Raw genomic sequence first — 103,987 nt, 5'->3', positions numbered from 1 at the left:
GTTACAACGGTGTGGCCACTGTTGATAAGAAACACCAGATCATTATCGACGCCCAGGCATTTGGTGAGGGCCAAGAACACCACACCCTACAGCCCGTGCTTGAAACCGTGAAGTCCCGGTTAACCAAATTAGGCATTCGCAAAAATATCTTCAAAGGTCGCTACAAACCAATCATCACCGCAGACACCGGCTTTGCCAATGAAGCCAATATGGAATATCTCCACAGCAACAAAGTGGATGCTTACATTCCCGACAACCAGTTCCGCTCGCGCGACCCTAAATTCCAAGACCAAAAAACCAAATACGGCAAACGTCATCAGAGCAAACCAGAAGGTCAAAAGCGCAAGGTGATTCCGGCAAGCGAATTCAATTTTGATCCAGTGAACATGATTTGTATTTGTCCTACGGGCAATAAGATCAGCTTCCGTGGTGAGCGACCCGACGAGAACGGCAATCCAAAAGCGTACTTTGAAGGAAAGCTTCTACAATGTAGAAATTGCGGAATAAAAGATAAATGCATGCAAAACCCTGCTGCGGCAGATCACCGCAAAGGTGCAGGTCGGCAAGTCTCTTTCTTGCAGGAGCATAAGAGAGAACCGAATTACACTGACTGGATGAAGCACCGAGTCGACAGCGACAAGGGCAAACAAATATACAGTCATCGCATGTCCGTGGTGGAGCCTGTATTTGGCAACATCACTACAAACAAAAAGCTGAATCGATTTAGTTTGCGTGGGAAGCAGAAAGTAGATGCTCAATGGAAACTGTTCTGTATGGTACATAACATCGAAAAGCTAATGAATTATGGCAATATCGCGGTAAGGTGAAGTAGATTAGATGAATTTCTGTGGGAATATGAAAAAACAAACGACCTGACGATGAAGAATTCGTATGCAAATTAAATCAAATAAAAATATCTGGCTGGAAGATTACGTGAGCTGCAAATACGTTTTCCGACAGCCTCGTTAGGGGTCAAGCCTGTGAATAAAATTCGAGCATGTAGGTGTATAGAGATGATAAGGGCATAAATTAATGACCAAGGTTAGCTTTTTTGATCGAAGAGTAGTTGAGTACTTTCTCAAAGCCACTGCTTTCATAAGTACTGCTTTGTCATTGATTGTAATTTTCGTTGATATACCAAAAGAGTGTAAGGAAGTATATGGAGGGATTTTCTTAATAAGCTTGTTGCTGGTCTATTTTGGGATATGGGTCTGGTCAAATAAACTTACAAAGATCAATGTCACTATAGAAGGAAGTGATGTGACAATTAAAGTAGGTGATATTTTTCAAGAGCCTGATTTTAAGGTCATTGCTTTCAATGAGTACTTCGATACACAGGTAGATAATAAAATAATTTCAGAAGGCTCGTTGAATGGAGTGTTTATTAAAGAGCATCTTGATATTGCTGTTGCCGATCTGGATGAATACATAGCTACTTATGATTTTGATGAAGCTGAAATATTGGATTCTAATGAGAATAGAAAGCAAGGCAAGAAACTTCGGCATCAAATTGGCTCTATTTGTATTTACAAAGACTATCTGCTGACGGCTTTTTCCAAGTTTGATGATTCAAACAAAGCATTAATTACAATGCCAGAGTATTTGGAGTTTTTGATTAACTTTTGGGACCGGGTAAATAGGGTTTATGCACAAAAAAATGTATCAACACCTATATTCGGCTCAGGCATAACACGAATTCAGGGGCATAAAAATATAAGTGATGAAGACCTTCTTAAAATCATGCTCTGGACCTTTAGGATTAGTGAAATGCGTTTTAAATATCCAGCCAGACTTACCATTATTGTCCACAAGGACAAGATTGATAAAATTAATCTTCTGGACATAAAGTCGGCTAGAAACGGCATTTAAATTTAGTGAGTAGAAGCTTTATAAGATTAGATTGAGCGTATTATTTGGAGCTAAAAATGGCATATCGTAACGGAACATATGTGGCCTTTCACGCAGGCGGAACCACTGACCCAACTAAGTCAGATATAAAGTATTACAATACAATGAAGATGTGGGATGCTAGCAAGCATATAGAATTTAGCCTATGTAATAGCCATGAAAAAACTTCATCAGTACGGGACTCGTCAAAAAAAGAAACCCTGAAAAGAAGCTTGATTACAAGGCTTAGAAATTCTAAGCAATTTCTATTGATACTCACAAAAACCACAAAAAATGATACAGATTGGGTTCCTTTCGAGATCGCCTATGCAGTCGACACTTGTGAGTTGCCATTAATACTTGCATATCCTGATTACGATTCAATCATGGCACCGGCGGAATTATCCGACTATTGGTCTCCGGCGCTAAAAACCAGAATCGAGAACGGCTCAGCAAGAGCTATTCATATACCTTTTAGAAAAGCAGCCGTTTTAGATGCCTTGAGTCAATTCGATATAACCAACAAAAATTATCCTACAAATGGGTATGGTTACTACACTCGCGAAGCTCATCAAGAATGGGGGCTGGTATAGCCCTAACAAGCGCATTTTGCCGGACAGTGATCTTGTCCCAATTTAACGGACACCAAAAACGCTGTGAACAACTGTCGTTGTTAAGCCTAGTTGGCATCGCGTTATTGTACTGAGTCTTCAGTATTATTATTCGGATGAAATCTTTGTCGGCACCGATTACCTCGGCGCAGACTATGACAATTTGGACGTGCCTGTCTAATAATCTGCTTGGGCAGATGTTGTTCTGGGGCGAGGGCTGGGTCGCTGCGGGAAATCATCGGTCAAGTTTTTCTAGTTAGGATGAATAGGCCTTAGCCCTTTTAAACTTCTACCGACGCCGCCGGAATTGGCGGCGATTATTTAGAGCGCGACCTCACGCTGACTTAAAACCGGAATCCCACTTCCAGCTCAAAGGTGGCCGCGGGGTAGGCGCCGCCAAAGTGAGTGCCCCGAAAGGCAGGCGCATCTTGGGCTCCGGCGAGATATTCTCGGTCGCTGACATTGTCGCCAAATAACATTACATGCCAGCGATCGTTCAGTGACTTGATCCCTAATTGAATACCAATCGTTGTGCCCGCTTCTCGTATATCGAGGGGGTCGAGGTCAGTCGCCAGTGCGACCTCAGTATTGTAGGTCGCGTTTATCCCTGCTGTTGTAATGAAGGGCAGGTCGAGGAGCTGGCCTTGATAGCCTGCGGTAATAGTCGTTTTAAAATCTGGAGCCAGACGCAGCGGTTTGCCGCTGAGGTCACAGGGTGGTTTGGTGGCGACTTCTGCGGCACAGGGCGCGCTTTTAAATTCATCGTATACGGCGTCTGTCAGTGCGCCATTGGCACTGAGTAGAATGCCGTGGCGCGTAATCAGCATGGCGTCAAACTCTAGGCCTTTGATGGTGGCTGCTGCGGCGTTGCCGACCACATAGCTTACGCCGTTGAAGGTCGCGACTTGCAGGCCATCGAAATCAGTCAAAAACGCGGACACATTCAGTCTAGCGGCGCCGCCCAGCCATTCAGATTTAAGGCCCAGTTCGTAGGTAAGCGCGTCTTCGTCGTCGAACTCCAGTTGTTGGTCGTTCACGGGCTGCGCGTTGTAACCGCCGGATTTAAAGCCTCGGGCAATGGTGAGGTAGCTCATGCTGTCATCGGAAAAGCTGTATTGCACAGACGCTTTAGGAATGATGCTGATATTGTCCCGTTCGCGGCGCGCCTCAAATGGGCTGTCACCGGCGATAATAAACGGGAAAATAATTGAGCCGCCGGGGGTGTCGCCAAGGCCGTAACCTAGAATAGGCAACCCAGCGATTCCGCTAGCCGTGCCAGCGCCTTCGATGCCCGTGCGATTATTAATCAGGCGATGGCTGACCTTTAGGGATTTTTCTTCGTAGTTCACTCGGCCACCGAGGGTCAGAGTCCAATCCTCCTCGAATTGCCAGCTGACTTGACCAAACAAGGCGCCGCTTCTGGTAAGTTGATCAAAACGGGTCAGCGAGGTTTCAACCGGGTTGGCATTACCTTCAAGGGTGATTCGAGTGCGGATTAACTGACCCGCTACCAAACCGGCGGTGGCATTATCCAGCGCGCTATCTTGGCAGGCTTTTGGATCGGGGCTGGCGTTTATGCAAGCAATGCGTTCACCTTCTCCGGTAACTGTGAGTATTTCCGTCAGCTCTAGGTAGTCAACAATGTCGTAGGTGGCAAAAAGATCGGTCTGCAGAAAGTAGGCACCGGCGACATATTCAAGTGTGCCTGGTGCCGAGGTGAAACGCAGTTCTTGGCTGAATTGGCGCAGGTCTTCGTCATTGTTTAAAACAAGAAAAGGTATTGGTGAGAAGTCCGCATCGAAGCTTAGGTCTTCATCCAGCCAGGAGTAGTTACTGATACTGGTGACGACACCGCCATTGTTCAGAGTCCAGTCTACTTTAACCGTAGTATCCCAGCTTTCGCGGCTGGAACTCGCGGCGTGGTCGAGTGACGTTTTTCCGTCGTAGACGTCATCGCTAACCTGCGGATCAAACACTTCCATGGCGGCGAGGTGGCGGGCTCTTGCGACAAAAAGTTGGGTGCCGCCGCCTTGCTGTTCGCCGACGCCACCATTGAGAGTGAAGCCAATGGAAAGGTCTGCACTTACATCCCACTGCAGGCGCAATCTGGCGGCTTGGTTGTCGCGGTCTTCTTCGTGAATGCCGGTAGTGGTGTTGTAAACGCCGCCGTCACGGGTTTCCTTCATCAAGGCAATCCGCCACGCGAGGCTGTTGTCGAGCAGAGGACCTGTTGCCGCGAAGCGGTAACGCTGTAGATTGAATTCCCCGAGCAATACATCGCCGTTCGTGCCGAAATCATACTCCGGGGCGGCGGTGCGGAAATGGATGGCCCCCGCCGAGGAGTTTTTGCCGAACAGGGTTCCCTGCGGCCCGCGTAAGACTTCTATCGCGCTCAGGTCCAGCAGACCTTGATTAATATATGAGGCGCGGCCGTAAAAGACTTCGTCTATCAATAGGGCTACGGATTGCTCAAAGCCGCGGTTATAGCTTGAGCCCAAACCGCGCATATAAATACTGGGAAAAGTGGGAACGGCGAGAATGTCGAGGTTGGGTACATAGTTGGAGACTTCGTTCATATCCCCCATGTTCTTGTCGACGATGTCATCGCCACTGAGAGCGGTGATCGAAAGCGGCACCGATTGCGCGTCTTCCTCGCGCTTCTGGGCCGTCACCACGATCTCCTCGAGTGTGCGCTTCGCCTTTGGTGTTTTGTCTTGCTCGGCCTCGTCGGCGAAGCCGATTGAGGAGGCGAGGAGGAGGCCTGCCATCAGGGCGTGGCCTTGCTTGCAAATTATAGGGTGTTTTAATTTTTTACGCATAATACCTGCCGGCGAATTATTATTATTTGTCGGACCGTCAATCCGGCCCGAATGGGTCTGTCGATTTAGGAAAACAGACCGTGAACATTATTGATTGTAGGCGAACGCTGAACTTCGTGGGGCTCTGGCGACGTTCCCAATACGGTGTCGGCCAACCCCATAGAAACTCCCCACCACATTTGCTCATGACGGAAGTGATGCAGTCTGTGTTGGCGTTGGCGGCGGCGATAGTACTCTAGCGGTGGTTGCCAATTCACGTGGGCTAAATAGTGGCTCCACTCGTAGTTGAAGGCGAGGGTGAAAAACGTCGCCAGCGCGCCTACGGCCAACTCGGGGCTGGGGTAAATCAGAAAATTCAGCGCAAATAACACCGGCACAACGATGGGGTAGACCTGCCACTTAATGGTGATGTCGCTAAGATCGTTGGGCGTTTTATGGTGCTGACGGTGTTTGTTCGCCAGCGGAAAATCCCGCACTTTGCCGAATATCTTGCGCGGTTTGTAATGCAGCAGGTGTACGTGGATTAGCCATTCCTGAAAAGGCCAGAAGCACAAAATAAGCAGCGGCCCGATCAAGTCGGCAGACGTCCAGTTACCCATAATAATTCGGGTAACGATAAGGCCTACTGCGAGACTGGCAAGTATTACCGTGCTGGCGTGGCTAAAAAGCCCGCGCAGGGTTTCACCGAGAGTGGTAGGGATCGGAATAGGGGTGTAGCTAAAGTCGCTGTCGATGGACATATTGCCCTCCGGTATTCGCATTGAATGCGTGTTGTCATTATTGTGTTTTTATCTAACTCAGGTACTGCCTTGCTCGTAGGCGTCGAGAAAGCAATAAATTGCTTCGCTGCTGGCATCGATATACGTTTTTGCGCAATCGAACGCTGCTTCGGTTTCACCACGACGAATGTGCCCGGCCAAGGCCTGAAACGCGCTAACATCCTGTACACTTTTCTCCAGAATAAATGTCATCAATTGCAGTACCGGCTGATAAGCTTTGCGCAGGGAATTCATCGCCAGTCGGTAGGCGATATTGCCAGTGCCATCGACAAGGCGTTCCCAGAATTCAAAGGTGAGGTATTGCAGGTGAACGGTTTCTTGGGTGTGTTGCATTTGCTCTACCAGCGCGTCGAGCTTGTCTGCCAATTCACTGCTTTGCCGAATGGCGGCATCCGCGGCAATCGCTGGCGACAGAACTTGGCGCATCCGCACGATGTCTCTGGCAACGGCAATCTGCACTTGGCCGTCTTGGCCTAGCAGCAGGTTGGCGAGTAGCTCCGGCCCTGCCTCGGCCTGAAAGTCCAATACCGTAGTGGCGCCACCATGCCGTACTTGTACCAGTCCAGCCTGCTGCAGGCGTTTCATGCCCTCCCGCACGGCACCGCGATTTACCTTCAGTAGCTCGCAAAGCACCCGCTCCGAAGGCAGCTCATCTCCGGCTTTGAGTTCTTGGCTGACAATGCGCTCACGCAACTGGCTGAACACTTCTTCCGACAGGGATTGTTTTTTAACGGCTTCAAACATAATGGCGCCACTTGATCTGGTCAACTGATCATACCAGTTGAATTTGCGTGGTCAAGCCCCCGGCCATAGGCGGCTTCAATTGGCGACTAAGCGGTCTCTTTTGAGAGTGTGACAAGCGTAATCAGTCGGAAAATTTACTCGCTAGCACTCCTAAATTCCCGCTGTTGCGGGCGTTAAATCTTCTGCACACTGACACTTGCACAATTTATTGTACAAGTTATACTTGCACGATATTCTGTACAAGTAGGTGTAACCCCAATGAAAGTAGTAAATTTCTCAGATGCTCGGAGCCGCCTGAAAAGCATTCTAGATCAAGTGGTTAGCGATGCAGATTACACAATAATCGCCCGGCGGGACGCCGATGATGCTGTTGTTATGTCTCTCGACCAATTCAATGGTCTCATGGAAACCGTCCATTTGCTTAAAAGCCCAGCAAACGCCGCTCATCTCAATAAGTCCATCAAACAGTATCGAGCGGGCAAAGTCCAAAAGCATAGTCTGACCGATGATTGAGCTATTAACTTGGACCAAGGAAGCTTGGTCAGATTATGTGTATTGGCAAAGCCAAGACAAAAAGACTCTCAAGCGCATAAACAAGCTAATAATCGACACCCAACGAAGTCCGTTTGAAGGTATTGGTAAACCTGAACCATTAAAAGAAAACCTTGCAGGTTTTTGGTCCCGCAGGATCGATGATACAAACCGGCTAGTTTACGTTATTGATAATAAGCAACTAACTATAATTTCCTGTCGGTATCACTATGAAAAATGATTTAACAAATCAAAGCAGCTGATGCAAAAAACGCACAGCTGTTTGAGGCGTTGAGGCAGTGAAAAAAATCCACCAACCTCCATCCGATTCGAGATTTCTGTTCGCCTGCCAATTACCTTAGCTGCAGTAGCCATCCCGTATTTTTACTATCAGTTTGTCAAAGCAAACTATTGATGGGCAAGTCGACACTCATCGTAACCTCAGCATTGCTTGGATAACTATGTCAGTGACGCTGTTGTGATATTGAGGAGTTCTAAAGTTTTTGGTTAATGCCTCGTAACGCGATACGATAGTTTAACGATAATAATAAACTGCGCAGTGAGGAAGAGTTATGGTCTCGAAGTCCCGTTTTGTCTACTACGGTATGTCGGTGTTGTCAGCGTTTGCTTTAGCGCCCCTAGCCAATGCGCAGGCGCTGAATGGCAAGCCAAAGGCCGTACTCGAGGAGGTGGTGGTCACGGCCCGGCGCAGGGAAGAGGGTTTGCAGGAGACTCCCTTGGCGATTACCGCCTTAAGTGCTGACTATCTCGATGCTATGGGGGTGAGTTCTATCGCCGACGTTGAGACCCTCAGCCCTAGTTTGCAGTTTTCTCAAACTAACTATAAAGCGCCAGCTATATTTATTCGCGGCATTGGTCAGCGTTCGGGTAACCCGGTTTTAGATCCCGGCGTTGGGGTGTATTTAAATGGGGTTTATGTCCCTCGCTCCGATGCGCAGTTGCTCGATGCGGTGGATGTGGCGAATATTCAGGTATTGAGGGGGCCGCAGGGCACCTTGTTTGGTAAGAACAATATTGGCGGCGCTTTATTGGTGGATTCTAAGCGGCCGAATGCCGATGCCGTGGAAGTTGAGTTGCGTGTCACCGCCGGAAGCTACGGGCGTAAAGACGGTAAATTAACTGCAAATATTCCCTGGGCGAATGACGCGATAAGCACGCGCTTTGCTGTGAACTCTAAACGCAGTGATGGCTATATCGATAATGTGAACTCCAGTCATAATTTATTCGACGAAGACAGACTGGCGCTGTCTCAGCGCACCATTTGGTACGCCACTGACACTATCGAAGTTGATGTGTTTAGTTTTCTAAGCCGGATCGATGAGCGCGGCACACCCTATAGTTGCCGCTTCCAAAACAGCGGTGCGATTTTAACCCAGGGGGTTTATCGGGGTAGCGGTGGCGAAAATCTACAGCAAGCCTGCGACGATAGCACGGCGCTGGCCGACCACTTTAAAGTGAGTCAAAACGATCAAGATGCGGTTTATGCAATAGATAATCAGATGCATGCATTAACGCTTCGTATGCCTGTGTTTGGCTTTGATATGGAGAGTGTGACGAGTATCGCCTTCCAAGATAATATCCGTATCAGTGGTGACTCTGACGGCTCCTCGGTTGAGGGTGTTGGGGTGGGTTCTAATGCGGGGAATTTTGTATTTCAGGCGGGCGGTATAAGTGCGCCGAGTGCAGATCGAAACCAGTTTACGCAAGAACTCAAGTTTAACGGTAGTTTGTTGGATGACACCCTTAATCTTACCTTTGGTGTTTTTTACGCCCGCGAAGAACTGAACAATACCCTTGATGGCACCGACGTGGGGGATAAGGGCTTGGTCGGTATTCCCGGCGGCGCTGCACTAGGTTTGCCGTTGCCGATTCCACCGGAGTTATTGCTGCCGGTGCAGGCGAATACTGCGTCGTTGGCAGATTATGAAAATGAAACGCGGGCCATTTTTGCCCAGGCTTCGTGGGATGTTAATCACTGGCTACAACTGACGTTGGGGCTGCGCTATACGGAAGAAGAGCGCAGCGCCGTTCACACCATGATCGTGCCTGATTACGATGAATATGCAAATCGCCTAAATGCGCAAATTGGGTCTAATCCGGCAATTTTGCTGCCAGTGGTACATTTAATGGACGGCATATATAGTCCTGTGAGTAGGGGGCAGTATTTCGCCTATGAGGCGCCAGATGTTCCCTTGGTGTTTTTGCCATCGATTAAAGGAAACACGACTTTCTCTGAGTTTACGCCGCTGTTTACCGCTAACTTTATAGCCCCGGAATCGCTTGCCGATACCCTTAATTTTGATAGCTTAATTGCTTACTTTACGTTGAGCGACGGCTTTAAATCCGGCGGGCTTGATGTGCGTTCTACGCAAACGGGCTCGGTGCTTCAACAGTTTGATCCCGAGCAAGTTCGCAACACTGAGTTTGGTATAAAAATAGACGCGCTTGATCAGCGTTTACGATTCAATGTGGCTGTGTATCAATTAGATTACACCGATTTGCAGGTCGCGCTTTATGAGCGTGGTAGTACTAATACAGAAGTTGTGCAATTTACCGGTAATGCGGGTAAGGCCGTGGTAGACGGTTTTGAAATTGAGCTTACTGCTTTGCTTGGCAATTGGACGATTAATGCCAATGCCGGTTATACCGATGGTGATTTTATCGAGTATGACTTGGGCACCAATACGGCAGACGGCTTTGCCGTGGTTGACCGAAGCGGCGAGGCATTTCCGCAAGTACCGCAAAACGTTAGGGGTATGGTGGTGCAATACGATTGGCAGAGTCCCATCGGCAGAATTGTACCCAGTCTTCAGTATTATTATTCGGATGAAATTTTTATTGGCACCGATTACCTCAGCGCTGACTACGACAGTTCGTTTATCGCTCAGTACGAAACCTTTAATGCGCGGGTTCTATGGGATGTCAGCGAGCAGCTGAGCTTTTCAGGCTATGTTAATAATCTTAAAGATGCATCTTACTTTGTTGGTGGTATTGCGGTGACCAGTGTTATCGGTGTGGCTAATCGTGTGCCGGGTTCTCCGCGACAGTTTGGTGTTGAAATGAACTACCGCTTTCAATAAGGCGTGATGAAATGAAGAAGTTATTTGCTAGTGTCGTCCTTGTGATCATTGCTGTGGTGGTGATTCGCGGTCTGTTGTTTGGTGTGGAGCAGCCCAACGTAGATGCGCTTGCGCCTATTACCTGGGATGAAGCTAGGGCGATGGAAAGTCTTGCTGGGGCGATACGGATACCGACAATATCAGAGGGCGATGGTCGCCCACTTAATACCGACGCATTTACCGCCTTTCATCAGTACTTGGCGACGCGTTATCCTCGTGTGTTTAGCGAGTTAGACGTAGAAGTTATAGCTGGACACTCTTTGTTGTTGCGCTGGGCTGGCACGGGTAGTCAATCACCTATTTTGTTTTTGGCGCACCAAGATGTGGTGCCAGTAATTCCTGGAAGTGAGTCGTCTTGGCGCTATCCGCCCTTTGCTGGCACGGTGGCCGACGGCTTTATTTGGGGGCGCGGTGCACTTGATGATAAGGGCAGCTTAATTAGCATCTTGGAGTCTGCCGAACGTTTGCTGTCGGAGGGTTTTGTCCCAGCGCGAACGATTTATTTAGCCTTTGGTCACGACGAGGAAATTGGCGGTGAGGGGGCAAAAGAGATTGCCGCCGCGCTGGCGCAACGCAATGAGCGTCTTGGCTTTTTATTAGACGAGGGGGGCTTTGTTACCAAGGGGTTAATGCCCGGTGTTGAAGGCCGTGTCGCGCTTGTCGGCCCCGCTGAAAAAGGCTATGTCAGTTTAAAAATCAGTGCGCAGGGAGAGGGCGGTCACGCCTCTATGCCCCCCACTCACACGGCCTTGGGGCGAGTGGCGAAAGCCATTGCTCGCCTTGAGGAGAACCCTTTTCCGGCGGATCTCAGTTTTACCCGCGACACCTTGCAGGCCTTGGGATCAAAAGCCCCTTTTATTCAGCGCCTCGTGTTTGCAAACCTCTGGCTCTTAGAACCTTTGGCAGAAAATATGATGTCGCAAATTCCGGCGGCCAATGCGGGGATCCGTACTACCACCGCTGCAACGATGATGAGCGCGAGTGTAAAAGACAATGTCTTGCCGCTCAGCGCTACCGCCGTGGTTAATTTTAGGATTTTACCCGGTGACACCGTCGAGTCGGTCACGGCCTATGTAAATCGCGTTATTGATGACCCGCAAATTACGGTGTCGCCGTACAGTGATTTTGCTAACAATCCGTCAAAGGTTGCGCCAGTGGATTCCGGTGGCTATCGCGTTTTGAGTGAAGTCATTCGCCAGCGACGCCCCGACACGGCGGTGGCACCTCGTTTAGTTGTAGGTGCAACTGACGCGCGTCATTTTGAAGCAATTGCGGATGCGAGTTACCGCTTTCTTGGTTTAGAAGTGGGGCCGGAGGAATTGGCGGGTATGCATGGCAGCAATGAGCGGGTTTCGGTGGAAAGCTTTATGGATGCGGTTCATATTTATTATCGTTTAATGCAGCGCGCAGAGGAGCTTTAAACCGTATTCAATGAAAGTCGTGAGACGCGCTGTTGATACTCATAAGGTGGTCGTAGCTTTCAATGCTAAATGCCACGATATGAATAACGGGGCTGGCATTGCCCGCCACTGCTTTTTGCACGCAGCCTTTAACCATAATAATACGGCCTTGCAGCAGCGCCTTTTTACAGCGCTCTTGCACTGCCGGCCACACAATAATATTGCTGTTGCCGGTTTCGTCTTCTAGGGTAAGAAACATCACGCCGGAGGCTGTGCCGGGTCGCTGCCGGCAACTCACCAAACCGTAAAGCCGAATAAATCTGCCGTCATCAATCTGTTTTAATTGATCTGCGGGAACACAGTTTTTAAATGCCTTATGCGCGCGTAGTAAGGCGGCGGGGTGGCGTCGCAGACTGAGACCAGTATGGCGATAATCACTGAGCACTTCTTCGGTTTCGACCGGCGCTGCGAGTTGAATATGGTCACTGTGCGCTGGCTGTAAATCACCCAGAGGAGTAGCGGTTTGCCATGCACTGATTTCCCAGAGACTTTGGTAGCGATGTAAATCAAAGCAGTGAAACGCATCAGCCTGCACTAATTGTTGCCAGTATTGTTTTGCCATATTGAGGCGGCTGCAGAAGTCGTCGATGCTATGAAATAAGGCCTTTTGTCGGGCTTGGCAGAGTTGATCGGCGCTGTGTTGGCTAAAGCCTTTAACTAGGCGCAAGCCAAGACGTAAGGCTGGGCTAGCGGGGTCGCCCTCAAGTGTGTGGTCCCAGTCGCTGTGGTTAATGCAGATGGGGCGCACATCTATACTGTGACGGCGGGCATCTTGTATGAGTTGCGAGGGGGCATAAAACCCCATGGGCTGGCTGTTTAATAAGCCACAGTAAAAGGCGGCGGGGTGATGGCATTTAAGCCAGGCCGAGGCGTAGGCAAGTAAGGCAAAGCTGGCGGAGTGGGATTCTGGAAACCCATAGGCACCAAAGCCCTTCATTTGGCTGAATAGGCGCTCGGCAAAGTCTTCGCTATAGCCCCGTTTACGCATACCGTTAACTAATTTATCGCGAAATTTTATTAAGTCGCCATTCTTACCCCAGCTTGCCATAGCGCGTCGCAGTTGATCGGCTTCGCCACCGCTAAAATCGGCGGCGACCATGGCCAGTTGAATCACTTGCTCTTGAAATACCGGTACGCCGAGGGTGCGTTTTAATACTCTTGCTATCGCGTCGTTTTCGTATTCCACGTTTTCTAAACCTTGCCGCCGCTGTAAAAAGGGGTGCACCATGCCGCCTTGGATTGGGCCGGGTCTGACAATAGCAATTTGTATCACTAGATCGTAAAAGGTGCGGGGCTGTAAGCGCGGCAGCATTGTCATCTGGGCGCGGGATTCAATTTGAAATACACCCACGCTGTCGGCGGTGCACAGCATTTGATAGGTGGCGGCATCTTCGGCGGGAATATCGCTGAGTTGCTTAACTGGCGATCCCGCCGCACGGAGATAGCCAAGACTTTTTCGCAAGGCGCTGAGCATACCCAGTGCCAGCACATCAATTTTCATTAAGCCCATGGCTTCTAAATCTTCTTTGTCCCATTGAATAATAGTGCGCTCGGGCATGGCGGCATTTTCTAAGGGCACTAAGCTGGCGATGGGGTCGCGGGTAATAACAAAGCCGCCAACGTGCTGGGATAGGTGACGGGGAAAACCCAGAATGTCATTGAGCAAACTCATAAATTGCTGAATGGCTATACTGCTAGTGTCGAACTGGGTTTCTTGCAAGCGCTGGGTGAAGCTGCTGCTGTCATCCCACCAGGCCATATTGCGAGAGAGCTTTTGCAGCAAGTAATCGTCGATACCCAGTGCTTTGCCAACATCGCGTACCGCGCTGCGTCGGCGGTAACTAATAATGGTGGCGGCGAGGGCGGCGTGTTGGCGGCCGTATTTTTTATAAATATATTGGATAACTTCTTCGCGGCGCTCGTGTTCAAAATCGACATCAATATCGGGTGGCTCGTCCCGCTCTCTAGAGATAAAGCGCTCAAATAATAATTGTCCACGGGAAGGGTCTACCTCGGTAATGAACAGACAGTAGCAGACGGCGGAATTGGCTGCCGAGCCTCGGCCCTGGCAGAGAATGCCGCGATTGCGGGCGAACTGAACAATATCGTAAACCGTTAAAAAATAATGCTCGTAGCTCAACTCGGCAATGAGGGTGAGTTCTTTTTCGAGCAAGCTTTTAACCAGTTCGGGTACACCGGTGGGCCAGCGCCGCTTGGCGCCATGCAAGGTGATTTCCCGCAGGAATTTGCTGGCGCTTTTATGCTTGGGGACAACTTCATTGGGATACTGATAGCACAGCTCGTCTAAGTTAAAGGTACAGCGCTCGGCAATGGCGACGCTTTCTTTGAGTAAGTCTGCGGGATAGTCCCGCTGCAATAGCGAAAGCGGTTTAAGGTAGCGCTCGCTGTTAATGTCTACTTGGCTGCCAAGATTTTGTAGCGGCGTGTTAAGACGAATAGCGCTGAGTACATCTTGCAGTGGTTTGCGCTGCCGGCAATGCATATGGATATTGCCGCAGGCAACCATGCTGATTTGATGGCGATTGGCTAATTGATACTGTTTAAAATAGTAAGACTCGGCTTGCTGTTGTTTGTGTAAGCTAATGGCCAGCCAAAGTCGATCAGTAAAATAGTGTTTGAGTTTGCTGACATGCTGCTCGGTTTCGCTGGGGTTAATCCAAATAGCTAAGCAGTACTGACTGTAGCGCCGTACATCATCCAGGTTTAATTGATAACTTCCCTTTTCGCTGTGCAGGCGGGCTCGACTGATGAGTGAGCAAAGTTCGGTATAGGCTTGCCTGCTAGGCGCGAGTAAGACTAGATGAATACCTTCGTCGAGGAAAAACTCTGCGCCGCAAATTAATTTAATGCCGTATTCTTTGCTGGCGCGATGGGCGCGCACAATGCCAGATAGCGAGCATTCATCGGTGATGGCAATAGCTTGGTAAGCTAATTCGGCTGCTTTTTGAACCAGTTCTTGAGGGTGAGATGCGCCGCGTAAAAAACTAAAATTACTTAGGCAGTGAAGCTCGGCATAAGACGCCGCTGTGGATTCTTTAGGCATCATAGCGCTAGCCAAAAAAGCCGTGTAAATACCAGCGCCGGTTCAGGCAGTCTTTAAATATCCAGCACAGTGCGCCGTGTTGATGACGAGCAATATAGTAGTCGCGGGTTTGGCGCTGCTGCCACCACTGACCATCAAAGCGCTCTGGGCCTTGTAGTAACTGCAATTCTCCCTGCCAATATAGTCCTGCGCTGGTTTCCTTAATCACTTCTGGTGGATGGCATAGCCAGTTGGGTCTAAGTAATTTGCTGTGCGTGCTTTCTCCATTTTCTTTTGCTGTATTTAAATTTGGTCTTTTTTGCTTGGGCGCGTAGGCGTCGCGGAGTACCCAGCTTAATTCGGGAAGGTGGGCGTCTTGCAAGCTAAATTGGTGGCAGCGATGGGGGCCTAATCTAAGCCGAAGTTTATCTAGGACATGGGCGGCTTTTTCTTGTTGTTTGCTGTTGCTGGCGGTGTCGAATAATTGTTCGTTTGCCTGCTCGTTGCTTATAAATTGCTCGCAGCAGAGGCTGAGAGTTTCTACTGCGCCTTGCAGGCTAAGGCGTTCAAGTCGCAGCATAACGAGTTCTATAAGACTGCGGCGATCAAAGTGGCGGTGGCTAAGATCTAAAGACCAGGGTTCTCTACTGCCGTCTAAATAATGAAATTCCCAGCCTAGGTCTCGATTCAAACACTGTCGTAAACGTAAATAGTGTTCTAGCTCGCTGAGTAGGGCAGAGATCGGAAAACGCAGTTGTTGTTTGCTGTGTAGACCACCGTCAAAGTGGCGCTGGGCGTGAAAGGTTTCGGGAGGAATAAACTTGGGCCGAATATCTGTCTGTTCGCCCTCTAGCTTAGCGAGCACGCTGCTAATGTCTTTGCCAAATCTGCGCTCAAGACCAGCGCGGGGAAGGGCTTTAATACTGCCGAGGGTGTGTAAGCCCATTTCTTGTAATGTGCTTAGGGTTTTTGCTGCTAGGGGTAATAGCGGGGTGGGCAAGCTGTGCAGTGCCTGTTGCAATGTGTCTTGCTGTAGCTGACCGGCGCCATTGACTAATTTAGCTGGGCTTAGATTTTGGTGGCTGAGTAATTCTGCGGCTAAGGGTGTGTGGGCAATACCCAGTTGCACATTGAAGCCTCGGCGGCGAAAAGCGCTTATAAATCGGCGATACAGTCGCGCCAGATTTTTAAACAAACGCAGCGACGCGCTGAGCTCTAGCAATATGGCATTGGGTGGGCAGAGGCAGACATCGCCGCTAAAGCGATAGGCCCAGAGCGCGATATTTTCTAATTGGCGTCGTTCACACTCCATATCGCGGCAGCGCAGTTCTAGCGTGCTGCATAAGCTCATTGCAGTGGCGACTGACATGTCGGTGGCAAGTCCTGCGTCTCGAGCTGCGGTATTTGCCATGACAATACGATTGTTGTGAGTCAGTGCCAGTGGCCCCGCGGCCTGGTTTTCCCCGATAGCATTTAACGGCAGCTCCGGTAGCCTTAAACATAACCACAACATTAGTGCGCCTGCTCTTTGCTGACGCTATCAAGCTGCTTGGCTGGCCGAGCTGGGGTATTAAGTATGGACGCGTTGAGCAAACTAATTTTGCCCTTAAGCTGGCGCTGAACCGGTAAATTAGAGGCGGGAGCGGTGGTATACACCGGCCAGTTACTTGCGGGACTCTGCTGCAAATACAGTGCGGCGGGGCGTGCTAATTGCAATTGCTGACCCGCATGGCCGCCTTGCTGCTTCATAATCTGAATGTCTAGCGCTTGTTTGGCGGTATGGAGCTGTAGGCGTAGCGGCGCAGGCGATATTTGCTGGGCCAGTGCCGCTGGCCGAAAATGAAGATGCCAACACTCTCCCTCCAGCGCGGCTATATGCAGACGCCGCAGCTGTCGGTCATTGAGATTAGTCTTGGCAAACCACGTTAATACCGCGGCATAAGCCCCGCTGCGCAGTAACTCCTCGGCGGCCCACAGTTGGTCATTCACGTTTTTGGGGCGAACTAAAAGTTGTCTGTTTGCGGCGATACCCTGTTGCGCTAAGGCTGGGGGGTATGGCAAATAGGGTGGGTTTAGCCAGCAGATTGGCCGCGCCGCACTGCGTTCACGTAAAGTTGGCATCAGCAGCCATAGCTCGCCAATACCATATTCTCCCAAGAGTTCAGTTGAGCCACTCCGCGGCCAGCCGCCGCTGTGCAGCGCTGCATCTAGGGCCTTAAAACCCGTACAGCAGCTATCACTCGCCGCCATTCTGGGGCGGAGTTGCTGGCCTCGCCAGAGCTTGCGCTCATCGAGTAATTGATTGAGGGAGTGGTTTTTCATATTGCCGTGTAAAATTGCTCAGCAGAATATTGCTGTATGTATATACAGTATATTAAGTGGTGAGAATGTCAATGTTGAAATTTGAGGAAGCACTAGATAGCGCCGTGCGTATGTGTCCGGTGTGCGGGATGCTGGCTAGTTATAAGGGCGCGTGAGTAGGGGGAGAGCCGGAATAGCAAGCTCGCTAAGGGTGGCGGCGAAAATGTCTTCCGAAGCTAAGCCCTGTTTAGCGTGCTGTGTAATAACTGCCTTATGGTCAGAAGAACGTATTAAGCAGTTAATATTATGAAAAATAATATTCTCTGATTACGATATAAAATATACCGCAATCACGTCAGCTGTATAATTTTGAAACTTAAAAAAATAATATTTTCCTGCCAAAAGTAATAGACCTCGGATTTTGACAGGAAAGCACCTTTAGCTGGGGTTGGCGGCTTTATAGGCGTGCAGAGCGTTGTTGAATTTCTTCGCTACTTGTTCTTCGTTGCTGACAGCTTGGTTGTAAGATTCTGTCCAGCGCTGATGGTTGGCCTTGGCTTCGTTTACGCTTTTCTCGTCGCTAGCAGATTTTACTGCATCTACCGCCTGGGCGATTTTCTCGCTCACGCAATCGCGGTATGTGGCATTTTCCCTCTGATAGTCCGTAATGGCAGATTTTCCCTTTAGCATCTCTTCCATGCTGGCTTTGTCACCGTCGGGCATGTTGGGCTGTGTTGGTGGATTACAGTCGGCCGCCCAGCTGGAAGATGAAGCAATGGTTAGATTAAAAAGTAATGTTATTAATAGTTGTTTCATGATCTTCTCCTGCGGAGTTGCGACAAAAACGCCGAGAGTAACAGCTCAGTATTTAGCTGCCAAGTCGCTTAATATTATGAGTAAAAAAGTAAATTGTTATTTTTTAGGTAGAAAAATGACGATTATCGCAAGTTATCGCGTGCAGCCTGTGTGTTGTTTCGTAGGGCGAGAAAAGCAAAGGAATTTGCTGCGCTTGGTCGTGGCCGAGTGCGGCGCTGGTTTTATTTGGGCGGTATGCGCGCTCTTAGCTGAGTCGATGGTGCGGGTTCCCGTTGTTGTTATCCTCGACCCCCGATCGCAGGGGAATGCCTTTAGGGTCTGATGCCAGACGTCTGACGTAATCCTCGCGCATTGTGAAGTATTACAAAGCCCGAGGTTTATGGATCCTCAATCGAGTTGAGGATGACGGTGGAGGAGTTGAGGATGACGGTGGGGCGTTGATAGGGGCTAACCGGGGGCATATTTGGGGCGGTGCTGCCTTGGGAGCCGTCGCGGCCTCAGGCATGTCGATGGTTGCCAATGCTCTGGTGAAGGACGTGACTTATATGCTGGTCTGCGATATTTCAATTAGAGAGCGGGTGGCTGATGGTGTTTATGTTCGACGCGATACACAACTTGGGGCCCAGGTCTCTGACGGTGGTTCTAGCCAGTCGCGGGTATCCGAAGTCACTGATCGCAAAGATTACCGAACTCGGGTTGTGACGACAGCCAATAAGGCTAATCTCGAATTGCCAGAGGCTCAGGATGCTATGTTCCAGAAAACAGCCTACGCGATGGCGGGCTTTTTCTAGAAAGTTGCTCGATTATTGTTTCTTGGTTCTTAGGCGGCGGAAAGGCTTTGTTGTCCGCCGCAGATTAGCTCAGGCAAGTGTTGGTCAGAATGTGTTGGCGAATTTGCCTGCGCGTATTTTGACCTCTATCCTAGGGTCTGTTGACGTTTCATTATTACCCCTGCTGGAGGCCATTTTTTCGAAATTATTCTTGCAATGCTCGCGCTAAACCGACATTTTTATGCGCCTGTGCACTGATGTTGGAGAGCATATGCAAGAACTGGAATTATATGGCACCTCGGCTTGTCATCTCTGCGAATTGGCCGAGGCGATGCTGGCAGAGATATTGGTAGACGAGACTGATTGGCAGATTGAGTTAATTGATATCGCGGATAACGACGATACCCTCGAACGCTATGCCTTAAAAATTCCCTTATTGAAATGCGTAGTCGATGGCCGGGAGTTATCTTGGCCCTTTGATAAATTACGTATTCGCCAATTTGTTGGAGAGGGGCAATAAAATGTCGCTTCACGTCTCATCGCTTTGGCAGTATCCGGTTAAATCCATGGCAGGTGTTTCGCTGTCGCAGATGAGGGTAAATAGCTGGGGACCAGATTTGGACCGGCGCTGGATGGTGGTCGATAGTAATAAACGCTTTCTCACCCAGCGGCAGTTGCCGAGCATGTGTCTGCTTGCCGCATCACATACCGCAAACGGTGTGCGTATCCAGTCTTTGAACGACAAAGCGATATCGATTGAGGTCGCTGAACCTGTCGCAGAAGCCACTTACCCTGTTTCGGTGTGGTCTGATGTGTGTGAGGCGACGGACGCGGGTGATCAGGCCGCGGCGTTTTTGAGCGAGATTCTCGGCCAGTCGGTGCGTTTGTGTTTTATGAGCGAAAACACTCATCGCCAAGTGGATCGCCAGTTTGCGGCCACAGGTACTCGGGTGAGCTTTGCCGATGGATTCCCTTTCTTACTGTGCAATGAATCCTCTTTGGCGGCGCTGGGTACGGCACTGGGCCGCAGCTTGGATATGCGGCGCTTCAGGCCCAATATTGTTGTATCTGGCGCTGAGGCATTCGCTGAGGACGCTTGGCGGCGTATTCGTATTGGCGCGCTTGAGTTTGAGTTAGTGAAGCCCTGTGCGCGCTGTGCCATTCCAACGATTAATCTGGCAAGTGCAGCGCGGGAAGCTGATGTTTTTAAAATGTTGCGGGCTGAGCGCAGTAAAAATGGAGAGGTGTATTTTGGTCAGAACCTCATACATCACGGCGAGGGTGAGATAGGTCTTGGGCAGACGGTAGCGCTTTTAGAATTTTAAGGTCTCAAGGCATTGGTCTTTGGGTGATGGCTCAGGGGCGCGTTGCCCCCGAGCTATTCACCTTAGTTTTTCTGCGCAGTCACCGCGTTGGCGGCGCTAATTTTGCGCTCGTGACTGGCCAGCAAAGGGCGATCTAGTTTTAGCTTTTCAGCATAAATAACGCTAAATGCCAGCACGTTCTTTATGTATTCGCGGGTTTCGCCATAGGGAAGATTTTCAATCCATATATCGGCGGGCAGCTCCTCAGTTTGGCGCAGCAACACCCGCTCTACACGCGTAGGGCCAGCATTATAGGCTGCGGTTGCGAGTATTCGGTTGCCGCCAAATTGCTCTAAAAGCTGGCCTAGATAAAACCCGCCCATCGCAATGTTCTTTTCAGGTGTGACTAAATCTTCAGTACGTGGCTGCGATATGCCCATTTGACGGGCAACAAGGCGTGCGGTGCCGGGCATTAATTGCATAATACCCCGCGCGCCAACGGGTGAGTTGGCGCTGGGTGCAAAGGCACTTTCTTGGCGGGCAATCGCGTAAAGCCATTTCAGTTCAATATTCTCGCGTTTGGCGATTGTCTTGAAGGTGGATTTATAAGGCGTGGGAAAGCGCAGGGTTAGGTCATTCCATTCACCCGCGCGTATCGCCGTCATAATGGATTGGTGCGACCAGCCCCAGTTTAGGGCGAGTTGTGCGGCAGCTACTTGCTCAGGTTTGTTGAGACTGCGCATGCCGTAATTCCACTCTAAGCTGGCAGTAAAATTCTCTCCTAGTAAATAGAGTTCGCGAGCGCGATTGATCGCCTCGTGCTGCTCAATTTCGCCTATGAGCGCTGGGTCTAAGGTTCGTACCGCTGTTAATTGGTATTCTTCGTTGAGAATGTCTGCCGCTAAAAAGCTGTAATAGCCGCGCTCTGCCGCAATTTGTTGAAGAATAAGCTGGGTGCTAACACTCAGCTCACCTTTTAACTCGATATCAGCTCTTGCCCACCAATAGCGCCAGTCGGCTTTTTCGCGCATTTCTGCCGGTAAAAATTGAACGGTTCTTTGTACTTCAGGCCAGTCCAGATCTTTTAAAGCGAGGCGAATACGCCACTCTGTTAGGTACGGGTCTTCGTAATTGGGGTCGTTTGCCGTTATCCAGTCGCGGGTATAGTCTGCATCACTGGCAATAATTTGCCGCGCCATACTATCGCGCAGTGCGTAATTCTGAGTTGCGCTAAAATTGAGGTGACGATCAAGTTGATGCCACAGGGTATTGGTGCGCTCAAAGTCGCCACGTGCAAGTTGTTTTAGTGCGTGAACAGCTACTTCGCGGCTATGTTCATTAACGGGCAGCTTCATACCTAGCTGGTAGAGGCGTTCTGGACGTTGAAGTAAGTCGACATAGGGTTCTGAGTTGGCAATTTTGCCCAGTAAATAGCGGGCCATATCGGTTTGCCCTTTTCTGAGCGCGAGTTCGGCGCGCAGCCAATATTGATCTTCTTTTTCACTGGTATTGAGGCGGGCCATCCACTGTTTAATGGGGGTGTCGCACTCCTTTGGCAGCGATGAGGGTGTTAACCATAACTCCGCAATGGCCTTGTCAGCTTTGTAATGATCGCCAATTTGCCGCAGGGCGTAGGCGTAATAGCAACTCGTGGCGACCGATGAGTTCCTTTGGTAGTAGCTAACAAACTGTGCCCAATCGCGGCTGCGCAGTAATTTATTGAGCCACGAGATACGAATTCGCTGCCCGACAATGGTATCGCCGTATTGTTGGAGATAGACGTCGATGGTTTGCGGCGAAATCTCATTGATCTGTGCTTTGATCAATTCCAGTTCAAGATAAGGTAGCAGTGGATAATTATTTAGCTTTGGAACCAGCTTTTCCGCATTGATAAGCCTCCCGCGGCTGATTTCGTTGAGGGCTTCGCGGTATAATCGCCGGCTTTCGTCTAGGCTAGGCTCGGCAAACACCTGAACTGCTGACGTTGTTAATAGTAAAACCAGTAATAAGAGGCGATTCATTTCCCTACAGCCTTGCAAAACATCGTGAATTTCCTAAGAAGTTAGCCAACATTGAGATTAACCAGCTTAAAGCTGGTTACACATTGGATCAAATATATGCCTTTGTTACGCGCCACACAATTACAGCACAGTATTGGACAACAGATTGTCTTGGATAATGCAGAATTACAATTAGAAGCTGGCGATCGTGTTTGTTTACTGGGGCGTAATGGCTGCGGAAAGTCGACCTTGCTGCGCATTGTCGACGGCAATACCACGGTAGACTCCGGGGACATTTGGCGCCAACCGGGAGTGAAAATTGCAAGGATGGAGCAAACCTTGGATTTTGCGTCGCCGGAAGAAACGATTTATGACGTCGTGGCGGATGGTTTGGCGGGGTTAGGCAAAATACTACGTCGCTATCATGAGCTGATTATCGGCGAAATGGGCGACGATGAATTAATTGAACTTGAAAAATTACAGCGTGAGATTGAGGTAAACGACGGTTGGCTATTTCAACAGCGCATCGAAAATATCCTCTCTCGACTTGAGTTAGATGCCGACGCGACGGTTTGCAGTCTGTCGGGTGGCTGGCGTCGCCGCGTTGCACTGGCGCGGGCGCTGGTTTGTGAGCCCGATATATTGCTGTTGGACGAACCTACCAACCATTTGGATTTAGACGGCATTTTGTGGCTGGAACAGTGCGTTATGTCGTTTCAGGGCTGTGTGTTGTTTGTGACTCACGACCGGGCGCTGATTGAAAAACTGGCGACCCGCATTATTGAATTAGATCGCGGCATTCTGACTAATTACGATACCAATTACGTCCGTTACTTGGAGCTGAGGGAGCACGCCTTAGAGGTTGAGGCCGAGCAAAATGCGCTGTTCGACAAGCGTTTGGCGCAGGAAGAGGTATGGATTCGGCAGGGAATTAAAGCGCGCCGCACCCGCAATGAGGGCCGTGTTCGCGCGCTGGAAAAGATGCGCAATGAGCGGTCGCAGCGCCGTAACCTCACCGGTTCGGCTAGTCTGAGCGTGAATCAGGGTGATAAAACCGGCAAGGTTGTCGCTGAGCTCACTGATGTTCGCTTTGAAGTACCGGGTAAATTACTGGTCGACAATCTTTCACTATTGATTTGTCGCGGTGACAAATTAGCACTTATCGGCCCAAACGGTGCTGGTAAAACAACCTTGCTGCGTTTGATTCTTGGCGAGCTCGAGCCCCAGAGCGGTACGGTGAAAGCGGGAACCAAGCTGCAAGTCGCTTACTTTGATCAGCTTCGCGATCGCTTGGACGAAGATAAACGGGTGGTGGATATTGTTGGCCAGGGCCGCGATGCGGTCACTATTAACGGCAAAGATCGCCATATCATGAGCTACCTTGGTGATTTCTTGTTCACTCCCGAGCGCGCCCGCAGTCATTTCGGGGTTTTGTCGGGGGGAGAGCGTGCGCGGGTGCAGCTGGCGTGCTTGTTTAGTCAGCCCGCGAACGTATTGGTAATGGATGAGCCAACCAACGACCTCGATATGGAAACCCTTGAACTACTAGAGAGTTTATTAGTTGAGTTCAGTGGCACGGTATTGCTGGTCAGTCACGATCGATCCTTTGTAGATAGTGTTGCCAGTAGTTGTTTGCTGTTTGAAGGTAACGGTCAAATCAGTGAGCACGTGGGGGGCTATACCGAGGTCTCGAATTACGTGGCGCGCAGCGCAGCTCAACAGAAAGCGGCGGCAGCCAGTAAAAATACGGCAGCGGCAGCAGCGGTGACTGAATCAAAGCCCGCCGCCAAAGTGAAAAAGCTCAGCTATAAGGATCAACGGGAGTTAGATGGGCTGCCCGCCAAGATTGAAACCTTAGAGGCAAAAATTGCTGACTTGGGTGAAATAACAGGTGATCCTGCTTTTTATCAACAGGATGCGGCAAAAGTCACCCAAGTTCTCGATCAATTAAGTCGTGTTCAGCTGGAGCTCGATGAGTGTATGGAGCGGTGGATGGAGTTGGCAGAGTAATTAGCCAACTCGCACCGCCAGCACATCGCATTTGGCGCCGTGTAATACGCCGTTGGCGGTTGAGCCAAGTAATAGCGCTAGACCTTTGCGGCCGTGACTGCCAACGATAATGAGATCCGCGTTCAAGCTATCGCAAAGTTCATGGACTTGGGAATCGGGTCGGCCACTTAAGAGGTGACATCGATTAGTGGGAATGTTGGCTCGCTTGGCGTATTGGTGGAGTGACTCCTCTGCTTGGGTTTGCAGTTGCTCCTGTACGCTGGAAAAATCCATGGGAATATCGCCGCCGTAGGCGAGGTTCAATGGTTCTACCACATGAACGAGGTGTAGTTCAGCGCCGTCGCTAGTCGCCATGGCTTTAGCGCGCGTCAACACTGCGTTGGTTTCATCTGATAAATCAATCGCTGCAAGGATGCGCTGATAATTTGGCATAGCATTCTCCTTTTGTGGTCGCAATGTACCTCGCTATTAAGGTATAAAGCCTGCCATCTGTCCAGTGAAGTCTCGGGAGCCGCCTAATGGCGTGGTTAATAGCAGTTGTGGTTATTGGGTTCATGCTGGCGCCTATCATGTGGATTCTGCCGTCTCGGCGCCAGACCCAGCAGGCGGAAATACGCGCGAGTGCTCGTACCTTGGGCTTGTCAGTAAAAGTAGTGGCAATGCCTAAGACGCGGCGCGCTAAAGTTCGTCGTGAGGAGGATGTGTTTGGCGTCTGTTACACCCGCTTTTTACACACTAAAAAGCCGCTAACGCCTTGGAAGTACTGGTTAATCGATGTGCCTGAGGGCGACGACGACCCGGTTTCTCTAGACCCCGCAATGCTAGCGTTGATTGAAAAACATAGTCCGTTACTGCCAAGAGATGCCAGCATGCTTGAATTAACGCCACTTGGTCTCAATATTTATTGGCGTGAAAACCATGCAGACTTAAATGTAGTGAAAAATATAGCGCAGGTGCTCAACGCCATTGTCGAAGAGGCGCATCTCGAAACCGGAGTGAGTTCAGAATGACTAGGCCAGATCAACAAAGTGTCTCGCCAGGCCGCTACCGACACTATAAAGGTGGCGAATATTATGTCTACGAGGTGGCTACCCACAGTGAGACGGAAGAATTAGTTGTCGTTTATCGACCTTTATATGGCGAGGCTGCACTTTGGGTTAGACCCCTCGCTATGTTCACTGAAGTTATTGAATTTGAAGGAAAACTGCAGCGTAGATTTGAGTTTCTTAGCCCCGCTGATGGATCGATTTTATAGCTTGATGGCAGGGCTGATGATGTTACGCCGCCCTTGACCCTGACGAAATGAACACTTATATATGTCGCCTCTCGCCGTTAAGGCGTCACACGTTTACGTAAATTGCAGAAGGATAATATGGGCAAATCTTTAGTTATTGTGGAGTCGCCGGCAAAAGCGAAGACCATTAACAAGTATTTGGGCAACGATTACATCGTGAAGTCCAGTATTGGCCATATCCGCGATTTACCAACTAGCGGCAGCAGCAAGGCGAGCCCGGTCGATGCCAAGCAGCGTGCCAAGGCGGCGGCGTTGACACGCAAAATGTCACCAGAAGAGAAAGAGATTCATAAGAAGACCAAGGCTCGTGAGCAATTGGTTGGACGTATGGGCATTGACCCTGATAACGATTGGAAGGCGCGCTACGAAATATTACCGGGCAAGGAAAAGGTTGTTAATGAACTGAAAAAATTGGCCGAGAATGCCGACACTATCTATCTCGCAACGGATTTGGATCGCGAGGGAGAGGCAATTGCGTGGCATTTACGCGAGTCAATTGGTGGCGATGATAGTCGCTACAAACGGGTGGTCTTTAACGAGATTACCAAGAAGGCGATTCAGGCCGCGTTTGAAAAACCAACCGAACTTGATATTGATCGTGTTAATGCGCAGCAGGCTAGGCGCTTCCTAGACCGCGTTGTTGGCTATATGGTGTCGCCATTGCTGTGGGCAAAAATTGCACGCGGCCTGTCTGCTGGTCGTGTTCAGTCAGTTGCGGTGCGCTTAATTGTGGATCGTGAAAAGGAAATCCGCGCGTTTATTCCGGATGAGTTTTGGCAGATTCACACTGACAACGCCGCGCCAGCGGGTAAATTGCGTCTGGAAGTTAAAAAACAGGCTGGTGAAGCGTTTAGACCAGACAATGAAACCGATGCCATGGCCGCAGCGGCGGCGCTAAAAAATGTTGAGTACAAGGTTAGCGCCCGCGAGGACAAACCAACCAAGAGCCACCCCGGCGCCCCATACATAACGTCGACGCTACAACAGGCTGCAAGTACCCGCCTGGGCTTCGGGGTTAAGAAGACCATGATGATGGCACAGCGTCTCTATGAGGCTGGTTACATCACCTATATGCGTACCGACTCGACCAATTTAAGTGCGGATGCCGTAACGGCGTGTCGCGATTATATTTCGTCCAATTTTGCTAAAGCGTATTTACCTGACGCGCCGCGGTCGTATTCTAGTAAAGAAGGTGCGCAGGAAGCGCATGAGGCGATTCGTCCGTCGGACGTTAACGTTGAACCGACCCAATTGGCGGGGATGGAACGTGATGCTGAACGCCTATACACCCTAATTTGGCGCCAGTTTGTGGCGTGCCAGATGGCTTCAGCCGACTTTACGAGCACGTCGATCACCGTGGCTGCTGGCGATTTTGAGCTTCGCACCCGCGGCCGAGTAGTGCGTTTTGACGGTTTTATGAAGGTGCAGCCGCCGGGCGTTGCAAAAAAAGAAGATGATCAAGAGTTGCCCGATGTGAAAGTGGGTGAAAAGCTCGAGCTTCTGAAGGTCGATCCGACGCAACACTTCACCAAGCCATCGCCGCGCTACTCTGAGGCTGCGCTGGTAAAAGAATTGGAAAAACGCGGCATCGGTCGCCCATCCACCTATGCGTCTATCATTTCGACTATCCAAGATCGCGGTTACGTAAAAGTTGAAAATCGGCGTTTTTATGCGGAAAAAATGGGTGATATCGTCACCGACCGCTTAGTCGAAAGCTTTAGTAATCTTCTCGATTACAGCTTCACTGCGCGTATGGAAGAGTTGCTGGATGCGGTAGCTTCTGGCGATAAGAACTGGAAATTGCTGCTCAATGAATTCTACGTCGATTTTCGCAAGACGCTTGAAGCCGCTGAGGCCAGTGACGCGGGAATGCGTCAAAACACGCCGACTGGCACTGATATTCCGTGCCCGAATTGCGGTCGCGATATGCAAATTCGCACCGCGAGTACCGGTGTGTTCTTAGGTTGTTCAGGTTATGCACTGCCCCCGAAGGAGCGATGCAAACAGACTATAAACTTAGTGTCTGGCGATGATTTTGTCAGTATCGACAACGATGACGACGAAGCGGAATCTAAATTACTGCGCAGTAAAAAACGCTGTAAATTGTGTAATACCGCGATGGATAGCTATGTCATTGACGCCTCGCGCAAGCTGCATATTTGCGGTAATAACCCCGATTGTTCAGGCCACGAAATTGAAGAGGGAAGCTTTAAAGTTAAGGGCTATGAGGGACCGCTGATCGAGTGCGATAAGTGCGGTGCCGATATGCAATTAAAAACCGGGCGCTTTGGGAAATATTTTGGCTGTACCGGCGAGGAGTGCAAAAACACGCGTAAATTGCTGCGCAGTGGCGAAGCAGCGCCACCGAAAATGGACCCTGTACCGATGCCGGACCTGAAGTGTGAGAAGGTTGACGACCACTATATTTTGCGCGATGGCGCGTCCGGTCTATTTCTTGCCGCCAGTGGTTTCCCGCGCAATCGTGAAACCCGTGCGCCGCTGGTAAAAGAGATTTTACCGGTTCGTGATCTTGTCGATGAGAAATACGCATTTCTTTTCGATGCGCCGGTGAAAGACAAACAAGGGAACGACACGGTTATTCGCTACAGCCGCAAAACTAAAGAGCAGTATGTGCAGACCGAAGTGGATGGCAAGCCATCTGGTTGGGCCGCTTTCTATGAAAATGGTAAGTGGGTTGTGCGTGAAAAAGCAGCTAAAAAAGCCAAGGCCGCTAAATAAAATGTTAGCGGCGATGCTTGGGCTCAACGGGCTGGAGTAATAATGAAAGAAAGTTTTCGCGGGCAGAGTAATCTACATATTTATTTTGCCGAACAATATCTCACGCAACTAGAGACGACAGACAAGTCAGAGTGGGGCGGCCATTTTCATCGCGCCACTGCTGAATCACTGATTTGGCAGCTTTTATTGGCCTACCAGTGCCACTTGGCGGACCTCCTTGAGCAACAGCCTAAGTTTGGCTTGCGCGTGCCAGCGGGGCATTTTAACGCTAGGTCATTTACTTTAGCGGAGCTTCCCCCAGAGATTTTGGAATTGGCTGATCGCGAAGTTCATTCCCCTTGGCTAAAGTCATTAGTCGATTATCCGTTCTTGCAAACCGTAGGTTCGTCACCATCGGGACTTATTGCCAGCGATGCAACTCGCTTGGAGCGCATTGAGTTAGATTTTGCAGAGTGCCTTGCTGAATTGAAATCGGTGATCGCACGGCACCGTGCCACCTTAATGGAATATTGATGCGGTTGGCGTCAGGCTGGGCGGATTTGCTACAATAGAGTGAACAAAAGCGCCGCGTTGGCGTGGTAATATCAAGGATATTTTAGTGCTGTCATATTTAGAACTCGTCGAGCTTGCCAATGGAGATATTGTCTTACAGCGATCAGAAGGTGATGAAAACCCCTTGGTGACGATCAAATTCTCAAAAGAGACCCGCGAGCATATTGTGGGCTCGGTGCTAGATGTTGCGCGCGCTATGGTACAAGCAGGCATCGAAGCTGCCGCGATGTCAGCGGGTGACGACGGCTTTGTGGACGAGGATGATATTGATGATGAAGACGATCTACAGTCAGATACTAAGATCGTCCATTAAAGGTTTCAGCAAAGGTCTCGGCTCTTAAGACTGCATAAAGATAACAAGGCACTCCGCAGATCCGGCGAGGGCAGCCGCTTCTAAGGCCTGTCTTTCATCATCTCTCAGCGGTCTCTCAAGCATAATGGCGACGGTGTGACTTTTACCGCGCTCCAGCGCTCTAACCCCAATTTCGCTTAAATCACGCTTGCTATTAGACACCACCTGTAGAATTTTTTGACCCTGTAGATGGCTGTCTGCGTTTAGCAGTGGCTTTAAAGGTCGGTCTGCAACCCAGCACAACCAGCGCTGATCAGCATTACTGCTTAATTCAATCATCATGGCCGCAAGCATGGGGCGAGATAAGTGTGCGTCGCTGCGCATAGTGATCTCGGTAACTTGGCCGCCGCTAGTTTCGGTAGCGGGGGTGTAATGTAGAGGCATTTGTTCTAGACAAGTCATAGTATTAACTCCCGCGCCGCAAAACACCGACACTTAAACCTTCGATCGCAAATTCCTGCTCTCGTAAATCTACGTCAATCGGTGCGTAATCTGGGTTTTCAGCAATCAGTGATATGTGGAACTTACTTTTTTGCTGTTGAAAGCGTTTAACTGTGACTTCGTCGCCAATCCGCGCAACCACGATTTGACCATTGCGCACATTCGTTGTGCGATGCACCGCGAGTAGGTCGTCGTCAAAGATGCCTGCATTGATCATGCTGTCGCCTTTTACACGGAGAAAGTAATCCGCACTGGGCGAGAAAATAGAGCCGGGCATGTCGCAGTAATCTTCAATATGGGCTTCGGCGAGAATGGGATTACCTGCTGCAACTCGGCCAATGATGGGCAAGCCTAAACTTTCTGGCAGGCGAATACCGCGCGAAGCACCGGCGATGATCTCTATTGCGCCCTTGCGTGCCAGCGCTTTGAGATGTTCTTCCGCAGCATTGGGTGACTTGAAACCAAGTTCTCTGGCGATGTCTGCCCGAGTCGGCGGGTAGCCAGTTTCGCCAATATGATCTTTAATCAATTGCAGAACTTCACTTTGTCTGGCGGTCAGCTTTTCCATAAATTTGGCATCTGGTTACTTATACAGTAACTGTCATTATATACAGTATTGTTTGGATGGCAATAGCTTTTGTGGAATTAGCAAATAGGAGGGTAGTTATAAGAAAAAAACCTGCAGCAGCAGGTTAAAAAAGGAGGATGTAAGCTGGAGGCATGGTCTGCGACGATCCCGGCGATACTAGTATTCGTCGGTGATGCCGTTAACGATATCTGATTCGATCTCAGACAAGGGATTCCAACTTTCCGGTACCATGGTGTCATCTAGAAAACGGTAATCATCGTCGCTTAGTTCAAAGGCGTTTCGCCAATCTTCCGGTTCTTCGACGATATCTAAATTGAGTTGATCCCAGCTGTCCAAATCGTATTGGCATAGTTCACCATCGATTAGTTGGGCTTCCACTGAGTCGCTATCGTCGTCGACAGCGACGACTTCAAATAATTGGCCGGACTCAATATCCTTGTACCAATAACCAACTTGGGGTCTTATAGTCGCCATGATTTTTGCCTCCGTTGATATACGATTCCCAAACTAACACTTAACAAATCGCTGTCTAGTAGGTATTTTTCACGGCTAGTTTGGTGTCGCGCTGGGGTTCTTTCTCAGTCTTCAATATAATTAGCTTTAGATTCAGGCGCATAGCTGAATTTTCTGATGCAATTTTGCAGTTTCTTATTTGATTTTTATGGTTCATTTGTCTAAGCGCGTGTTGTTTAGAAATGAAATTGTATAGCAGCGTAGTGAGGATGCCCCAATGCTGGAGCAGTGGTGGACAAGTTTTCAGCCAGAAGAATACCCCTGGCTGGGCGAAGTGTTTGTGCTGGTACTTATTTTATTGGCCCTAAACTTGATTTTGGGGCGATTAGTTGCGCATCTCGCTAAGAAGTTTGAAAAAACTCATAATCTTTGGGATGACGCTTTGCTAGAGGCCTCCAGGCGTCCTGCACTTCTTATGATCTGGGCTGTGGGCGGTAGCCACGTGCTGGAGGTCATTGGCGAATCCACTGACGCCGAGGTGTTTTCGGCCTTGGATTCCCTGCGTGCGGTGGGTGTCGTGGTGATTCTGGCGTGGTTCTTGGTGTCTTTGGTTAGACAGGTTGAGAGACGGTTGCTGTCTGATGAGTACACTACAAAGGACGAGCCGATCGATCAAACGACGGTAATGGCACTGGGTAAGCTGGTGCGATCTGCGGTTATTATTGTGGCGTCACTAATGGTGTTACAAAACCTCGGATATAGTATTTCCGGTGTGCTTGCGTTTGGTGGGATAGGCGGCATCGCGGTTGGTTTTGCTGCAAAAGATTTGCTGGCGAATTTTTTTGGCGGATTGATGGTGTATTTAGATCGCCCTTTTTCTGTGGGAGACTGGGTGCGTTCACCAGATAAGAATATAGAGGGCACGGTTGAGAATATCGGTTGGCGGCAAACGCGTATTCGTACCTTTGATCAGCGCCCGCTCTATGTGCCAAATGCTACCTTTTCGCAAATTTCAGTAGAAAACCCCTCGCGAATGTTGAATCGTCGAATTCATGAAACGATCGGCGTGCGCTATCAAGATGCGGCAGTGCTACCTGAAATTATTACCCAGGTGCGAGCCATGCTCGAGGATCACGCGGACATTGATTTAGGCCGGACGCTGATTGTTAATTTTAACCAATACAATGCCTCGTCTTTGGATTTCTTTATTTACACCTTTACCAAAACGACAAAATGGGTTGAATATCACGAGATCAAGCAAGATGTCTTGCTGAAGATTCTCGATATCATCCACGGTGTGGGTGCTGATGTGGCATTCCCAACGACCACCGTGAAGCTCGATCCTATTTCCATTGAACGCGCGCAAGAGCGCAACACGGAGCAAGTTAATGAGTAAAACAATTGCGGTAATCGGTGGCACAGGTTTGTGTGATTGGCCGGGTGCCGAAGTGCTTGACGAAACAGCGGTGGAGACGGAGTACGGCGCTCCTAGCGCTTTGCTGCAGCGTATTCGTTACGAGGGGGCGGAGTTTTTGTTTTTGGCTCGCCACGGCAAGGGTCACCAAATTCCACCGCACGCGATTAATTATCGTGCAAATATAGCGGCCTTAAAGCAAGCAGGAGTTGATGCCTTGGTATCAGTGAATGCAGTGGGTGGTATTAGCGAGCGATTCGTAACGGGAGTTATTGCCATTCCCAATCAAATCAATGATTACACATGGGGACGTGAGCACACCTTTTTCGACGGCAGTAATGGCAAGGTAGAGCACATCGATTTCAGTTATCCCTATAGTCAGGATTTGCGCTCGCGATTGGCCAACGCCGCAGTGGATGCGGATATCGCATTTGAAGATTATGGTGTGTACGCCGTGACCCAAGGGCCGCGTTTAGAGACCGCTGCCGAGATCAGTCGTTTGGCGCGCGATGGTAACGACATTGTGGGTATGACGGCGATGCCTGAGGCAAGTTTGGCGCGAGAGGCGGGCATCGAGTACGCTTCTGTGGCGCTGGTGGTAAATCCAGGTGCTGGCTTGAGCGATAACATCATTACCATGGAAGATATTCAGACTGTCATTGATACCGGCATGCTGCAGGTAAAATCCATTCTAGCGCATTGTATCGCGGCCTATTGAGCCGCGTTTTCCTCACCGCTAGCTTGCTCAGTACTTATCTTAGAGACTTTAATAATGACGCCAAAGCGCGGGTGATCGATAAAATGCAGCTCGTTGCTGCGCATCCGCCTTTCTTGCTTCATCACCACAATGCGGTCGATTGGCGAGTCGCCACTCTGGGCTTGCGTTTGACTCCTTTGTGGCGAGTAACCGGGATTCTGTTTTAAAAATTCCGCGTACTCAGGGCTCGATTCAAAACTTTCATCGACAAATCCGGACTCTTCTTCAGGTTCATCAAAGCTCAAGGGCTGGCGGGGTAGGTAATAGTTTCCTCCGCGATTGCCAAAGCTGCTCAGCCACAAGTTGGTATCCAGGTGTAGATAGCGTTCAACTGCGACGCGAATATAGCCCTCAAGCTCGTAGTGATTGCCGCTTTGTTTGCCGCCGTGGATGAGTATCGCAGGTGATTTTTTACGTGCGGTCAAATCTTGCTGCCAGCTTGTTTGCAGTAGCAGCTTGTAGCGGGAAGAGAGACGCAGCGACCGCAGAGTTTGGGCAAACTCTGGATCCATATAGTCGACTTTTTGCGGAGAGCTTGCGCTGCTGGAGATACGAGTCCAGTTGCGCGGGTAACGCAGGTGGAGATTGTCTGGCCAGTCTTCTTCGTAAAGGCTAGCTTGTTCATTATTGGCAAATACGACGAGGTCGATGTGGAAGCGATTGTCATTTTGACTTAGTGCGACGCCACTGAAGGTGAGCACAAAAACGGCCAGTAATGCGCGCAAAGGGCGGCAGTCAATGTGGCGTCGAGAAGGTGTGGTCATAATCGCAATGTCTCTGTTTTCTTGTCACTCGGTGACGATCTACTTTTTCAGGGAAGACTATCTCAGTTCTAGCGACTTGGTGCCAGTTTTGCCAATAAGGTTTCGATAAAATCGAAACGTTGCTGGGGCTCTTCCATAGCGTGTTTAAATTTAAGGGCGGTTGCGCCGTCGAGCTGATATGTCGCTGGTGCTGACTGTACCATTTTAACCAAACTTAGCGGTTCTACGCGGGTGTTTTCGGCAAACTCTATACGACCGCCACCGGCGGATGCTTCTATTTTACTTAGGCCTAGCTCAACCGCCTGCAGTCGCAGTTCGCCGCAGCGGAATAAGTTTTTCACCTGATTGGGCAGCAGGCCAAAACGGTCTATCATTTCTACTTGCAGCTCTCTAAGGGCGTTACTGCTGGTCGCGCCGGCAATACGTTTATACAGCATGAGTCGGCTTTGCACATCTGGCAGATAGTCGTCGGGTATCAGTGCGGGTAGTCGCAAGTTAACTTCTATATGGTCTTCGTCGCTATTTTCTAAGTTAATTTTCTTGCCGACTTTAATGGCTCGCACTGCGCGGTCGAGCATGTCCATGTATAAGGTAAAGCCAATGGTGTGTATCTGCCCGCTTTGGCCTTCACCCAGTAGCTCGCCGGCACCGCGGATTTCCATGTCTTGGGTGGCAAGTGTAAAGCCCGCACCAAGATCATCGGCTTCGCTAATTGCCGTTAAGCGCTTCTCGGCATCGCCAGTTAATTGTTTGGCGGGCGGGGTTAATAAGTAGGCATAGGCTTGGTGGTGAGAGCGACCGACTCGCCCGCGCAATTGATGCAGCTGTGCTAAGCCAAATTTGTCAGCGCGATCAATAATAATGGTGTTGGCATTGGGTACGTCGATGCCGGTTTCTATAATAGTCGAGCACACCAATACATTGTGGCGTTTGTGGTAAAAGTCGCTCATGACTTGTTCGAGTTCGCGCTCTCGCATTTGGCCGTGGCCAATGCCGATGCGTAGCTCGGGAATCATTTCTTGTAATTCCCGTGCGACTTTCTCAATGGTTTTGACTTCATTGTGCAGGTAATACACCTGACCGCCGCGCAATATTTCCCGCAGGATAGATTCCTTGATAAGGGCCGGATCTGACTCTCGCACAAAGGTTTTTACCGACAGCCGGCGTGCCGGTGGTGTGGCAATAATCGATAAGTCGCGAATGCCCGCCATCGACATATTCAGGGTGCGGGGAATGGGGGTGGCAGTGAGGGTAAGTACATCGACTTCTGCGCGAATATTTTTGAGCGCTTCTTTCTGACGAACACCAAAGCGATGTTCTTCATCGATGATCACTAGGCCGAGATTTTTGTAGACAATATCGTTGCCGAGCAACTTGTGGGTGCCAATCAATATATCGACTTTGCCTGCCGCAAGGTCGGCGATAACCGCTTTCTGTTCTGCGGCACTGCGAAACCGCGATAGCACTTCGATATTTACGGGCAGTTCGGCGAAGCGATCGCGGAATGATTCAAAGTGCTGCTGGGCCAGGAGGGTGGTAGGAACCAGAATGGCAACCTGGGTATTATTTTGCACGGCGACAAAGGCGGCCCGCACGGCGACTTCGGTTTTACCAAAGCCCACGTCGCCACACACCAATCTGTCCATGGGTTTGATCGATTTTAAATCAGCGATAACGGCTTCGATGGCGGTTTGTTGATCCGGCGTTTCTTCAAAGGGGAAGGCGTTGGCAAATTCGTAGTAGTCCTCGTCGCTCAGCTCGAACGAGCGCCCTTGGCGGGCCTCTCGGCGCGCGTAAATATCGAGCAGTTCGGCGGCCACGTCTCTAATTTTCTCGGCAGCTTTGCGCTTTGCTTTGCTCCATTGGTCGGTGCCTAAGCGATGTAGCGGGGCGAGCTCGTCATCAGCGCCGCTATAGCGACTAATCAGCTGTAGTGATGTCACTGGCACATATAATTTGGCGCCATCGGCGTATTCAAGGCTTAAAAACTCATTGGCTTGATTGTCGATATTTAAAGTTTGCAGGCCCAAATAGCGACCGACACCGTGGTCGGCGTGAACAACCGGTGCGCCAACTCGCAATTCCGCCAGATTTTTAACCACATTTTCTGCAGTGTTACTGGCCTTTTTGCGACGCCGACTTTGCGATACTCGCTTGCCGAATAGCTGGGATTCGGCAATCAGCGCAAAGGGGTTGGTGGCGCTGCCCGAAATGCCTTCGTCAAGTGGCGCGACAGTGATATTAATGCTGTCGCTACCCGTCGTAAATTCACGCCAACCGCTGACCGGCTTAGGTTTGAGCTTATGTCTGGTCAATAAGTCGATCAGTGCTTCGCGCCGGCCGGCTGATTCTGCGCAAAATAGAACGCGGCGGTCGCGGCAGTATTCTCTTAGCGCGGCGATTGGGTCGTCTTGTTTGCTGTCGATGTTGAGTGGCGGCGAGGAGTCGATGGCAAAATTATAGCTGCCTGCGGAATCCGGCAGTGTTGCCTCGCTAATGGTCACGCGTGGATAGTCTTTTAGTCTTGAAAAAATTTCAGGCACAGTTTGGAATACGGTGGCGGGTGGCAGTACCGGTCGCCGTATATCGCCTATGCGCTGCTCGTAGCGCTGCTGTATGTCTTGCCAATAATGTTCGGCAGCGCCTTCTATGCCCGCGCTGCTAAGCAGCCAGCTATTGGCGGGGAGATAGTCGAAGAGGGTGCCGGTTTGCTCAAAAAACAAGGGCAGGTAGTACTCGATGCCAGCTGGAGCAATACCGTCGCTGACATCTTGGTAGATAGGGCATTTGCGGTGGTCAACATTAAAACGCTCGTGCCAATTGCGGCGAAAGAGGGTGATGCCGTCTTCATCTAGTGGTAATTCTTTGCCTGGCAACAAGTTGATGTGCTTGACCGACTCAATGCCGCGTTGTGTTTCAGGGTCGAAGCTGCGCAGACTGTCGATTTCGTCGTCGAGCAAGTCTATGCGGTAAGGTGATTCGCTACCCATCGGGAAAATATCGATAATCGCACCGCGACTGGCGTACTCCCCGTGTTGGTAGACGGTGTCGACGTGGCGGTAGCCGCTTTTTTCTAATTGTTGGCGGAAGTTGTCAATGTCGAGGGTTTGACCGACATTGAGAATCAAGCTGTGCTTGCTGACGTAGTCCGGTGGAGCAATGCGTTGCATTAATGTGCTGATCGGCGCCACCAAAATGCCGCGTCGCATGGTAGTAAGTTCGCTTAGAGTCCGCAGGCGTTCCGAAACAATGTCTTCATGGGGAGAAAAATTATCGTAGGGCAGCGTTTCCCAGTCGGGCAGCAATTTTACCGGCAGCCCCTCTGCGAAAAATTGCATGTTTTGTTCTAGCTGGTAAGCCGAGGCGGTATCTGCTGTGAGTAGTAAAACCGGCGCATCGAGCGAGCTTGCTAGCTCTGCGGCCAGTAAGCCGTGGCTGGCAATGGGGATTTGGCCCCAGTGAAGGGCGCCACCTTTGGGTGGTTTTACGATGGATGGTAATTCGATCACAGGCAAAATTCGACTTCTTCAGCGGGTCAGCAGGGCATTGTAACCTGCAAATGGTAGTTATTACATTGCTTCGCGGCGCTTCGGCAGTTGAACTCAGGGGCAGTAATAAAGATAATACGCGCTCAATTTCTCCCCCCGTAAGCAAAGGGTATCTGCCGTGACTGAAAGAAGACGTGAGCGTCCTGATGATTACTTCGCCGACTGGAAAGAACGTGAAGCATTAGCAGAGGGGATGATTCCCCTGATTGGTAAGTTGTACCGCACCAATAACGTTAAGACCTACATCTATGGAAAGAATCTGGTTAACCTTTCGGTTCTAGATATTATGCAAGCGCACCGCTTTGTGCGTCAGGTAGAGCAAAACGAACTATCTGAATTTGAAACCTTTCCTGTCATTCAGGCATTGGCTACCTTGGACTTGGGTACAGCGCATATCGACGCTGGCCGTATCGCGGTTGCTTACGAAGAAACCGGTAAGCCAGCAGGTCAATCTGTAGAAGAGTTTGTTCGCAGCCAAGTCGCAGGCTTGATTGGCGGCGCTAAGGAGCCTGTTCGCCCGGCTCGCGATGTTGTCTTGTATGGTTTCGGTCGTATTGGTCGCCTAGTGGCGCGCCTCTTAATAGAGAAAGCGGGCGGTGGTGAAAACCTGCGCCTTAAGGCGGTTGTTGTTCGTCACGGTGGTGCTGAAAACGATCTAGTTAAGCGCGTTAGCTTGCTGCGCCGCGATTCGGTGCACGGCCCATTTAACGGGACTATTCGTGTTGACGAAGATCGTCAGTCGTTTGTTGCTAATGGTGTTGAGGTTAAGGTTATTTACTCTAACTCCCCGTCTGAGGTGGATTACACCCAATATGGCATCAACGATGCCATTCTCGTTGATAATACGGGTAAGTGGCGTGACTCAGAGGGTTTGTCAGTACACTTGGCCTGTCCTGGTATTTCAAAAGTTATTTTGACTGCGCCGGGTAAAGGTGATATGAAAAATATCGTTCACGGCGTAAATAGCCACGAGATACTTCCGACAGACACCATTATTTCTGCCGCGAGCTGCACAACTAACGCGATCGCGCCGCCGCTCAAAGTGTTGGATGATAAATTCGGTGTTGAGGGTGGTCATGTAGAGACCGTGCACTCTTATACCAACGACCAAAACTTGATCGACAATTACCACAAGGGTGATCGTCGTGGTCGGAGTGCACCATTGAATATGGTTATCTCTGAAACTGGTGCAGCGAAAGCAGTGGGTAAAGTGCTTCCGCAATTATTGGGCAAGCTCAGCGGTAATGCCATTCGCGTACCGACACCCAATGTTTCATTAGCTATTTTAAAACTGAACTTGAAAACTGAGACCACAACTGAAGAGTTGAACGAGTTTATGCGTCGTGTGGCACTGCATTCGCCGCTGCGTAAGCAAATTGATTACTCTAATTCTCCAGAAGTTGTATCTAGTGATTTTGTCGGTTCTCGCCATGCCTGCGTATTTGACAGTGAGGCGACGATCGTAAACGGCAAAAGCGCAGTGTTGTACTGCTGGTATGACAATGAGTTTGGTTACAGCTGTCAGGTACATCGAATTCTAGAGCAGATGGCCGGTGTGGAATACGCGGTATATCCTCAGGATTAACCGATACCATGCCAGTCTAAGCGAAAGCTCAAGCTGGCATGGCTGCAAATGTTTGCTAAGTTGGCCTTTATCGTAGGTCTCCCTGTAGCAAGCAGATCGGCGAGTCTTTATACTTGCGACAGTTTTTTAATGCGTTGCTAAAAATAGTATCCGCATATTTTCCAGAGCGCTTTCGCGCTCCGTTTACGCAAATTTGCAATTTCGCGTTTAACCATAAGAGTGTTAGGCAACCTTATGATCAAAATTACCAGGGGTCTTGATTTGCCCATATCGGGACTGCCCGATCAGCGTATTGAGCCTGGCTCAAAAGTGCGTTCTGTCGCGGTGGTTGGCTTCGATTACGTTGGTATGAAACCAACGATGGCGGTTAAAACCGGCGATCGAGTTAAAACCGGTCAGGTTTTATTTACTGACAAGAAAAACGAGGGCGTGCGATACACTTCGCCGGCAACAGGACTTGTTTCTGCAATTAATCGCGGCGAAAAAAGGGTGTTGCAGTCTGTTGTGATTGATGTGGAGGACGATGAGTACGAGAGTTTTGCCAAGTACGACACGTCAGCATTGCCCACGCTAACTGCTGAGCAGGTTACCGAGAATCTTGTTGAATCTGGTCTTTGGACCGCTTTCCGCACACGTCCGTTTAGTCGAATTCCGGCCATTGGTAGCAGTCCAGCAGCTATTTTTGTCACGGCCATCGATACTCATCCCCTAGCGGCAGACCCGGCGCCTATTATCGCGCAGTCGGAAGAAGCCTTTACTAATGGCCTTGAGCTTTTGTGCCGCCTAACCAGTGGCAAAGTCCATTTGTGTGTGGCACCAAACAGCAATATACCAAGCTTGGATAACGATCAGCTGCACGTGGCGGAATTTGGTGGCGTTCACCCCGCAGGTTTGGCTGGCACCCATATTCATTTCTTAGAGGGTGCTAGCGCGACTAAGATCGTTTGGTCTATTGGCTATCAAGATGTTATTGCTATCGGCAAATTATTTACTACTGGCAAATTAAACACCGATCGCGTGGTGTCACTGGCGGGACCACAAGTTGAAAAGCCGCGTTTGATTGCAACTCGTTTGGGGGTCAGTCTCGATGAGCTTTGTGCTGGCCAAATAGCGCCTGGCAATAATCGTGTTATCTCTGGCTCGGTACTTGGTGGTCGAACAGCGCGCGGCGCAACAGCGTTTTTGGGCCGCTACCACAACCAAGTAACGGTATTGGCAGAGGGCAACCAACGCGAATTCATGGGCTGGTTGTCACCTGGCGCGAATAAGCATTCATCTTTGCGGATTTACTTGTCTCAGTTTTTCAAAAAACGTATCCCTTATACGACCAATACCAATGGTAGTGAGCGGGCCATGGTGCCGATCGGGGTGTACGAGAGAGTAATGCCGTTGGATATATTGCCAACGCAGTTGCTGCGATCACTAATTGTTGGTGACACCCAAGCGTCGCAAACCTTGGGTTGTTTGGAATTGGACGAGGAAGACCTCGCGCTATGCACCTATGTTTGCCCCGGCAAATATGAGTTCGGGCCGATCCTTCGCGACAATTTAAGCCGCATAGAGAAAGAGGGTTAAATCATGGGGCTGAGAAAATTTCTCGATGATATCGAGCCGAATTTTGAGAAAGGCGGTCGTTTCGAAAAGTGGTATGCGCTCTACGAAGCAGCGGATACTATTTTTTATTCTCCATCGTCGGTAACTAAAACAAACGCCCATGTTCGTGACGGCGTTGATCTTAAGCGCGTTATGATCACCGTTTGGTTTTGCGCGTTTCCGGCTATGTTCTACGGAATGTGGAATATCGGCTTTCAAGCTAACCAAATCATGCTCGACATGGGGCTTTCAGCAGGGGAAGGCTGGCGCCATGTAATGATCTCTATGATGGCGGGTTACGACCCGACCAATATTTGGGACAACTTCTGGCATGGCTTCTGGTATTTCATCCCTGTTTACGCCGTCACATTTGTTGTTGGTGGCTTCTGGGAAGTTTTATTTGCAATGAAGCGTGGACACGAAGTCAACGAAGGTTTCTTTGTTACTTCTATATTGTTCGCGCTGATATGTCCGCCTAGCATTCCACTGTGGCAAGTCGCACTGGGTATTAGCTTTGGTGTCGTTATCGGCAAAGAAGTATTTGGCGGGACGGGCAAAAACTTCTTGAACCCCGCACTGGCCGGCCGCGCATTCTTATTCTTTGCCTACCCTGCAAGTATGTCTGGCGATGCGGTTTGGACAGCGGTTGACGGCTTTACCGGCGCGACGCCATTGTCGGTTGTTGCCAGCGATGGCTTAGCTGTGCTGGAACAGCAAATGTCTTGGATGGACGCGTTCATAGGTAATATGCACGGCTCAATGGGTGAGGTGTCTACCTTAGCGATCTTGATTGGTGGCGCAGTCTTACTTTGGACGCGTATCGCTTCATGGCGCATTGTGGCAGGCGTATTAATTGGTATGTTTGCACTGACGACGCTGTTTAATTCAATGGATGGCGGTAACAACCTGATGATGGCTATGCCGTGGCATTGGCACCTCGTCTTGGGTGGTTTTGCCTTCGGTATGATGTTTATGGCAACCGACCCTGTGTCGGCCTCGATGACGAATACCGGCAAGTGGGTTTATGGTGCGCTTATTGGCTCGATGGTGGTGTTGATTCGCGTTGTGAATCCGGCCTTCCCAGAAGGCATGATGCTGGCAATATTGTTTGCCAATTTATTCGCACCGTTAATTGATCATTTTGTGGTGCAGGCGAATATTAAGCGGAGGTTGGCACGTGGCTAATAACGACAGTACACAGAGAACGCTGCTGGTTGCCGTAGTCCTCTGTATTGTATGCGCGCTGGTGGTTGCCAGTGCTGCAGTAATGCTAAAACCTGCTCAGGTGGCGAACAAAGCGCTAGACCGTAAAGCTAATATTTTGGCGGCGGCTGGCTTGTTGGTGCCTGGCGAGAGTATTGAAGCTCAGTTTGAGCAAGTCACCACTAAAATCGTAGATTTACGTACCGGCAAATTCACCGATGAGCTTGCGCTTAAAGGCTTTGAACAAGCTAAAGTAGCTAAAGATACTGAAACATCAATTGCGCTAGGTGATGATGATTTGGCTAAGATACGGCGTCGTGAAAATTTTGCGATGGTATATCTGATCGGTAAAGACGGTAATTACGACAAGGTGATACTACCTGTGCGTGGTTACGGCCTGTGGTCGACACTGTACGGCTTTCTCGCTTTGGAGAATGACTTTAATACTGTCGCTGGTTTAGGTTTTTACGAGCACGGCGAAACCCCAGGTTTGGGCGGTGAAGTAGATAATCCTAAATGGAAAGCATTGTGGCCCGGTAAAGAAATTTACGACGACGGCGACGTAGCTATCCAATTGGTAAAGGGCAATGTTGATTCGTCTACACCTGGCGCTGCTAATAAAGTAGATGCTCTGTCAGGTGCAACATTAACCAGTCGCGGTGTCAGCAACCTATTGCAGTTTTGGATGGGTGAGCTGGGTTACCAAAAATTCTTAAGCAATTTGCGCTCAGGGGAGGCATAAGCCATGTCGACAATGAGAGAAGCTTTAACTAAGCCGATTATTCAAAATAACCCCATCGCATTGCAAATACTGGGTATCTGTTCAGCGCTGGCGGTGACGTCTAGCCTTAAAGTAACGCTAGTAATGTGTATCTCGGTGACCTTGGTTACCGCGTTTTCTAGCTTTGCAGTCTCGCTGATTCGTAATCAGATTCCGGGCAGCATCCGCATTATCGTGCAGATGGTTATCATTGCCTCGCTGGTAATAGTGGTAGATCAGCTACTAAAAGCTTATGCATTTGCAATCAGTAAGCAGCTGTCGGTGTTTGTTGGTTTGATTATTACCAACTGTATCGTGATGGGACGCGCCGAAGGTTTTGCGATGAAGAACCCGCCGCTGGCGAGCTTTGTCGATGGTATCGGTAATGGTTTGGGCTACAGCGTTGTACTGTTCAGTATTGCAGTGGTTCGTGAGCTGTTTGGTTCCGGTAAATTATTTGGCTATGAAATTCTTCCGGTCGTCACTGATGGCGGTTGGTATGTGCCTAATGGTTTACTGCTATTGCCACCGAGCGCATTCTTCCTGATTGGTATTTTCATCTGGGTTGTTCGCTCGGTGAAAAAGGAACAGGTTGAGAAGGCCGAATTCAAAATCACCAAGAATACCCGCAGTGTTAAGGAGGCCTTTTAATGGAACATTATATTAGCCTGTTCGTGCGTTCGGTATTTCTTGAAAATATGGCGCTGAGCTTCTTTCTCGGTATGTGTACGTTCATGGCCATCTCCAAAAAAATCCAAGCCGCTATCGGTTTGGGTATTGCGGTGATTGTGGTTATGGCCTTAACCGTGCCAGTAAACAGCCTTATTTATAACCACTTGTTGCGCGAAGGTGCCTTGGCATGGGCAGGTTTTCCGGATGTGGATTTAAGCTTCCTGGGCTTGTTGAGCTATATCGGTGTTATCGCGGCCATCGTTCAGATCATGGAAATGGTGTTAGATAAATACGTGCCTGCGTTGTACAACGCGCTGGGCGTATTCTTACCATTGATCACGGTAAACTGCGCGATCATGGGTGGCTCTCTCTTCATGGTAGAGCGCGATTACAATTTCTCTGAGTCGGTGGTGTATGGCGCCGGCGCGGGTACTGGCTGGGCGCTGGCGATTATGGCGCTGGCAGGTATTCGCGAAAAGTTAAAATACAGTGATGTACCCGAAGGCTTGCGTGGCCTGGGTATTACTTTTATTACTGTGGGTTTGATGTCCTTAGGCTTTATGTCCTTTGGCGGCATTGATCTTTAACCGAGACGAACTGGAGACCTTGTAATGAATACAGTAGTTATTCTCGGTGTGGGGATGTTTACGGCAATTGTATTATCGCTGGTGTGCATCATCTTATTTGCGCGCTCACGTTTAGTGAGCAGCGGCAATGTCACTATTGAGATCAATGGCGAGAAAACCATTACCGTACCAGCGGGCGATAAGCTGCTTAATACCCTGTCTGCTCAGGGCGTATTTTTAGCTTCTGCCTGTGGCGGCGGCGGCAGCTGCGCGCAGTGTAAATGTATTGTTAATGATGGTGGCGGCTCCATGCTCGCCACTGAAGAGGCACATTTTAGTCCTCGTGAAGCTCGTGAAGGCTGGCGTTTGTCTTGCCAGACACCGGTTAAGCAGGACATGAAAATTGAAGTGCCTGAAGACGTATTTGGCGTTAAACAGTGGGAGTGTACGGTTGAGTCTAATCCCAATGTGGCAACGTTTATCAAAGAATTAACGCTGAAGTTGCCGGAGGGAGAGAATGTTAACTTCCGCGCAGGTGGTTATGTTCAGTTAGAGTGTCCGCCACATCACGTGAAGTATTCTGACTTTGATATTCCAGCGGAATACAAAGGTGACTGGGAGCGTTTTGGCTTCTTGAACGTGGAGTCTAAAGTGGAAGAGACAGTAATCCGCGCTTATTCCATGGCCAACTACCCAGAAGAGCGCGGTATTGTTAAATTCAATATTCGTGCCGCGACGCCGCCACCAAACAATTTGTCGCTACCGGCTGGGCAAATGTCATCTTGGGTGTTCAGCCTTAAGCCCGGCGATAAAGTTAAAGTATATGGTCCTTTCGGTGAGTTTTTTGCCAAAGAAACCGATGCGGAAATGGTGTTTGTTGGCGGTGGCGCCGGTATGGCACCAATGCGTTCACACATTTTTGATCAGCTTAAGCGTCTTAGCTCCAAGCGTAAAATTAGCTTTTGGTACGGTGCACGTTCCATGCGCGAAGCGTTTTACGTTGAAGAGTACGACAAGCTGGCCGCTGAAAACGACAATTTTGAATGGCATTTGGCCTTGTCTGATCCGCAGCCGGAAGATAACTGGACTGGTAAAACGGGCTTCATCCATCAGGTACTTTATGAAAATTACTTGAAGGATCATGACGCGCCAGAAGACTGCGAGTTCTATATGTGCGGGCCGCCAATGATGAACTCAGCGGTGATTAAGATGCTGGAAGATTTGGGTGTTGAAGCTGACAATATTTTGCTCGATGATTTCGGTGGTTAATTTTACCCCGCGCCTAATAAAAGCAGCCCTCGTGCTGCTTTTATTCATTCTGAGCGCCTGTTCTCCGGCACCGCCTGAATACATGCGCCTCAGCGGCATGACCATGGGTACGAGCTACCATATCACCCTGCGCAACCCCGGTGACTGGACGGCCCAGTCTTTACAGCAAGCACTGGATGAGCGCCTAGCGGCATTTAATCAAATTGCCTCTACCTACATTCCAGATTCTGAACTTAGTCACCTAAATGCGATGCCTGCGGGCGAGTGGCGTACATTGACGCCAATGCTATTCGATATTTTAGTGGTGTCGATTGAAGTCAGTTGGTTGAGTAACGGTGCGTTTGATGTGACGGTGGGGCCGTTAGTCGATCTTTGGGGATTTGGGCCAGAGAAGCACGAGGGCACCCCAGACGATGTCGCGATTACAAAAGCACTTGCAGAGGTGGGCTTTGACCGTATTGAATTAGATATGGCCGAGCATAAGCTTAAGAAGAACGCAGAGCTGCGTATAGACCTTTCGGCTGTTGCGAAGGGCTACGGGGTTGATGCGGTCGCGCTGTGGCTAGAGTCTCTGGGAAGCATAGATTACTTGGTTGAGATCGGCGGAGAAATGCGGTCCGCAGGTTTAAGCCCGCGCGGTGATCAATGGCGTATAGGGGTTGAAAGCCCTGATTTAGAAGCCGATAAAACCACGCCAATTTTGCTCGGTAATATTGGTGTCGCCACCTCGGGTGATTATCGCAATTACTTTGAAGAGAATGGAGTGCGCTACTCGCACACCATAGACCCTCGCACAGGTAGGCCGATCACCCATAATTTGGCATCGGTAACAGTTCTCGATCCGTCCTGCGCCTTTGCCGACGCAATGGCGACGGCGTTTTCCGTACTTGGCGGCGATAAAACAATGGAATTGGCGGAACAATTAGGCATTGCCGTTTACCTAATAGAGAAGACTGAGAACGGCTTTAGCAGTCGCTATAGTTCGTCTTTTGCACCGTATTTGGAACAGGAGAAGTAATATGGCCACTATTTTTGCAGCGATTGTGGTGATGCTCTTAATTGTTGGGGCCATGTCGATTGGCGTATTGATGGGTCGCAAGCCCATTGCCGGTTCCTGCGGCGGAGTTGGTGCAGCGCTTAGCGACCCTGATTATGTTTGCGATCTCTGCGGCAATGATCCAAATAAGTGTGCGGAAGAAAACGACAAGTCTAAGCAGGTTGCGGCTAAAACGGAGTTTTACGACGCAGGTTAAACCGCTGGATGCTTGACGGGAGATGGTAGACGCAAAACTGAACTAAACTGTCTGTTACTTGCACGTTTTGGTTAAGTGAGCGGGTAACGCGAATAAAAGCATCTCTCGTCTCCCGTCAAGCGTTCTGCCACGCCGCCACTCGCGCCAAGTAGGCTTTCCTCGCTATCTCCATATCCTTCAAAAACACATCCAGCTCATTGAGCGTAAGCGCCTGTGGTCCATCGACCAATGCTTTTTCCGGCGCGGGATGAAAATCAACTAATACCATATTTGCGCCCGCCATGACGCCTTGTGCAGTTGCGTGGCAGAGTTCGAGTACGCCATCGGGCGCCACATCGCGACTGCCCACCGAGTGAGACGGATCTATACAAACCGGCATTCTGGTTAGGCGTTTTACAGTGGGAACTTGGGCGAAATCGACCATATTGCGGTGGGGGGCGCCGAACTCGCTTTTCATGCCGCGCAGGCAAAAAATGACTTGGCTATTTCCTTCGCTGGCGAGGTATTCCGCCGCGTTTAACGATTCACTTAGACTAATGCCAAAGCCGCGCTTGAGCAGGGCAGGGTATTCACTTTGTTTGCCAATGGCTTTAAGCAACTCGAAATTTTGGGTGTTTCGGGTGCCAATTTGCATAATTACGCCGCAGGGATTGCCCGCATCCTGCAAGGCCTGGTCAATCTCCGCCATATGACTTTCGTGAGTGACTTCCATGGCGATCACTTTGATGCCGTATTTTCCTGCTAAATCGAACACCCAAGGCAGGCAACTTTTACCGTGTCCTTGAAAGGCATAGGGATTGGTGCGAGGTTTGTAGGCGCCCATCCGCGTGCAGTCTAGACCGTTTGCCTTTAGCGCAATCATCATCTCTTCAACATGCTTGGGATTGTCTACAGCGCAGAGTCCCGCAAAGATATGAAGGGAGTCTTGGTCAAAATTAAGGCCTTTATAGTGGAAGCCGGTTTTGCGTTGCAAATCTTTGTGACGGCCTAGAATACGGTACTCTTCAGAGATTCTAATGACTTTTTCGACCGCGGGGAGGGTTTCAATCTCTTCGCTACTGAGTGCAAGCGTATTGCCGATTAGATAGATTTCATGGAGTTGCTGCTCCTGACCGCTAACTTGATGGTGTTTTATCGTCACACCAGATAATTGCTGGAGATGGGCGAGCGTTTTAATGTAGGCGGGGTCAGTATCTTTAGTATTAGGGTGGAGAATCAAAAGCATGTCACCGTCCTCTCAAAAATTGATGCTGTTCGGGCGCGCAGTTGCAGCTTAATAATTGTGATGGTCACTGCGCAATACCTTAGTACCTAGTGATAGTATAGGCGCAGTTTGCTAACTTGGAATTTCGTAATTACTACTATGGCCGTTCCGCTATTTTTACGCATTGGTCTTCGCTATTTTCATCGCGCCTCCGGCAGTGATCGATTTTTATCGTTGGTGTCTTGGTTTTCTCTATTGGGGATGTTGATCGGCACCGTGTCATTGATTGTGGTGATGTCGGTCATGAATGGTTTTGAGCGCGAGTTACAGCAGCGCGTGCTGTCTGTGGTTCCCCACGGCTATATCGAAGGTCCCCAGCAACGTCTCGCAGGCTGGCGCCAGTATATTCAGGAGATCAGCGCTAGCGAGGGCGTGAGTGGCGTCGCTCCTTATGTTGGCGGCAAAGCGATGCTGTCGGAGTCGAATCGACTGCGCGGAGTTGCCCTCTATGGCATAGAGCCTAGCCAGGAGCGGGCAGTGTCGGCGGTTGCCGAGCATATGGTGGCGGGGCAGTACCTCGCCGATGCTAGCGGCGAGTACAACATTATCCTTGGTGATATTTTGGCTCGCCAGCTCGGCGTGACGGTCGGTGATGATCTGACGGTTATTTTGCCCAAGGTGACGGTGACCCCGTTTGGTTTATTTCCCCGTGAAAAGCAGTTTCGGGTAAGCGGCGTCTTCAGCGTCGGTGCGCAGCTGGATGCAAGCAGTGCTTTTATTCACATTGCAGACGCACAGCGACTGTATCAACTGGGGGGTGACGTCGAAGGCTTGCGAATTCAGCTGACTGATATGTTTGCCGCGCCGACCATATTACCTAAGCTCGCTGCAAAACTACCTGAGGGCAGTGTGGCGGTGAGCTGGGGCGATAGTCAGGGCAGTCTTTTTCATGCGGTAAAGATGGAAAAGCAAATGGTGCGTTTACTGTTGTTATTCATAGTCCTGATTGCGGCGTTTAATATTGTTTCTATTCTGAGTATGGCGGTGTCCGGCAAGCGCGGTTCAATCGCGGTGCTTCGTACCATGGGTGCGACACCGGCGACGATCATGGCAACATTTGTGGTTTATGGTATGGCGACGGGTATTATCGGCTTGTGCTTGGGCTTGATTATTGGGGTGCCTTTAGCGATGAGCGTCGGTGATGTCGTGGCGTGGCTGGAAGGACTCAGCGGCATGCAAATTTTTAATCCTGATGTTTATTTTATTACGCATTTACCCTCGTATTTGCAGTGGTCCGATGTGGCTATTGTGAGCGGTTTTGCCTTGTTATTAAGTCTTTTGGCAACCTTGTATCCGGCGTGGCAGGCTTCCCGCGTGCAACCGGCCGAGGCTTTGCGATATGAATAAAGAGAGTGGTTTTATGTCTAATCCTGATGCGGCAGCTGAGCTGTCTGCCAGTGATGTTATTCCGGAAAACTCGGTGCTGGCGTGCCGGAATTTGCGTAAGTTTTATATCCAAGGTTCAGAAACTCTTACCATTTTGCACGATGTTAATTTGGATATTGGCAGTGGTGAGCGTATTTCGATTGTTGGCCCATCAGGTGCGGGGAAAACGACCCTGTTACATATGCTGGGTGGTTTGGACGTGCCGTCTCAGGGCCAGGTGCTTGTGCGCGGTCGTGATATTGCGGCGATGAACGATCGCGATCGCAGTCGTTTGCGAAATCGTGAATTAGGATTTGTGTATCAATTTCACCATTTGCTCAATGAGTTTTCCGCCCTTGAAAATACAGCGATGCCACTGCTGATTGCAGGAGAGAAAAAACTTAAAGCCTTTGAGCGCGCCGCGGCCTTATTAGATCGCGTGGGCTTGGGTCACCGTTTAAAACACCGCCCAGCGCAACTTTCCGGTGGCGAGCGTCAGCGCGTGGCGATAGCTCGCGCACTGGTTAACGAGCCAGCCTGTGTGTTGCTCGATGAACCAACCGGCAATTTAGATGGCGACAACGCCGAAGCGGTTCAAGCACTGTTACTGGAATTAAATAAAGAGTTGGCGATTAGTTTGGTCATCGTGACCCACGACTTAAGTTTAGCGGGACGTATGGACAGAGTGCTGAATTTACACGACGGCAATCTGCACGAGGCGACTGCCTAATGCGTTCATTGGCGACATATATTGGCTTTCGCTACAGTGCTGATCGCTCGGGAAATCAGCTGGTTTCGTTTTTATCCCGTCTATCGATGTTTGGCTTAATTCTCGGTGTGGCTTTGCTGGTTGTGGTGCTGTCGGTCATGAATGGATTTGACCGCGAGATGCGCAATCGTATTTTGGCGCTTGTTCCACATATTACCTTGCAGCCATGGTCTAGCGAAGAAATGGATTGGCAGCAATTGCAGCAGGATGTCGAGCGCCATCCTGAGGTAGTGGCGACTGCACCTTTTGTGCAGGGCAATGCCATGCTAATTAAGGGCGGAGAGGTTGAGCCTAGTCTGTTTTTTGGGATTGACCCAAGTGCAGAAAAAGCGGTTTCCCGTATTCACGAATACGTCGATTTGGATATGTTAAGGGCGGATTCAAAAGACCTGATTCTCGGTAAAGCCCTCGCTGAGCGCCTTGGCCTTAGCGCCGGCGACCGCGCCACATTAGGCGTACCGCAAACCGATGGTCGCCAAAATGTACGTTTTGTGCAGATGAACGTGGCGGCATTAGTGGCAACGGGTACGGAGTTAGATCAACAGCTTATGTTGATGCATATTGATGTCGGGCGTTCCTTATTTGCCAAGGCGCCGCCAATATCACTTAGGGTGTCGGTAGACGACGTATTTGCCTCGCCGCAAATCGCCTGGGAGTTGGCATCCGTGCACGGTCGAGACTATATGATGCGAGACTGGAGCCAGCAATTTGGCAATATGTATCACGCGATACAAATGTCTCGCAAGCTAGTCGTCATTATGTTGTTGGCAGTGGTTGCGGTGGCGGTATTCAACGTGGTTTCCACCCTTGTTATGGTCGTCAATGACAAGCGAGCAGATATCGGTATATTGCGAAGTCAGGGTGCCAGCCAAGGCGATATATTACGGATATTCTTAACCTATGGTGCCGTTATCGGTGCAGTGGGAGCCTCCGCCGGCGGTATTATCGGGGTGTTGATGGCGCTGGGGGTGAGCGATTTAGTCGCTGCAATAGAAAATTTGTTTGGCCTGAAATTATTACAGAGCGACGTATACCCCATAAACTATTTGCCGTCGGACGTGCGAATACCCGATGTTGTTATGGTCTGCGCGACGGCATATGTGATGAGTTTATTGGCAACAATTTATCCCGCGTGGCGGGCGTCGAGAATGGCACCGGCCGAGGCCTTGCGAAGTAGTTAAACGATTGCTTTACTGCTTTTTGAGACGGGATTCTTGGCGTTTTCGCCAGCGCCTTACAACGTTTACGCGCCAAAGAATGTGAATACTGGCAGCGCCTAGCAAGCCGGCAAGTAGTCCGGTGAGAAAACAGCCCAATACTAATGGCCGCCAGAGGTAGGTAAATTCTTCGGCCAACCACGCCCACGACAATTCAAAATGGAATGTATTGGGTGGAATCCCCATCGCTACTGCACCTAATTTGTAGGTGAAGTAAAATATGGCCGGCATCGTAATTGGGTTGGTAATCCAAACCAGCATGACAGATATGGGTAGATTTGCGCGAAAGACAATGGCCGCTAAAGCCGCGAGTAGCATTTGGGTTGGAATTGGCACAAAAGCGATAAACAGGCCAAGGAAAAACGCCACGGTGACCGAGCGTCTATTGAGGTGCCAGAGATTGGGGTCGTGCAGCAGACTGCCAAAAACACGAACCGAGCGGTGCTCGCGCATTTTTTCGGGCGTAGGAAGCCAGCGTTTAAAAAGTTTACGAGCCATCCGCTCAATTCTAATCTACGATTGTGACAGATAAAAACTACCGAGCCGCAGACCGGTAATATACGGGCGGCGCCATTATGCACGGTTCTACCGGGGTACTCCAGTATGTTGTCATGGATGACAGCAGCGATAGTCGGCTTTATAGCAATTGCCTTTGCGCCTGAGCTACCCAGCTACGCTGTGATTGCGACCACCGTATCGCTTATTGTAGGTCTTCATTTACGGCTGCGATCAGGTGTTAGTTTAGCGCTGCTGGCATTCACTTTAGCGGTGGCTTATGCCAGTAGCTATGGTCATTGGCGAATCGCTCAAATACCTGCCAGTGGCGAGGTTGGCGCGGTCATTCAAGTTGATTCAATGCCTGAGCGTCGTCTTGGATTTGCTCCCTATTACCGGTTTGATGCGCGTTTAGTTACCCTGACTTGCAGTGATCTGGAGGTACATAAAAAATGTGCCGCAACCGGGTCGTTTGCCAAGCCCTTTGTGCAGTTGAATTGGTATGCAGAGTCACCACCGCAGCTTGGCGATCTTATCAAAGCCGATGTGCTGTTACGGCAAGCCCACGGGTATCAATCGCCTGGGGCCTTTGATTATGGGCGGTGGATGTTCGCCAATGGCTATTCGGCAACGGGCTATATTCGCAAGCCTGAATCGGTGGAGTTCTTGGCGAAGCGAGGGGAGTTTAGCTATAGCACGTTGCGGCAGCGGCTCCTCGTCGCAGTGGCTGTATATTTAGATAAGTATCGGCATGGCAATATTATGAAAGCCCTGCTATTTGCAGACCGCAGCGATATTGATCGTGAGCAGTGGCAGATATTCTCCCGCACCGGCACTAGCCACCTTATGGCTATTTCCGGAATGCATATTGGCCTCGTGTTGGCGTGGGGGTTTTTCATAGGTCGCGGGCTGGGCGTTTTTCTGCCGCGTAGCAATTCACTCATATTCGGCGCGGGTATTGCCCTGTGCTTTGCGGCAAGCTACGCCGCCTTAGCGGGGTTTTCGGTACCCACTCAGCGCGCCTTGATTATGTCTGTGGTTGCCCTGTTGGCGCTGTGTTGGCGACGCAATATGTCGCTATGGCAGGGCTATTTGACTGCCATGTTGCTGGTGCTCATTCTCGATCCGCTCGCCCCGCATCGCGCTGGCTTTGGTTTGTCGTTTGCTGCGGTGGGGGTGTTATTGTTTGCCTTTCAGGGGCAGCGTCATCGCCGGCATCACCTTGTATTGAGTCTTGTGCGCTCTCAGTGGGTGGTTTTACTCGGCTTAATTCCATTGCTGATGATGTGGGGTTACGGCATAAATCCGGTCAGCTTTCCTGTCAATCTTTTCGCCATTCCTCTGCTTACACTATTGATTATGCCGCTGCTATTTTTAGGGCTAATTTCATTAAGTTTGTCGCCGTCGCTGGCGGATAAGAGTTGGCAGCTTGCTGATTATTTACTCGATGTTTTATTGCGCGGCCTCGCCTGGGCGGCGGAGCTTATTCCGCAGGTGAACATTGCGATTACACCGTTAAGTGGGGTGCTTTTAACCATCGCGGTTCTCGTACTATTGCTTCCGCGAGGTATGCCGGCGCGATGGCTTGCCATACTCCCATTGTTAATGAGTTTTTTAACACCGGCGCCGCGCCCCGCAATTGGCTCGGCGTGGGTAACGGTATTAGATGTGGGGCAGGGCTTGTCGGTGCTTGTGCAGACGGCTTCAAAAACAATGTTGTATGACCTGGGGCCGATGTTTAGCAGCGGTTTTAACACAGTAGATGCGGTGGTAGTGCCGGCTCTCTACCGTTTTGGCATAGACGAGGTAGATCTACTGGTGTTGAGTCATGCAGATAATGACCATGCCGGCGCGGCCCCGGCTCTACTCGATACAATGGACGTGAAAGACATGTATCTCGGTGAGCCGATTGACGGTCTTACCCAAGCAGTGTTGCGCTGCGGTGCATGGCAGCGTTGGCAGTGGGATGATGTGAATTTTGAATTTCTTAAGCACAGTGCGGGTAAAACACGGACTGGCAATAATGCCTCCTGTGTACTTCGTATCGATGCGGCTGGAGCTTCGCTGCTGCTTACTGGCGATATAGAGAAAGACCTTGAGCGTGAACTGCTTGGCAGTGGGCAGACGCTATCGGCCGATTTACTCATCGCTCCTCACCACGGCAGCAATACGTCTTCCAGTAATGAATTTATTCGCGCCGTATCGCCAGTCGAGGTGGTGTTTTCCGCGGGGCGTAATAATCATTACGGCCATCCAACCGCGGCGGTTACGCAGCGTTATCAGCGATTCGGCGCGCGCTGCTGGTCTACGGCCTATCACGGCAGTATGCGATTTAAATTGGCAAACAGTGCGGCGGCAATTGATCAGATTTGGGGTGGCAGTCGCTATTATTGGCAAGCGGCGCCGAATTCAACTGCTTCAATGGCGGAAATGTGCAGCAATTTGCAATCCGAGCGCTGATTCACTTCTTACGATGGCCTTCACTACGTATAATGCCTCGACATAAAAATTGAAGGGATTGAATGTGCTGGAATTGGTGAAAGCCGGCGGCTGGCTAATGCTGCCCATTATCGTGTCCTCTATTATTGCGATGGCAATCTGCGTAGATCGCTTTCTTAAATTGAATCCAGACAAAGTAGCGCCCCGTACCTTGCTAAATCAGGTGTGGGCTTGGCTGCAGAATAAGCAGCTGGATGCCGATAAATTGCGAGAGTTGCGGCGCGGTTCCCCATTGGCGCGGATTTTGGCGTCGGGGCTGGCGAATGCCAAACACGGCCGCGAAATCATGAAGGAAAGTATCGAAGACACCGCGTCGCATATTATTCATGACCTAGAGCGCTATTTGAATGCGCTAGGCACCATCGCTGCCGTTGCGCCACTGTTAGGCTTGTTAGGCACAGTATTGGGGATGATTCGGGTGTTTACCGAAATCATGGTTCAGGGTACCGGCAATGCTGGCGTACTTGCCGGCGGTATATCTGAGGCTCTTATTACGACTGCGTCGGGCTTGTGTGTTGCCATTCCCGCCTTAGTGATGCATCGCTATTTCCTGCGTCGTATAGACGAGATTGTGGTCACCATGGAGCAAGATGCGATTAAGCTAATCAATGCTATGCACGGTGAAGTGCAAATAAAAGATAGCTCGGCAGGTAAGTCGTCGTGAAATTTAAACGTCAGCGTACGGATGATGGCGGCGTAAATTTAACGCCGCTGATTGACGTCGTATTCCTGCTTTTAATATTTTTTATGGTGTCGACAACGTTTACTAAAGAAAGCCGTCTCAACCTCGAGCTGCCAAGTGCCAAGGGTGAGCCAGCGATTCACGACGACGTAGTCTTGGAGGTCGTGGTCGATGTGAGCGGGCAATACCGTGTCAATGAGCGCAGCTTGGCAGTGCATACGGTAGAGGCATTGATGGCGGCTATGCGCGATGCCGCAGCGGATAATAGCGATATTCCCGTTATCATTACGGCAGATGCTAAAAGCCCACACCAGTCAGTGATTACAGCAATGGATGCGGCCGGTAGACTCGGCTTTGCTAAACTTAGTCTCAGTACCCAAGATCCAGAAACAAATTCTGTTGATCAGTAATTACAAGTATTAGGAAACGCCTAGCACTATGAGCAAAGATCAATCAGATCTCGTCATTTACAGCCGCCTAATAAAATATATATTGCCAATGTGGGCGATGTTTTTATTGAGTGTATTGGGCTTCTCGCTTTTCTCCGGCGTGCAGGTATTACTCGCTGACATGATGCAGCTTATTGTCGATTATATCGGCGGCAATATGACACCTGGCGAAGGTGGTTTATCTGCCAAATTTATGTGGATGCTAGGCGGTGAAAACTTTGTGCTTACCGATGCGCGACTCTGGATCGTGTTGATGATGGTCGTGCTCGGGGTTGTTCGCGGACTAGGCTATTTTGCCGGGAACTACTTTATCTCAATTGTTTCGCACAGTTTAGTCCACAATTTGCGCTGTCAGCTTTTTCAAAAAATGCTTTATATGCCGAGTTCCTATTACGACCATAACTCCACCGGCATGATGATTTCTAAAATCACCTTTAACGTCGAGCAGGTCACCGGCGCCGCCGTGAACGCGACTAAGGTGGTGTTGCGCGAAGGGACTTTTGCTATCGGTCTTATCATGTTTTTGCTGTACAGCAATTGGAAACTCACCATGGTGTTTTTCCTTGCCATGCCAATCATTGCGGTGATTGTTTACTGGGTGGGAAAACGTTTTCGCAAGATCAGTAAAAGTATTCAAAACGCGATGGGTGACGTCAACCAAGTAACCAATGAGTCAATTGGTGCCTACCGTGAAATACGTTTATATGATGGTGTGAAATACGAACAGAAACGCTTCGAAGAAGCCAGCTCCCGCAACCGATCGCAAAATATTAAAATGGCGTACTACAATGCCATTAGCCCTTCAGTGATTCAGTTTCCTGTGGTACTGGCAACGGGCGTATTGGTATGGATTGCTTTGGGGCTCGGCGGCGAGATGTCGCCGGGGGCATTTGTAGCCTATTTATCTGCGGCACTTTTCTTACCAAAACCCATGCGTCAGTTGGCGGACGTTAGCAGTACCATTCAAAAAGGTTTGGCGGCGGCGCAGGATATTTTTGAATTCATCGATGCCGATCAAGAAAAAGATACCGGCACGTATGTGACCGATACCACAAATGGCAATATTGAAATTAAAGATTTGAGTTTTGCTTACGCCGAGGGCAGCGATAAAGTACTGCGCAATGTGAGTCTTAATGTAGGAGCTGGACAATCTTTGGCACTGGTGGGTTTGTCCGGTTCGGGTAAATCGACTTTGGTTAGCCTTATTTCACGGTTCTACGACCACAGCGAAGGCGAGATTTTGTTAGACGGCGTGGACGTTCGCGAATACACCTTAGAAAATTTGCGCGATAAAATGGCCCTGGTTACCCAGCAGGTCACGCTGTTTAACGACACCATATTTAATAATATTGCCTACGGAAAAATGGCGGGAGCGTCGCGGGAAAAAGTGCGCGCCGCAGCCGAAGCAGCACATGCGATAGAGTTCATTGACCAGTTGCCCAATGGTTTAGATACCATGATAGGCGAAGACGGCGTGATGTTGTCTGGTGGTCAACGCCAGCGTTTGGCGATTGCCAGAGCCTTTCTGAAAGATGCGCCGATATTGATTTTAGATGAGGCGACCTCTGCGCTGGATAATCGCGCAGAAAATCATATTCAGCAAGCCATGGAAGAGGTGATGAAAGGCCGCACAACCATAGTGATTGCCCATCGCCTTTCGACCATTGAAAGTGCCGATAAAATTGTTGTGATGGAAGCGGGACAAGTTATGGAGCAGGGCAGTCACGCCGAGTTAATCGCCCTCAATAAACGCTATGCCCAGCTGTACAATAAGAATTTTGAGGAGCAGTAATGTCCTTAGAACAGCGGATTAACGCCGCTTGGTATGGGCGTCCAGGTTGGCTGTTACTGCTACTACCCCTGACGTTTTTGTTTCGCTTCGTCGCGGCACTGCGTCGCAAACTGATTACGCCACAATCCTGCGGCGCGCCGGTGATTGTGGTCGGGAATATCAGTGTCGGCGGCAGTGGTAAAACGCCGGTGGTGTTGGCCTTGGCGAACTTTTGCCGCGATCGTGCTTATCGCGTTGGTATTGTTAGTCGTGGCTACGGCGGTCGCGCGCCGCATTACCCTTTTAAATTAGAGTCAAATACCGAGCCCGGTATTGCCGGCGACGAGCCGTGTTTGATTGCGCGCCGCAGTGGTTTGCCGGTGGTGGTAGCGCCTGATCGGGTTGCGGCGGCAAAATTATTGGTTGAACAGTACAACTGCAATTTAATTATTAGCGACGACGGCTTGCAGCATTATCGATTGGCGCGCGATATCGAAGTGCTATTGGTAGATGGCCAACGTGGTTTTGGCAATGGATACTGCCTCCCCGTTGGCCCTTTGCGAGAACCAGTCAGTAGAGCGAGCAGCGTTGATCTGACGGTAGTAAATGGCGGCAGTGCGTCGCTCTCCGGTCACACTATGTTGTTGGCGGGTGATACCGCGGTTAACATAAGTAGCGGTGAAAACAGCGGTGAATCTCGCTGCTTGACTGATTGGCCGCAGACCTCGCGCCGAGTTCACGCGGTGGCCGGTATTGGCAACCCCTCGCGTTTTTTTGACGCCCTGCGCAGCAAGGGCTTTGATGTTATCGAACATCCCTTTGCGGACCACCATATTTATAGCGAGTCGGACCTGCAATTCGCCGATGACTTTGCGGTGATCATGACCGAGAAGGACGCGGTAAAATGCGCGCGATTTACGCTGAAAAATACCTGGATGCTGCCGGTAGACGCTGATATTGACGACGCTTTTTACCTGGCGTTTTCTAGCTTGCTTGAGCGACTGCCTCGCTCATAATGAAAGCCAATGCTCTATAATTCTGCCTGTAATACCTTGTACCCTTAATAAATAGCACCCTGATTCCTTCGGAGTTTGTATGTCCTACACCGTCATTATTCCCGCTCGCTTTGCATCTAGCCGCTTACCTGGCAAGCCCTTAATGGATATTGCCGGTAAACCGATGATTCAACACGTTTGGGAGCGGGCGAGAGAGAGCGACGCTGCTCGGGTAGTGATAGCCACGGAAGATCAGCGCGTGTTTGATGCCTGCCAGGCTTTTGGTGCGGACGTGGTCATGACCTTGGCGAGCCATGAATCTGGCACCGATAGGCTGCAGGAAGTGGTGGCCAAGCTTGGCCTTGCAGACGATGAAATTGTCGTCAATGTGCAGGGTGATGAGCCGTTAATTCCCCGCGAGGCTATTGCGCAAGTGGCAAATAACCTCGCGCTAAATTCACAGGCGGGTATCGCCACGCTCGCCGAAGCCATTCACGATAAAGCCACAGTATTTAATCCCAATGCGGTGAAAGCAGTTAGCGATTTAGCCGGATTCGCGCTGTATTTTAGTCGTGCCCCCATGCCCTGGTGTCGCGATGAGTGGGCCAGTGCCGGTTTATTTCAGGAGGGCGAGCTGCCAGCGGGTGCGCCGTTCTTGCGCCACATTGGTATTTACGCCTATCGGGTAGGCTTTCTGCATCAATTTGTGACCTGGCCAATGGGGGTTTTGGAGCGAGTTGAAAAGCTAGAGCAATTGCGGGCGATGGAAAACGGCGTGCGCATTCATATCGAACTAGCCTGTGTAGATATTCCCGGCGGCGTCGATACCGAGGCAGACCTAAATGCGGTGCGTGCATTTTTAATGGGTAAAGGCGCATGACAGTAAAGGTTTTATTTGTATGCCTTGGCAATATATGTCGCTCGCCAACCGCCCATGGTGTATTTCAAAAGTTAGTGGCAGACGCCGGCCTGCAAGAGCAAATACAAATAGACTCCGCGGGCACCGGCGACTGGCATATTGGTCGCGGACCGGATGAACGCACCCAGCGCGCAGCGCAGTCACGGGGCTATGATTTATCGAGTTTGCGAGCGCGTCAGGTCACTAGTGCGGACTTTGACGATTTTGACTACGTCTTGGCTATGGATAAAAGTAATTTAAAAGACCTGCGCGCAATGGCGGGGGATAAAACCAACTGTCATGTATCGCTGTTTCTCGATTTTGCGGAATCCTCTTGGCAGCGGGAAGTGCCTGACCCGTATTACGGAGAGCAAGATGGTTTTGAAACCGTGTTAGAACTGGTTGAAGATGGTGCGCGGGGCTTGCTCGCGACAATCCGCGCGACCGGAGAGTTTAGTCAGTGAATATAATGCAGAATGTCGATCTCGCAGGTTTTAATACCTTGGCGGTGCCGGCGAGAGCAGCTTACTTTGTTGAAGTCACAACACTTGATGAGCTGCAGGAGGCCTTGGCGTTTTCCCGTCAGCGCAATAAGGCACCGGTGGTGTTGGGTGGTGGTAGCAATGTCGTGTTGACCGGCGATATTGATGGCTTAGTAGTCCGCTTGGCATTGCGCGGTGTCGAGTGCAGTGAGCGTGGTGACGAACGGCTAGTGACGGCCGCGGCGGGCGAAAACTGGCATGAATTGGTTTGCTATTGTATTGCGCAGGGCTACTACGGCCTAGAAAACCTGATTGCCATTCCGGGTTCTGTCGGCGCCGCGCCAATCCAGAACATTGGCGCCTACGGTGTTGAGTTGTCCAAGGTACTTGAGTCGGTCACGGGCTGGGATTGCGAACAATCGCAGCTGCGCACCTTGAGCGCCGAGCAATGCCAGCTCAGTTACCGCGACAGTATTTTTAAACACGAGCTTAAAGATCTTTTTATTATTACGTCGGTGTGCCTGCGCTTGAGCGCAATAGCGCATCCAGAGGTGTCGTACCCCGCGCTTCGCGCTGAGTTGAGCGATCCTGAACAAGTGTCTCCTCAGCAAATTGCTGAACACGTGGCTGCGATCCGCGCTGCAAAGTTGCCGGATTATCGACGCGAGCCCAATGCCGGAAGTTTTTTTAAAAACCCGCTTATCTCTGCAGAAAAAGCGACTGAGCTGCTTGGACAGTACCCAGGCTTGGCGCACTGGCCCATGTCTAACGGACAGGTCAAGCTTGCTGCCGCATGGTTGGTAGATCAGTCAGGATGGAAGGGGCGGCGCGAGGGCGGCGTGGGTATTCACCCTAAGCAGGCGATTGTTGTCGTCAATTACGACGCCTGCAGTGGCCGCGATATCCTCGGGTTTGCCGCCCGGATTCAAGCCGATGTGTTGCGTAAATACGGTGTGACACTGGACATTGAACCTCGGGTTTATTGAGGCGCAGCGGGAATGTTCACCGGCCTACAACATATTCCTTTGGTGGGCGGTGGTTTGGATTATTACGCCAACTACCTGTCTGACCCCCAGGGGCTTTTTCTTGAGTTGTGTGAACAGATTCCCTGGCAACAGCCCCTCGTAAAAGTCTATGGACGGGAGCACCTGACCCCGCGATTGGTGTATTTCGTGGGAGACCCCGGACTACGTTATCAATACAGCGGCGTGAGTCATGCGACGTCGCCGTGGCCGGCATCACTAAAAATAGTGCGAGATCAATTGCGCGTTGATACCGGTTTTGAATTCAATTGCGCTCTGCTTAATTACTATCGCGATGGCAACGACAGTATGGGCTATCACAGCGACGACGAAGTTGAGCTGGGGGAATCTCCGTGTATCGCGTCAATAAGTCTCGGTGCGGAGCGCGACTTTTGTTTAAAGCCCAAGGTCGGGCAGAGCAAAGTACAAAAGCTTTGCTTGGCCGACGGCTCTCTTTTACTGATGTTGCCGCCAACCCAGCAGCATTGGCAGCACGCGTTGCCGGTGCGCAAGGGCGTTCGCGGCGGCCGTATTAATTTAACGTTTCGAAAGCTTTTAAAATAAGCCACGGCAGGCTGGTTCGGCCTAGTTCAGAATGGTATCGTTTGCTCATTCTATGTGGGGAAGTACATGATCACAGTGTTAGTCGCCGATGACCACGCCATGGTGCGCACCGGAATAGTCCGTATGTTAGATGATGCCGAGGGTATTTCGGTTATCGCACAGGCGGCCAGTGGAGAAGAAGTGATTAGTAGCTGCCGCATCCTGAATCCCGATATTGTGTTAATGGATGTGCGCATGCCAGGTATTGGTGGTTTGGAAGCAACGCGCAAATTAAAACTTCTTTGCCCTGACACCCGGGTCATTGCGCTCAGTGCCTATGATCAAGAACCCATGCCCAGCTTGCTCCTCAAGGCGGGTGCGTCGGCTTATGTCACCAAGGGTGCCTCTGAAGAGGAGATGGTCTTGGCGGTGCGGCAAGTTGCCAGGGGCCAGCGTTATTTGAGCCCCGGCGTCGCCCAGACTATGGCATTTAAGCAATTGAACGGTGATGACGCCTCGCCCTTTGAATCTTTATCTGAGCGAGAAATGCAGATTAGTCTAATGATTGCCACCTGTCATAAGGTTCAAGACATCGCTGATAATTTGCATATCTCCGCTAAAACCGTAAATAGCTACCGTTACCGAGTATTCGAGAAACTCGATATTAGCGGCGATGTAGAGTTGACCTTATTGGCCATGCGCCACGGTCTGATCGACTCACCAGACGCGTAGCGGGCAGTTTGCAATTATTATGAGTAGTGAAAGTAAGACAGGTATGGGAGCTGACTCCGCGGCGCCAGCCGTCGCCGAGTTTGATTCCAAAACCTTCTTGAAAAACGTCACCGTTAAAGCCGGTGTTTACGTCATGCTCAATGCAGCGGCGGACGTGCTTTATGTGGGCAAAGCCAAAAATCTGCGCAATCGCCTGAGTAGTTATTTTCGGGCCAGCGGCCTCACCTCTAAAACTGTGGCCTTGGTGTCGCGAATTCATGAGATTGAGGTGACGGTCACCGCCAGTGAACGCGAGGCCTTGCTGCTTGAGCAAAACCTCATTAAACAGTACAAACCGCCTTACAATATTCTGCTGCGGGACGATAAGTCTTATCCCTATATTTATTTAAGTACCGACCACAAACACCCGCGTTTAAGTATCCATCGTGGCAGCAAGAAAGGTAAGGGCATGTATTTTGGTCCCTATCCCAGTGCCTCAGCGGTTCGTGAAAGCCTAAGCTGGTTGCAGAAAGTATTCCGCGTTCGGCAGTGCGAAGACAGTTATTATCGCGGCCGGAGTAGGCCCTGTCTGCAGTATCAAATTGGCCGCTGCTCAGCCCCCTGTGTTAGCGCAGTAAGCGACGAAGAATACGCCATTGATGTCAATCACACGCAAATGTTTTTGCAGGGCAAGAGCAGTGAGGTTAGTAGAGCCTTAGCAGATGACATGGAACGCCATGCCAGTGCTTTAGAGTTTGAGAAAGCGGCCGATCTGCGGGACCGGATTGCCTACTTGCAACAGGTTCAAGCGACCCAGTGTATTGAAGGCGAAACCGGTGATATCGATATTGTTGCCGGTGTGATGGATGCGGGAACGGTGTGTATACAGTTGCTTTGCGTTCGCGCTGGGCGGGTATTGGGTAGCCGCAGCTATTTTCCAAAAAGCCAGTTGGAAGAACCCTTGGTGTCGCAGCTAGAGGCCTTTGTTGCACAACATTATTTAATTGGCACCGGTGGCGCCGATATGCCACGCGAGATAATTACCAATATTGCCCTCGATGATGCAGCGCTGTTGGCGGGTGGCCTAAGCGAGCAGGCAGGGCGGCAGGTCAGTATCAGCCACAGCGTGCGCAGCCATCGCGCCAAGTGGTTGGGTTTAGCCTTGACCGCCGCAGAGCAAAATCTGGTTAATCGCCTCGCCTCGTCGGCGAGCACCTTGAAGCGCTTTAAAGCGCTGCAGGCGGTGTTGGAATTAGATGATAAGCCCGAGCGCATGGAATGTTTCGATATCAGTCACAGCAGCGGTGAGGCGACGGTGGCGTCCTGCGTCGTGTTCGACGGCAACGGCCCGCTTAAATCGGACTATCGCAAAATGAATATTGACGGTGTTGCCGCCGGAGACGATTACGCGGCAATGCATCAGGCTTTAAGTCGGCGCTACAAACGGATAAAAGCGGGAGAGATCGTCAAGCCCGATATTTTGTTTATTGACGGTGGTAAGGGGCAGCTAACGCAGGCCAAACAGGTCATGGCCGAACTGGGCATAGATGACCTGTTTATGGTTGGCGTCGCTAAGGGTTCAGATCGCCGCGCAGGGCTGGAAGTTCTTATCCGCGGTGACAATGGCCGCGAGATCAATTTGCCAGACAATAGCCCGGCACTGCATCTCATACAACATATTCGCGACGAGTCGCACCGCTTCGCGATTACCGGGCATAAAGCACGGCGCGATAAAGCCCGCAGGCAATCGACGCTGGAATCCATTCCCGGAGTTGGCGCAAAGCGCCGCCGCGACTTGCTGCGACATTTTGGCGGTCTGCAGGGCGTGCGGCAGGCGAGTGTTGAAGATTTGCGACGGGTGTCGGGTATTAGCGAGAAAATCGCTCAGCAGATACATGAAGGCCTGCGCAGCGCCTAGAAAACGAATAGAATAGGCGCTACGCCAGCGAATGAGAGCAATATGAATATACCCAACTCCCTAACCTTGTTCCGGATCGTACTGATTCCGGTTCTTGTGGCGTTGTTCTATTGGCCCGAAGCGCACACCTATTTTTTAACTGCGGCGGTGTTTGCGGTGGCGGCGGCGACTGATTGGCTAGACGGTTATTTGGCGAGAAAGCTTGGCCAAAGTACGCCGCTGGGCGCATTTCTCGATCCGGTTGCCGATAAGCTGATGGTTGCGGTTGCCTTGGCACTGCTTATTGAGCGCTACGAGGCCGCTTGGTTTACCGTTCCCGCTGTTATTATTATTGGTCGCGAGATAGTTATTTCGGCGCTGCGGGAGTGGATGGCAGAACTTGGTAAGCGCACCAGCGTAGCGGTATCGTATTTAGGTAAGGTAAAAACCTCTGCGCAGATGGTGGCAATATTTGGTTGGCTTCTGGTCTCACCTGACAGCGACGGCTATTTGTATTACGCCAATATAATTACCTTGTATACAGCCGCTGTGCTCACATTGTGGTCGATGGTGATTTATCTTCATGCCGCTTGGCCAGATTTGCGCGATACGGCCGGCAATTAGAAAAAAAACACGTTAAATCAGCGACTTTCCTTGACAGGAAATTATCTCTGACTAGAATAGGCGCCTTCCTGAAGCACAGCTCAATGTTGTAAATCGGGCTTGAGGGATCAAGCAAAAAATCCAGATATAGTGCGACGCGGGAATAGCTCAGTTGGTAGAGCGCAACCTTGCCAAGGTTGAGGTCGGGAGTTCGAGCCTCCTTTCCCGCTCCAATATATCGTTGCAAAGCAACATGTTTGCATTGCAAATTGGCTCAGTGGCAGAGTGGTCTTGTTGAGACAGTAACTCCAGCGCTTGCGGCGAAAAAAGAGGGCCGGTATCGACCGGCGTACACGGTAAAAGTGTAGAAAAAAACGATTTTAGGCGCGGTGGCAGAGTGGTCATGCAGCGGACTGCAACTCCGTGTACGCCGGTTCGATTCCGACCCGCGCCTCCATTTACACAGTTTTCTCCCTTCTGTATTCAGCTTATCTTCTCTCTCGTATCGTATTTCGGCCGTTGCGATATACATTCTAAAATCAAAGCAATTACTTCTCTAAGCTAAAACCGCCTTGTTGGCATTGCCAAAAGCTGATGCTGTATGCCGCAATACAACCGTTGAATTTACGCGCGGGGAAATCCTCTAGCAACACTGCTCCGCCTTTAAAGCGCAATTTCTTGCCGTTTAATTTAACTCGGCGGCTGATCAGGCTTTTGGCCGTGAGTTCGTAGCCATTGACTATCGAGGCGAGCAATCCCGGTTCTAGCGTGACCTCCACTGGCGTCGCCATTAAGTTGATCAGTAACAGTGTTTTTGAATCCTCGCCCTTGCCTGAGTGCAGATAGCAGCGCAAGTGGGGCGACTCGCTGCCGATGGCGAACACGGTGGTGCCCATTAGTTGCCCCCAGAGCCAGCTTACCCAAAAATCGGGACGGGGCTTTAGAGTGAGTCGCGCGATCATGCCGTAGTCGCCGCCTATTAGTGACTGGCGGACCATAAGCTTTTGTCCTAGCCTGGCTCCCATACCCAATTGATCAGCCCACCAGAAGCTGGATACCCACCGGTCAGAAAGATCAGGTTGGCCACCACACTGTGCCGATCCCGTCTCGCCGGTCCAGAGAGCGGCTTGTGGTTGATGAAAATCGCGGAGAATGCGCAGGCGATTACTGTACTTGCGGTAATACTCAAAAGACTTGGGATCTAGAAGGTGTTCAATGCGTGCTTTGCGGGTGCGAACAGGGCTGCGATCACTTTGAAAGGGATAATAGTGCCAATCCACAATGTCGAGCTTAACGTTTAATTCAGACAAGAACTTGGGCGTGATATTGCTGATGGGACGAATGGTTTCGCCTAGTTTTGGCCAAAACGCACTACCGGGGCCAGATATCAGCGCCGTGGGGAATTTTTCCCGCACGACTTGGTAAAACTTTTCGTAGTCGCGGGCTAGATGTATGGCCCGAGGCTGAGATAAGGGGCCGTGAAAAGCCCAATAAGCATTGAGTTCATTGCCCAGTTCGAAAACCTCAATAGAGTATTGTTGTTCTGCGCTGTAATCCAATAATGCCTGTAATTCCGCGCCCTGCCAGCGGCCGTGATCCTTGCGTTTAAAGAGTCCGTATTTGCAGGTGAAAATCAGTTTCAAGTCATTGCGCTGCAAAAAACCGTGTAGGTCATCCCATTGCGATTTTGTCAGAATCAAGGCGTCGGGTTCGCTATCAGGCTGTGTGAAGTAATGAACCTTGTCCGCCTCCGAACCCCCAATACGGAGGTAGGCCGGCCCCAACAGTTTTACTAAGCGATCGAGCTTGGGCGAATTTAGTTTTAAAGGTGGCACCCGCAATGTGCCCAGCCCGCGCCGCACATCCAGGGTGCCTTCCCACCAAAACCCTCCAGCTAATAATGAAATGTCTATTGAAAACGAGAGATAGCGCTTTTCGGTTTCGGCGACGGGGTCAGCGCCCTGCAGGGTGATAGCGACGCTTGTGTTGGCCTGCTGGCGGGACTTAAAAAATGGAAAGCGGATGTTGTGCTCCAGAAGATTTACAGCTCAAGACGGTCATGGGGCGTCAAATAACGTTTCCGCGCTGCCTTCTCTCATTAGACGCGCAATTGGTTACAAGTCGATGACTGCGGTCGAGGTATTGTTCCCGGTTATCGCGTTGCAGAGGGCGTTAGGGTCGGTTTTTTCTCCGATCCATCTTTGGTGGCAATAACTCAGTAAATGCTAATAAAATCATTGCCTTATGTGTGGTTCTTGTCATTTTTTTTTGCTATCCATGTGCGTTGCTACGTAAAGCCACTAGGTAAATCCCTTAGTTTGTTACTGCCCATTAGTCGTTAAGCTGGCAATAGGGTTGTATACGCCTATTCGATTACGAGGTGATATGAGCAGACTTAGGAGATATGTGATTGCGGTGGTAGATATTGCGCTGATTGCTGTTGCTTTCGGTGGGCTGCTATTTTCCTGTAGTAACCAAGAATCTGATCGCCAAGCTGGTCTGCAAAAGTCCGCAATGATTCAGCGTGCCATATTTCAAGCCCCCTTGGATGGATTCTTAAGTCTCGACGAGGGTTTGTGGCAGCAGCTTCTGCAAACTCCGAGTTATTATAGTGACGGTGCGAACGGGCTTTTAGTCGATGTTCGCTATTGGGAGGAAACCGCCGACGTCTTTGTCGAAAAAATCCTCAAAGCAGGCTATACCGTAGACTATGTAAACCCAGCTAACGAGCGTGTCTTTATTTGGGTGAAAAGCGCAGACCAGTTGGCTGGTTTAGCTACAATTCGCGGTGTGAGTGCAGTTTCGGTGAGTCGCACCCCGCCTAAAATGGACATGGCCATAAAGGTTTTTGATGATCTTCAAAAATAAGTTAGCAGTGTTTGTGTGTTCTACCGTGGTTTTCAGTTTTGCCAATCTAGGGTTGGCGTCAGAAAATATCAAACAATCGGCAAGGGCGGCCGGCGGAGCTGCTGCAAAATTAGATAGTCGTCTTCAACTGCTTCTCGCCGGAGATAAGAGGGCGAGCACTTCTGACGTGATGCAAACCCGCTTAAAAAGCAGCATTGCTGGCGCTGGTGTTCCCATTGAGTTATTTCTCAACAGCAGTGAAGGCTTGCGTCGATTCCTGGACGAAGTGGGTATTCCCCTTCGGTTTCTTTCTAAAGATGGCAGTCGTGCCACGGTATTGCTGCGCAATGAGCAGGACTTAATTCTTCTCTCAGCGCAGACGAATATTCGGGAAATACATTATTTGCTGCCGCCGGTGATGAGGGGCGGGGCGGTGACGAGTCGCGCTGGCAGGGCAATGCGCGCGGATATAGCGGCAAGTTCCTTAGGCGTGACGGGTAGCGGCCAAACCATTGGTATTGTGTCAGACAGCTTTGCGCAAACCTCTGCCGTTCGCGATGGCAATACTACGCCGGCTCGGTTCGCTGCAGGGCAGTTGCAGGGCAGCCGCCAGCAAGACAACGGTGACTTACCTAATACAGTGACCATATTGCGAGACGATGTTGCCGACGGCACCGATGAGGGCGCCGCGATGGCGGAGCTAATTCACGACGTGGCGCCAGGCGCACCACTCATGTTTCACGCTGCGGGGCAAAGCCGTGCCGAAATGGCCGAGGCGATTAGGCAATTATGTGCCCCAGGTCGGGCTGACATTGTGGTCGACGATATTCTGTTTCTTAATGAGAGCGTCTACCAAGACGATGTGCCGGCGATAGCCGCATCGGAGTGTGTTAGCGCCGGCAAACCGTTCTTATCTGCAGCGGGCAATGACGGTGATCAGGCCTATCGCTATGTCTATAAAGATCTGGTGACCGCGATTGATGAGCCGGGAATCAGCGCATTCCCCACTGGAAACGATCTGCATAATTGGAGCGCTAATGGAAACGATGCATTTTTGGCGGTGACAATCCCCGCAAACGCCACTGTCTTTGTGGTTTTAAGCTGGAATCAACCCTATAGCTCGGTAAACCCTAGCGCAGGGGCGCAAATCGATTTAGACCTCTACGCTACCACTGCAGCGACGTTGATGTCCCTCAATCCCGCGTCGGCCGATTTTTATGCGCGGGGTGCCAATCAGCAGGGGGTGACGGGAAGTCCGTTTGGAGACGCATCAGAAGTTGTGACATTGGAAACGGGCGCATTTGAACAGACATTTTATCTCGCCATTGAACATTTTGACGGCAGCCAGGCAGATATTCCGCAGCAGGCGGGGGTGCCATTGGAGTTCAGAATATTGCTAACAGGCGCTCAAGTTAGCAGCGCTGAATATGCGTATAACGCGCCGGTTGTCTGGGGGCATTCAATGGCGGCTGGTATTGCTGGCGTGGCGGCGGTGGCGTGGTGGGAGTCGCCAGAATTTAGACCAGAGGGCTACGACAGCATAGAGATTGATCCCGAAGGATTTACTTCGCGTGGTGGCCAGCAAATTCTGCAGTTTGATAGCAATGGCGAGTATTCGCCGCAGACCCGTAACTCTCCGCAATTTGCGGCGGTAGACGGCAATAACAACACGGTATTGGGCTCGCCAGTGGCGGCGCGGGAAGATGGCGAGCCAGATGATTTTCTAAATTTTTATGGCACGTCTGCAGCTGCACCAAATGCTGCCGCCGTATTTGCGCTTTTGAAGGAAGCCTATCCCAGCGCGAGCCCCGCGCAATTAATTAGCGCAGTGCAAAGCTCGGCTATTGACGTGAAAGGACTCCGTGCGAGTATAGGAGCCGATACAGTCACGGGTAGCGGACTTATCAATGCAGATGCCGCCGCCACAGCCTTGGCAACGGCGCTGGGTGAAGAGCCCGCAGCGCCGCCGCCAGCAGCATCGCGCTCAGGTGGCGGGGGTGGTGGAGCCTGCTTTATCGCCACTGCAGCCTATGGAAGCTACCTTGCCCCTGACGTAAAAATACTGCGAGATTTTCGAGACAAAGTTCTGCTTCCCTATAAATGGGGGCAGACTATTGTGGCCACGTATTACCGCTACTCACCACCTATTGCCGACCACATTGCCCAGTCTGAATCCCTGCGCTTAGTGACACGAGTCGCCCTAAGCCCCTTGGTCTATGGATTAAAATACCCCTTTGTCGCCTTGCTAATGCTGGTAGCTGCTCAGCTCGTTTTGCTGCGCAGACGTCATTTGCAGAACAGGGCTGTTACTGTGGTGCCAAGTTAAACTGCAATTAACTGCTCTAAGCCGTTGATTTTTTTGGGTAGTATAAGTAGACTGCGAACGCTTTTTTAGCACTACCGCATAAGCTGGATCGGAAAATAATTTCCTTTCTCGCCTATCACATTGGCTCACGCCAAACCCCTTAGCCCGGGTGGTGAAATCGGTAGACACAGGAGACTTAAAATCTCCCGACAGCAATGTCGTGCCGGTTCAAGTCCGGCCCCGGGCACCAATAAAAATCAATGACTTACGGTGTTTTAGTCATTTGAGTTCAAGTTCAAAATATTCCGATAGTAGACGTATAGTAGACAGCAGCTCTTCGAATGCCCGCTGCCGATTAATGGCGGAATACGCTAAGTTACCTAACGATCAACAGCTCATATTAATTAGAAAATTAACCATGCTGATGTTTGAATAGCGCAGGGAGCTATACGCACCAGTGAAAGTGCCAAAGTGTATCTGGCACTACTGGATAAAAAGTGGTTGAGTACATTGTACTTAGCCCACTCCTTCTCCGGAAATTAATTCGAATTTATCCTTAGTTAATCATTTCATTGGGGGGAAGCATAAAGATCGAGTCAATCTTGATTCTCATGCGGCGGGGAGGAGTCTGGCTCAATGTGTTGCTTAGTCTTTGGCCTGCGTACCAAAGGAAGTGCGGTCAGCAATGAGACCATCTTTATAGAAAACGACATTTCTTTGGGGGCACTTTGAAACAAGATTGAGAGCCTTTGGAGCATTTTATCCTTAAGTAGATCCATAAGTTTGAAGTGGAAGCTTAGGAGATACTCACTTGGTATCGAATGTGTACTTAGTTGGATGTGATCAGTCGAACGCACGTTATTTATAGTGGTTGAACTTGTCGACATACCAACAACGTCACCTTCGTTCATTGAAGGTAGATTTATATACATTGGGATTGTAAAAATTTGAAAATGCTTAAATTTTGCGCTGTAGGTTGTTAAGCCGTTTAGTGAAGTAATGTTGACGTCAAAATCACAATTAGAAACGAACACACTATAGACGAGGTTCGCTTTGGCAAACTCGTAATCTCCTATGAAAATCACTTTATCTCCAGATCGTCTCGACAGCTTGCGTGAATTTTCTAGGAGAATTGGGACGCGACGTGCATAAATCGGCCAGAGTAAATGCTTTTTGGTGTTTGGAATAAACGAGACATTCGAATGTGACATGCCATCAGCGAGTTTTGTTTTCTGAGTTATTGTGGTGTCGATACCGCCGTTACTTATATGAATTGAGTAGTGCTGTTCGGTGAATCTTACTATTGAGCTGTCAGAGTTTTCCCAAAAAATTGGATAAGCAGAAACTAGGAGCAGGCTATTGTCCGGTCTTTCCTTAATTGAGAATAATTCGCGTTCGACTCCATCAATTCGCGCTGCGAAGCGAACTTTTGATTTACGCGACATGATTTCCTACTGTGGAATATTCAAATACTGTATGCGAGCGTATATGCTTTGGGGCGTCGAACATCATATTTAGATCCATACGATTCGTTATATTAGTTACATAGATACCACGCGGGAAGTATCGAATAAAAAGAATAAATCCTAGGTGTGGTGAAATATACAGTAAGTGGGATAAATCTGTCTTTTTTCTGAGCATTAATGTATGAGCCTTATTGGTTCAATAATGTATTCTCTTTTTATTTGTTTTTTTTGAAATTCATTTGAAGATAGCCAAAAGTCGTTAATCGGGTGAGAAGTAAAAAGACAAATGTAACAGTCAGCTATGCCGACAATGATTGCCGGCAAAACTTAAGTGCCTAAATAACCTCGGCATCAAACCAAGAGAGCTTTTCCTCGTCCTCATTTGATTCGTGAGTACCTAGAACTTCCGCAATCAGCGAACTCGCATACTGGCCGATGGTTTCGGCATCGCGGTATCGCATTGGGTGACAACATTCGATAACAGTGTCATGGCCCCGCAGCTGTCGCAGAATGCTATCCTGTAAAGCCGTTAAACAAAGCAGTTTGAATGTGCTTTTTTGGGCTTTCTCTCGACTCAGGCCCATTAGGAAGCTTTTCGGTGCGAGGGCATTTCCCAGTGCTTCAATTTGAAATCTATTTTCATAATAGCTGTTGAGTAGCTCTTCGACCTGGCTATCGTCTAATTCGGCGGAGATATGGAACCCGTCGCGCATCCGAATAGTATCAACGGTATTTGAGGTTTCTGTGGGCGAGGCTTCCTCAGGACTCCAGCCCTGATCCTGATAGTAGTCGTTCAAGGCGTTAAGCCAGCGATCCTCAAGAATCATTTTTCCACTTTCAAATTGAGATAGGTATGCTCGGCTAAGGCCGATATCTTTGGCTACTTTTGCCTGTGACAAACTTAAGGCGGAGCGCGCAGCCACGGCCTGTGTGTTACTTAGAATATTCATAATAAATCCTCATTGGTTTAAGTCCCATCAGTGACCGGTATTGGTCTCTGACTTCGATCTGATTGGGGCTATGCCCAAGTTCAAATTCGTCATTGTTTGGATCTCGTGTCTCTGTCCGTACAGTTATTGACACAAGTCCAAGTCGCGCCGTCAGGGGGCGCTCTAAAATCAAGTTCGGTGTTGTCTTCGGTTTCGTCGGTGAGGCGCTGAATCTTCCAGCTGTGAATGCGGGTGATAAGGTGGCCAGCTCCTCGCATGATCACGCCCATTAGCTGCGTACACAGCTCGCCATACTGGTTCTCGGCCTTTTGGTGATCGGCGGGGTGTAAATGGAGTGGCCGAACCTTGACGTTTTCTCGATCTACTAACGGCCCGCCCATAAGATCCACAAACAAGGCCCAGTCTCCGGCGTCACACGCTTTCCGTATTTGCTCAAGATCTTCTAGGCTTTTGTTTTCTAGCGGTTCCCGGATACGGCGCAATTCCCGCCATACCGTTACGGAAGCCGTACCAATCTGTTGAAACTGTCTAATTCCCCAAGTAGAAGCCCACGCCTCAACGCGCTGGGCCGTTTGGTGTGTGAATTTTCCGGTCTCGTCGTCGATGGCGCTTTCCATTCCATAGCCATCAATATTCTTGCTGACATATTTGGCGATGTAGCCGGAAGCGGTTCCTTTCGCGGGATCTATAGGGATTATTTCGCATCGATACTTCATTGCACCGGGTTCGTGGGTGTCTTGCTTTAAGGCATATTCACGGAATATGTCGCCCGCTTGCTCGGCGATATCAGGTGCAAAAAAAAGCAACAAATGCCAGTGCGGTGTACCGTCGTGATGGGGTTCGGCAATGCGAAATCCAAAGCAACGAATACCCTGACGCTGCCACTTTGCTCTAATTCTTGCCCACAGCTCGCATAAATACGCTTGGGCCTCAGTTGGTGTTGCACCGGCATATTTCGGATTTTTAACACCACTGTGTAAAGTCGCGTGATAGGAGCTTGGGCAGGTGAGGGTAAAAAAGCGCGCCGTAAAACCAATGGCGGTAGCGCATTCCTCAAAGCCGCGCATTCTCACCATTAGCTCATTTCTTCGATTAACAGGATTTGATACCGTTTTTTCGCTGATCTCAGCGAGACTTGCTTTGTAGCCGGTATCGCAGTTCTCAGCCTCAAGGCTTTCTAAAAGCATAGTATTTCGGCGCTTCTGGTCATATCTGCGACGAAGTGTGTAGTCCGAAACATACGGTGCCTTAGTTTTAGAGACCATGCCTAGCTCTCGGCATACCTGTTCTAGCTCGCGCGCGGCAATGACCCTTAATTGTCGGCGCCACCATGTGGGGTTACATACACGCGCAAGCGCAGCGATAGCCTCGTCACAGGTGTAATCCGTTGTGGTATCTAAAGGAAATGTTAGGCCTACTCGCTGAACCTCATTAACAGCGTGTTTGATAACTTTTTTGTAGTGTCCCGGCCCGTATGTGGCAGAGTAACCAGCAACTAATCCGTGTATTTTTTTGGGCTTTAAATCGCTGTAAGTCACGATTTCCGAGTCGTGACAGTCGACAAACAGACCTGTTCTACCAAGCTTTAGTCGTTGTTCAATGCTTGTTAACCACCGATTAGCGGGAACATGATTGCTTTCTGAATCGGCAATACGGCGATATTCATTTGCCATTGCACGTGAAAACCAAGGATGACGCGCAAATATCTGAGTGCGCCACTTGCTACACTGAAAAGTACCGATCCCCTCAACGATAGAAACTGGGGTCTTTTGCTGTGTTGGTAGGTTAGTAATAGCCTGAAACGCCGTCATGATCTGTGCTCCCAATTTTTTTGGGAGGTTTCAGGTGTGGTGCCTGCTTTTGGGCTGGGCTGCATGCTGTAAAACCCTTGTTTTACAGGGTTTAAGATGCGTTTCTCAGTGTGTAACAACCCGTTGGTATTCCAGTTTTTCGGGTGATTAACATCTGTTCGCCTCGGTTTCTTAGCGGTTTTATGCGGTATTACGCATTGTTGTAAGCGCGGCATTTCGCTATTATTCCTATGTTGATTGAAAGCAATACCAAAAGGCCCGCAGAGCTATCCCCATAGCTGCGGGCCTTTTTTATGCGCCCACTGCGTGAGGCATTTGGTAACTTGATGTTGAATGGTGAATTCTGGATGTAACGAAGTTATCCAGATCTTCTTGGCGGTAGCGGATAGCTCGTTTACCTAGGCGAACGAACGGAACACGCGCACCGGCCCAGCGATCACGCTCAAGATAGGCGGCACTTACGCCTAGGTGGTTGGCGGCTTCTTTGGTTGTCAGTAATTTGGGGGTCATCTCATGCTCCTTCACTCTTGCGATGGCTCAAGACTGACACTCAAAATGAGGAGCAAATAGACGCATGCACTGCATACGTAATACAGAAGGCTGCATTCGTACTACATATGCGTCGCATACGTAGTACGCCAATGGGGCTAATATTTAAGCGGGTGGTGCAGTTTTGCGGGTTCGTGCAAGATAGCTGAGGAGATTTCTTTCTGGGTTCGCACCAAGTAATTTCAGTTCTTTAGGTTGTAGTTCGTCAAGAAAACGCTTTGCCCATTGAGCCTGACTAGGATGACGCTGCGGATTATTGTTATAAGCACTTACAAACTGTTTTTTTATTTTTGTTGATGGCTCCCACCTGGCTCTGGCGCTTTTCCTTCCCCGCATAGACCCCTCAAGCTTTGTAAGGGTACTTGCTAATGTGTAATCTGGAGAATTTGGCATATATGAAAGCGTCATGTTGATTTCACAGCATGCTACGGCGTATTCCCCCATATATTCGCCTTTATCATAGTAGTATCCAGATTTGGTTTCGTCTTCACTAAATAATAGTGAATTGTCAAAATGATTGTCGTCGTGAACGGCAAATATTATGTGGCCTATCAATGCTGCTGCTAGTGTTTCCTCCCAGCTTGCCTCTTTCAAATAGGCGCCAAATATTATGGACGGTGATTCCTTGGCCTTGATTAGGCGCGCTATTAAAATTAAATGGAATCGGCATGGATGAATTTCTTTTGAATACTTATCTAGCGCAATATCAGGTGTTAATACTTCCCCGTTATATCCGACCATTTCTCCTGAGTGCTCTATAACATACTTGTCCAGCAACCAAACCATCGTCATTATTTCATCGTCGCTACGGTTTTTAAGAGTGTCATAGCAGTTGTCGGCATACCCATGAAAGTCAGGCTCAAAATGGCCCGGTAACTCGTGTTCTTGTATTGGGCATTTATCAAAAATATACATATGTTAGGATCTCGAATTTTTAATGATAAACAATGATATTTGGCTCATAGGCCCTCGGAGTCGATTTACATCAGCGACTATATAGCCCGCCGTCACATCATTTGGGTTTCGGTGGTTAAGTAGCTGTTTAAGGGCGTAAGCCGGTATGTCCAAGCTCTCAGCAATAGTGATAAACGTTCGTCGTAGATCATGAAAAGTGACGTGTTTGCCCATCCCTTCACCGACTTGTGCCATTGCTTGTTTTGGGTCTCTAAGTGGGCCTTCGAGCATCGGACTAGGGAAAACCCATACAGAGTCGCTGCCCTCGTCTTTTCTTTGCTTTAGTAAGTCAAATAGGTAATTTGATAAGGGGAGGGTGTGCGGTTCTCGGTTCTTGGTGTCCGGGATAGTAAAGGTGCGATCTTCTAGGCTTACATTTGACCATTTTAGGCTGGCACCCTCAGATTTCCGTAGCCCGGTAAATAATAAAAAGTGGATGTAGTCTCGTGTTACATCATAGGCGAGTTCTTGTGTAGCTTTGAAGAATGCGGGCAGCTCATGCGGTTTTATCAGTGTTCGGCGGCGCTCTATTGGATACCACGCCCGTGTGCGGCTGATTCGCTCCACTGGGTTAATGGTTATTACCGGTTTTCCCGCGGCGTCTTCATATTTTGCAAGCGCGTGATTAAAAACGGCGCGCAGTACTCGCATTGTGTTATTGGCGCGGGCAGGTGCTGTTTTGCCAATATCTGAATGGCGTTTTTGCACCATATCCTTGGTGATGTCGATTAGGCGGATTTGCAGCCAGTCAGACAGACACCCATCAACACATTTGCGATAATTTTTAATAGTGCCCGGTTTTAAATCCTTTCGAGTCACTAGGTAGTCTTCAAAAGCGGCGCCTAACGTAGTTGCCTTTGCTGCCACAGCTTGCTTCTCAGCTGAGGGGTCATTACCTAGTACGATCGAGCCTAAAAGTTCCTGTGCCTTAATTCTTGCTTGAACAGGGGTGAGGTGTCCATATTTGCCGATACTTACCCGGCGAACCTTGCCACTTATTCGAGTTTCTACAAAAAATGACTTGGTACCGCCACTACCTACCAATAAACCGAAACCGGGTAGGGCGCCATCCCTATAAATTGATTGGCATGGCTTCCCATTTGAACCCACTTTGGGGAGTGGTAGTCGATCAATATATGATTTTGTGAGCTTGCTCAATTGTTGCCCTTTCTGCTGTTATACAACTTGGTAGACGCTAGATTTTGCACTCACATGATGACTGCAAAAAATCTCCCGCCTCGAAATAGTAGACGTATAGTAGACAGAATTATTCGAAATAAGGCAAACTTAGGTTGGCTTTTTCAAAGGGTGGATAGCTAAATAGTGGTTTAACTTACTGAAAATATGGAGTATTTCATGATTATTCAAAAACCTTCAAAGAACCTAGGAAAAGACTTAAAATCTCCCGACAGCAATGTCGTGCCGGTTCAAGTCCGGCCCCGGGCACCACTTATACTTCGTAGTCAATACCGCTGCCATCCCCAAATTAGAACATTGAGCTCGCCGGGAACTTGAACCGGAAAGGTTCACAAATTGCGTATGCAATTTGAACGAGGAGTGAAGCGACTAAGCCCCGAAGGGGTCAAATACAGCCCAAAGGCTGTATTTGATTAACCCGGCCCCGGGCACCACTTATACTTCGTAGTCAATACCGCTGCCATTCCCAAATTAGAACATTGAGCTCGCCGGGGACTTGAACCGGAAAGATGGCGGATGCTAAAGAGCGGGGATTAACCCTGCTTGAAGGCGGGGCGGTGCCAGAAAAGGGGTACTTCTTGCCACTGACGCTGGTAGATAATCCGGCTGATAGCGAGCGATTTGTTGTGGAGGAGGCGTTTGGGCCAATTTTACCTCTGCTGCGTTATAGTGATTTAGACGAGGTGATAGCGCGGGCCAATGACAGTGAGTACGGCTTAGCCGGCGCGGTGTGGTCTAAGGATATCGAGAAAGCCCTGGACGTCGCAAAACGCCTAGAAACTGGGACTGTTTGGATAAATCAGAATCTACAAACCACACCTAATACTCCAATGGATGGCCATAAACATTCCGGTATTGGTGTGGAGAATGGCCTTGATGGCTTAATAGAATTTACCCAGGCCAAAACTATTTTCATTCCTAAATCGAAACCTGCGGCCTGATCTGCTGGAGTAGGTGATCGCAATGCAGCCTGAGATTCGGCCGTTTCTCGGCACCGAATCTCACGCTCTTTCAGTTTCTCTGGCAGCTTTGCCCTGGATAGTTACTTTACCCAAATCTGCTTGGTGTTCACGAATTCCTTAATGCCGTGGGGGCCAAGCTCACGACCGTAACCGGAGCCTTTCACCCCGCCGCTGGGTAGGCGTGAGTCGGTTTTTACGATGCCGTTAATTGCCACTTGGCCGGTTTCCAGGCGATTGGCAATACTGGTGGCCAACTCCGCATTTTTGGTCCAGACAGCGGCGCCCAAACCGTAGGGTGTTTCGTTAGCCAACTGTACGGCTTCTTCGACATCGGCCGCTCGAATAACCACCATCACCGGGCCGAAAGTTTCCTCTTTAAACGCGCACATATTTTCTGTGACATCGATCAATAAGGTGGGCGGGTAAAAGAAGCCCAGACCATCAGTTAACTCGCCGCCCAATAAGCATTTGGCACCCGCGTTGATGGTGTCTGTCACTTGGCGATGCAGGTTTTGACGCAGGTCTTCACGGGCGATTGGGCCAACGTCGGTATCGGCAAGTAGCGGGTCGCCGGATTTAAATTTGGCCATGCGGCTCTGCAATTTTTCTACAAAGGTATCGTATACCGTGTCTTCCACAATAATGCGTTTTGCGGCGATACAGGATTGTCCAGCGTTTATCATGCGGGACAGGGTTGCGACATCTGCAGCGGTCTCTAATTCGGCGTCGGCAAGAACAATACAGGGGTCTGAGCCGCCCAACTCGAGTACGGTGGGCTTGATTTCTGAACCGGCAATGGCGGCAACAATTCGACCGGCATTACCTGAGCCGGTAAAGGATACGGCGGCGATACGTGGATCGCGGATCGCGGTTTCAATAGCGTCATTGTCGATGCCGAGGTTTACCACAATGTTGGCAGGCGCGCCGGCGTCGGCAAAAATTTTAGCAATGGCGATCGCGCAGGCAGGGACATTGGGATCGTGTTTCATCACACAGGTGTTGCCAGCCATTAGCGCGGGGGCAAGATAGCGAAACGCTAACCAAAGCGGCGCATTCCAAGGCAGTATGCCAAGTAAGGTGCCAAGGGGCGGGTGGCAAACATAGCTAATACTGGCGTCTGAGGGCAGGGTTTGTGGTGCCAAATGTTCTGCGGCATGGTCTGCATAATATTCCGCGCAGCCTGCGGCTTTTTCTACTTCGGGGCCACCTTCTTTGACGGGTTTTCCCATTTCCAGCGCCATTAACTCGGCTAGGTAATTCTTTTGTTTGCGCAGTTCGGCTGCCACTGCCCGTAAGGTTGTTGCGCGCTCATCATAGCTGCAGGCCTGCCATTGATCGGCGGCGCGGAAAGCGTCGCCGATGCGCTCGTGTAGCTCGCTGTTATTTAGGCTAGGGTATTCGGCAATAATTTTACCGCTACAAGGGTTCGTCGCTATTAGCATGGTTACCTCGTTGATGTCGGTGTTGTCAGAAGCGTCTTAAGCAAGGTTATTCATTACTCGCTGCTTTTTGCTTTGGCCTTCTCATCGTTTGTGTTGGCTTCGGCTTTTTCCCGCTTGTTTTTACGTGCTTCATCAAATTCTAAAAGTGCCGGTTCCGCCTGTTCTGGTTTGACGGTGAAGTCTCTGTTCATGCTGAAAAATGATTCACAGCCGGTGTCAGTGATATAAATTGTGTCTGAAATGCCACAGGTTTTATCGCCGTCTACTCCCCACATCCATGGAATAATATGGAAGGTCATGCCGGGCTGTAGCACGGTGGATTCCCCTTGCTTAAGGCTGACGATATAACCTTCGTCCCAGCTGGGTGGAAAGGCAATGCCGATTGAGTAGCCTGAGCGGGTAATCAGTCGCGCGCCAACGTCGTTTTCAGAAATAATATTTCGCACCAGATTATCGGCGTCAGAGACGGTCATGCCGGGTTGTACTTTTTCGTGAACGGCGTGCAAGGCATGCTTCATTCGCTCTTGGGCGTGATACATGGAGTCGCTGAGTTTGCCGAGTACAACGGTGCGCATCATCGCGGTGTGGTAGCGGCGGAAGCAGCCGCCAACTTCCAAGAATACATGTTCGCCGGGTAATACCGATCGCCCCTCCCAGGTGGCGTGACCAATCATGGTTCGGGGTCCAGACGTTACGTATGGCATTACTGCGGGCGGTTCACCGCCAGCACGGAACATGGCGGCACTAATGGCGGCGCCAATTTCATTTTCGGTGACACCGGCTTTGCACGCATCTATGCCCGCTTGCATACCTGCTTCGGTGGCCAGCGCGGCTTTGCGCATAAGTTGTATTTCAGCTGGCGATTTGCAAATTCGGCCTTGCTCAACAATACCGAAGCAGTCGAGTAACTTAGCGTCGGTCAGTGTGGTGTGGATGCGATCTTGTTGGTAGGCAGGGAAAAAATAGCTGTTTCGCTCGTAGCCAATACGTTTATTGGCCAGCCCAAATTCTCGCAGCGCATCGACCAGCATCTGGATGGCATCGCCGGTGTCGGGGTAGGGGCGGGTACGCTCTACCCAGGTGCGGGCGATGATATTGGATTCTTCTAGTGCGCGGGTAATCATAAAGGGCTCGTCGTCTACGGGCACCACTAGCGCTTGGAAGAAGGAGTAACCGGTGGTTTGGTAATCGGTCAGATACATGATGTTTTCTGGATCAGAAATCACCACTGCATCTAAGCGCCTATCTGCAATACGCAGTCGCAACTCACTAAGGCGACGCTGGTATTCTTCAAAGGGGAAGGTCATATCATCGCGTTCAATCATGCGACACCCTCCATCACTTTAGTGGTGTTGCGTACCAGCACGTCTAGCCCCTGTTGCAGGTCGTCGTCGGGGATAGTGAGGGGCGGAATTAATTTAACAACGCGCCCGCCTGTGCCGCAGCTGGCAATGAGCAAGCCATCGGCAAAACAGCTGTCGACGATGGCTTTGGCATGCTCGCCACCGCCCACATCCAAGCCCAGAATCATGCCTTTGCCGCGTACAGTTACGGCTTTAAAATTTTTCTCCAGTGGTGCTAGTGCCCGCGCCATGACCTCGGCTTTACCGCCGACCTCAGTCATCAGTTCATCATCTTCGAAATAACTTAGTGCTTCAGAACCCGCCACAAAACTCAGCGACTGGCCGCGAAAGGTGCCGGTGTGTTCGCCGGGCGACCAGTGTTTGTCGATCTCGGGTTTGACGAGGTTGAGTGCCATGGGCGTACCCATGCCGCCAACGCCTTTGGCAAGGCAAACAACGTCGGGGTCGAGATCCATATTGTCAAAGCTAAAGTAGCTTCCGGTGCGGCCGCAGCCGACTTGGATGTCATCAACAATAAATAGCGCGCCCACATCTTTGGCGAGTTTCGCTAGGCCTTGCAACCATTCCTTGCTGGCGACGTTAACACCACCTTCCGCTTGTATGGTTTCGACTAAAAATGCAGCGGGCGGTGTAATGCCGCTAGAGGCGTCCGCGTAATAGCTGGCTAGCTGATCAAGGTATTCCATACAGCCAAATTTATGATGCGAAACGTGGTTGAGCGGCACGCCCGCGGCGCCGCGGAAATAGGCGTTGGCGGTGCAGGCGAGTGACCCTAAGGTCATGCCGTGAAAGCCGTGGGTAAAGGCGGCTATTTCCTGTCTGCCGGTTGCGCGTCTGGAAATTTTTAATGCAGCTTCAACGGCATTGGTGCCGGTGGGGCCCATAAACTGCATTTTGTGATCCATATTGCGGGGTTCAAGTATGGTTTTTACAAAGCGTTCCATAAATGCTCGCTTGGCGGTGGAATGCATGTCTAGGGTATGGGTAACGCCGTCTGATTCTAAATACTGAATCATGGCTTTTTTCATGCGCGGGTTGTTGTGACCAAAATTCAATACGCCGGCGCCGGCAAAAAAGTCGATGTACTGCTTACCGTTTTCGTCGGTTTGGCGCGCATTGCTGGCCTTGTCGAACACCACAGGGTAAACACGGCAATAGGCGCGGATGTCAGATTCACGTTGCTCAAAAATACTCATGCGAACTCCTTCATGTAAATAAAGTCCGTCGATATGCCGACGGGATGCTATTTTCAGATGGTTTGTTGTGCAGGTTTTTCTGGCGTCGTCACGCCGCAAAGGCGAGAGAACAAAGTGCTTACTAGCGGAATTAAGTTGTCGTTAAAGTCGTAATGTGGGCTGTGGCAGGGCACTTGATGATGCGCGTCACCGTCGTTGGCGCCAATGAGAGCAAATGCGCCCGGGATCTCCCGCAGGTAATAACTAAAATCTTCAGATGCCATAATCGGCGTGCGGGTATTCAAATCAATTGAATCGACACCGTAGCTGGCTTGCCATAGTTGGCGAACGTGTTGTGCCTGTGCGGCATGGTTGATAGTGGGGTTATAACGCGGTGTTATTTCCACTTGGCATTCCACCCCATAACTGTGCGCGGTCTGCTGGCTAACGTCAGTAATAAGGGCGTTAATTTGTTCGCGGGTGGCGTCATCGGGAACGCGAATGCTTCCTCCCAGTACCGCTTGCTGCGGAATAATAGTGGGGCCGCTGTCGGCCATAAAGGAGGTGATGCTAATCACCGCTGCTTGCTGTGGCGCCAGGCGACGACTCACAATTTGTTGTAGAGCTAGGGTAATCGCACTGGCCGCAAGCACAGGGTCGCGGCAGAGTTCGGGTTGGCTGGCGTGCCCGCCCTTGCCAGTCACTGTAATGCTAAATGTACCGTTACCACACATAATAATATCGTCGGGGCAGACAAGCTTGCCGAAGGGTATTGCTGGCCAGTTGTGCCAGCCATAAATTTCGTCGATATCGTCTATTGCGCCTTCGTTAATCATTTCGCGCGCGCCGTGTCCGCCTTCTTCTGCCGGTTGGAATAATAGTGTGACCGGCCCAGACAAGCTTTGTTCATTGTGTTTTAGCCATTGCGCGCTGGCCAATAGCGTTGCGGTGTGGCCGTCGTGGCCACAGGCGTGCATACAACCCGATTTGGTAGATGACCACGCTTTGCCGGTTTGCTCAACGATGGGGAGGGCGTCTATATCACCACGCAGAGCGATATGTTTAGCGCCGTCTCGTGGGGTTGCCGGCTGTAATGTGGCAATGGTGCCTGTGCCGGCGCATTTGCGCCACGGTATAGCCAATTTATCGAGGGTATTACGCACGGTTTCAGCGGTGCGAACCTCTTGCCAGCCAGGCTCGGGGTGGGCGTGCAGGTCGCGGCGCAGGGTTTGCGCGGCGGCCATTGTGGTCAGCCAGAAATCAGTCATTGCGTTTTTACTGTGGCACAGCTTTTGCGTTGGGGCAAACTAACTTTCAATAAATTCTAACATTCTTAAGCGTGGTCGACTTTGGTGCGCTTTTTCATTTGTTAATGCACTGAGATTTTTAAAAATGCGAATATTATATTTTTTGATAAAAATTCGATTTTCTTAAAATTCGTCGAGAAGCGCGTGTGCTGGCATTTTTAGCGGTATTTTCAGTATTTAATGATTTTTGGTCGGCACAAAATCTGCATGATTTCGTTTGCACAATTCTTATGCAGCTAAAATTATTTAGATATATATGTGGTGGCGCTGTGTAGTATGTTGGTGTTATGAATTTTTATAACAGCACCCGGAGTCTGGTGGGAGCTGGGCTCTGCGTTCAAACGCAGGTATTAAAATGCTATTAGCAACAGATTTAGACGGCACATTTCTCGCGGGCGATAACGATCAGCGCCTTAAGCTCTATCAATTGATTGTGGCGCACCCCGAAATCAAATTGGCCTTTGTCACTGGCCGCGGGCTAGAGTCGGTGCTGCCTTTACTGGCTGATCCGACAATTCCCGAACCCGATTACATTATTTGCGATGTGGGCTGTACCGTCGTTGATGGACATACTCAACAAGCCATTCAACCACTGCAGGGCGATATTGATAAGCGCTGGCCTGGCGAGCATGTGGTCGAGCAGACGGTGGCACATATTCCTGATTTACAGCGTCAAGATGTGCCTCAGGAGCGGCGTTTCTCTTTCTTCTGCGGCGCCGACGCTATCAGTGCTGAGCTTGAAGATGCGGTGCGAGATTTGGATTGCGATCTATTGTACTCGGCTGGCTTGTATCTCGATATTCTGCCGAAAGGTGTCAATAAAGGATCAACCCTACGGGGTTTGGTGGAGTTACTTGGCATAAGCGACGAAGAGGTGCTGGTCGCAGGTGATACCCTCAATGATCTGTCTATGTACGAGCATGGCTTTATCGGTGTTTGCGTGGGCGAGTCGGAGTCGGCTTTGTTGCAGGGAACCGAAAACCGCGCACGGGTGTATCACGCTGACGAGCCAGGTTGTGGCGGTATATTGCAAGCCTTTGCGCATTTTGGATTTTTAGGTGCGGCGGGAATGGAGGCAGAGCAGCGCGATGTGGCGGTGCCGGGAAAGTCTGATCTGGTGATCGTGTATCACCGGCTTCCCTATGAAGAATTTCGTGAAAATGGCCAGACTATTCGCCGTAAACCCACCTCGCCCAATGGCATTATCCCGACTTTAATGAGCTTTTTTGCCGATGGGCGCGCGGGCTCGTGGGTGGCGTGGTCTGTTCACGAGCCTAGCGATGGCAAGTTTGAAACGCATACCGAGGTGGATACCGAGCAGTATCCCAATCTTGTTGCGTCGCGGGTGGCCCTGAGTAAAAGCGATGTTGATGTGTTTTATAAAAAATTCTCGAAAGAAGCCTTTTGGCCTACCTTGCATACCTTCTGGGAGCGCGCAACGTTTAGAGAGGATCACTGGCAGGTCTTTCTCGATGTGAATCGCCGCTTTGCAGAGGCAGCGGCAGCAGAGGCGGCTGAAGGCGCCACCATATGGATACATGATTATAATTTATGGATGGTACCGGCGTTTTTGCGGGAATTGCGCCCAGACGTTGTTATCGCCTTTTTTCATCATACTTATTTTCCTTCCGCAGACGTGTTTAACGTTATCCCATGGCGCCGGGATATTATCGGCAGCCTGCTGCAGTGTGACTATATCGGCTTTCATATTCCCCGCCAGTCTGAGAATTTTGTCGACGTGGCGCGGGGGGTAACTCCCTTGGAGGTGACCGAAAAAGTGAATTGCGCGCCGCGCTTTTTCACCTATGGCTGCGCCGTTGGGCTAGACGAAATGAGTACCGAGATTAAGGTTAATGATCGCCGAATTCGTTTGGGCGCTCATCCTGTCGGCTTGGACTTAAAGCGGGTAGAAAACGCGCTGAAAGAGGTCAAAGTTCAGCAGCGAATGGAGGAGCTACGACACGAGCTACAGGGTACCCGGATGATTTTGTCGGTGGGAAGATTAGACTACACCAAAGGCATAATTGAACAGTTAGAAGCGTATGAGCGTTTACTTGATGAGTACCCCGACCTGCACGACAAAGTGACGCTGATGATGGTCTGTGTGCCGGCTGCTAGCGAAATGACAATATATCGCGACTTACAAAGTCAGATAGAACAAGCCGTGGGACGCATTAATGGCCGCTTTGCCAAAGTAGGTTGGACTCCCCTGCAGTTCTTCTTCCGCAGTTTGCCGTTTGCGGAATTAGTCGCGTATTACAGCATGGCGGATGTCATGTGGATTACCCCGCTGCGGGATGGCCTGAATTTGGTGGCCAAGGAATATATCGCCACCCAAGGGATGACGGACGGCTCGGGTGTGTTGGTATTGTCGGAATTTGCAGGCGCCGCGGCGGAGCTGAGAGGTCCCATATTGGCAAACCCCCATGACCGAACTGAATTGGTGAAAACCTGTTATTTAGCGCTCACTTTAAAACGCGATGAGGCTCGCAGCCGAATGCGTGAGGCTTATGATGTGGTTAAGCACAACGATATAACCGTGTGGGGCGATGAATTTATGAGCGCGGTGGACGCCTGTCGCGATAGTGGTAAGTCACCCTTAAATACGCTGGCTTGCAAAGTCGCATAGTAAATCGCCGCTTGATAAATGCCGGTCTCGTGCGATCGGCGTTACCGGCCTTGCTGAACGATTCGCTCTAAATAGGCGATCATCGCAACGGCGCATTCCTGTCGATAGGCTGGCGTGATTTCGCCATGCAGAAAATACGATAGTCGCAAGCACGCGGTGCCCAGTTCTACCACGAGCGCTTTGGCGTCGGGGTTTTCACTCGGTAATATCACGCCTATCGCTCGCATCAGAGTATCTACATGACGACCAATGTGCGAAATCGTCAGGTGCAGTGCCTGGTGGCTTTCGTGGCTGGCGACGCTGCCTAGAATGAGTATACGGGCGGCATGGTGCTGGTTGTAATAATCGGCCACGATATCGGCGACCTCGGTAATCACCTCCTGCCACGCTTTTCCTTCAATGGTATAGCTCAACTTTTCTACTTTTTCTTCCAGTGTCATTAAGTGACGTCGCGTTAGCTCATTGAGAATGGCGTAGGGCGTTGGGAAAAAGTGATAGATGCTGGTTCGTGTGCATTTCAGTGACGAGGCTAATTCTGGGATTGAGAAATCACTTAAGCCGCGCTGTATGAGTTGCTCCTCAGCAGCTTCTAGTATCCGCTCAAAACGCTGGTGACCGCGGGCTTGTTGCGGTGACCTAGCGGCAGGGACAGCGGCTGGAGTGGCGTAATTGTTAGCAGTATTTTCAGTCATGGTCGAATCATAGCACTTGACATAAATAACATACAAATGTACAAATTGTTAAAACATACAAAAGTACAGTAATGCTGTTTATGCAAAGATAACAATAAAAATGTGTGAGGCAGACTAGAAATGCAAAAATTGCTATTCGTTGTAACGACGTGTTCTGTGTTGTTGCTGAGCGCATGTGGTGGCTCATCGAGCAACCCCTCGTCGCAGCCCGTGACCGATGGCGGCGGTAGTGAAGGTGGCGGCACAGGTGGCGCGGATTCTGGTTCAAACCCCGCCTCGCAAGAGCTGCTGGTGAGTCGCCGCGGCGGTCATTACTGGCATGATTACTGTGAAGGTAAACCTGATAGCACAGTGGTTCCCGCTGATCCTCGCGAAATGGTCGTACCGGGCGTAAACGAAAATAAAGCCGTGTTAATGAATGCGTGGTGGCAAACCTGTCAAGACGATAATCAGCCCGCAAATTGCGGCGAACTTCGCCAGCGTCGAGAGCATGGTTTGGCCTTGGTTGCTGCAGAAGGCCGACCCGGTGCGGCGAGTTTCTTTGCTGGTGATGCCAGTGAGTCCAGTTACTCTTTTCCCGCAGGTGCCTATGCAGAGATGTGGAAGTCTGTTTGGGGCTTGAGTGAGCGCCCCGCGCAATATGACGAGTTAGTGGCTCAGCGCTGGGGTATGCCGCTGTCGGTGGTGCGCAACCCTTATCCTTTACCGGGCGAAGATCCAAATGCCAATGGCGGCGGCAGCGGTCAGCTGCCAATGGGAATTACCCAGCTTCGTGAGGCGGATGGCACGTGGACGGGTCAGCTCAATGTGACCTGCAGTATCTGTCATGGTGGCGCGGTAGGCCTGGCTGATGAGGCCGAGGGGATGGGGCCGAGGTATGGTACCAATAGTCTTAGTGATATCACCGTCATGTTTTCGGAGCTTGCGCGTTTGGCCCCTCAGCAAGCTGCCTTGGCAATCATTTCTCAAAACAAGGTACGTGGGACTGGCAATATAACGAACTTCCAGCTCTTTGGTGTGCTGACGATTGCCGATTACGAGACGATTCCATCTTACCTAACAATACAAGCTGAACCGTCAACCGGAACCGAAGATCCGCCGGTGTGGTGGAATGTGGGAAGTCGCAGCGCCAAATTTTATGACGGCGGCCAAGTTACCGACGCCAAGCGTATAGAGTTGTCATTCCATTTCCCCGATTTCTTCAACGATATTGAAGCGGCAAAGCAGTGGGTGTTGGATAATCAACAAGATAGTGATGCGTGGATAAGCTCATTAAAAGCACCGGTATGGCCTGAATCCGCGCTGGGCGAGATAGATGAAAACCTAGCAGAGGCGGGAGCAATATTGTTTCACGCCAAAGATCTTTGGGCGCCAAGTTTGAATAATCCGGTAGCGCGCCCCGAGGGTGGCAATGGTTCTTGTGCTAGTTGCCACGGTGCGTATTCACCGCGTTATGTAAACGACAAGACCTATCTTGATTCACCACTACTGGACGGTATTGCCGCGTACATTACGCCTATCGATATTATCAATACCGATCCTGCGCGCTTAAACGGTAACTCTCAGCGGGTAGCAGATTATTCGAGAAACAATTGGTTTGCCTATTCAGATGGTCCATTTAATGACGATGGCGTATCACTATGTGGAGACTGGGCCGATGAGTCGCTGCGTGGCGATCGAGAATTGGGTTATTTAGCGCCGCCGCTCTACGGTGTGTGGGCAACTGCGCCGTATTTCCATAATGGCTCGGTGCCTGATATTGACGGTGTGTTAAATCCTGATGCGCGGCCTGCTATCTGGCGTCGCCGTTCAATTGACGCCCCGACGGATTTAGCTGACAAGGTTGTGATGGGTTTTGACTACAGTTTTAAGACGGGATACGACGCTGAAAAAATTGGCTGGCGTTACGACAAAATAGAATGCGGATCAGGGCTACCCATACCCCTTATTGGTGTGGTTACGCCTGGGGTGGATTGCAATCCGCTGGATCCAAATGGCGCCAGTCTACAAGACGCGCTATCGCTGTTGTGGGGCAATGGTGGCTTGGCATGGAATTTAATCAATGTGCCAATATTAACTCCGCAGCAGATTGAAGAGCGGAAAATATACAATACTAAGCTTTATAGCCAAGGTAATGGTGGTCACGAATTTACCAGCGTGTTGACCGTCACCGAGCGGCGCGCGATAAAAGAATATTTAAAAACACTTTAAGTGTTGGGTGAAATACCGCTGCAAAATTAAGTACTGGTATTTATATTAACTCTAAGAGACCGACGCAGGTTTGTGCTAGTCGTAGCTAATATTGCTTGGGTCTCGCTCAGTTTGGGGAAATAAAAAATGTCTAATCTCAGTGATTCAATTCTCAGCGACGCCATGTCGTATACACGGCCTGCAGACATTAGCGCCAAACTGGCAGAGTTGAGAGAGCACAGGCCAATCTGCTTAATTGAACCGGATGATATTAGGCCCTACTGGGCGGTCACTCGTTATGAGGATATTCGCTATATTGAGTCTACGCCGGAGTTATTCAGTGCCGAGCCCCGTGCTGTTTTAATTTTACAAGCATTGGAAGAAATGAATCAGGCCCGATTCGGCGACATTATGGGTGTTAAAACCCTTGTTCACATGGATGGTGAACAGCACATGGCGCTGCGTAAAATCACCCGAGATTGGTTTATGCCAGCCAATATCGTCAAAATGCGCGGCCATGTTGCGGAGCTCGCAGAGAGCTTTATTGCGCGCATGAAAGACAAGGGCGGTGAGTGCGATTTTGCCAGTGATATCGCATTTTGGTATCCATTGCGGGTGATCTTGCAGTTGATTGGTATACCGGAAAAAGACGAAGCGAATATACTGACCTTAACCCAGCAGTTGTTTGCGCCAGAAGGCTTTGCTACTGAAGAAAAGGACGCGATGACGGTCTTTATGGAATGCGTGCAGGCGATGGCAGAATATTTTACGGCCTTGGCTGAGGATCGCAGGGCTGCACCCAAAGATGATATAGCGAGCGTATTAGCGAATGCGAAACTCAATGGCGAGCCGATTGATCCTTTCACCCTCACTTCGTATTTTGTGCTGCTTGCAACCGCAGGTCACGACACCACGAGCGCCAGTATTGCCGGCGGCTTACAAGCGCTCATTCAACATCCTGAACAGCGCCAAGCATTGCTTGATGATCCAAGCCTTTACAGCAAGGCGGCGGACGAATGTATTCGCTGGGTCACGCCGGTAAAACATTTTGCCCGCACTGTGTTGGCTGATACCGAATTAAGCGGAGTGAGTCTTAAAAAGGGCGATACCGTGACGATGTTTTTTGAATCTGCCAATCGTGATGCCTCGGCAATTGATCGACCAGAGAACTTTGATGTATCTCGCAAGGGCAGCAAACATTTGGCCTTTGGTCATGGGCGCCACAATTGCTTGGGTATGCACTTGGCGAGAATGGAAATCGAAACGTTTTTGCGTCTGTTATTGCCACAGTTGGAAAGCCTCGAATTTAACGGCGAGCCGACTTATATCCCCAGCCACTTTGTGAGTGGTTTAAATTCCTTGCCGATTAGATATAAGTTTATAAATCCTTAATGGGTGGTTTTTTCAGAGCACTTTTTGAGGAGCTTGGCTGAATTTAGTATTTATGAAGGTAAATGTTAATGATCCAGTGCCGCAACTTCTAAAGTAGTTCGGATGTTTACAATCTCCCGCCAAGGGTCCCCGGCTTCGTAACCGGAAATTCTTAGCCAGCGGTAGTGTGGTAACAATGTGTTGGCGACCACGTCATTTTGGCGCAAATCCAGAATCCAGCCCTGGACCTCTACAACCAAGTGGCCGCTGCTTCCTAGCTCGCAGTAGACGAGCCTGCTGGGAATATCCATATTTCTTAGCAGTGCGCGGCAGGCCAAACAGAAGCCATCACAATCGTCTCGCAACCACTGGTGGCCGGTGTAGCCGTCTGGTGGCATGTCCCAGCGTTCTCCGATGTCGCTGTTTTGCACGAAGTGCTCGCTCACGATGCGGTGGATATATTGCAATTCTCTCTTTAGTTCGCTCATGTCAGCAGTCCCCACGTTTGTCTCGGGCTAATAGTTCTTGGCAGCCCAACGGTGCTTTAACAACCCGGCCTATCTGGAATGGCTCTGGCGTTATGGTGCTGCATCCGCTCAGGCTCAACGCTGTGCCTGTTAGCCCTATCCCAAGGTGGATTAAGAAGCGTCTTCTCGTTTGTGTTTTCACTTTTGAATCCTCCTGTTGTTTTATGTGGCAAGTTTAGGGCGGCGTCTAGTTCATCAAAAGTGTCTTATATGACATTAAAAGTGCTATATACGCCAAAATCTGAATATTGGCTTGATCTAGTCGCTTTTTAAGGTATTGTTGGCGTATATGGCATTTAACAAGTTAAATAAGTCGATTGGTGGCGGGTATGAGTAGGCGGATCTTTATTCTTGCGGTTGACGGCGCGATGGCGAGCAGTTTGGTAGGTAACCGGGACTTGTTTATGGTTGCGAACATGATTGCCAAGAATACGGCGAAGAGTGCGGCCGCCTTATTTGATGTGCACTTCGTGTCGATGGATGGCCGCTCGGTTGAGTGCGTGAATGGATGCCGGATGGACGTGGATGGCAGTATTGATGATATTCGTGCCGGCGATACCTTGTTTAGTCCTGCGTTTATGATTCCTAATCCGGCCAGCGTGGTCGATAACCTGCCGCAGTGGCAAGATCTGATTGAGTGGTTGCGTGAGCATGGCGCGGGTTTAGACCTCATTGCCACCAATTGCAGCGGTAGCTATGCCTTGGCAGAGGCCGGTTTGTTAGATGGTGGTCGTGTAACCACTGCGTGGTGGTTGCAGAGCGAAATGCAGCGTCGCTATCCCGCTATTCAGGTCGATAGAGACGCAATATGTGTTTATTCGGGCAATCTGCTGACTGGCGCTGGGTCTAGCTCGTATTTAGATGTTGGTTTGAGTGTAATAGAGAAGTACGCCGGCAAGCCGTTCGCTCGCTTGCTGGCAAAATATATGATGCTAGATAGTCAGCGAATTACCCAGGCGCCGTATGCGATTTTGTCTTTGTTCGACAGCAGCGACGAGGTGGTGAATAAATCTGAACAGTGGATTAGGGCAAATTTGGCCCGCGATTTTAAAATTGAAGACTTAGCGGCGAATGTGGCAGTAAGCCCGCGCACCCTAATTCGTCGTTTTAATAACGCGATTGGCGAGTCACCCCAAGGCTTAACGCAAAAGCTGAGAATTGAGCGCAGTAAGATATTGCTGGAAACCACCCAGCTAAGATTTTCGGAAATAGTTCAGCGCTGCGGCTACCAAGATGAGAGTGCATTTCGGCGCTTGTTTAAACGCTATTGTCAGATGACGCCTCGGGAATATCGGCAGCGTTTTGTGCGAGAGCCTGCGCTAAACATTGAAAATGAAGTGCGACATTGATCACGGTGGTATTACCTTGCCAGTGATTTTAAGCAGAGTTGCGCTGGCTAATTTGCAGGAGTTTGTGACTTAAGGCAGAAAATATCACTTAATCACACGTCATTCGGCCTATCTGTTTGCATGCTTGCTAAGCAGTGTTTATGGTTAAGCATCACTCACAGACCGGAGCCGTCGAATGGCCTTGCGCAATGCTGTGCAGATGATTTGTTATCCCAATCGTCTTGGTAACAACCTCAAAGATTTACACACCGTCATCGAACGGCATTTTTCGGATGCTATTGGCGGCGTGCACATACTGCCGTTTTTTCCATCTAATGCCGACGCAGGCTTTTCGCCTTTGACTCACAAAGAAGTCGATCCTGAATACGGCGACTGGGATGATATTGAGCGTATCTCGTCGAAATACGATCTGTGTTGTGACGTCACGGTAAACCATATTTCCGACGAGTCTGCCGAGTTTTTAGATTTCGTCGCAAAAGGTTACGAGTCTGAATACGCCGACCTGTTTGTCCACGTCGATCAATTTGGTGATATCACACCAGATGATTTAGCCAAAATTCATATCCGTAAAGAGAAGGAGCCGTTTCGGCGGGTGGACTTTGCCGATGGCAGCACAGGGCGGGTTTGGTGCACATTTACCGAGCATCAAATTGATTTAAATTATGAGTCTGAGCTGACCTACCAGCTGATGGAGAATTACATCGGCTTTTTAGCCCAGCGCGGCGTAAAGCTATTCCGCTTAGACGCCTTTGGTTACACGACCAAACGCATTGGCACTAGCTGTTTTTTAGTTGAGCCCGATGTATATCGCAACTTGGATTGGATCAACGGCGTGGCGCACATACATGGCGCCGAGGTCTTGCCTGAAGTGCATGACCATAGCAGCTATCAGTACGCCATTAGTCGGCGCAATATGCATCCCTATGGTTTTGCATTGCCGCCGCTATTGTTGTTTTCGCTGTTAGATGCCAATAGCGTGTACTTGAAAAACTGGCTGCGGATGTGCCCGCGCAACATGGTGACAGTACTGGATACCCATGACGGCATATGCATTCCCGATGTGGAAGGGGTACTGCCTGAAGAAAAGATTCGCGCTCTTATCGACAATATTTCCAGCCGCAGTGCCGATCCAATTTTGCGCCGCTCGGCTGCCAATATTCACAGCGTCGGCGCAATATACCAATTAACCTGTACTTTTTATGACGCATTAATGCGTAACGACGACGCCTATCTGGCGGCGCGGGCTATTCAGTTCTTTTCACCGGGTATCCCCCAGGTTTATTACGTGGGCTTGTTGGCCGGCTGCAATGACAATGAGTTAATGGAGGCCACTGGCGAGTTGCGAGATATCAATCGTCATTACTACAGTTTGGAAGAAATTGATGAGGCGGTAGAGCAGCCCGTTGTGAAGCGTTTGCTGGCTTTAATGCGCTTTCGGAGCAATTATCCTGCCTTTGATGGCCACTTTGAGCTGGGTTATTCCAACGACTCCAGTGTGGCAATGGCGTGGCGCCACGGTGATTATTACTGCCACCTTTTTGTCGATCTTAATTTTAATACAGCCACGATAACTTACTTAGACGAAGAGTCATTGGCGGAATGTCGTCTGCAGTGTTAATGCCCATGTCCAAATTCCTGCGTAAGTCCGTTATTTATAAGCGTATTCCGCAGGGATTTGGTAGTGTTAAGGGGTAGACAAGCACGTAAATGTCTATATACTCATGGCAGCTAGAAAGTTCGACCTATATTTATGTACACCATTTCGAAGTCCTGTCTGTAGTTTTCGTCCTGTACTTCATAAGTAATAGAATCACTTCCAGCCTAACCGATCTGATTTCAGATCAAAATTACCTTTGAAATATTTCAGGATTAAAATTATGTCTACTACTACTGGCACAGTAAAATGGTTCAACGAATCTAAAGGCTTTGGCTTCATCGAGCAAGAATCTGGCCCAGACGTTTTCGCTCACTTCAGCGCTATCTCTGGTTCAGGCTTCAAAACTTTGGTTGAAGGCCAGCGCGTACAGTTCACTGTTACTCAAGGACAAAAAGGTCCTCAAGCAGAGAACATCGTAGCACTGTAATTTGCTATGGGCTGGGCCTTCGGGTTCCAGCCAGCTTCAAACCCTTGTGGATTGAATGCTAAAAGGGGCAGGACCTACGGGTCTTGCCCTTTTTTTCTTTTCAGCATTACTATTTATCTCTGCGTACATTGCGCCACCGCCGCGTATTTATTCTGGCGGTACTACAGGAAAAACACCGTGAGTCAGCTAGAATTTTCTACCCTTCCCTTAAATCCGGCTTTATTAGATAACCTGAATTCATTGGGTTACACCGAAATGACCGCGATTCAGGCCAAGGCCTTGCCGCACACCTTGCACGGCAAAGACGTGATTGCGCAGGGTAAAACCGGCTCCGGCAAAACCGCGGTATTTGGTTTAACGCAGTTGCAAAAACTCGATGTTAAACGCTTCTGTGTTCAGTCTTTGGTGCTGTGCCCGACACGGGAGTTGGCGGATCAAGTCGCTAAGGAGTTACGCAAACTAGCGCGTACCATCCACAATATTAAAGTTTTAACCTTGTGTGGCGGCATGCCGTTTGGTCCGCAAATTGGCTCGCTGGAACACGGCGCGCACATTGTGGTGGGTACGCCGGGACGTATTGAAGAACATGTGCGCAAAGGTACTTTAAAGTTAGAGAATGTGAATACCTTGGTATTAGATGAAGCCGATCGTATGTTGGAGATGGGTTTCCAAGATTCGCTGGACACCATTATTGGCTATATTCCGAATGAGCGACAAAGTCTGCTTTTTAGTGCCACGTATCCCGACGAGATTCAGGATATTGCCACCCGCATTATGCAGCGCCCCTTGCTGGTGAAAGTGGAATCTACCCACGACAACGACAGCATCGCCCAGCACTTTTTTAAAGTCGCCGATAATACTCAGCGCATCGTTGCGGTGAAGTTGTTGTTACTCAGATACCGACCAGACTCGACGGTTATCTTTTGTAATACCCGTCATGAAACTCAGCAGGTTTGTGATGACTTGCGCGAGGCCGGTTTTAGCGTTCAAGCATTGCACGGCGATCTCGATCAAAAAATGCGTGACCAGACCTTGGTGCGTTTTGCCAATAAAAGCGTCTCGGTTTTGGTGGCCACTGACGTGGCCGCTCGAGGCTTGGATATCGACGCCTTAGATGCGGTGATTAATTACCATATTGCCCGCGACGCAGAAGTGCATATTCACCGTATTGGCCGTACCGGCCGTGCCGGTGGCAAGGGTATTGCCTGCAGTCTGTATACCGATCGCGAGAGCGCTAAAATTGCCCGTATTGAAGAAATGCGCGGTAATAAGGTGGTTCCAGAGGCCTTGCCGGATATTAATCACCTCGACAAACCAACTTTCAAACCACCAATGGCTTGCTTGCAAATCGACGGTGGTAAAAAGCAGAAAATTCGCCCTGGCGATATTGTTGGTGCGCTTACTGGCGAAGACGGTATCGCGGGAACTGATGTCGGTAAAATCCACGTTTTTGACAATACCGCCTATGTAGCGGTGCGAAATGATGTGGCGGCAGATGGTTTACGCAAGCTTACCGAAGGTAAATTGAAGGGGCGTAACTTTCGCGTTCGACGGATTCGCGGCTAAGCTTTTGATTGAATTGAGGGCTAGACACTAGGAGGGGTTGTTGGATATGCCTTGCCCGCTGATATTAATTTTTGGCAACTCAGGATCGGGTAAGTCGACTCTGGCGAAGGCATTAGCTATTCGCCACGATCTCGATCATTTAGACCTTGATACGCTGGCCTGGCGGCCGACTGAGCCGCCGCAGCGGTCTGAACTATCTCAGGTTAACGCCTTGCTGGATGCATTTGTTGAGCGCAACGCAGAGCAAAATCGCGGCTGGGTAATTGAGGGTTGTTATACCGATTTACTAGAATTACTTAGCGATAAAGCAGAGCATATAGTATTCATGAATCTGGCTGTTACGGCGTGTATTGCTAACGCAAAGGCCAGACCTTGGGAGCCGCACAAATATGCGTCTAAGGCTGCCCAGGATGCAAATGTCGAGATGCTACTTGAGTGGATAGGCCAGTATTCCAGTCGCGAAGACGAGTTTTCTTATGCTGCGCATCTTGGGTTTTACGACCGATTTCAAGGTCGTAAAACCATCCTGACAGCAAATACCGACGTCGCAGACGTTGTAATTTAAATCTATTATGACTTAATCGTGCCGGGTGAGTTTGTCTAACATGCCCATTGCAAAAGCCGATACCACAAAGGTCAGATGGATGATGACATACCACATCAATTTTCCCTCATCGATGTTATCTGTGTTCATAAATACTTTTAGTAAGTGAATAGAGGATATCGCTACAATCGAGGCAGCTACCTTATTTTTAAGGCTTCCGGTATCGAGTTTTCCCAACCAATTAAGTTTGTGATCGCCATCCTCTAAGTCTATTTGTGAGACGAAGTTTTCGTAGCCGGAAAACATCACCATCACCAGCAGGCCGCCGACCAGTGATATGTCGATAAGCGACAATACCACCAATACCAGATCCATTTCGCTAGTTTCGAAGATATGCGGTAAGACGTGAAAAATTTCTTGAAAGAATTTAATCGCCAGCGCTAAAAGCGCGAAACTTAGGCCAAGATAAATGGGGGCAAGCACCCAGCGGGCCGAATACAAAATACGTTCAAAAACTTTTTCAAGCATGTGAATCACCTTAATTGGCAGCGTAATGATTTCCTGCTCGGCATTTTAGTGGTGCTGACAGGGAAGGCAATGTATTTGAGTGATTTTTCTATGTGGTCGAATTACAGCGTTCTGTTTGAGCCGAGAAAGTAATAGCGCGCGAGTAATACAAGTGAACCCGCGCTAGAGTTTAGATTAGGCTTTCGGTGCACTGCGCCCAGTATTGCCACTTCGGTTGCCATTCGGGCGGCTGCTTCTGCTGCTTCTATTGGCGGGGTTGCCTGCGGGGCGCTGGCCGTCGCGGTGCTCACTGCGGTTTTTGGGTCTCGGTTTGCGGGCAGGGCGCTGGTTTAGACGCGAATCCGGCAAGGCGTGGCTTGGCTCAAAGCCCACTAAAATCTCACGCGGTAGTACTTCTTGGATCAGGCGTTCAATGTCAGCTAATAACTTGAAATCGTCCGAACACACCAGCGATACGGCGTTGCCTGTCGCGCCAGCGCGACCGGTACGGCCAATACGGTGTACATAGTCTTCCGGCACATTTGGCAGGTCAAAATTGACAACCTGGGGAAGTTGGTCAATATCCAAGCCGCGGGCAGCAATATCGGTCGCAACTAAAGCGCGTACCGAACCACTTTTAAAATCAGCTAGCGCCTTGGTTCGTGCGCCCTGGCTTTTATTGCCGTGAATGGCTGCGGCACCAATGCCTGCCTTTTCCAAGTGAGCGGCTAGACGGTTCGCACCGTGCTTGGTTTTAGAGAAGATAAGCACTTGCTGCCAGTCGTTGCTGTGAATCAAATGTGTTAACAAGCCAGGCTTCTGGCTTTTGTCTACGGGATAGATGCACTGGGTGACGCTTTTGGCTGTGGTGTTTTCGGGGCTAACAGAAATTTCTACCGGGTTATTTACAATGCCTTTTGCCAGCTCGCGAATATCGCCAGAAAAAGTCGCCGAAAACATCAGGTTTTGGCGCTGCTTGGGGAGTACCGCCAGAATTTTGCGGATATCGTGAATAAAGCCCATATCCAACATGCGGTCGGCTTCGTCCAGTACCAAAATTTCTAACTGCTTAAATTTCACCGCATTTTGATTATACAAATCTAACAAGCGGCCCGGCGTGGCAACGAGTACATCGACACCACGGCGAAGCTTAATCATTTGCGGGTTAATTTTTACACCACCAAACACCACAGCCGAGCGAAGCGGCAGGTGCTTGCCATAGGTCGCTACACTTTCGCCAACCTGGGCGGCTAATTCACGGGTGGGGGTAAGAATCAATACGCGGGCCTGGTTCGCTTGCGCGCGTTCGCCGCGGGATAGTAATTCCAGGATCGGCAGGGTAAAGCCGGCTGTTTTGCCGGTGCCAGTTTGGGCGGCGGCCATAACGTCGCGGCCTTCTAATACTGCGGGTATGGCCTGCGCTTGAATGGGGGATGGGGTGTCGTAACCTTGCTCGGCAACGGCCGCCAAAATCGGGGCAGATAAGCCCAGGGAGGTAAAACTCATAAATAGATCTTCTCAAAAAATGTCGCGTGTCGCGGCGTGATGGTCGCAGCCAAGGTGACAGCGGCGTGCAGCTTACTGGAAAAGCCGGTTTTTCGCTATAGCACTTACCGTTAGTGCGACGGAATACCGGAGTTGATAGCTGGCATAGGAATAGTAAAGTTAATGGCCGTACCCGATGTGATATTCATAAAATCACCATGCTCGTGCACGACTATTTCCGTAATGGGCTAGTTTCAGAAAAACTGGCTTAGGTCGCTGGCGCCACTGCGGCTCGTGTACAACATAAATTTATTATCCCCAAGCGTAAGGATACGGCCAATTCCAGAACTCTTTTTGTCTAGCGGTAGGGCAGGGACTTGCTCTTCGCTAAGCACTACAAATTCAGTGTGTTCACAATAGACAGGGGTGTTGTTGACATTTTTCACATTTGTCACTGATGAAAAGCCGCTTTTACCGTTGAAGGCGACGAAGAGTCTTGTTTCCACGCAGAACGACCGGAAAATGCCGGTACTGCCTTTGTCTAAAACACTTGCCGGTATTGCGAAGTGCGTTTCCACTTGAGCTTGAGCGCTTAAAGAAATTAGCAAAGCGAGCAATGTATGTTTTGGCTTCATAAATATATTCATCCTATTTTGGTTACCAATACCATCCGAGTCCAATTTCTGATTCATAGGCTATGTTCTTTCGGAATTCAGTCCGAAATTCTATATTTTTATCAATTTGGTAGCGAGCACTTATCGCGTAGACTTGTTCTGATTTGAGTTGATTGTTGTGATGTAACCTTTGTTCAAATGCTATTCTGGCTGAAAATCTATTAAGAATTAGCGTGTCAGTTATGCTCGCGCGAACAAACGAGTGGCCTTGTCCATTCTTATTTTCATGGATCGCCCCGCCGATATACCCGTTTATAAAATGATAGCTATTTATTTTGTAGCTTTGTCCGATATCTCCTTGAGCTCTAGCGACGCTGCAATTATCACATGTAAAGTTTTGCCGTTCGGAGCCTGCCTTTAATTTCCAAGAAAGCCCACCATCTCCTGGTAGGTTTGTTTCTGTTTCGACGTTACTTTCGATAGAGAATAAATCAATGGAGTTCAAAATTAGCCGATTTTTAGTAAGTCTTGCATTGATTTCGAGCATACTGAGGCCACCGTTTTGACGATGACCTGTGTCAGCATCTAACGTGTCATAGTAGGCTGGGCGTATGTTCATTCCTAATCCATCGAAATTAACTGAAGATGATACTGCGCTAATTCTGATAGAACTTGGTTTGCGACCGGATTCTGGCCCAAGCTTGCCCCTCGGATCGTCAGTCGCAGTTACTGGGGGCTCATTTAGGCTAGCTGCAAGAGCGTCATAGTAAACAGTAGGTAAAGTCGTATTGTGATTTTTTAATTTCAGAAATTGGTAATAATTAATCGTCGTATCAATTAAGTTGCGACGTTCATCCGTGTTGAGTTGAGAGTATGTAAAGCTTCCTAGTGTATCTGGATTCGCACTAGATTTCTTTAGTAATAGTTTTTCCTTGGTGCTGAGTTTGCTGTATGTGCTATAGAATCTTGACTGTCGTGATGGGTGATATTTGACTTTTTGTACAAGACCAAGTTCGTTTAATTTTTGGGGCAATACTTGGGGTATGGCATAAATAGAGTATAGAGCAGGGATTTCTACCTTATCCGATAGTGTCAATAGATCAGCCATTTGGTATGCACAGTTTTTATTTATAAAATAGTACTGGAAGTTAATTCCTAGTAATTCCCATGCGTGTGCTGAAATCAGTTTCACATCCTTTTGCGGAAGTTTAAGTTCGTACTCCCAGAGATCACGAAGTTCATTTTCTCCATATTGGTGATTATGGAAATAATATTGAATATTGGTGAAGCTTCCTTGAAAACCGCCAAATAGACCTTTTAATACATAGGGTATTGGCGTGATTTTTCTCGGTAACACTGCACCATAGTTAATGGATTGCTCAATAAGGCTGTTCTGTGAGCTATCCTCATTCGTGTTTAGTTTTATTAGAAGGTGGCCATAGTATGAGGCCGGATTTCCGAGATACCCTGTAGCAAGTATTAAGCTAAGAGACTTTATGCCTTCGTTGCTTGTAAATTTTAAATAATCTGAGCAGTGTATTTTTGGTTCACTATTGAGATTGTATTTGTTTTTCAGCCATAAATACCGTGCTCTAAATCGACATTGCGCGTGCAAGTTTGGATTGTCATCTGCGGGCAAGTAGATCGCCTGTAATGTGGCTAATAGCTCATCTTTTGGGCTAACCCTACCTTTCTCCGATAAGAAAAACTGTGTTGAGGTGATTGTGCTTTTATATTCATCAGCCATTCCAGCATGGCGTTGGTAGTGAAGTAGCTTTAACCATGTTTTGTCGTTAAATATGCTTTCTGATGAAGTTTCAATGGGTGTTGCCGTGGTTCCAAGACTAAATGAAGGCAGCCAAAGCAATACAAAGGCAATTGCAAATGCCAAGTTAGAATTCATAGCTCAGGCTTTTTTGGTTGTAGAGCCAGTCACTAGTTACAGCAGTACCTAGTGACTGATTTCGTGATGTGTTTTTAGTATTTGTATTTAGCTGCTGCAGTTTGCTGTCACGGCGCTATTCATCGCGTCGTAGTATGCTGAAGATTTCTCTTGCGCGGTTTTTAATTGGTAATTTGGATTTGTGATTTCAGTGGATAACTTGATACGAATATCACTGGTTGCAGCTGCATGGCTGCTATTTTCGCATCCCATCATGTTTAACATCGCGGTTAGGTGTGAGCCGTTTCCACGTGCCGTCTCTTCGAGTAATTCACCGTATGTTCTGTGAATTAATTGAGCCGTTTCTATAGTCTTACCGCTACACGTCTCTGGGCTAGCTGTTGCTGAAGTAACTGCCGTAGTTCCTATATCCCAGATGATGTTAGAGCTCACTGCAGCCCATTTGGTCTTGGTAAAAAGAGCGGCACCAATACCACAATCAGAAAATGGATTTGGGCCAGAACCAGCTACTTTGTCTTGAGCGACTGTGAGTGAGGACGAAATTAGTAAGATAGATGTTAGTGCAGAGCTTAGGATAGTCTTATTCACGTTGTTCCCTTATGTTTTGATTTTTTAGTTAATTCCGTTTTACCTGATGGATTAAAGCGTAATATTTTATCGGTGGTCAAGCATTTATTCGCTAAAGTTGATGTGTTAGACGCCGCTAATTCTTCCAAATCGAATCAGTGCAATAGTGGTGTTGTGGGGCTCCAATTTTTTTATTGTTCAATAATGAGGGGTAGATATCACTCTCTTTTTAAGCTTGGCGCCGGCCGTATGACATGGCTATTTTGATGATGCTTCCAGTCATTTATCAGTGAATACTAGCGCTTTGAGGTGTTCAAATGTTGATTATTGATTTTCGGCTGTATTTACTCGCTTTCCACCGTACGGTAGTGCAAGCACCGCCCAACTCCTTTAAACTCACGCCTCGTATAGTTGCGGCCATCTTGTTGCTGCATAAATTAGCTCAGTTAGAAGACCCACATCAATGTCTATTTCGCCTCTAAAGCAGGAAATCGCCAAGCGCAGAACCTTTGCGATTATCTCCCACCCCGACGCGGGTAAAACCACGATTACTGAGAAGTTGATTCTGCTGGGGCAGTTGATTCAGGTGGCGGGTACGGTGAAAGGGAAGAAAAACGACCGCGCGGCGACGTCTGACTGGATGAGCTTGGAGAAAGAGCGCGGTATCTCTGTCACGTCGTCGGTGATGCAGTTTCCCTACAAAGACCGGATAGTTAATCTGCTGGATACGCCGGGTCACGAAGATTTCTCGGAAGATACCTACCGAACGTTGACGGCGGTGGATTCGGCTTTAATGATTATCGACGGTGCCAAGGGTGTCGAAGACCGCACAATTAAGTTAATGAACGTGTGCCGTTTGCGCGATACGCCGATTTTAACCTTTGTGAATAAAATGGATCGTGATATCCGCGACCCCATCGAATTGCTCGATGAAGTAGAGAGTGTGTTGGGCATTGCCGGTGCACCAATCAATTGGCCAATTGGGATGGGGCGTGATTTTAAGGGTGTCTATAATTTGTACACCGATGTGATTCATGTATTCCAATGGGGCAAAGGCTCGGTGGTTGCCGAAGATATTCAGATTCAAGGTTTAGAGAGCGACGAAGCGAAAGCCTTGCTGGATGATGAGTACGATAGCTATTTAGAAGAGATAGAGTTGGTGCGTGGCGCCAGCCATGAATTTAATCTTGAGGACTATCTGAACGGCAAGATGACTCCTGTCTATTTTGGCACGGCACTCTCTAATTTCGGTGTTCGGGAAATGTTGGATGGCTTTGTTGAGTGGGCGCCGGCGCCGTTAAATAGAGCGACAGATCAGCGCGAAGTGGATGCCAGGGAAGACGCGTTTGCGGGCTTCATCTTTAAGATTCAAGCCAATATGGACCCCAAGCACCGCGACCGAATTGCGTTTATGCGGGTGTGTTCAGGCACCTATCGCAAGGGCATGAAAATGCGCCACGTGCGTATTGGTAAGGATATTAAAATTGCCGATGCGGTGAGTTTTCTTGCCGGTGATCGCGAGCTATTAGACGAGGCGGTATCTGGCGACATTATTGGATTACATAACCACGGTACCATCCAGATTGGGGATACCTTTACCGAGGGCGAAGATCTTAAGTTCACTGGTATTCCGCATTTTGCGCCGGAGCTGTTTCGTCGGATTCGTTTGCGCGACCCATTAAAATCTAAACAATTGCAAAAGGGCTTGCAGCAGTTGTCTGAAGAGGGGTCGACACAGGTATTTATGCCGCAGCGCAATAGCGACCTTATTGTGGGTGCGGTGGGAACCCTGCAGTTTGATGTGGTTGCCTATCGATTAAAGGATGAATACAAGGTAGAAGCTCTGTATGAGCCGATTAATGTATACACAGCGCGCTGGGTAGATTGTGATGACCCTAAGAAGTTTGAAGAATTCAAGCGCAAGTGCGCTGAGAATTTGGCCTTGGATGGTGGTGGACATTTAACCTATCTGGCGCCTACTAGGGTAAATTTGGCATTAACCGAAGAGCGTCACCCCGAGGTGCGCTTTAGAGCGACAAGAGAACACTAGGGATAAAAGCTGACTCCGAGCTGAACGCGGCTGTTATATTTTAAAAAAGTTGCGGTGAAAATTACGTCAATGAGTGCTTGTCACAGAAGAATGCTTCCCTAGAATGGATAGCACATAACAAGCACGACAAATCAAACGGGGAAGAAACTAGTATGAAAATGAAAGATATCGTAATTGCAGCGACATTAGTGGGTCTAAGCGGCAGTGTTATGGCTGCTGAAGGCAGCTTTTTAAGCCGTATCGGTTTGGGCGGCGGCGACTCTAAGTCAGAAGCAAAGGCCGAAGCTAATGTGAGTGTCGATACCAATATCGACGAGAAAGCAGCGGAAGCCAAAGCCAATGCAGAAGCCAAGAGCGCTGCAATGAAGGCAGAAGCTGAGCAGAAGAAAGCGGAAGCTAAAGCTAAGCGCGACGAGATGAAAGCGAAAGCAGAAGCTGAAAAGGCGGAGCGCGAAGCCGCTAAAGCAGAGCGTGATGCTCAGGCTAAAGCCGATGCAGAGGCTCGTGCTGAAGAGCGTGCAGCTGCCAAGGCAGAAGCAAAGGCTAAGATTGATGAGAAAAAAGCTGCATTGCGTAGCTTGACCAACGTCAAGGTAAACGCAAATGTTGAAGCGAGTGCTGACGCTCAGTAAACCGAATACCGAGCTTGGTATTACAAAGGGCCTTTATGGCCCTTTTTTATTGTCTGCTTGAAGCGATTGAGTTGTTCCCCGACAATACCGGCATTATGTAAGAGTGCTCTGATTTGTGACTATCTCCAGTAAGCCGATACGATTGGATCGATATTTAGCCAGCGTGACCGATTATTCCCGCAACGACGCCAAAAAACTGATTAAGTTAGGCGATATATACGTGGATGGTCGTGTGGTCTGTGATCCAAAACAGCTTATAGCGGCTGATGCAGACGTGACATTAATGGGTAATCCGCTGCGGCCACTTGGCCCACGTTACTTAATGTTGAATAAGCCCCAGGGTATCATTTGTGCTGCTCGTGACCGGCGGCATTCAACGGTACTTGATCTTTTAGATGAAGATAATCCTGAGCGATTACATGTGGTGGGGCGGTTGGACATCGACACCACTGGGCTTGTGTTGTTGACCGACGACGGGGGCTGGTCACATGCCATTACCTCTCCCCAGCGCAGGTGTTGGAAAACCTATTACGTCGAAACGGCGGAAGTGATTCCTGAACGGTGCATTGAACATTTTGCCCGCGGCGTGTTTCTGAAAGACGACAAAGCGCGGACTTTACCCGCCGAGCTCACGATAATTGAAGATCGTAGTGCGAGATTGAAAATCTGTGAGGGGCGCTATCATCAAGTAAAACGTATGTTTGGTGCCGAGGGTAATGCTGTCACCCGTTTACATCGCGAGGCCATCGGATATATCCACTTAGATACAGATTTGGCAGAGGGTGAATATCGAGCTCTATCAACAGATGAGGTCGCCAGTGTATTTGAATAATAGTCTCGCGGTGCTTGCCCGTAAGCACTGGGCATAAGGAATAAATGGAATATGGCTAAATTGCGTCATACTGCCTCCGGGCATGAGGTACAAACCGATACCGCATTGGCTGCGCTATATCAGCAGTTTCCCGCCTTTGAGACACCCGTGTGGTGGTTTGCAGATGAGCATATTGCCGATATGCCCGTGCCGGCTGCACTGCCAAACTGGCAGTGCTTTACTAATCGCTGCGATATTGCTGATCAGTTGCGTGCTGGGAACTATCAAACAGACCTGGGCGATTTTGATATCGCTGCGGATTTCGACCAAGTGCAAACAGTGTGCTATCGCGTCTCGAAGGAAAAGGCACTCGTACACTACCTAATTAACCAAGCTCTTAGTCGATTGCCCATTGCCGGTAAGTTAGTGCTGAGTGGGCATAAAAATGATGGCTTA

91 protein-coding genes, 3 tRNA genes and 1 pseudogene (1 of these 95 running past the window's edge) are annotated in these 103,987 nt (G+C 49.7%); 61 read left to right on the top strand and 34 right to left on the bottom strand.

Going from position 1 to position 103,987, the window contains the following annotated elements:
- From KXJ70_RS14470 to KXJ70_RS14460, 3 genes are all read left to right on the top strand, one after another.
- Nucleotides 1-827, top strand: an 827-nt coding sequence (locus KXJ70_RS14470) for a transposase (protein ID WP_219044211.1), incomplete at its 5' end; no start/stop codon positions are given.
- Nucleotides 828-1,032: 205 nt separating this feature from the next.
- The gene (locus KXJ70_RS14465) at nucleotides 1,033-1,869 is read left to right on the top strand and encodes a macro domain-containing protein (protein ID WP_219044210.1); all 837 of its coding nucleotides are present in this window, start codon (nucleotides 1,033-1,035) and stop codon (nucleotides 1,867-1,869) included.
- A gap of 56 nt (nucleotides 1,870-1,925) precedes the next feature.
- Complete coding sequence (locus tag KXJ70_RS14460) at nucleotides 1,926-2,480, top strand: TIR domain-containing protein (RefSeq protein ID WP_219044209.1); 555 nt, start codon at nucleotides 1,926-1,928, stop codon at nucleotides 2,478-2,480.
- A gap of 362 nt (nucleotides 2,481-2,842) precedes the next feature.
- Here KXJ70_RS14460 and KXJ70_RS14455 read toward each other — a convergent pair whose 3' ends face one another.
- The 3 genes from KXJ70_RS14455 to KXJ70_RS14445 form a co-directional block, all read right to left on the bottom strand.
- The gene (locus KXJ70_RS14455) at nucleotides 2,843-5,266 is read right to left on the bottom strand and encodes a TonB-dependent receptor (RefSeq protein WP_219044208.1); all 2,424 of its coding nucleotides are present in this window, start codon (nucleotides 5,264-5,266) and stop codon (nucleotides 2,843-2,845) included.
- A 116-nt stretch (nucleotides 5,267-5,382) separates the two neighbouring features.
- Nucleotides 5,383-6,057 carry a sterol desaturase family protein gene (locus KXJ70_RS14450; protein WP_219044207.1) on the bottom strand — a complete coding sequence of 225 codons (675 nt, stop codon included), beginning with the start codon at nucleotides 6,055-6,057 and terminating at the stop codon, nucleotides 5,383-5,385.
- 57 nt (nucleotides 6,058-6,114) lie between these two features.
- Nucleotides 6,115-6,864: a FadR/GntR family transcriptional regulator gene (locus KXJ70_RS14445; protein ID WP_219044206.1), complete on the bottom strand. Its 750-nt coding sequence runs from the start codon at nucleotides 6,862-6,864 to the stop codon at nucleotides 6,115-6,117.
- Between the two features lie 234 nt (nucleotides 6,865-7,098).
- On the opposite strand from KXJ70_RS14445, the gene KXJ70_RS14440 reads away from it, so the two are divergent.
- The 4 genes from KXJ70_RS14440 to KXJ70_RS14425 all read left to right on the top strand — a co-directional run bounded on the left by KXJ70_RS14440 (nucleotide 7,099) and on the right by KXJ70_RS14425 (nucleotide 11,932).
- Nucleotides 7,099-7,353 (top strand): type II toxin-antitoxin system Phd/YefM family antitoxin, encoded by a 255-nt coding sequence (locus KXJ70_RS14440; protein ID WP_219044205.1) that lies wholly within the window; start codon nucleotides 7,099-7,101, stop codon nucleotides 7,351-7,353.
- On the top strand, nucleotides 7,346-7,612 hold the full coding sequence (locus KXJ70_RS14435) for a Txe/YoeB family addiction module toxin (RefSeq protein WP_219044204.1): 267 nt from the start codon (nucleotides 7,346-7,348) through the stop codon (nucleotides 7,610-7,612). Before KXJ70_RS14440 ends, KXJ70_RS14435 begins: the two co-directional genes overlap by 8 nt.
- A gap of 331 nt (nucleotides 7,613-7,943) precedes the next feature.
- The gene (locus tag KXJ70_RS14430; protein ID WP_219044203.1) at nucleotides 7,944-10,472 is read left to right on the top strand and encodes a TonB-dependent receptor; all 2,529 of its coding nucleotides are present in this window, start codon (nucleotides 7,944-7,946) and stop codon (nucleotides 10,470-10,472) included.
- Between the two features lie 11 nt (nucleotides 10,473-10,483).
- Nucleotides 10,484-11,932 (top strand): M20 family peptidase, encoded by a 1,449-nt coding sequence (locus KXJ70_RS14425; protein WP_219044202.1) that lies wholly within the window; start codon nucleotides 10,484-10,486, stop codon nucleotides 11,930-11,932.
- A 7-nt stretch (nucleotides 11,933-11,939) separates the two neighbouring features.
- On the opposite strand, the gene KXJ70_RS14420 is transcribed toward KXJ70_RS14425, so the two are convergent.
- The 4 genes from KXJ70_RS14420 to KXJ70_RS14405 form a co-directional block, all read right to left on the bottom strand.
- On the bottom strand, nucleotides 11,940-15,035 hold the full coding sequence (locus KXJ70_RS14420; RefSeq protein WP_219044246.1) for an error-prone DNA polymerase: 3,096 nt from the start codon (nucleotides 15,033-15,035) through the stop codon (nucleotides 11,940-11,942).
- A 7-nt stretch (nucleotides 15,036-15,042) separates the two neighbouring features.
- A complete protein-coding gene (locus KXJ70_RS14415) occupies nucleotides 15,043-16,527 on the bottom strand; it encodes a Y-family DNA polymerase (protein ID WP_219044201.1) in 1,485 nt (494 codons plus the stop codon).
- Nucleotides 16,527-17,336, bottom strand: coding sequence for a translesion DNA synthesis-associated protein ImuA (gene imuA, locus KXJ70_RS14410; protein ID WP_219044200.1), 810 nt, complete (start codon nucleotides 17,334-17,336; stop codon nucleotides 16,527-16,529). The genes KXJ70_RS14415 and imuA overlap by 1 nt, the downstream gene beginning before the upstream one ends.
- Before the next feature lie 417 nt (nucleotides 17,337-17,753).
- Complete coding sequence (locus KXJ70_RS14405) at nucleotides 17,754-18,131, bottom strand: hypothetical protein (protein WP_219044199.1); 378 nt, start codon at nucleotides 18,129-18,131, stop codon at nucleotides 17,754-17,756.
- A 115-nt stretch (nucleotides 18,132-18,246) separates the two neighbouring features.
- On the opposite strand from KXJ70_RS14405, the gene KXJ70_RS14400 reads away from it, so the two are divergent.
- The 4 genes from KXJ70_RS14400 (at nucleotide 18,247) to KXJ70_RS14385 (ending at nucleotide 20,226) form a co-directional block, all read left to right on the top strand.
- On the top strand, nucleotides 18,247-18,453 hold the full coding sequence (locus KXJ70_RS14400) for a hypothetical protein (protein ID WP_219044198.1): 207 nt from the start codon (nucleotides 18,247-18,249) through the stop codon (nucleotides 18,451-18,453).
- Between the two features lie 31 nt (nucleotides 18,454-18,484).
- The gene (traT, locus tag KXJ70_RS14395; protein ID WP_219044197.1) at nucleotides 18,485-18,922 is read left to right on the top strand and encodes a complement resistance protein TraT; all 438 of its coding nucleotides are present in this window, start codon (nucleotides 18,485-18,487) and stop codon (nucleotides 18,920-18,922) included.
- A gap of 250 nt (nucleotides 18,923-19,172) precedes the next feature.
- Complete coding sequence (locus KXJ70_RS14390; protein ID WP_219044196.1) at nucleotides 19,173-19,421, top strand: glutaredoxin family protein; 249 nt, start codon at nucleotides 19,173-19,175, stop codon at nucleotides 19,419-19,421.
- A 1-nt stretch (nucleotide 19,422) separates the two neighbouring features.
- Nucleotides 19,423-20,226 (top strand): MOSC domain-containing protein, encoded by an 804-nt coding sequence (locus KXJ70_RS14385; protein ID WP_219044195.1) that lies wholly within the window; start codon nucleotides 19,423-19,425, stop codon nucleotides 20,224-20,226.
- Nucleotides 20,227-20,288: 62 nt separating this feature from the next.
- Here the strand turns inward: KXJ70_RS14385 and KXJ70_RS14380 are convergent, their stop codons facing one another.
- The gene (locus tag KXJ70_RS14380) at nucleotides 20,289-22,226 is read right to left on the bottom strand and encodes a transglycosylase SLT domain-containing protein (protein ID WP_219044194.1); all 1,938 of its coding nucleotides are present in this window, start codon (nucleotides 22,224-22,226) and stop codon (nucleotides 20,289-20,291) included.
- Nucleotides 22,227-22,322: 96 nt separating this feature from the next.
- Between KXJ70_RS14380 and KXJ70_RS14375 the strand changes: the two genes are divergently transcribed.
- Nucleotides 22,323-24,215 (top strand): ATP-binding cassette domain-containing protein, encoded by a 1,893-nt coding sequence (locus KXJ70_RS14375; protein ID WP_219044193.1) that lies wholly within the window; start codon nucleotides 22,323-22,325, stop codon nucleotides 24,213-24,215.
- Here KXJ70_RS14375 and KXJ70_RS14370 read toward each other — a convergent pair whose 3' ends face one another.
- Nucleotides 24,216-24,647 carry a universal stress protein gene (locus KXJ70_RS14370; RefSeq protein ID WP_219044192.1) on the bottom strand — a complete coding sequence of 144 codons (432 nt, stop codon included), beginning with the start codon at nucleotides 24,645-24,647 and terminating at the stop codon, nucleotides 24,216-24,218.
- 86 nt (nucleotides 24,648-24,733) lie between these two features.
- Between KXJ70_RS14370 and KXJ70_RS14365 the strand changes: the two genes are divergently transcribed.
- From KXJ70_RS14365 to KXJ70_RS14345, 5 genes are all read left to right on the top strand, one after another.
- On the top strand, nucleotides 24,734-25,225 hold the full coding sequence (locus KXJ70_RS14365) for a hypothetical protein (protein WP_219044191.1): 492 nt from the start codon (nucleotides 24,734-24,736) through the stop codon (nucleotides 25,223-25,225).
- Complete coding sequence (locus tag KXJ70_RS14360) at nucleotides 25,222-25,470, top strand: DUF1653 domain-containing protein (protein WP_219044190.1); 249 nt, start codon at nucleotides 25,222-25,224, stop codon at nucleotides 25,468-25,470. Before KXJ70_RS14365 ends, KXJ70_RS14360 begins: the two co-directional genes overlap by 4 nt.
- 117 nt (nucleotides 25,471-25,587) lie before the next feature.
- On the top strand, nucleotides 25,588-28,248 hold the full coding sequence (gene topA / locus KXJ70_RS14355) for a type I DNA topoisomerase (protein ID WP_219044189.1): 2,661 nt from the start codon (nucleotides 25,588-25,590) through the stop codon (nucleotides 28,246-28,248).
- Between the two features lie 42 nt (nucleotides 28,249-28,290).
- A complete protein-coding gene (locus KXJ70_RS14350) occupies nucleotides 28,291-28,761 on the top strand; it encodes a hypothetical protein (RefSeq protein WP_219044188.1) in 471 nt (156 codons plus the stop codon).
- Nucleotides 28,762-28,846: 85 nt separating this feature from the next.
- The gene (locus KXJ70_RS14345) at nucleotides 28,847-29,113 is read left to right on the top strand and encodes a hypothetical protein (RefSeq protein WP_219044187.1); all 267 of its coding nucleotides are present in this window, start codon (nucleotides 28,847-28,849) and stop codon (nucleotides 29,111-29,113) included.
- A 24-nt stretch (nucleotides 29,114-29,137) separates the two neighbouring features.
- On the opposite strand, the gene KXJ70_RS14340 is transcribed toward KXJ70_RS14345, so the two are convergent.
- From KXJ70_RS14340 to KXJ70_RS14330, 3 genes are all read right to left on the bottom strand, one after another.
- Nucleotides 29,138-29,554 (bottom strand): SulA-like leucine-rich domain-containing protein, encoded by a 417-nt coding sequence (locus KXJ70_RS14340; protein WP_219044186.1) that lies wholly within the window; start codon nucleotides 29,552-29,554, stop codon nucleotides 29,138-29,140.
- 4 nt (nucleotides 29,555-29,558) lie between these two features.
- Nucleotides 29,559-30,161 (bottom strand): transcriptional repressor LexA, encoded by a 603-nt coding sequence (gene lexA / locus KXJ70_RS14335; RefSeq protein ID WP_219044185.1) that lies wholly within the window; start codon nucleotides 30,159-30,161, stop codon nucleotides 29,559-29,561.
- A 177-nt stretch (nucleotides 30,162-30,338) separates the two neighbouring features.
- Nucleotides 30,339-30,656, bottom strand: coding sequence for a DUF6763 family protein (locus KXJ70_RS14330; protein WP_255558468.1), 318 nt, complete (start codon nucleotides 30,654-30,656; stop codon nucleotides 30,339-30,341).
- 256 nt (nucleotides 30,657-30,912) lie between these two features.
- On the opposite strand from KXJ70_RS14330, the gene KXJ70_RS14325 reads away from it, so the two are divergent.
- Nucleotides 30,913-32,031 (top strand): mechanosensitive ion channel family protein, encoded by a 1,119-nt coding sequence (locus tag KXJ70_RS14325; protein WP_219044184.1) that lies wholly within the window; start codon nucleotides 30,913-30,915, stop codon nucleotides 32,029-32,031.
- Nucleotides 32,024-32,767: an S-methyl-5'-thioinosine phosphorylase gene (locus KXJ70_RS14320; protein WP_219044183.1), complete on the top strand. Its 744-nt coding sequence runs from the start codon at nucleotides 32,024-32,026 to the stop codon at nucleotides 32,765-32,767. Before KXJ70_RS14325 ends, KXJ70_RS14320 begins: the two co-directional genes overlap by 8 nt.
- On the opposite strand, the gene KXJ70_RS14315 is transcribed toward KXJ70_RS14320, so the two are convergent.
- Both KXJ70_RS14315 and mfd read right to left on the bottom strand, forming a co-directional pair.
- Nucleotides 32,761-33,570 (bottom strand): CsiV family protein, encoded by an 810-nt coding sequence (locus KXJ70_RS14315; RefSeq protein ID WP_219044182.1) that lies wholly within the window; start codon nucleotides 33,568-33,570, stop codon nucleotides 32,761-32,763. The genes KXJ70_RS14320 and KXJ70_RS14315 overlap by 7 nt on opposite strands.
- A gap of 68 nt (nucleotides 33,571-33,638) precedes the next feature.
- The gene (mfd, locus tag KXJ70_RS14310) at nucleotides 33,639-37,079 is read right to left on the bottom strand and encodes a transcription-repair coupling factor (protein ID WP_219044181.1); all 3,441 of its coding nucleotides are present in this window, start codon (nucleotides 37,077-37,079) and stop codon (nucleotides 33,639-33,641) included.
- 157 nt (nucleotides 37,080-37,236) lie between these two features.
- Here mfd and KXJ70_RS14305 point away from each other — a divergent pair, with 157 nt between their 5' ends.
- The 9 genes from KXJ70_RS14305 to nqrM all read left to right on the top strand — a co-directional run bounded on the left by KXJ70_RS14305 (nucleotide 37,237) and on the right by nqrM (nucleotide 46,019).
- A complete protein-coding gene (locus KXJ70_RS14305; protein ID WP_219044180.1) occupies nucleotides 37,237-38,703 on the top strand; it encodes a glyceraldehyde-3-phosphate dehydrogenase in 1,467 nt (488 codons plus the stop codon).
- Between the two features lie 234 nt (nucleotides 38,704-38,937).
- On the top strand, nucleotides 38,938-40,278 hold the full coding sequence (locus tag KXJ70_RS14300) for a Na(+)-translocating NADH-quinone reductase subunit A (RefSeq protein ID WP_219044179.1): 1,341 nt from the start codon (nucleotides 38,938-38,940) through the stop codon (nucleotides 40,276-40,278).
- Nucleotides 40,279-40,281: 3 nt separating this feature from the next.
- Nucleotides 40,282-41,481 (top strand): NADH:ubiquinone reductase (Na(+)-transporting) subunit B, encoded by a 1,200-nt coding sequence (locus tag KXJ70_RS14295; RefSeq protein ID WP_219044178.1) that lies wholly within the window; start codon nucleotides 40,282-40,284, stop codon nucleotides 41,479-41,481.
- A complete protein-coding gene (locus KXJ70_RS14290) occupies nucleotides 41,474-42,241 on the top strand; it encodes a Na(+)-translocating NADH-quinone reductase subunit C (RefSeq protein ID WP_219044177.1) in 768 nt (255 codons plus the stop codon). Before KXJ70_RS14295 ends, KXJ70_RS14290 begins: the two co-directional genes overlap by 8 nt.
- Nucleotides 42,242-42,244: 3 nt before the next feature.
- Nucleotides 42,245-42,910, top strand: a complete 666-nt coding sequence (locus KXJ70_RS14285; protein ID WP_219044176.1) for an NADH:ubiquinone reductase (Na(+)-transporting) subunit D — start codon at nucleotides 42,245-42,247, stop codon at nucleotides 42,908-42,910.
- Nucleotides 42,910-43,518 carry an NADH:ubiquinone reductase (Na(+)-transporting) subunit E gene (gene nqrE / locus KXJ70_RS14280; protein WP_219044175.1) on the top strand — a complete coding sequence of 203 codons (609 nt, stop codon included), beginning with the start codon at nucleotides 42,910-42,912 and terminating at the stop codon, nucleotides 43,516-43,518. The genes KXJ70_RS14285 and nqrE overlap by 1 nt, the downstream gene beginning before the upstream one ends.
- Before the next feature lie 24 nt (nucleotides 43,519-43,542).
- Nucleotides 43,543-44,766: an NADH:ubiquinone reductase (Na(+)-transporting) subunit F gene (gene nqrF / locus KXJ70_RS14275; RefSeq protein WP_219044174.1), complete on the top strand. Its 1,224-nt coding sequence runs from the start codon at nucleotides 43,543-43,545 to the stop codon at nucleotides 44,764-44,766.
- On the top strand, nucleotides 44,723-45,784 hold the full coding sequence (locus tag KXJ70_RS14270) for an FAD:protein FMN transferase (protein ID WP_369409792.1): 1,062 nt from the start codon (nucleotides 44,723-44,725) through the stop codon (nucleotides 45,782-45,784). Before nqrF ends, KXJ70_RS14270 begins: the two co-directional genes overlap by 44 nt.
- Before the next feature lies 1 nt (nucleotide 45,785).
- Nucleotides 45,786-46,019, top strand: coding sequence for a (Na+)-NQR maturation NqrM (gene nqrM, locus KXJ70_RS14265; protein ID WP_219044173.1), 234 nt, complete (start codon nucleotides 45,786-45,788; stop codon nucleotides 46,017-46,019).
- A 115-nt stretch (nucleotides 46,020-46,134) separates the two neighbouring features.
- Here the strand turns inward: nqrM and KXJ70_RS14260 are convergent, their stop codons facing one another.
- Nucleotides 46,135-47,244, bottom strand: a complete 1,110-nt coding sequence (locus KXJ70_RS14260; RefSeq protein WP_219044172.1) for a 3-deoxy-7-phosphoheptulonate synthase — start codon at nucleotides 47,242-47,244, stop codon at nucleotides 46,135-46,137.
- A 138-nt stretch (nucleotides 47,245-47,382) separates the two neighbouring features.
- Between KXJ70_RS14260 and KXJ70_RS14255 the strand changes: the two genes are divergently transcribed.
- Genes KXJ70_RS14255 through KXJ70_RS14245 form a run of 3 tightly spaced genes read left to right on the top strand, consistent with a single transcriptional unit; the run spans nucleotide 47,383 to nucleotide 50,598 of the window.
- Nucleotides 47,383-48,630: a lipoprotein-releasing ABC transporter permease subunit gene (locus KXJ70_RS14255; protein ID WP_219044171.1), complete on the top strand. Its 1,248-nt coding sequence runs from the start codon at nucleotides 47,383-47,385 to the stop codon at nucleotides 48,628-48,630.
- Between the two features lie 13 nt (nucleotides 48,631-48,643).
- Complete coding sequence (lolD, locus tag KXJ70_RS14250) at nucleotides 48,644-49,378, top strand: lipoprotein-releasing ABC transporter ATP-binding protein LolD (RefSeq protein ID WP_219044243.1); 735 nt, start codon at nucleotides 48,644-48,646, stop codon at nucleotides 49,376-49,378.
- Complete coding sequence (locus KXJ70_RS14245) at nucleotides 49,378-50,598, top strand: lipoprotein-releasing ABC transporter permease subunit (RefSeq protein ID WP_219044170.1); 1,221 nt, start codon at nucleotides 49,378-49,380, stop codon at nucleotides 50,596-50,598. The genes lolD and KXJ70_RS14245 overlap by 1 nt, the downstream gene beginning before the upstream one ends.
- Before the next feature lie 9 nt (nucleotides 50,599-50,607).
- Here KXJ70_RS14245 and KXJ70_RS14240 read toward each other — a convergent pair whose 3' ends face one another.
- The gene (locus KXJ70_RS14240) at nucleotides 50,608-51,132 is read right to left on the bottom strand and encodes a DUF2062 domain-containing protein (protein WP_219044169.1); all 525 of its coding nucleotides are present in this window, start codon (nucleotides 51,130-51,132) and stop codon (nucleotides 50,608-50,610) included.
- 105 nt (nucleotides 51,133-51,237) lie between these two features.
- Here KXJ70_RS14240 and KXJ70_RS14235 point away from each other — a divergent pair, with 105 nt between their 5' ends.
- The 14 genes and pseudogenes from KXJ70_RS14235 (at nucleotide 51,238) to KXJ70_RS14170 (ending at nucleotide 64,138) form a co-directional block, all read left to right on the top strand.
- On the top strand, nucleotides 51,238-53,589 hold the full coding sequence (locus tag KXJ70_RS14235) for a DNA internalization-related competence protein ComEC/Rec2 (protein WP_219044168.1): 2,352 nt from the start codon (nucleotides 51,238-51,240) through the stop codon (nucleotides 53,587-53,589).
- 64 nt (nucleotides 53,590-53,653) lie between these two features.
- Nucleotides 53,654-54,292: a MotA/TolQ/ExbB proton channel family protein gene (locus tag KXJ70_RS14230; RefSeq protein ID WP_219044167.1), complete on the top strand. Its 639-nt coding sequence runs from the start codon at nucleotides 53,654-53,656 to the stop codon at nucleotides 54,290-54,292.
- Entirely contained in the window at nucleotides 54,289-54,720 is a 432-nt protein-coding gene (locus tag KXJ70_RS14225; protein WP_219044166.1) for an ExbD/TolR family protein, read from the top strand. The genes KXJ70_RS14230 and KXJ70_RS14225 overlap by 4 nt, the downstream gene beginning before the upstream one ends.
- Nucleotides 54,721-54,748: 28 nt before the next feature.
- The gene (msbA, locus tag KXJ70_RS14220; protein WP_219044165.1) at nucleotides 54,749-56,551 is read left to right on the top strand and encodes a lipid A export permease/ATP-binding protein MsbA; all 1,803 of its coding nucleotides are present in this window, start codon (nucleotides 54,749-54,751) and stop codon (nucleotides 56,549-56,551) included.
- Nucleotides 56,551-57,546: a tetraacyldisaccharide 4'-kinase gene (gene lpxK, locus KXJ70_RS14215; RefSeq protein WP_219044164.1), complete on the top strand. Its 996-nt coding sequence runs from the start codon at nucleotides 56,551-56,553 to the stop codon at nucleotides 57,544-57,546. Before msbA ends, lpxK begins: the two co-directional genes overlap by 1 nt.
- A 79-nt stretch (nucleotides 57,547-57,625) precedes the next feature.
- Nucleotides 57,626-58,405, top strand: coding sequence for a 3-deoxy-manno-octulosonate cytidylyltransferase (gene kdsB / locus KXJ70_RS14210; RefSeq protein ID WP_219044163.1), 780 nt, complete (start codon nucleotides 57,626-57,628; stop codon nucleotides 58,403-58,405).
- Nucleotides 58,402-58,887: a low molecular weight protein-tyrosine-phosphatase gene (locus tag KXJ70_RS14205; RefSeq protein ID WP_219044162.1), complete on the top strand. Its 486-nt coding sequence runs from the start codon at nucleotides 58,402-58,404 to the stop codon at nucleotides 58,885-58,887. Before kdsB ends, KXJ70_RS14205 begins: the two co-directional genes overlap by 4 nt.
- A gap of 5 nt (nucleotides 58,888-58,892) precedes the next feature.
- Nucleotides 58,893-59,891: a UDP-N-acetylmuramate dehydrogenase gene (gene murB, locus KXJ70_RS14200; protein ID WP_255558493.1), complete on the top strand. Its 999-nt coding sequence runs from the start codon at nucleotides 58,893-58,895 to the stop codon at nucleotides 59,889-59,891.
- 12 nt (nucleotides 59,892-59,903) lie between these two features.
- A pseudogene (locus tag KXJ70_RS14195) lies at nucleotides 59,904-60,416 on the top strand (alpha-ketoglutarate-dependent dioxygenase AlkB family protein); the annotation flags it as partial.
- 141 nt (nucleotides 60,417-60,557) lie between these two features.
- Nucleotides 60,558-61,202 carry a UvrY/SirA/GacA family response regulator transcription factor gene (gene uvrY / locus KXJ70_RS14190; RefSeq protein WP_219044159.1) on the top strand — a complete coding sequence of 215 codons (645 nt, stop codon included), beginning with the start codon at nucleotides 60,558-60,560 and terminating at the stop codon, nucleotides 61,200-61,202.
- 19 nt (nucleotides 61,203-61,221) lie between these two features.
- A complete protein-coding gene (gene uvrC, locus KXJ70_RS14185; RefSeq protein ID WP_219044158.1) occupies nucleotides 61,222-63,099 on the top strand; it encodes an excinuclease ABC subunit UvrC in 1,878 nt (625 codons plus the stop codon).
- 42 nt (nucleotides 63,100-63,141) lie between these two features.
- Nucleotides 63,142-63,702 (top strand): CDP-diacylglycerol--glycerol-3-phosphate 3-phosphatidyltransferase, encoded by a 561-nt coding sequence (gene pgsA, locus KXJ70_RS14180; protein WP_219044157.1) that lies wholly within the window; start codon nucleotides 63,142-63,144, stop codon nucleotides 63,700-63,702.
- A 136-nt stretch (nucleotides 63,703-63,838) separates the two neighbouring features.
- Nucleotides 63,839-63,914, top strand: a tRNA-Gly gene (locus tag KXJ70_RS14175).
- Between the two features lie 150 nt (nucleotides 63,915-64,064).
- A tRNA-Cys gene (locus KXJ70_RS14170) sits at nucleotides 64,065-64,138 on the top strand.
- 91 nt (nucleotides 64,139-64,229) lie between these two features.
- Here the strand turns inward: KXJ70_RS14170 and KXJ70_RS14165 are convergent.
- Nucleotides 64,230-65,543 (bottom strand): glycosyl hydrolase family 79 N-terminal domain-containing protein, encoded by a 1,314-nt coding sequence (locus KXJ70_RS14165; protein ID WP_369409791.1) that lies wholly within the window; start codon nucleotides 65,541-65,543, stop codon nucleotides 64,230-64,232.
- Between the two features lie 523 nt (nucleotides 65,544-66,066).
- Here KXJ70_RS14165 and KXJ70_RS14160 point away from each other — a divergent pair.
- The 3 genes from KXJ70_RS14160 to KXJ70_RS14150 all read left to right on the top strand — a co-directional run bounded on the left by KXJ70_RS14160 (nucleotide 66,067) and on the right by KXJ70_RS14150 (nucleotide 69,083).
- On the top strand, nucleotides 66,067-66,549 hold the full coding sequence (locus tag KXJ70_RS14160) for a hypothetical protein (protein WP_219044156.1): 483 nt from the start codon (nucleotides 66,067-66,069) through the stop codon (nucleotides 66,547-66,549).
- Entirely contained in the window at nucleotides 66,533-68,854 is a 2,322-nt protein-coding gene (locus KXJ70_RS14155) for a CFI-box-CTERM domain-containing protein (RefSeq protein ID WP_219044155.1), read from the top strand. The genes KXJ70_RS14160 and KXJ70_RS14155 overlap by 17 nt, the downstream gene beginning before the upstream one ends.
- A 142-nt stretch (nucleotides 68,855-68,996) precedes the next feature.
- Nucleotides 68,997-69,083 (top strand) — tRNA-Leu (locus tag KXJ70_RS14150).
- Between the two features lie 346 nt (nucleotides 69,084-69,429).
- Here KXJ70_RS14150 and KXJ70_RS14145 read toward each other — a convergent pair.
- The 6 genes from KXJ70_RS14145 to KXJ70_RS14120 form a co-directional block, all read right to left on the bottom strand.
- Nucleotides 69,430-70,278, bottom strand: coding sequence for a hypothetical protein (locus tag KXJ70_RS14145; protein ID WP_219044154.1), 849 nt, complete (start codon nucleotides 70,276-70,278; stop codon nucleotides 69,430-69,432).
- Nucleotides 70,279-70,634: 356 nt separating this feature from the next.
- Nucleotides 70,635-71,249: a helix-turn-helix domain-containing protein gene (locus KXJ70_RS14140; protein WP_219044153.1), complete on the bottom strand. Its 615-nt coding sequence runs from the start codon at nucleotides 71,247-71,249 to the stop codon at nucleotides 70,635-70,637.
- A gap of 89 nt (nucleotides 71,250-71,338) precedes the next feature.
- The gene (locus KXJ70_RS14135; protein WP_219044152.1) at nucleotides 71,339-73,060 is read right to left on the bottom strand and encodes a replication endonuclease; all 1,722 of its coding nucleotides are present in this window, start codon (nucleotides 73,058-73,060) and stop codon (nucleotides 71,339-71,341) included.
- 291 nt (nucleotides 73,061-73,351) lie between these two features.
- The gene (locus KXJ70_RS14130; protein ID WP_219044151.1) at nucleotides 73,352-73,570 is read right to left on the bottom strand and encodes a helix-turn-helix transcriptional regulator; all 219 of its coding nucleotides are present in this window, start codon (nucleotides 73,568-73,570) and stop codon (nucleotides 73,352-73,354) included.
- Nucleotides 73,571-73,714: 144 nt separating this feature from the next.
- A complete protein-coding gene (locus KXJ70_RS14125; RefSeq protein WP_219044150.1) occupies nucleotides 73,715-74,524 on the bottom strand; it encodes a hypothetical protein in 810 nt (269 codons plus the stop codon).
- Between the two features lie 3 nt (nucleotides 74,525-74,527).
- Complete coding sequence (locus KXJ70_RS14120) at nucleotides 74,528-75,721, bottom strand: tyrosine-type recombinase/integrase (RefSeq protein ID WP_219044149.1); 1,194 nt, start codon at nucleotides 75,719-75,721, stop codon at nucleotides 74,528-74,530.
- Nucleotides 75,722-76,269: 548 nt separating this feature from the next.
- Here KXJ70_RS14120 and KXJ70_RS14115 point away from each other — a divergent pair.
- Complete coding sequence (locus KXJ70_RS14115) at nucleotides 76,270-76,701, top strand: aldehyde dehydrogenase family protein (RefSeq protein ID WP_219044148.1); 432 nt, start codon at nucleotides 76,270-76,272, stop codon at nucleotides 76,699-76,701.
- Between the two features lie 101 nt (nucleotides 76,702-76,802).
- Here the strand turns inward: KXJ70_RS14115 and KXJ70_RS14110 are convergent, their stop codons facing one another.
- Genes KXJ70_RS14110 through doeB2 form a run of 4 tightly spaced genes read right to left on the bottom strand, consistent with a single transcriptional unit; the run spans nucleotide 76,803 to nucleotide 81,971 of the window.
- The gene (locus KXJ70_RS14110) at nucleotides 76,803-78,164 is read right to left on the bottom strand and encodes an NAD-dependent succinate-semialdehyde dehydrogenase (protein ID WP_219044147.1); all 1,362 of its coding nucleotides are present in this window, start codon (nucleotides 78,162-78,164) and stop codon (nucleotides 76,803-76,805) included.
- Between the two features lie 53 nt (nucleotides 78,165-78,217).
- The gene (gene doeA, locus KXJ70_RS14105; RefSeq protein ID WP_219044146.1) at nucleotides 78,218-79,489 is read right to left on the bottom strand and encodes an ectoine hydrolase; all 1,272 of its coding nucleotides are present in this window, start codon (nucleotides 79,487-79,489) and stop codon (nucleotides 78,218-78,220) included.
- Nucleotides 79,486-80,724 carry an aspartate aminotransferase family protein gene (locus KXJ70_RS14100; RefSeq protein ID WP_219044145.1) on the bottom strand — a complete coding sequence of 413 codons (1,239 nt, stop codon included), beginning with the start codon at nucleotides 80,722-80,724 and terminating at the stop codon, nucleotides 79,486-79,488. The genes doeA and KXJ70_RS14100 overlap by 4 nt, the downstream gene beginning before the upstream one ends.
- Before the next feature lie 53 nt (nucleotides 80,725-80,777).
- The gene (doeB2, locus tag KXJ70_RS14095; RefSeq protein ID WP_219044144.1) at nucleotides 80,778-81,971 is read right to left on the bottom strand and encodes a N(2)-acetyl-L-2,4-diaminobutanoate deacetylase DoeB2; all 1,194 of its coding nucleotides are present in this window, start codon (nucleotides 81,969-81,971) and stop codon (nucleotides 80,778-80,780) included.
- Nucleotides 81,972-82,365: 394 nt separating this feature from the next.
- Here doeB2 and ggpS point away from each other — a divergent pair, with 394 nt between their 5' ends.
- Nucleotides 82,366-84,639: a glucosylglycerol-phosphate synthase gene (gene ggpS / locus KXJ70_RS14090; protein WP_219044143.1), complete on the top strand. Its 2,274-nt coding sequence runs from the start codon at nucleotides 82,366-82,368 to the stop codon at nucleotides 84,637-84,639.
- 41 nt (nucleotides 84,640-84,680) lie between these two features.
- On the opposite strand, the gene KXJ70_RS14085 is transcribed toward ggpS, so the two are convergent.
- Nucleotides 84,681-85,331 (bottom strand): TetR/AcrR family transcriptional regulator, encoded by a 651-nt coding sequence (locus KXJ70_RS14085; RefSeq protein WP_219044142.1) that lies wholly within the window; start codon nucleotides 85,329-85,331, stop codon nucleotides 84,681-84,683.
- Between the two features lie 120 nt (nucleotides 85,332-85,451).
- Here KXJ70_RS14085 and roxB point away from each other — a divergent pair, with 120 nt between their 5' ends.
- Both roxB and KXJ70_RS14075 read left to right on the top strand, forming a co-directional pair.
- Nucleotides 85,452-87,542: a rubber dioxygenase RoxB gene (gene roxB / locus KXJ70_RS14080; RefSeq protein WP_219044141.1), complete on the top strand. Its 2,091-nt coding sequence runs from the start codon at nucleotides 85,452-85,454 to the stop codon at nucleotides 87,540-87,542.
- A gap of 126 nt (nucleotides 87,543-87,668) precedes the next feature.
- Complete coding sequence (locus KXJ70_RS14075) at nucleotides 87,669-88,913, top strand: cytochrome P450 (protein WP_219044140.1); 1,245 nt, start codon at nucleotides 87,669-87,671, stop codon at nucleotides 88,911-88,913.
- Nucleotides 88,914-88,978: 65 nt separating this feature from the next.
- Here KXJ70_RS14075 and KXJ70_RS14070 read toward each other — a convergent pair whose 3' ends face one another.
- On the bottom strand, nucleotides 88,979-89,380 hold the full coding sequence (locus tag KXJ70_RS14070; protein WP_219044139.1) for a hypothetical protein: 402 nt from the start codon (nucleotides 89,378-89,380) through the stop codon (nucleotides 88,979-88,981).
- 368 nt (nucleotides 89,381-89,748) lie between these two features.
- Between KXJ70_RS14070 and KXJ70_RS14065 the strand changes: the two genes are divergently transcribed.
- The 5 genes from KXJ70_RS14065 (at nucleotide 89,749) to KXJ70_RS14045 (ending at nucleotide 94,983) form a co-directional block, all read left to right on the top strand.
- A complete protein-coding gene (locus tag KXJ70_RS14065; RefSeq protein WP_219044138.1) occupies nucleotides 89,749-90,768 on the top strand; it encodes a GlxA family transcriptional regulator in 1,020 nt (339 codons plus the stop codon).
- A 175-nt stretch (nucleotides 90,769-90,943) separates the two neighbouring features.
- Nucleotides 90,944-92,386: a sucrose phosphorylase gene (gene gtfA / locus KXJ70_RS14060; RefSeq protein ID WP_219044137.1), complete on the top strand. Its 1,443-nt coding sequence runs from the start codon at nucleotides 90,944-90,946 to the stop codon at nucleotides 92,384-92,386.
- Between the two features lie 259 nt (nucleotides 92,387-92,645).
- Nucleotides 92,646-92,852, top strand: a complete 207-nt coding sequence (locus KXJ70_RS14055) for a cold-shock protein (RefSeq protein WP_008251819.1) — start codon at nucleotides 92,646-92,648, stop codon at nucleotides 92,850-92,852.
- A gap of 177 nt (nucleotides 92,853-93,029) precedes the next feature.
- A complete protein-coding gene (dbpA, locus tag KXJ70_RS14050) occupies nucleotides 93,030-94,418 on the top strand; it encodes an ATP-dependent RNA helicase DbpA (RefSeq protein ID WP_219044136.1) in 1,389 nt (462 codons plus the stop codon).
- 46 nt (nucleotides 94,419-94,464) lie between these two features.
- Nucleotides 94,465-94,983 (top strand): AAA family ATPase, encoded by a 519-nt coding sequence (locus KXJ70_RS14045; RefSeq protein ID WP_219044241.1) that lies wholly within the window; start codon nucleotides 94,465-94,467, stop codon nucleotides 94,981-94,983.
- 12 nt (nucleotides 94,984-94,995) lie between these two features.
- Here the strand turns inward: KXJ70_RS14045 and KXJ70_RS14040 are convergent, their stop codons facing one another.
- The 5 genes from KXJ70_RS14040 to KXJ70_RS14020 form a co-directional block, all read right to left on the bottom strand.
- Complete coding sequence (locus KXJ70_RS14040) at nucleotides 94,996-95,490, bottom strand: TIGR00645 family protein (RefSeq protein WP_219044135.1); 495 nt, start codon at nucleotides 95,488-95,490, stop codon at nucleotides 94,996-94,998.
- A gap of 174 nt (nucleotides 95,491-95,664) precedes the next feature.
- Entirely contained in the window at nucleotides 95,665-96,975 is a 1,311-nt protein-coding gene (locus tag KXJ70_RS14035) for a DEAD/DEAH box helicase (protein ID WP_219044134.1), read from the bottom strand.
- A gap of 233 nt (nucleotides 96,976-97,208) precedes the next feature.
- Nucleotides 97,209-97,589 (bottom strand): hypothetical protein, encoded by a 381-nt coding sequence (locus KXJ70_RS14030; RefSeq protein ID WP_219044133.1) that lies wholly within the window; start codon nucleotides 97,587-97,589, stop codon nucleotides 97,209-97,211.
- A 22-nt stretch (nucleotides 97,590-97,611) separates the two neighbouring features.
- The gene (locus KXJ70_RS14025) at nucleotides 97,612-99,471 is read right to left on the bottom strand and encodes an Lnb N-terminal periplasmic domain-containing protein (protein WP_219044132.1); all 1,860 of its coding nucleotides are present in this window, start codon (nucleotides 99,469-99,471) and stop codon (nucleotides 97,612-97,614) included.
- Nucleotides 99,472-99,558: 87 nt separating this feature from the next.
- The gene (locus KXJ70_RS14020) at nucleotides 99,559-100,059 is read right to left on the bottom strand and encodes a DUF3015 family protein (protein ID WP_219044131.1); all 501 of its coding nucleotides are present in this window, start codon (nucleotides 100,057-100,059) and stop codon (nucleotides 99,559-99,561) included.
- Nucleotides 100,060-100,501: 442 nt separating this feature from the next.
- Between KXJ70_RS14020 and KXJ70_RS14015 the strand changes: the two genes are divergently transcribed.
- The 4 genes from KXJ70_RS14015 to KXJ70_RS14000 all read left to right on the top strand — a co-directional run.
- A complete protein-coding gene (locus KXJ70_RS14015; protein WP_219044130.1) occupies nucleotides 100,502-102,088 on the top strand; it encodes a peptide chain release factor 3 in 1,587 nt (528 codons plus the stop codon).
- Between the two features lie 152 nt (nucleotides 102,089-102,240).
- Nucleotides 102,241-102,720 (top strand): hypothetical protein, encoded by a 480-nt coding sequence (locus tag KXJ70_RS14010; protein ID WP_219044129.1) that lies wholly within the window; start codon nucleotides 102,241-102,243, stop codon nucleotides 102,718-102,720.
- Nucleotides 102,721-102,835: 115 nt separating this feature from the next.
- Nucleotides 102,836-103,552, top strand: a complete 717-nt coding sequence (locus KXJ70_RS14005) for a pseudouridine synthase (RefSeq protein ID WP_369409790.1) — start codon at nucleotides 102,836-102,838, stop codon at nucleotides 103,550-103,552.
- A 51-nt stretch (nucleotides 103,553-103,603) separates the two neighbouring features.
- On the top strand, nucleotides 103,604-103,987 hold the 5' portion of the coding sequence (locus KXJ70_RS14000; protein WP_219044128.1) for a class I SAM-dependent methyltransferase. It continues 690 nt past the right edge of the window; the window shows 384 of its 1,074 coding nt (coding positions 1-384); its start codon is at nucleotides 103,604-103,606; its stop codon lies beyond the right edge, outside the window.

Origin of the sequence: Zhongshania aquimaris, assembly GCF_019312595.1 — a bacterium.
Taxonomy (GTDB): Bacteria; Pseudomonadota; Gammaproteobacteria; order Pseudomonadales; family Spongiibacteraceae; genus Spongiibacter; species Spongiibacter aquimaris.
This window is presented reverse-complemented; position numbering and strand designations above follow the sequence as displayed.

What these genes read in the sequence shown, in the direction of transcription:
- KXJ70_RS14155 (WP_219044155.1), top strand. Translation starts at nt 66,533, where the DNA reads ATGATCTTCAAAAATAAGTTAGCAGTGTTTGTGTGTTCTACCGTGGTT.
- KXJ70_RS14465 (WP_219044210.1), top strand. Translation starts at nt 1,033, where the DNA reads ATGACCAAGGTTAGCTTTTTTGATCGAAGAGTAGTTGAGTACTTTCTC.
- nqrM (WP_219044173.1), top strand. Translation starts at nt 45,786, where the DNA reads ATGGCCACTATTTTTGCAGCGATTGTGGTGATGCTCTTAATTGTTGGG.
- KXJ70_RS14425 (WP_219044202.1), top strand. Translation starts at nt 10,484, where the DNA reads ATGAAGAAGTTATTTGCTAGTGTCGTCCTTGTGATCATTGCTGTGGTG.
- KXJ70_RS14375 (WP_219044193.1), top strand. Translation starts at nt 22,323, where the DNA reads ATGCCTTTGTTACGCGCCACACAATTACAGCACAGTATTGGACAACAG.
- KXJ70_RS14245 (WP_219044170.1), top strand. Translation starts at nt 49,378, where the DNA reads ATGCGTTCATTGGCGACATATATTGGCTTTCGCTACAGTGCTGATCGC.
- KXJ70_RS14255 (WP_219044171.1), top strand. Translation starts at nt 47,383, where the DNA reads ATGGCCGTTCCGCTATTTTTACGCATTGGTCTTCGCTATTTTCATCGC.
- KXJ70_RS14045 (WP_219044241.1), top strand. Translation starts at nt 94,465, where the DNA reads ATGCCTTGCCCGCTGATATTAATTTTTGGCAACTCAGGATCGGGTAAG.
- lolD (WP_219044243.1), top strand. Translation starts at nt 48,644, where the DNA reads ATGTCTAATCCTGATGCGGCAGCTGAGCTGTCTGCCAGTGATGTTATT.
- KXJ70_RS14285 (WP_219044176.1), top strand. Translation starts at nt 42,245, where the DNA reads ATGTCGACAATGAGAGAAGCTTTAACTAAGCCGATTATTCAAAATAAC.
- KXJ70_RS14010 (WP_219044129.1), top strand. Translation starts at nt 102,241, where the DNA reads ATGAAAATGAAAGATATCGTAATTGCAGCGACATTAGTGGGTCTAAGC.
- pgsA (WP_219044157.1), top strand. Translation starts at nt 63,142, where the DNA reads ATGAATATACCCAACTCCCTAACCTTGTTCCGGATCGTACTGATTCCG.
- KXJ70_RS14260 (WP_219044172.1), bottom strand. Translation starts at nt 47,244, where the DNA reads ATGCTTTTGATTCTCCACCCTAATACTAAAGATACTGACCCCGCCTAC.
- KXJ70_RS14440 (WP_219044205.1), top strand. Translation starts at nt 7,099, where the DNA reads ATGAAAGTAGTAAATTTCTCAGATGCTCGGAGCCGCCTGAAAAGCATT.
- KXJ70_RS14115 (WP_219044148.1), top strand. Translation starts at nt 76,270, where the DNA reads ATGGCGGATGCTAAAGAGCGGGGATTAACCCTGCTTGAAGGCGGGGCG.
- KXJ70_RS14300 (WP_219044179.1), top strand. Translation starts at nt 38,938, where the DNA reads ATGATCAAAATTACCAGGGGTCTTGATTTGCCCATATCGGGACTGCCC.
- doeB2 (WP_219044144.1), bottom strand. Translation starts at nt 81,971, where the DNA reads ATGACTGATTTCTGGCTGACCACAATGGCCGCCGCGCAAACCCTGCGC.
- KXJ70_RS14070 (WP_219044139.1), bottom strand. Translation starts at nt 89,380, where the DNA reads ATGAGCGAACTAAAGAGAGAATTGCAATATATCCACCGCATCGTGAGC.
- KXJ70_RS14085 (WP_219044142.1), bottom strand. Translation starts at nt 85,331, where the DNA reads ATGACTGAAAATACTGCTAACAATTACGCCACTCCAGCCGCTGTCCCT.
- KXJ70_RS14240 (WP_219044169.1), bottom strand. Translation starts at nt 51,132, where the DNA reads ATGGCTCGTAAACTTTTTAAACGCTGGCTTCCTACGCCCGAAAAAATG.
- KXJ70_RS14390 (WP_219044196.1), top strand. Translation starts at nt 19,173, where the DNA reads ATGCAAGAACTGGAATTATATGGCACCTCGGCTTGTCATCTCTGCGAA.
- KXJ70_RS14325 (WP_219044184.1), top strand. Translation starts at nt 30,913, where the DNA reads ATGCTGGAGCAGTGGTGGACAAGTTTTCAGCCAGAAGAATACCCCTGG.
- KXJ70_RS14455 (WP_219044208.1), bottom strand. Translation starts at nt 5,266, where the DNA reads ATGGCAGGCCTCCTCCTCGCCTCCTCAATCGGCTTCGCCGACGAGGCC.
- topA (WP_219044189.1), top strand. Translation starts at nt 25,588, where the DNA reads ATGGGCAAATCTTTAGTTATTGTGGAGTCGCCGGCAAAAGCGAAGACC.
- KXJ70_RS14460 (WP_219044209.1), top strand. Translation starts at nt 1,926, where the DNA reads ATGGCATATCGTAACGGAACATATGTGGCCTTTCACGCAGGCGGAACC.
- gtfA (WP_219044137.1), top strand. Translation starts at nt 90,944, where the DNA reads ATGGCCTTGCGCAATGCTGTGCAGATGATTTGTTATCCCAATCGTCTT.
- kdsB (WP_219044163.1), top strand. Translation starts at nt 57,626, where the DNA reads ATGTCCTACACCGTCATTATTCCCGCTCGCTTTGCATCTAGCCGCTTA.
- KXJ70_RS14035 (WP_219044134.1), bottom strand. Translation starts at nt 96,975, where the DNA reads ATGAGTTTTACCTCCCTGGGCTTATCTGCCCCGATTTTGGCGGCCGTT.
- KXJ70_RS14030 (WP_219044133.1), bottom strand. Translation starts at nt 97,589, where the DNA reads ATGAAGCCAAAACATACATTGCTCGCTTTGCTAATTTCTTTAAGCGCT.
- KXJ70_RS14100 (WP_219044145.1), bottom strand. Translation starts at nt 80,724, where the DNA reads ATGAGTATTTTTGAGCAACGTGAATCTGACATCCGCGCCTATTGCCGT.
- KXJ70_RS14360 (WP_219044190.1), top strand. Translation starts at nt 25,222, where the DNA reads ATGACTAGGCCAGATCAACAAAGTGTCTCGCCAGGCCGCTACCGACAC.
- KXJ70_RS14295 (WP_219044178.1), top strand. Translation starts at nt 40,282, where the DNA reads ATGGGGCTGAGAAAATTTCTCGATGATATCGAGCCGAATTTTGAGAAA.
- KXJ70_RS14370 (WP_219044192.1), bottom strand. Translation starts at nt 24,647, where the DNA reads ATGCCAAATTATCAGCGCATCCTTGCAGCGATTGATTTATCAGATGAA.
- KXJ70_RS14420 (WP_219044246.1), bottom strand. Translation starts at nt 15,035, where the DNA reads ATGCCTAAAGAATCCACAGCGGCGTCTTATGCCGAGCTTCACTGCCTA.
- KXJ70_RS14040 (WP_219044135.1), bottom strand. Translation starts at nt 95,490, where the DNA reads ATGCTTGAAAAAGTTTTTGAACGTATTTTGTATTCGGCCCGCTGGGTG.
- KXJ70_RS14025 (WP_219044132.1), bottom strand. Translation starts at nt 99,471, where the DNA reads ATGAATTCTAACTTGGCATTTGCAATTGCCTTTGTATTGCTTTGGCTG.
- KXJ70_RS14235 (WP_219044168.1), top strand. Translation starts at nt 51,238, where the DNA reads ATGTTGTCATGGATGACAGCAGCGATAGTCGGCTTTATAGCAATTGCC.
- KXJ70_RS14075 (WP_219044140.1), top strand. Translation starts at nt 87,669, where the DNA reads ATGTCTAATCTCAGTGATTCAATTCTCAGCGACGCCATGTCGTATACA.
- KXJ70_RS14145 (WP_219044154.1), bottom strand. Translation starts at nt 70,278, where the DNA reads ATGTCGCGTAAATCAAAAGTTCGCTTCGCAGCGCGAATTGATGGAGTC.
- KXJ70_RS14450 (WP_219044207.1), bottom strand. Translation starts at nt 6,057, where the DNA reads ATGTCCATCGACAGCGACTTTAGCTACACCCCTATTCCGATCCCTACC.
- KXJ70_RS14365 (WP_219044191.1), top strand. Translation starts at nt 24,734, where the DNA reads ATGGCGTGGTTAATAGCAGTTGTGGTTATTGGGTTCATGCTGGCGCCT.
- doeA (WP_219044146.1), bottom strand. Translation starts at nt 79,489, where the DNA reads ATGATTGAACGCGATGATATGACCTTCCCCTTTGAAGAATACCAGCGT.
- KXJ70_RS14405 (WP_219044199.1), bottom strand. Translation starts at nt 18,131, where the DNA reads ATGAAACAACTATTAATAACATTACTTTTTAATCTAACCATTGCTTCA.
- KXJ70_RS14330 (WP_255558468.1), bottom strand. Translation starts at nt 30,656, where the DNA reads ATGGCGACTATAAGACCCCAAGTTGGTTATTGGTACAAGGATATTGAG.
- ggpS (WP_219044143.1), top strand. Translation starts at nt 82,366, where the DNA reads ATGCTATTAGCAACAGATTTAGACGGCACATTTCTCGCGGGCGATAAC.
- KXJ70_RS14065 (WP_219044138.1), top strand. Translation starts at nt 89,749, where the DNA reads ATGAGTAGGCGGATCTTTATTCTTGCGGTTGACGGCGCGATGGCGAGC.
- KXJ70_RS14435 (WP_219044204.1), top strand. Translation starts at nt 7,346, where the DNA reads ATGATTGAGCTATTAACTTGGACCAAGGAAGCTTGGTCAGATTATGTG.
- KXJ70_RS14430 (WP_219044203.1), top strand. Translation starts at nt 7,944, where the DNA reads ATGGTCTCGAAGTCCCGTTTTGTCTACTACGGTATGTCGGTGTTGTCA.
- msbA (WP_219044165.1), top strand. Translation starts at nt 54,749, where the DNA reads ATGAGCAAAGATCAATCAGATCTCGTCATTTACAGCCGCCTAATAAAA.
- KXJ70_RS14350 (WP_219044188.1), top strand. Translation starts at nt 28,291, where the DNA reads ATGAAAGAAAGTTTTCGCGGGCAGAGTAATCTACATATTTATTTTGCC.
- KXJ70_RS14135 (WP_219044152.1), bottom strand. Translation starts at nt 73,060, where the DNA reads ATGACGGCGTTTCAGGCTATTACTAACCTACCAACACAGCAAAAGACC.
- nqrE (WP_219044175.1), top strand. Translation starts at nt 42,910, where the DNA reads ATGGAACATTATATTAGCCTGTTCGTGCGTTCGGTATTTCTTGAAAAT.
- KXJ70_RS14400 (WP_219044198.1), top strand. Translation starts at nt 18,247, where the DNA reads ATGACGATTATCGCAAGTTATCGCGTGCAGCCTGTGTGTTGTTTCGTA.
- KXJ70_RS14340 (WP_219044186.1), bottom strand. Translation starts at nt 29,554, where the DNA reads ATGACTTGTCTAGAACAAATGCCTCTACATTACACCCCCGCTACCGAA.
- lexA (WP_219044185.1), bottom strand. Translation starts at nt 30,161, where the DNA reads ATGGAAAAGCTGACCGCCAGACAAAGTGAAGTTCTGCAATTGATTAAA.
- KXJ70_RS14110 (WP_219044147.1), bottom strand. Translation starts at nt 78,164, where the DNA reads ATGCTAATAGCGACGAACCCTTGTAGCGGTAAAATTATTGCCGAATAC.
- KXJ70_RS14130 (WP_219044151.1), bottom strand. Translation starts at nt 73,570, where the DNA reads ATGACCCCCAAATTACTGACAACCAAAGAAGCCGCCAACCACCTAGGC.
- roxB (WP_219044141.1), top strand. Translation starts at nt 85,452, where the DNA reads ATGCAAAAATTGCTATTCGTTGTAACGACGTGTTCTGTGTTGTTGCTG.
- KXJ70_RS14320 (WP_219044183.1), top strand. Translation starts at nt 32,024, where the DNA reads ATGAGTAAAACAATTGCGGTAATCGGTGGCACAGGTTTGTGTGATTGG.
- uvrY (WP_219044159.1), top strand. Translation starts at nt 60,558, where the DNA reads ATGATCACAGTGTTAGTCGCCGATGACCACGCCATGGTGCGCACCGGA.
- KXJ70_RS14380 (WP_219044194.1), bottom strand. Translation starts at nt 22,226, where the DNA reads ATGAATCGCCTCTTATTACTGGTTTTACTATTAACAACGTCAGCAGTT.
- KXJ70_RS14205 (WP_219044162.1), top strand. Translation starts at nt 58,402, where the DNA reads ATGACAGTAAAGGTTTTATTTGTATGCCTTGGCAATATATGTCGCTCG.
- KXJ70_RS14415 (WP_219044201.1), bottom strand. Translation starts at nt 16,527, where the DNA reads ATGTTGTGGTTATGTTTAAGGCTACCGGAGCTGCCGTTAAATGCTATC.
- murB (WP_255558493.1), top strand. Translation starts at nt 58,893, where the DNA reads ATGCAGAATGTCGATCTCGCAGGTTTTAATACCTTGGCGGTGCCGGCG.
- KXJ70_RS14385 (WP_219044195.1), top strand. Translation starts at nt 19,423, where the DNA reads ATGTCGCTTCACGTCTCATCGCTTTGGCAGTATCCGGTTAAATCCATG.
- KXJ70_RS14015 (WP_219044130.1), top strand. Translation starts at nt 100,502, where the DNA reads ATGTCTATTTCGCCTCTAAAGCAGGAAATCGCCAAGCGCAGAACCTTT.
- KXJ70_RS14160 (WP_219044156.1), top strand. Translation starts at nt 66,067, where the DNA reads ATGAGCAGACTTAGGAGATATGTGATTGCGGTGGTAGATATTGCGCTG.
- nqrF (WP_219044174.1), top strand. Translation starts at nt 43,543, where the DNA reads ATGAATACAGTAGTTATTCTCGGTGTGGGGATGTTTACGGCAATTGTA.
- KXJ70_RS14055 (WP_008251819.1), top strand. Translation starts at nt 92,646, where the DNA reads ATGTCTACTACTACTGGCACAGTAAAATGGTTCAACGAATCTAAAGGC.
- lpxK (WP_219044164.1), top strand. Translation starts at nt 56,551, where the DNA reads ATGTCCTTAGAACAGCGGATTAACGCCGCTTGGTATGGGCGTCCAGGT.
- uvrC (WP_219044158.1), top strand. Translation starts at nt 61,222, where the DNA reads ATGAGTAGTGAAAGTAAGACAGGTATGGGAGCTGACTCCGCGGCGCCA.
- KXJ70_RS14140 (WP_219044153.1), bottom strand. Translation starts at nt 71,249, where the DNA reads ATGAATATTCTAAGTAACACACAGGCCGTGGCTGCGCGCTCCGCCTTA.
- KXJ70_RS14125 (WP_219044150.1), bottom strand. Translation starts at nt 74,524, where the DNA reads ATGTATATTTTTGATAAATGCCCAATACAAGAACACGAGTTACCGGGC.
- imuA (WP_219044200.1), bottom strand. Translation starts at nt 17,336, where the DNA reads ATGAAAAACCACTCCCTCAATCAATTACTCGATGAGCGCAAGCTCTGG.
- KXJ70_RS14315 (WP_219044182.1), bottom strand. Translation starts at nt 33,570, where the DNA reads ATGACCACACCTTCTCGACGCCACATTGACTGCCGCCCTTTGCGCGCA.